Source organism: Pseudomonas sp. G(2018), from assembly GCF_005502415.1.
In the GTDB taxonomy this organism is placed as follows: Bacteria; Pseudomonadota; Gammaproteobacteria; order Pseudomonadales; family Pseudomonadaceae; genus Aquipseudomonas.
The window spans coordinates 1-91,340 of record NZ_SCOO01000027.1 but is presented as its reverse complement, the minus strand read 5'-3'; the positions used below and the strand labels follow the sequence as shown (position 1 = coordinate 91,340).

At 60.5% G+C, this 91,340-nt stretch carries 82 protein-coding genes and 1 pseudogene; 43 read left to right on the top strand and 40 right to left on the bottom strand.

Annotation, left to right across the window (positions count from 1 at the left end; all coding sequences use genetic code 11):
- The 4 genes from FFS64_RS22525 to ppx form a co-directional block, all read left to right on the top strand.
- Positions 1–561, top strand: a 561-nt coding sequence (locus FFS64_RS22525) for an amino acid ABC transporter permease (protein WP_137807233.1), incomplete at its 5' end; no start/stop codon positions are given.
- Complete coding sequence (locus tag FFS64_RS22520; RefSeq protein ID WP_137807232.1) at positions 558–1,208, top strand: amino acid ABC transporter permease; 651 nt, start codon at positions 558–560, stop codon at positions 1,206–1,208. The genes FFS64_RS22525 and FFS64_RS22520, both read left to right, overlap by 4 nt.
- Positions 1,195–1,932 (top strand): amino acid ABC transporter ATP-binding protein, encoded by a 738-nt coding sequence (locus tag FFS64_RS22515; RefSeq protein WP_137807231.1) that lies wholly within the window; start codon positions 1,195–1,197, stop codon positions 1,930–1,932. Before FFS64_RS22520 ends, FFS64_RS22515 begins: the two co-directional genes overlap by 14 nt.
- Positions 1,933–2,176: 244 nt before the next feature.
- Positions 2,177–3,685: an exopolyphosphatase gene (gene ppx / locus FFS64_RS22510; RefSeq protein ID WP_137807230.1), complete on the top strand. Its 1,509-nt coding sequence runs from the start codon at positions 2,177–2,179 to the stop codon at positions 3,683–3,685.
- 88 nt (positions 3,686–3,773) lie between these two features.
- On the opposite strand, the gene ppk1 is transcribed toward ppx, so the two are convergent.
- Positions 3,774–5,996, bottom strand: coding sequence for a polyphosphate kinase 1 (gene ppk1, locus FFS64_RS22505; protein ID WP_137807229.1), 2,223 nt, complete (start codon positions 5,994–5,996; stop codon positions 3,774–3,776).
- Between the two features lie 18 nt (positions 5,997–6,014).
- Entirely contained in the window at positions 6,015–7,028 is a 1,014-nt protein-coding gene (gene hemB / locus FFS64_RS22500) for a porphobilinogen synthase (RefSeq protein ID WP_137807228.1), read from the bottom strand.
- A 207-nt stretch (positions 7,029–7,235) separates the two neighbouring features.
- Between hemB and FFS64_RS22495 the strand changes: the two genes are divergently transcribed.
- Positions 7,236–7,868: a DedA family protein gene (locus FFS64_RS22495; protein WP_095196253.1), complete on the top strand. Its 633-nt coding sequence runs from the start codon at positions 7,236–7,238 to the stop codon at positions 7,866–7,868.
- Here the strand turns inward: FFS64_RS22495 and FFS64_RS22490 are convergent.
- Entirely contained in the window at positions 7,849–9,084 is a 1,236-nt protein-coding gene (locus FFS64_RS22490; RefSeq protein ID WP_137807227.1) for a sterol desaturase family protein, read from the bottom strand. The two genes, FFS64_RS22495 and FFS64_RS22490, sit on opposite strands and share 20 nt — an antisense overlap.
- 115 nt (positions 9,085–9,199) lie before the next feature.
- Here FFS64_RS22490 and elbB point away from each other — a divergent pair, with 115 nt between their 5' ends.
- Positions 9,200–9,868: an isoprenoid biosynthesis glyoxalase ElbB gene (gene elbB / locus FFS64_RS22485; RefSeq protein WP_137807226.1), complete on the top strand. Its 669-nt coding sequence runs from the start codon at positions 9,200–9,202 to the stop codon at positions 9,866–9,868.
- Positions 9,869–9,923: 55 nt separating this feature from the next.
- On the opposite strand, the gene FFS64_RS22480 is transcribed toward elbB, so the two are convergent.
- Together FFS64_RS22480 and FFS64_RS22475 are read right to left on the bottom strand one after the other, a co-directional pair.
- Positions 9,924–10,379, bottom strand: a complete 456-nt coding sequence (locus tag FFS64_RS22480) for a YaiI/YqxD family protein (RefSeq protein ID WP_137807225.1) — start codon at positions 10,377–10,379, stop codon at positions 9,924–9,926.
- A gap of 105 nt (positions 10,380–10,484) precedes the next feature.
- On the bottom strand, positions 10,485–12,380 hold the full coding sequence (locus FFS64_RS22475; RefSeq protein WP_137807224.1) for an FTR1 family protein: 1,896 nt from the start codon (positions 12,378–12,380) through the stop codon (positions 10,485–10,487).
- Between the two features lie 144 nt (positions 12,381–12,524).
- Between FFS64_RS22475 and FFS64_RS22470 the strand changes: the two are divergent.
- Positions 12,525–12,650 (top strand): annotated as a pseudogene (locus FFS64_RS22470) (integrase core domain-containing protein); the annotation flags it as partial.
- Between the two features lie 46 nt (positions 12,651–12,696).
- Here FFS64_RS22470 and FFS64_RS22465 read toward each other — a convergent pair.
- The 3 genes from FFS64_RS22465 to FFS64_RS22455 all read right to left on the bottom strand — a co-directional run bounded on the left by FFS64_RS22465 (position 12,697) and on the right by FFS64_RS22455 (position 15,973).
- Entirely contained in the window at positions 12,697–13,329 is a 633-nt protein-coding gene (locus FFS64_RS22465) for a LysE family transporter (RefSeq protein WP_095196248.1), read from the bottom strand.
- 152 nt (positions 13,330–13,481) lie between these two features.
- Complete coding sequence (locus FFS64_RS22460; RefSeq protein WP_095196247.1) at positions 13,482–14,063, bottom strand: mechanosensitive ion channel family protein; 582 nt, start codon at positions 14,061–14,063, stop codon at positions 13,482–13,484.
- Positions 14,063–15,973, bottom strand: coding sequence for an ATP-binding cassette domain-containing protein (locus tag FFS64_RS22455; RefSeq protein ID WP_095196246.1), 1,911 nt, complete (start codon positions 15,971–15,973; stop codon positions 14,063–14,065). The genes FFS64_RS22460 and FFS64_RS22455 overlap by 1 nt, the downstream gene beginning before the upstream one ends.
- A gap of 50 nt (positions 15,974–16,023) precedes the next feature.
- On the opposite strand from FFS64_RS22455, the gene FFS64_RS22450 reads away from it, so the two are divergent.
- Positions 16,024–16,488: a TIGR02444 family protein gene (locus FFS64_RS22450; RefSeq protein ID WP_137807223.1), complete on the top strand. Its 465-nt coding sequence runs from the start codon at positions 16,024–16,026 to the stop codon at positions 16,486–16,488.
- Here the strand turns inward: FFS64_RS22450 and FFS64_RS31455 are convergent.
- The gene (locus FFS64_RS31455) at positions 16,485–17,633 is read right to left on the bottom strand and encodes an AlgP family protein (protein ID WP_137807222.1); all 1,149 of its coding nucleotides are present in this window, start codon (positions 17,631–17,633) and stop codon (positions 16,485–16,487) included. The two genes, FFS64_RS22450 and FFS64_RS31455, sit on opposite strands and share 4 nt — an antisense overlap.
- A 192-nt stretch (positions 17,634–17,825) precedes the next feature.
- On the opposite strand from FFS64_RS31455, the gene FFS64_RS22440 reads away from it, so the two are divergent.
- Positions 17,826–18,491 carry an FKBP-type peptidyl-prolyl cis-trans isomerase gene (locus FFS64_RS22440; protein ID WP_137807221.1) on the top strand — a complete coding sequence of 222 codons (666 nt, stop codon included), beginning with the start codon at positions 17,826–17,828 and terminating at the stop codon, positions 18,489–18,491.
- Between the two features lie 60 nt (positions 18,492–18,551).
- Here the strand turns inward: FFS64_RS22440 and rsd are convergent, their stop codons facing one another.
- The 7 genes from rsd to FFS64_RS22405 all read right to left on the bottom strand — a co-directional run bounded on the left by rsd (position 18,552) and on the right by FFS64_RS22405 (position 25,031).
- Positions 18,552–19,010, bottom strand: coding sequence for a sigma D regulator (rsd, locus tag FFS64_RS22435; RefSeq protein WP_095196242.1), 459 nt, complete (start codon positions 19,008–19,010; stop codon positions 18,552–18,554).
- Between the two features lie 177 nt (positions 19,011–19,187).
- Entirely contained in the window at positions 19,188–19,739 is a 552-nt protein-coding gene (locus tag FFS64_RS22430; RefSeq protein WP_137807220.1) for a disulfide bond formation protein B, read from the bottom strand.
- Positions 19,740–20,028: 289 nt separating this feature from the next.
- Entirely contained in the window at positions 20,029–21,267 is a 1,239-nt protein-coding gene (locus FFS64_RS22425) for a heme biosynthesis protein HemY (protein ID WP_137807219.1), read from the bottom strand.
- Positions 21,264–22,424 carry a uroporphyrinogen-III C-methyltransferase gene (locus FFS64_RS22420; RefSeq protein ID WP_137807218.1) on the bottom strand — a complete coding sequence of 387 codons (1,161 nt, stop codon included), beginning with the start codon at positions 22,422–22,424 and terminating at the stop codon, positions 21,264–21,266. Before FFS64_RS22420 ends, FFS64_RS22425 begins: the two co-directional genes overlap by 4 nt.
- A gap of 16 nt (positions 22,425–22,440) precedes the next feature.
- Positions 22,441–23,208 carry a uroporphyrinogen-III synthase gene (locus FFS64_RS22415; RefSeq protein WP_137807217.1) on the bottom strand — a complete coding sequence of 256 codons (768 nt, stop codon included), beginning with the start codon at positions 23,206–23,208 and terminating at the stop codon, positions 22,441–22,443.
- Positions 23,205–24,146, bottom strand: coding sequence for a hydroxymethylbilane synthase (hemC, locus tag FFS64_RS22410; RefSeq protein WP_137807216.1), 942 nt, complete (start codon positions 24,144–24,146; stop codon positions 23,205–23,207). Before hemC ends, FFS64_RS22415 begins: the two co-directional genes overlap by 4 nt.
- A 138-nt stretch (positions 24,147–24,284) precedes the next feature.
- Positions 24,285–25,031 carry a LytTR family DNA-binding domain-containing protein gene (locus FFS64_RS22405; RefSeq protein WP_075946453.1) on the bottom strand — a complete coding sequence of 249 codons (747 nt, stop codon included), beginning with the start codon at positions 25,029–25,031 and terminating at the stop codon, positions 24,285–24,287.
- Positions 25,032–25,484: 453 nt separating this feature from the next.
- On the opposite strand from FFS64_RS22405, the gene argH reads away from it, so the two are divergent.
- Positions 25,485–26,879, top strand: a complete 1,395-nt coding sequence (gene argH, locus FFS64_RS22400; protein ID WP_137807215.1) for an argininosuccinate lyase — start codon at positions 25,485–25,487, stop codon at positions 26,877–26,879.
- A 51-nt stretch (positions 26,880–26,930) separates the two neighbouring features.
- Here the strand turns inward: argH and FFS64_RS22395 are convergent, their stop codons facing one another.
- Positions 26,931–27,605, bottom strand: coding sequence for a glutathione S-transferase family protein (locus FFS64_RS22395; protein ID WP_137807214.1), 675 nt, complete (start codon positions 27,603–27,605; stop codon positions 26,931–26,933).
- A 209-nt stretch (positions 27,606–27,814) separates the two neighbouring features.
- Positions 27,815–28,474, bottom strand: a complete 660-nt coding sequence (locus tag FFS64_RS22390) for a glutathione S-transferase (protein ID WP_137807213.1) — start codon at positions 28,472–28,474, stop codon at positions 27,815–27,817.
- A gap of 124 nt (positions 28,475–28,598) precedes the next feature.
- Here FFS64_RS22390 and FFS64_RS22385 point away from each other — a divergent pair, with 124 nt between their 5' ends.
- The 3 genes from FFS64_RS22385 to FFS64_RS22375 all read left to right on the top strand — a co-directional run bounded on the left by FFS64_RS22385 (position 28,599) and on the right by FFS64_RS22375 (position 32,422).
- Positions 28,599–28,895: a hypothetical protein gene (locus FFS64_RS22385; RefSeq protein ID WP_095196232.1), complete on the top strand. Its 297-nt coding sequence runs from the start codon at positions 28,599–28,601 to the stop codon at positions 28,893–28,895.
- A gap of 242 nt (positions 28,896–29,137) precedes the next feature.
- On the top strand, positions 29,138–29,383 hold the full coding sequence (locus FFS64_RS22380) for a TIGR02647 family protein (RefSeq protein WP_095196231.1): 246 nt from the start codon (positions 29,138–29,140) through the stop codon (positions 29,381–29,383).
- 192 nt (positions 29,384–29,575) lie between these two features.
- A complete protein-coding gene (locus FFS64_RS22375; RefSeq protein WP_137807212.1) occupies positions 29,576–32,422 on the top strand; it encodes a class I adenylate cyclase in 2,847 nt (948 codons plus the stop codon).
- A gap of 7 nt (positions 32,423–32,429) precedes the next feature.
- Here FFS64_RS22375 and rnk read toward each other — a convergent pair whose 3' ends face one another.
- From rnk to cyaY, 3 genes are all read right to left on the bottom strand, one after another.
- A complete protein-coding gene (gene rnk / locus FFS64_RS22370) occupies positions 32,430–32,840 on the bottom strand; it encodes a nucleoside diphosphate kinase regulator (protein ID WP_095196229.1) in 411 nt (136 codons plus the stop codon).
- A gap of 143 nt (positions 32,841–32,983) precedes the next feature.
- Entirely contained in the window at positions 32,984–33,211 is a 228-nt protein-coding gene (locus tag FFS64_RS22365; RefSeq protein WP_137807211.1) for a DUF1289 domain-containing protein, read from the bottom strand.
- 4 nt (positions 33,212–33,215) lie between these two features.
- Positions 33,216–33,548: an iron donor protein CyaY gene (gene cyaY / locus FFS64_RS22360; RefSeq protein ID WP_137807210.1), complete on the bottom strand. Its 333-nt coding sequence runs from the start codon at positions 33,546–33,548 to the stop codon at positions 33,216–33,218.
- Between the two features lie 327 nt (positions 33,549–33,875).
- Between cyaY and FFS64_RS22355 the strand changes: the two genes are divergently transcribed.
- The 6 genes from FFS64_RS22355 to FFS64_RS22330 are packed head-to-tail and all read left to right on the top strand — an operon-like array spanning position 33,876 to position 38,486.
- Positions 33,876–34,049, top strand: coding sequence for a lipoprotein (locus tag FFS64_RS22355; RefSeq protein ID WP_137807209.1), 174 nt, complete (start codon positions 33,876–33,878; stop codon positions 34,047–34,049).
- Positions 34,050–34,058: 9 nt separating this feature from the next.
- Positions 34,059–35,306, top strand: coding sequence for a diaminopimelate decarboxylase (lysA, locus tag FFS64_RS22350; RefSeq protein WP_095196225.1), 1,248 nt, complete (start codon positions 34,059–34,061; stop codon positions 35,304–35,306).
- A gap of 4 nt (positions 35,307–35,310) precedes the next feature.
- Positions 35,311–36,141, top strand: a complete 831-nt coding sequence (gene dapF / locus FFS64_RS22345; RefSeq protein ID WP_137807208.1) for a diaminopimelate epimerase — start codon at positions 35,311–35,313, stop codon at positions 36,139–36,141.
- A 13-nt stretch (positions 36,142–36,154) separates the two neighbouring features.
- A complete protein-coding gene (locus tag FFS64_RS22340) occupies positions 36,155–36,880 on the top strand; it encodes a DUF484 family protein (RefSeq protein WP_095196223.1) in 726 nt (241 codons plus the stop codon).
- Positions 36,881–36,882: 2 nt separating this feature from the next.
- A complete protein-coding gene (gene xerC / locus FFS64_RS22335) occupies positions 36,883–37,782 on the top strand; it encodes a tyrosine recombinase XerC (RefSeq protein WP_137807207.1) in 900 nt (299 codons plus the stop codon).
- Positions 37,779–38,486 carry an HAD family hydrolase gene (locus FFS64_RS22330; protein WP_137807206.1) on the top strand — a complete coding sequence of 236 codons (708 nt, stop codon included), beginning with the start codon at positions 37,779–37,781 and terminating at the stop codon, positions 38,484–38,486. The genes xerC and FFS64_RS22330 overlap by 4 nt, the downstream gene beginning before the upstream one ends.
- Before the next feature lie 200 nt (positions 38,487–38,686).
- Here the strand turns inward: FFS64_RS22330 and sutA are convergent, their stop codons facing one another.
- From sutA to glnK, 4 genes are all read right to left on the bottom strand, one after another.
- A complete protein-coding gene (sutA, locus tag FFS64_RS22325) occupies positions 38,687–39,010 on the bottom strand; it encodes a transcriptional regulator SutA (protein WP_007980816.1) in 324 nt (107 codons plus the stop codon).
- Positions 39,011–39,111: 101 nt separating this feature from the next.
- Positions 39,112–39,537, bottom strand: coding sequence for a secondary thiamine-phosphate synthase enzyme YjbQ (locus FFS64_RS22320; RefSeq protein WP_137807205.1), 426 nt, complete (start codon positions 39,535–39,537; stop codon positions 39,112–39,114).
- Positions 39,538–39,752: 215 nt separating this feature from the next.
- Entirely contained in the window at positions 39,753–41,090 is a 1,338-nt protein-coding gene (locus FFS64_RS22315; RefSeq protein ID WP_137807204.1) for an ammonium transporter, read from the bottom strand.
- A 35-nt stretch (positions 41,091–41,125) separates the two neighbouring features.
- Complete coding sequence (gene glnK, locus FFS64_RS22310) at positions 41,126–41,464, bottom strand: P-II family nitrogen regulator (protein ID WP_002555808.1); 339 nt, start codon at positions 41,462–41,464, stop codon at positions 41,126–41,128.
- A 420-nt stretch (positions 41,465–41,884) separates the two neighbouring features.
- Here glnK and FFS64_RS22305 point away from each other — a divergent pair, with 420 nt between their 5' ends.
- The 13 genes from FFS64_RS22305 (at position 41,885) to FFS64_RS22245 (ending at position 61,022) form a co-directional block, all read left to right on the top strand.
- Positions 41,885–42,145, top strand: coding sequence for an accessory factor UbiK family protein (locus tag FFS64_RS22305; protein ID WP_095196219.1), 261 nt, complete (start codon positions 41,885–41,887; stop codon positions 42,143–42,145).
- Positions 42,146–42,516: 371 nt separating this feature from the next.
- Positions 42,517–44,010, top strand: a complete 1,494-nt coding sequence (locus FFS64_RS22300; RefSeq protein WP_137807203.1) for a YifB family Mg chelatase-like AAA ATPase — start codon at positions 42,517–42,519, stop codon at positions 44,008–44,010.
- 540 nt (positions 44,011–44,550) lie between these two features.
- A complete protein-coding gene (locus tag FFS64_RS22295; protein WP_137807202.1) occupies positions 44,551–45,918 on the top strand; it encodes an SrfA family protein in 1,368 nt (455 codons plus the stop codon).
- Between the two features lie 16 nt (positions 45,919–45,934).
- The gene (locus tag FFS64_RS22290) at positions 45,935–49,000 is read left to right on the top strand and encodes a virulence factor SrfB (RefSeq protein WP_137807201.1); all 3,066 of its coding nucleotides are present in this window, start codon (positions 45,935–45,937) and stop codon (positions 48,998–49,000) included.
- Positions 48,997–51,711 carry a putative virulence factor gene (locus FFS64_RS22285; RefSeq protein ID WP_137807200.1) on the top strand — a complete coding sequence of 905 codons (2,715 nt, stop codon included), beginning with the start codon at positions 48,997–48,999 and terminating at the stop codon, positions 51,709–51,711. The genes FFS64_RS22290 and FFS64_RS22285 overlap by 4 nt, the downstream gene beginning before the upstream one ends.
- Before the next feature lie 3 nt (positions 51,712–51,714).
- Entirely contained in the window at positions 51,715–52,749 is a 1,035-nt protein-coding gene (locus FFS64_RS22280) for a hypothetical protein (protein ID WP_137807199.1), read from the top strand.
- Complete coding sequence (locus FFS64_RS22275) at positions 52,749–54,740, top strand: vWA domain-containing protein (protein ID WP_137807198.1); 1,992 nt, start codon at positions 52,749–52,751, stop codon at positions 54,738–54,740. Before FFS64_RS22280 ends, FFS64_RS22275 begins: the two co-directional genes overlap by 1 nt.
- Positions 54,741–54,750: 10 nt before the next feature.
- The gene (locus FFS64_RS22270; RefSeq protein WP_137807197.1) at positions 54,751–55,452 is read left to right on the top strand and encodes an ABC transporter ATP-binding protein; all 702 of its coding nucleotides are present in this window, start codon (positions 54,751–54,753) and stop codon (positions 55,450–55,452) included.
- Entirely contained in the window at positions 55,436–56,659 is a 1,224-nt protein-coding gene (locus FFS64_RS22265) for an ABC transporter permease (protein ID WP_137807196.1), read from the top strand. The genes FFS64_RS22270 and FFS64_RS22265 overlap by 17 nt, the downstream gene beginning before the upstream one ends.
- Positions 56,649–58,193, top strand: coding sequence for an SUMF1/EgtB/PvdO family nonheme iron enzyme (locus FFS64_RS22260; RefSeq protein ID WP_137807195.1), 1,545 nt, complete (start codon positions 56,649–56,651; stop codon positions 58,191–58,193). The genes FFS64_RS22265 and FFS64_RS22260 overlap by 11 nt, the downstream gene beginning before the upstream one ends.
- 34 nt (positions 58,194–58,227) lie before the next feature.
- Positions 58,228–58,965 (top strand): hypothetical protein, encoded by a 738-nt coding sequence (locus FFS64_RS22255; protein WP_137807194.1) that lies wholly within the window; start codon positions 58,228–58,230, stop codon positions 58,963–58,965.
- A gap of 4 nt (positions 58,966–58,969) precedes the next feature.
- A complete protein-coding gene (locus FFS64_RS22250; RefSeq protein WP_137807193.1) occupies positions 58,970–59,476 on the top strand; it encodes a hypothetical protein in 507 nt (168 codons plus the stop codon).
- A gap of 58 nt (positions 59,477–59,534) precedes the next feature.
- Entirely contained in the window at positions 59,535–61,022 is a 1,488-nt protein-coding gene (locus FFS64_RS22245) for a VWA domain-containing protein (protein WP_137807192.1), read from the top strand.
- Between the two features lie 137 nt (positions 61,023–61,159).
- On the opposite strand, the gene FFS64_RS22240 is transcribed toward FFS64_RS22245, so the two are convergent.
- Positions 61,160–63,136 carry a methyl-accepting chemotaxis protein gene (locus FFS64_RS22240; protein WP_137807191.1) on the bottom strand — a complete coding sequence of 659 codons (1,977 nt, stop codon included), beginning with the start codon at positions 63,134–63,136 and terminating at the stop codon, positions 61,160–61,162.
- 187 nt (positions 63,137–63,323) lie between these two features.
- Positions 63,324–64,244 (bottom strand): LysR substrate-binding domain-containing protein, encoded by a 921-nt coding sequence (locus FFS64_RS22230; protein ID WP_137807190.1) that lies wholly within the window; start codon positions 64,242–64,244, stop codon positions 63,324–63,326.
- A gap of 158 nt (positions 64,245–64,402) precedes the next feature.
- Here FFS64_RS22230 and FFS64_RS22225 point away from each other — a divergent pair, with 158 nt between their 5' ends.
- Positions 64,403–65,797 (top strand): NorM family multidrug efflux MATE transporter, encoded by a 1,395-nt coding sequence (locus FFS64_RS22225; protein ID WP_137807189.1) that lies wholly within the window; start codon positions 64,403–64,405, stop codon positions 65,795–65,797.
- Positions 65,798–65,846: 49 nt separating this feature from the next.
- On the opposite strand, the gene FFS64_RS22220 is transcribed toward FFS64_RS22225, so the two are convergent.
- The gene (locus FFS64_RS22220; RefSeq protein ID WP_137807188.1) at positions 65,847–67,520 is read right to left on the bottom strand and encodes a bifunctional diguanylate cyclase/phosphodiesterase; all 1,674 of its coding nucleotides are present in this window, start codon (positions 67,518–67,520) and stop codon (positions 65,847–65,849) included.
- A 264-nt stretch (positions 67,521–67,784) separates the two neighbouring features.
- On the opposite strand from FFS64_RS22220, the gene rep reads away from it, so the two are divergent.
- Positions 67,785–69,794: a DNA helicase Rep gene (gene rep, locus FFS64_RS22215; protein WP_095194407.1), complete on the top strand. Its 2,010-nt coding sequence runs from the start codon at positions 67,785–67,787 to the stop codon at positions 69,792–69,794.
- 56 nt (positions 69,795–69,850) lie between these two features.
- Positions 69,851–70,423, top strand: a complete 573-nt coding sequence (locus FFS64_RS22210) for a xanthine phosphoribosyltransferase (RefSeq protein ID WP_007934646.1) — start codon at positions 69,851–69,853, stop codon at positions 70,421–70,423.
- A 129-nt stretch (positions 70,424–70,552) separates the two neighbouring features.
- Here FFS64_RS22210 and FFS64_RS22205 read toward each other — a convergent pair whose 3' ends face one another.
- From FFS64_RS22205 to dadA, 5 genes are all read right to left on the bottom strand, one after another.
- A complete protein-coding gene (locus FFS64_RS22205; protein ID WP_137807187.1) occupies positions 70,553–72,475 on the bottom strand; it encodes an acetyl-CoA hydrolase/transferase C-terminal domain-containing protein in 1,923 nt (640 codons plus the stop codon).
- Positions 72,476–72,659: 184 nt separating this feature from the next.
- Positions 72,660–73,073, bottom strand: a complete 414-nt coding sequence (locus FFS64_RS22200; protein ID WP_095194409.1) for a cytochrome c5 family protein — start codon at positions 73,071–73,073, stop codon at positions 72,660–72,662.
- Positions 73,074–73,255: 182 nt separating this feature from the next.
- Positions 73,256–73,804, bottom strand: a complete 549-nt coding sequence (locus FFS64_RS22195) for a cupin domain-containing protein (protein ID WP_007947433.1) — start codon at positions 73,802–73,804, stop codon at positions 73,256–73,258.
- A gap of 128 nt (positions 73,805–73,932) precedes the next feature.
- A complete protein-coding gene (gene alr, locus FFS64_RS22190) occupies positions 73,933–75,006 on the bottom strand; it encodes an alanine racemase (protein ID WP_137807186.1) in 1,074 nt (357 codons plus the stop codon).
- Between the two features lie 133 nt (positions 75,007–75,139).
- Positions 75,140–76,444, bottom strand: a complete 1,305-nt coding sequence (gene dadA / locus FFS64_RS22185) for a D-amino acid dehydrogenase (RefSeq protein ID WP_137807185.1) — start codon at positions 76,442–76,444, stop codon at positions 75,140–75,142.
- A gap of 157 nt (positions 76,445–76,601) precedes the next feature.
- Between dadA and FFS64_RS22180 the strand changes: the two genes are divergently transcribed.
- On the top strand, positions 76,602–77,090 hold the full coding sequence (locus FFS64_RS22180; RefSeq protein ID WP_095194410.1) for an Lrp/AsnC ligand binding domain-containing protein: 489 nt from the start codon (positions 76,602–76,604) through the stop codon (positions 77,088–77,090).
- 54 nt (positions 77,091–77,144) lie between these two features.
- Here the strand turns inward: FFS64_RS22180 and FFS64_RS22175 are convergent, their stop codons facing one another.
- Positions 77,145–77,498, bottom strand: coding sequence for a YkgJ family cysteine cluster protein (locus FFS64_RS22175; RefSeq protein WP_095194411.1), 354 nt, complete (start codon positions 77,496–77,498; stop codon positions 77,145–77,147).
- 147 nt (positions 77,499–77,645) lie between these two features.
- Between FFS64_RS22175 and FFS64_RS22170 the strand changes: the two genes are divergently transcribed.
- Positions 77,646–78,959, top strand: coding sequence for an FAD-binding oxidoreductase (locus FFS64_RS22170; RefSeq protein WP_137807184.1), 1,314 nt, complete (start codon positions 77,646–77,648; stop codon positions 78,957–78,959).
- Positions 78,960–79,102: 143 nt separating this feature from the next.
- Here FFS64_RS22170 and FFS64_RS22165 read toward each other — a convergent pair whose 3' ends face one another.
- Positions 79,103–79,348, bottom strand: a complete 246-nt coding sequence (locus FFS64_RS22165) for a DUF1127 domain-containing protein (RefSeq protein WP_137807183.1) — start codon at positions 79,346–79,348, stop codon at positions 79,103–79,105.
- Between the two features lie 179 nt (positions 79,349–79,527).
- Between FFS64_RS22165 and FFS64_RS22160 the strand changes: the two genes are divergently transcribed.
- Both FFS64_RS22160 and FFS64_RS22155 read left to right on the top strand, forming a co-directional pair.
- Complete coding sequence (locus FFS64_RS22160; protein ID WP_137807182.1) at positions 79,528–80,961, top strand: PLP-dependent aminotransferase family protein; 1,434 nt, start codon at positions 79,528–79,530, stop codon at positions 80,959–80,961.
- 57 nt (positions 80,962–81,018) lie between these two features.
- Positions 81,019–82,587 carry a phospholipase D family protein gene (locus FFS64_RS22155; protein WP_137807181.1) on the top strand — a complete coding sequence of 523 codons (1,569 nt, stop codon included), beginning with the start codon at positions 81,019–81,021 and terminating at the stop codon, positions 82,585–82,587.
- Here FFS64_RS22155 and FFS64_RS22150 read toward each other — a convergent pair.
- A complete protein-coding gene (locus FFS64_RS22150) occupies positions 82,584–83,729 on the bottom strand; it encodes an MFS transporter (RefSeq protein WP_095194416.1) in 1,146 nt (381 codons plus the stop codon). The two genes, FFS64_RS22155 and FFS64_RS22150, sit on opposite strands and share 4 nt — an antisense overlap.
- 188 nt (positions 83,730–83,917) lie before the next feature.
- Positions 83,918–85,411: an aldehyde dehydrogenase gene (locus tag FFS64_RS22145; RefSeq protein WP_137807180.1), complete on the bottom strand. Its 1,494-nt coding sequence runs from the start codon at positions 85,409–85,411 to the stop codon at positions 83,918–83,920.
- A 235-nt stretch (positions 85,412–85,646) separates the two neighbouring features.
- Here FFS64_RS22145 and FFS64_RS22140 point away from each other — a divergent pair, with 235 nt between their 5' ends.
- Positions 85,647–86,009 carry a cupin domain-containing protein gene (locus tag FFS64_RS22140; RefSeq protein WP_137807179.1) on the top strand — a complete coding sequence of 121 codons (363 nt, stop codon included), beginning with the start codon at positions 85,647–85,649 and terminating at the stop codon, positions 86,007–86,009.
- 188 nt (positions 86,010–86,197) lie between these two features.
- On the opposite strand, the gene rpmG is transcribed toward FFS64_RS22140, so the two are convergent.
- Together rpmG and rpmB are read right to left on the bottom strand one after the other, a co-directional pair.
- Positions 86,198–86,353 carry a 50S ribosomal protein L33 gene (gene rpmG / locus FFS64_RS22135; RefSeq protein WP_007894709.1) on the bottom strand — a complete coding sequence of 52 codons (156 nt, stop codon included), beginning with the start codon at positions 86,351–86,353 and terminating at the stop codon, positions 86,198–86,200.
- 11 nt (positions 86,354–86,364) lie between these two features.
- Entirely contained in the window at positions 86,365–86,598 is a 234-nt protein-coding gene (gene rpmB, locus FFS64_RS22130) for a 50S ribosomal protein L28 (protein ID WP_003177273.1), read from the bottom strand.
- A 445-nt stretch (positions 86,599–87,043) separates the two neighbouring features.
- Here rpmB and FFS64_RS22125 point away from each other — a divergent pair, with 445 nt between their 5' ends.
- On the top strand, positions 87,044–88,630 hold the full coding sequence (locus FFS64_RS22125) for an ABC transporter substrate-binding protein (protein ID WP_137807178.1): 1,587 nt from the start codon (positions 87,044–87,046) through the stop codon (positions 88,628–88,630).
- Between the two features lie 73 nt (positions 88,631–88,703).
- On the opposite strand, the gene radC is transcribed toward FFS64_RS22125, so the two are convergent.
- The gene (radC, locus tag FFS64_RS22120; RefSeq protein WP_137807177.1) at positions 88,704–89,378 is read right to left on the bottom strand and encodes a DNA repair protein RadC; all 675 of its coding nucleotides are present in this window, start codon (positions 89,376–89,378) and stop codon (positions 88,704–88,706) included.
- 135 nt (positions 89,379–89,513) lie between these two features.
- On the opposite strand from radC, the gene coaBC reads away from it, so the two are divergent.
- Both coaBC and dut read left to right on the top strand, forming a co-directional pair.
- Positions 89,514–90,722 (top strand): bifunctional phosphopantothenoylcysteine decarboxylase/phosphopantothenate--cysteine ligase CoaBC, encoded by a 1,209-nt coding sequence (gene coaBC, locus FFS64_RS22115; RefSeq protein ID WP_137807176.1) that lies wholly within the window; start codon positions 89,514–89,516, stop codon positions 90,720–90,722.
- Positions 90,723–90,727: 5 nt separating this feature from the next.
- Positions 90,728–91,183, top strand: coding sequence for a dUTP diphosphatase (dut, locus tag FFS64_RS22110; RefSeq protein ID WP_137807175.1), 456 nt, complete (start codon positions 90,728–90,730; stop codon positions 91,181–91,183).
- Positions 91,184–91,340 lie beyond the last annotated feature (157 nt).

The following is a 91,340-nucleotide window of genomic DNA, read 5'->3' as shown; positions in this document are numbered from 1 at the left end:
GGCCTGGGCATCGTCGGGGCGCTGGTGCGGGCCTGGAACATTCGCCCGTTCGCCGGAGTTTTCGCGGTGTACGTGGAATTGATCCGCAACACACCGTTTCTGGTGCAGTTGTTTTTCATCTTCTTCGGCCTGCCGTCCCTGGGCGTGCAGATCTCCGAATGGCAGGCAGCGGTGCTGGCAATGGTGATCAACCTGGGGGCTTATTCCACAGAAATCATCCGCGCCGGCATTCAGGCGATCCCCCGAGGCCAACTGGAAGCCGCCGCGGCCTTGGCGATGACGCGCTTCGAAGCCTTCCGCCATGTGGTGCTGCTGCCCGCGCTGAGCAAGGTCTGGCCGGCCCTGAGCAGCCAGATCATCATCGTCATGCTCGGCTCGGCGGTGTGTTCGCAGATCGCCACCGAAGAGTTGAGCTTCGCCGCCAACTTCATTCAATCGCGCAACTTCCGCGCCTTTGAAACCTACGCCCTGACCACGCTGCTTTACCTATGCATGGCGCTGCTTATCCGCCAATTGCTGAACTGGATCGGCCACCGTTTCATAGCGAGGAGCAGCCGATGAGCGATTTCACCTTCTGGGACATCTTGCGCAATTTGCTCACGGGCTTGCAGTGGACGCTGGCGCTGTCGTTGGTGGCATTCATTGGCGGCGGGCTGATCGGTTTGCTGATCATGGTCATGCGCATCTCGAAAAAATCCCTGCCTCGCAGCTTCGCGCGCACTTACATCGAACTGTTCCAGGGCACGCCGCTGTTGATGCAGCTGTTCCTGGTGTTCTTCGGCGTGGCGCTGGCCGGGTTGGAAATTTCGCCGTGGATGGCGGCGGCGATCGCATTGACGCTGTTCACCAGCGCTTATCTGGCGGAGATCTGGCGCGGTTGCGTCGAGTCGATCCCCAACGGCCAGTGGGAGGCCTCGTCGAGCCTGGCGCTGAACCCGCTGGAGCAACTGCGCTACGTGATCCTGCCGCAGGCCTTGCGTATCGCCGTGGCGCCAACCGTGGGTTTCTCGGTGCAAGTGGTCAAAGGCACCGCCGTGACCTCGATCATCGGCTTCACCGAGCTGACCAAGACCGGCGGCATGCTCGCCAACGCCACCTTCGAACCCTTCATGGTCTACGGCCTGGTGGCTCTCGGTTACTTCCTGCTCTGCTACCCCCTATCCCTCAGTGCGCGCTACCTGGAAAGGAGACTGCATGCCTCTGCTTAGAATTTCCGCCCTGCATAAATACTACGGCGATCACCATGTACTCAAAGGCATCGACCTGAGCGTCGAGGAAGGCCAGGTGGTAGCGATCATCGGACGCAGCGGCTCGGGCAAGTCGACCTTGCTGCGCACGCTCAACGGCCTGGAATCGATCAACGACGGCGTCATCGAGGTCGACGGCGAATACCTCGACGCCGCCCGCGCCGACCTGCGCAGCCTGCGACAGAAAGTCGGCATGGTGTTTCAGCAGTTCAATCTGTTCCCGCACCTGACCGTGGGAGAGAACGTCATGCTCGCGCCACAAGTGGTGCAAAAAGTCCCGAAAGCCCAGGCCGCCGAACGGGCACGGCAAATGCTGGAGCGGGTTGGCCTGGGCGAGAAGTTCGATGCCTTCCCCGACCGATTGTCCGGTGGGCAGCAACAGCGCGTGGCGATTGCCCGGGCCCTGGCAATGTCGCCGAAAGTGTTGCTGTGCGATGAAATCACCTCGGCTCTGGACCCGGAACTGGTCAACGAAGTGCTGAGCGTGGTTCGGCAACTGGCCAAGGAAGGCATGACATTGATCATGGTCACCCATGAAATGCGCTTTGCCCGGGAGGTTGGGGATAAGTTGGTGTTCATGCATCAAGGGCTGGTGCATGAGGTGGGGGACCCGAAAGTGTTGTTTGCCAACCCGCAGACGGCGGAGCTGGCGAACTTCATTGGAACAGTGGAAGCGGCTGTCTGAAAGATCTTCAGTGGCTGTAAGGCCGCCTTCGCGGGCAAGCCCGCTCGCACAGTGGTCGGTGTAAATCTACAATTTTGTGATCGACACAAAAACCTGTGGGAGCGGGCTTGCCCGCGAAGAGGCCAGCGTCAGCACCGCAAATCTGCCCCGCGGTAAAAGATCGCACCTTCGGCAGCTCCTACGCGTTGGCGCCAGCCTTTGATCGTGGCACGATGTCGAGGTTAACGACCGAGACCCCCTGACCATGCCGCAATCCCAAGCCAAGAATCTGTCCCTGATCGCCGCAATCGACCTGGGCTCCAACAGCTTTCACATGGTCGTGGCCAAGGCCCAGAACGGCGAAATCCGTATTCTCGAGCGTCTCGGGGAAAAGGTTCAGCTGGCCGCCGGCATCAACGAAGAGCGCCAGCTCAGCGAAGAATCCATGCAACGCGGGCTCGATTGCCTGAAGCGCTTCGCCCAACTGATCAACGGTATGCCCATGGGTGCCGTGCGGATCGTCGGCACCAACGCCCTGCGTGAAGCCCGCAACCGCGCCGAATTCATCCGCCGCGCCGAAGAGATCCTCGGCCACCCGGTGGAAGTCATCTCCGGCCGAGAAGAAGCGCGCCTGATCTACCTCGGGGTGTCCCACACCCTCGCCGACACCCCGGGCAAGCGCCTGGTGGCCGACATTGGCGGCGGCAGTACCGAGTTCATCATCGGCCAGCGCTTTGAACCGCTGCTGCGCGAAAGCCTGCAAATGGGTTGCGTGAGCTTCACCCAACGTTACTTCAAAGACGGCAAGATCACCCCGGCCCGCTACGCCCAGGCATACACGGCGGCCCGCCTGGAGATCATGAGCATCGAACACGCCCTGCATCGCCTGACCTGGGATGAAGCCATCGGCTCCTCGGGTACCATTCGCGCCATCGGCCTGGCGCTGAAGGCTGGCGGTCATGGTGCCGGCGAAGTGAATGCCGAAGGGCTGGCCTGGCTCAAGCGCAAGCTGATCAAACTTGGCGATGTCGAGAAAATCGACTTCGAAGGCATCAAGCCTGACCGCCGGGCGATTTTCCCGGCGGGCCTGGCGATTCTCGAAGCCATCTTCGACTCCCTCGAACTGCAGCGCATGGACCACTGCGAAGGTGCTCTGCGCGAAGGTGTACTCTACGACCTGCTGGGCCGACATCACCATGAAGACGTGCGCGAACGCACCCTCAGCTCGCTGATGGAGCGTTACCACGTCGACCTGGAACAAGCCGCCCGGGTGGAACGCAAAGCCCTGCACGCCTTCGATCAGGTGGCCAGGGATTGGGATCTGGAAGATGAAGACGGCGTCTGGCGCGAACGGCTGGGCTGGGCGGCCAAGGTCCATGAAGTGGGCCTGGACATCGCTCACTATCAGTACCACAAGCACGGCGCCTACCTGATCGAGCACTCGGACCTCGCCGGCTTCTCCCGTGAAGACCAGCTGATGCTCGCGCTGCTGGTGCGCGGCCACCGCCGCAACATTCCCAAGGACAAGTTCGCCGAATTCGACGAAGACGGCATCAAGCTGATTCGCCTGTGCGTGTTGCTGCGCTTCGCGATCCTGTTCCACCACATCCGCGGCACCCAGCAAATGCCTCAGGTGGAACTGAATGCCCATGGCAACAGCCTGGAAGTGGTGTTCCCGGAAAACTGGCTGGACGAGAACCAGCTGACCCAGGCCGACTTCGCCAACGAAGCGGAATGGCTGACCCGCGTCGACATCGTGCTGAACGTGCGCTGAAACTGAAAAAGGCCTTCTATCGAAGGCCTTTTTTTGTGCGTGCGATTCATATGGGAGCGAGCCTGCTCGCTCCCACAGGTTCCTTGCGTTAGCGAACTGTGAGGATCGGACTACCCAACCGTTCCAGCAAAGTAGCCTGGGCGCTGCGCGGGTTCTGGTTGCCGGTCGGCGTGTTGCGGATGTAGCGACCGTCCGACTGCAGACTCCAGCTGTGGGTGTTATCGGTGAGATACAGCTCCAGCTCTTTCTTGACCCGCATGATCAGCTTCTTGCCCTCTACCGGGAAGCAAGTCTCGACGCGCTTGTCGAGGTTGCGCTCCATCCAGTCGGCACTGGAAAGGAACATCTGCTCCTCGCCGCCATTGAGGAAGTAGAAGACCCGGGTGTGTTCCAGGAAGCGACCGATGATCGAGCGCACATGGATGTTGTGGGAAACCCCGGCAATGCCCGGCCGCAGGCAGCACATGCCACGCACCACGAGGTCGATGCGCACGCCCGACTGACTGGCCTTGTACAACGCACGGATGATCTTCGGATCGGTCAATGAGTTGAACTTGGCGATGATGTGCGCCGGCTTGCCGTCGAGGGCGAACTGGGTCTCGCGGGCAATCATGTCGAGCATGCCCTTCTTCAGGGTGAACGGCGCGTGCAGCAGCTTCTTCATGCGCAGCGTCTTGCCCATGCCGATCAACTGGCTGAACAGTTTGCCGAGGTCTTCGCACAAGGCGTCATCGGAAGTCAGCAGGCTGTAGTCGGTGTACAGGCGGGCGTTCCCGGCGTGGTAGTTGCCCGTGCCCAAGTGCGCGTAACGCACAATCTCACCGGCCTCGCGACGCAGGATCAGCATCATCTTGGCGTGGGTCTTGAAGCCGACCACGCCGTAGATCACCACTGCACCGGCGGCTTGCAGACGGCTGGCCAGTTGCAGGTTGGACTCCTCATCGAACCGCGCGCGCAATTCGATCACCGCGGTGACTTCCTTGCCGTTTCGCGCCGCATCCACCAGCGCATCGACGATTTCCGAGTTGGCGCCGGAGCGGTACAGGGTTTGGCGCACCGCCAGAACGTGCGGGTCCTTGGCGGCCTGGCGCAGCAGGTCGACCACCGGGGTGAACGACTCGAACGGGTGCAGCAACAGAATGTCCTGCTTGCTGATCACGCTGAAAATGTTTTCGCTGTTCTGCAGCAGTTTTGGAATCTGCGGGGTGAACGGCGTGTATTGCAGCTCGCGCTGGCTGTCGAGGCCAGTGATGCTGAACAGCCGCGTCAGGTTCACCGGGCCGTTGACCTGATACAGCTCGGTCTCGCTCAGGTTGAATTGCTTGAGCAGGTAATCGGACAGGTGTTTCGGGCACGTATCGGCCACTTCCAGACGCACCGCGTCACCGTAGCGACGGGAGAACAACTCGCCGCGCAGGGCGCGGGCCAGGTCTTCGACGTCCTCGGAGTCCAGCGCCAGGTCGGCGTTTCGGGTCAGGCGGAACTGGTAGCAGCCTTTTACCTTCATGCCCTGGAACAGGTCGTCGGCGTGAGCATGGATCATCGACGACAGGAACACGTAGTTGTCGCCAGCGCCGCCGACTTCTTCCGGCACTTTGATGATCCGCGGCAGCAAGCGCGGCGCCGGGATAATCGCCAGACCGGAATCGCGACCGAAGGCGTCGATACCCTCCAGTTCGACGATGAAGTTCAGGCTCTTGTTCACCAGCAGCGGGAACGGGTGCGTCGGGTCGAGGCCGATCGGGGTGATGATCGGGGCGATTTCATCGCGGAAATACCGGCGGACCCAGGTTTTGAGCTTGGTCGTCCAATGGCGGCGACGGATGAAGCGGACCTGATGTTTTTCCAGCTCCGGCAGCAGAATATCGTTGAGGATCGCGTACTGACGGTCAACGTGACCGTGCACCAGTTCGCTGATGCGGGCCAGTGCCTGGTGCGGTTGCAGGCCGTCTGCGCCGGCCTGTTCACGGGCGAAGGTGATCTGCTTCTTGAGGCCGGCGACACGAATCTCGAAGAACTCGTCCAGGTTGCTGGAGAAAATCAGCAGGAACTTCAGGCGTTCCAGCAACGGGTAAGACTCGTCCAGCGCCTGCTCCAGCACGCGGATGTTGAACTGCAGTTGCGAGAGCTCGCGATGGATGTACAGGCTGCTGTCATCCAGGCCGGGAATGGCAATCGCCGGCGCCGCCAGCGCGGGTTCGGTCACCACCGCGAGTGGAGCAGGCTCCAGCTCCGGCGGGGTTTCGGCGATTTGCTCGACCACGGGTTGAGCGTCTTGTACGGCAACTTCAGTGAGTCCTTCGGTATTCATCGAATGTTCCTGGGAGGGCTATTTCTGCTCTCGTAACAATTGAGCTGCACGAACGGCAAAGTAGGTCAGGATGCCATCAGCGCCTGCACGTTTAAAAGCGGTCAGGGATTCGAGGATAACCCCTTCGCTCAACCAGCCATTCTGGATCGCTGCCATGTGCATGGCGTATTCGCCGCTGACTTGATAAACAAAAGTCGGCACTTTGAATTCTTCTTTGACCCGGTAGAGGATGTCCAGATACGGCATGCCTGGCTTGACCATGACCATGTCCGCACCTTCTGACAAGTCAGCCGCCACTTCGTGCAGGGCTTCGTTGCTGTTGGCCGGGTCCATCTGATAGGAGGCTTTGTTGGCCTTGCCCAGGTTCAGTGCCGAACCGACCGCATCGCGGAACGGGCCGTAATAGGCACTGGCGTATTTCGCCGAGTAAGCCATGATCCGCACGTTGACGTGACCGGCCAGTTCGAGGGCTTCACGGATCGCCTGGATGCGGCCATCCATCATGTCCGACGGCGCAACGACCTGAGCGCCGGCTTCGGCATGGGACAGGGCTTGCTTGACCAGCGCGTCAACGGTGATGTCGTTCTGCACATAGCCTTCTTCATCGAGAATGCCGTCCTGTCCGTGGGTGGTGAACGGGTCCAGCGCGACGTCGGTGATCACACCCAGCTCAGGAAATTGGGCGCGCAGGGCACGGGTGGCACGCTGGGCAATACCCTCGGGGTTCCAGGCTTCGGCGGCATCCAGCGACTTGAGTTCCGGTGGCGTCACCGGGAACAGCGCCAGCGCTGGAATCCCCAGCTCGACCCACTTGGCCGCTTCTTCCAGCAACAGATCGATGGTCAGGCGTTCGACACCCGGCATCGAAGCCACCGCTTCACGACGGTTTTCACCGTCGAGCACGAACACCGGCAGGATCAGGTCATCGACAGTCAACACATTTTCACGGACCAGTCGACGCGAGAAATCGTCACGACGGTTGCGACGCAGACGGGTTGCAGGGAACAAACGGTGGGCAGGGGTAAAACTCACGGCAGACTCCTGAGCCCGCGCAGACGGGCGAGCGTGACAGTTATAAGCGGCCATTATGACGAACACATTACAGTTGTGCGCACCCTGTGACACGTAGCCGCATTCCATTGTCCTTGTAGGAAATGTTCACGTCGAGACACATTTGGACACTTTCCTGAATGTGTACGAAGGGTTAGGCTGCGCGTTCATTTCGCCAGCACCCAGACAATGCTCCAACAATTTCTGCATGACTTCGGCTACTTTGCCCTGTTTCTCGGCACGTTCTTCGAAGGCGAAACCATTCTGGTACTCGCAGGCTTCCTCGCGTTCCGTGGATACATGGACATCAACCTGGTGGTGGTCGTGGCGTTCTTCGGCAGTTATGCCGGCGATCAGCTGTGGTACTTCCTGGGACGCAAGCACGGGCGCAAGTTGCTGGCGCGCAAACCCCGCTGGCAACTGATGGGTGACCGGGCGCTGGAACATATCCGCAAGCACCCGGACATCTGGGTCTTGAGCTTCCGCTTTGTCTATGGCCTGCGTACGGTAATGCCGGTGGCGATCGGCCTGTCAGGCTATCCACCGGGCCGTTATCTGCTGCTCAACGGCATTGGCGCAGCGATCTGGGCCACCGCGCTGGCGGCGGCGGCGTACCACTTCGGTGCGGTACTCGAAGGCATGCTTGGCAGCATCAAGAAGTACGAGCTGTGGGTACTCGGCGGCTTGCTGGTCCTGGGCCTGGGCCTTTGGCTGCGCCGACGCTTCAAGAATGCGCGTCTGGCCAAACAGGTCTATGCCGATGAACAGGCCCTGAAAGCTGAACGCGCCAGTACTGGCGATCCTAAGACGCCAGCCGAGTAAAACGGTTTCTACACCAATAGAGACCGATACCACTGAGCAGGCTGTAACTGAGCAGGCCGACCCAGCCCACCGCGCTGGCCGGCCATAGCCCCACCACCGGCGCCAGCCACACCAGCGGCACATTCGCCGCCAATCGCAGCAGCTCCAGCTTCAACGCCCACGGGCGATTCTCCAGGGCCACGCCCAGCACGAACAACCCCAGCGCCAACGCGCCCCAGCCCAGCACCAGCGCGGAAACCGACAGCTGTGGCTCCAGATTCATCAAGTAGCTGCCCAACGCGATGTAAACGCAGAACTGCAACGCCACGTACCACAGCTGACGCCCATCCAGTGGCACTTCGAATTTGCGGAACTGACTCAAGTCCGGTTTGCTCATCGGGTATTTGGCTGCCACATCCGCCGGTCGCCAGCCGGTGCGCATGAACCAGATCCGCAGCTTGTCCCAGGTGCTTTCGGCACGCCGCGCATCCGCCCACAACTGCGCGTAGAACTGCACGTTCGCCCATAACGGGTTCCAGCTCGCCAGTGGGGTGGTCACGCCGAAAATCACCGGTTCATTGTCGTCTTCTTCCTGGAACGAGCCGAACAGACGGTCCCAAATAATGAACACCCCGCCGTAGTTGCGATCCATGTAGAGAGCGTTCTGTGCATGGTGGGCCCGATGATTGGATGGCGTGACAAAGAACCACTCGAACCAGCCGAGCTTGGGAATGTGCCGGGTATGCACCCAGAACTGGTACAGCAGGTTCAGCGCGGCGACACTGATGAACACCGCCAATGGCACGCCGGCCACGGCCATGGGCAGGTAGAAGATCCAGCTCAACAGAAAACCGGTGCTGGTCTGGCGCAGTGCGGTGGAGAGGTTGTAATCCTCGCTCTGGTGATGCACCAAATGCGCGGCCCAGAGAATGTTGCGCTCGTGGCCCATGCGGTGCAGCCAGTAGTAGCAAAAATCATAAAAGACAAAGGCGAACACCCAGACCCAGACGCTGTCAGCCGAGAGTTCGAACAGCGCCAGGTGTTTGAGGGCAAAGGCGTAGGTGACTAGACCCACACCCTTGGTCAACAGGCCCGTGGTGGTCGACAGCACGCCGGTGCTGATGCTGTTGATCGCATCCGCCACCCGATAGTTGCTGACCCCGCGCCAACGGTCGGCCAGCAGTTCGACGGCAATCAGCACAAAGAAAAACGGCACCGCATACAAAATGAAGTCCATGACGCGCCCTGATCGGAATCTGTAGGACAGATCCTATGTTTAGCCGCGAATTAACCCTATGGCAACGAGTGACAAATTAGTGGACATTTAACGCCATGAATCTGGAGAAAAGCCCATGAGCAAAAAAGTTGCAGTGATCCTTTCCGGTTGTGGTGTGTACGACGGCGCCGAGATCTACGAAAGCGTGATTACCCTGCTGCGTCTGGACCAGCGTGGCGCGCAGGTGCAATGTTTCGCACCGAATATTGCGCAGTTGCACGTGATCAATCACCTGACCGGCGAAGAAATGCCCGAGTCGCGCAATGTGCTGGTGGAGTCGGCGCGTATTGCCCGCGGCGAGATCAAGGACATCCGCGAAGCAGACGCTGAAGAATTCGATGCGCTGATCATTCCCGGCGGTTTCGGATCGGCCAAGAACCTCTCCAACTTCGCCGTCGAAGGCACCGGCTGCACCGTGCAACCGGATGTCCTGGCCTTGACCGAAGCCTTTGCCGAGGCCGGCAAACCGGTTGGCCTGATCTGCATCTCGCCAGCCCTGGCGGCGAAGATCTACGGTCCGGGCGTGACCTGCACCATCGGTAATGACGCCGACACTGCAGCTGCGTTGAACAAGATGGGCGCCACTCACAAAGAGTGTGGGGTGAGCGACATCGTCGAAGACAAGGCGCGCAAACTGGTAAGCACCCCGGCGTACATGCTGGCTCAATCGATCAGTGAAGCCGCGTCAGGCATCAACAAACTGGTCGACCGCGTACTCGAACTGACCCACGAAAACGACGCCTGACACTAATCTAAGGGGGGAGCGAGCAAGCCCGCTCCCACAGGGTTCTTGGCATAGCTCAGGGTTTGCGGTTCAGCCTGGTCAAAATCCGATCCAGCGCATTGGCAAACGCCTGCTTCTCGCGCTCGCCAAACGGCGCCGGTCCGCCACTCATCTGCCCTTGTTCTCGTAAGTCGGTGAACAGGTTGCGCACCGCCAGCCGGTCGCCCATGTTCTGTGCATCGAACTCCTTGCCCCGGGGGTCCAGCGCCGCAACGCCCTTTTTCACCAGCCGGTCGGCCAGCGGCACATCGCTGCAGATCACCAGCTCTCCCGGCACTGCGTGTTCCACCAGGTAGTCGTCGGCGGCATCCGGTCCGCTCGGCACCACGATCAGCTTTACCAGCGCCAGGCCCGGTTTGCTCTGCGGCTGGCCGGCCACCAGCACCACTTCGAACTGGCGCTTGAGGGCGAATTTCACCACCAGATCCTTGGCCGCCCGGGGGCAGGCGTCGGCATCGATCCAGACACGCATCAGGTTTTCCTCTCTAAAAAGCTTCGCGAGCAGGCTCGCTCCCACAGGTTATACACAATCCTGTGGGAGCGAGCCTGCTCGCGAATGTGAGCGAAGCCAATGCTGTTAAGCGGTAACCCGCTGCTTCTGGGCCACACGACTGCGGCCATACAGCACAATGATCGCAAGGATCGCCACCGCCTGCGCACTCAGCGAATAAGCATCCGCATGAATCCCCAGCCAGTCGAAATCAAAGAACGGCACCGGTCGCGTTCCGAAGATCCCGGCTTCCTGCAGCGCCTTCACGCCATGCCCGGCGAACACCACCGACAATGCGCACAGCAGGCCGGCGTTAATGCTGAAGAACAACGTCAACGGCAATTTCGCCGAGCCGCGCAGGATCACCCACGCCAACCCCACCAACAGCACCAGCGCCGTCGCACCGCCGGCCAGCACCGCGTCGTGGCCCGCAGGACCAGCCTGCAACCACAGGGTTTCGTAAAACAGAATCACTTCAAACAGCTCGCGATACACCGAGAAGAACGCCAGGATCGCAAAACCGAAACGCCCACCGCCGCCCACCAGGCTGCTCTTGATGTAATCCTGCCAGGCTGCGGCATGGCGACGGTCGTGCATCCACACGCCCAGCCACAGCACCATGACGCTGGCGAACAACGCCGTCGCGCCTTCCAGCAATTCACGCTGTGAACCACTGACATCGATCACATAGGCCGCCAGCGCCCAGGTCCCCAGGCCGGCCAGCAGCGCCAGGCCCCAACCGACGTTGACACTGCGCACCGCCGATTGCTGGCCGGTGTTACGCAGGAAGGCGAGGATCGCAGCCAGTACCAAAATCGCTTCCAGCCCTTCGCGCAACAGAATCAACAGGCCGGAAATGTAGCTCAGGGACCCGCTCAAACCATCGCTGCCCAACAGGCCGGCAGAGGTCTTCAATTTAGCCTTGGCCGCCTCCAGACGCTGCTCGACTTGCTCCAGCGGCAAACCATCCTGCAACGACTGACGGTAGGCCATCAGCGATTTTTCCGTGTCTTTGCGCACGTTGGCGTCGACGTTATCCAGGGAGCTTTCGACCAGTTCGAAGCCTTCCAGGTACGCCGCCACCGACAAGTCATACGCCTGATCGTGGTCACCGGCACGGTAGGCCGCGACGCTCTTGTCCAGCGTCGCCGCTGTGTAGTCGAGCAACTGCGCCGGGCCACGCTGGACCTGTGGCGGCTGCGCCCGTTGTGCGCGGAAGGTCGCCGCGGCTTGCGAGCCATCGGCGGCCTGTACTTCGGCCGGAGTCTGACGGGCCAGATCGGCAATGTTGTAGACCTTGTCGTTACCGGTGGTCGTCGGATCAGCGCTGAAACTGGCGATATAAGTGGCCAGGTCCCAACGCTGACGATCGTCCAGCTGATCGGCGAAGGCTGGCATGTCGGTGCCTTCAACTCCGAGGCCCAGGGTGTTGTAGATCGCGTAGAGGCTCAGGTGATCCAGGCGTGCGTGATCGCGCAAGTTGGCCGGAGGCGGTGTCAGACCGACGCCCGCCGGGCCATCACCCGCCCCGACATCACCGTGACACACTGAACAGTGCTGTGCGTACAGCGGTGCGCCTCGGGTCGGGTCCGGGGTAATGATCGGCGCCTGGCTGACTTCATAGGCCACGGCCAGTTTCGCACCGAGTTGCCGCGCCTGACGGGCAACATCTACGCCATCCTGACGCGCAGCGATCGCATTGCGCAGCGTGTTGATGCCCTTTTCCAGACCGGCCTTTTCCGGATTGGCCGGCATGGCGGCCACCATGCCTTGCAGCACTTGGACGAATTCCAGTTGCTCGCGGTACTCGGACTCGTTGACGACCTTGCCTGCTTGCACTGCTTGCGGGTAATCCGCGCCGATATAGTCGAGTAAATGCAGGGCTTGCGGAGCGCCTTCCACCGTGTCGGCCAGCAGATTGAAACTGCATAGGGCGAACACCGGCGCTATCAGCCAGGCCAGGAAACGGGACGGGGCAGTCATGAATGGATCTCAATTGGAAACAAGAAGTAACATATTGTTCCCTCCCAATGACTTTCACTCAAGCTTTGTTGTGGATTGCGTATCACTCCCGCCTTCCAGGCGAACCACCAAAGCGCCAGTGGATCATCGAATTACAAGTTATCGCTGCATCGTCCCAAGGATTTTGATGTCATCCGGATGGTGGACGAGTCGGTGCAGATCTATAACAACGAGCGACCACATCTGTCGCTGAAATACAAAACGCCCGATGCGGTGCATCGGGCGCTTTGAGAGTGAAACAGGTGTAAACCTGTTTCAGGATCAGACACTGAAGGTTTTACACGGCAACTTTGCGCAACGTCGCCATAAACGCCGCCGCACCAATGAACAGCCCGGCAAACGTGCGGTTCATGCGTCTCTGCTGTTTGGGCGTGCGCAACATGCGCAGCACTTTGGACGCCAGGCCAGTGTAGCCAGCCATGACAATCAGATCGACGAAGATCATGGTCACACCAATGATCACGTACTGGATCAGCAGTGGCGCATGCGGGTCGATGAACTGCGGCAACACCGCGAGCATGAAGACCAGCGCCTTGGGGTTGCTGATGTTCACCAGAAAACCCCGGAACACCAAGGCCATCGGCTTGCCGATCTGGCGGATGGCCGCGTCATCGCTCATATCGCTGGGCAGCGCACGCCATTGCTTGATCGCGAGATAGACCAGGTACGCCACACCGAACCATTTGATCGCATAGAAAGCGGTGGCCGACGCTGTGAGAATCGCCCCCACACCGGCACCGACAATGGCAATTTGCACTGCAAGGCCCAATTGCAGGCCCAACGCGTTCCAGTAACCCCGCCAGAAACCGTATTGCAGACCGCTGGACATCGACGCAATGGCGCCGGCGCCAGGAGACAAACTGATCACCCAACAGGCGGCAAAGAACGCCAGCCATGTTTGAAGCTCCATCGCACACCTCGACTCAGACTCGTGACAGACATCTAAGCTAATGCGGCTTTGGGCTGATGACTACCGATTTTTTGCCGGATGTTGCGGTTGCCGACCAGCGTTGCCGGCTTGATGGCCTGCTCGCGAAGGCGGTCTGTCAGGCAACAGAAGGCTTACTTTTCGAACCCGCTCGAAGGAAACACATCAGTTCCACGCCAACGTCGCACCGAACGCTGGAAGAACAGGCTGTTAGGCACTTGCACCATGGCACTGCCGGTCCCGAGTTCTTCGGCCTCGATCAGCGTGGTGTACAGCAGGTTGATCGCCACGACCCGGCCTTTAACGCCAGGCTTGTCGGTGGTGTCCACCAGTTCGACCACATCGCCGAGACGGAACGGGCCGACGGTAAAGATCAGGATCGCGCAGAGCAGATTGGAGAGCACGCTCCACATGGCGAAAAACGCCACCGCAGCGACCGCGACAAACCCGGACAATGCCGTCCAGAGCACCGTGGCTGACACTCCGAGGCGCTCCAGCACGAAAATCAGCGCGCTGCCCATGATCAGCCAGCGCAAACCGCCGCGCAGCGGCATCAGCAATTGCGGCGGAAACGGGTAGCGCTCGCCCAGTCGGGTCAGGCACTTGGCGACAAAACGCTGGGCAATGTAACCGGCCAGCAGAATCAGCAGGATTTGCACGCCGAGCCAGATCGGCTCGGCCCACATCGGCGGCAGGGGCAACTTGAAGGCGTCCATCAGGACAGCGCCTCCAACTCCGCCTGCATGCTTTCCAGCAGTTCCAGGGCTTCCATCCAGGCCTCTTCCAGTTCTGCCTCACGCACCTTCAACCTGGCCTGTTCGGCCAGCAGATCACGCAACTCGTTCTTGCGCGCCGGTTCGTAGATATCGCTGTCGCCGAGGCTGACATCGATTTTCGCCAGCTTCTCGTGCAGCTTGCCCAATTCGGCCTCAAGCTTTTCCGCTTCGCGCTTGTGGGGAGCCAGTTGCTGGCGCAGGGCAGCCGCGGCCTGACGCTGGGCCTTCTTGTCGGTCTTGTCCGGGTTGACCGGGGTGTTGCTGACCGGCGCATTGCGCTGACGGTAGTCCACCAGCCAACGGGTGTAGTCTTCGAGGTCGCCGTCGAACTCTTCGACCTTGCCGTCCGCCACCAGAAAGAAGTTATCGGTGGTGCTCTTGAGCAGGTGGCGGTCGTGGGAGACCACCAGAACCGCACCGCTGAATTCCTGCAAGGCCATGGTCAGCGCCAGGCGCATTTCCAGGTCCAGGTGGTTGGTCGGTTCGTCGAGCAGCAACAGGTTCGGCCGGTCCCAGGCGATCAACGCCAGCGCCAGTCGCGCCTTCTCGCCACCGGAGAAATTCAACACCGGTTCGTCGATCCGCGCACCGCGGAAGTCGAAACCGCCGAGGAAGTCGCGCAGGGTCTGTTCGCGCTCGGTCGGCGCCAGTCGCTGCAAGTGCAGCAACGGGCTGGCCTTGGCATCCAGGGAGTCGAGCTGATGCTGGGCGAAGTAGCCCACCACGGTGTTCTCGCCACGGGTCAAACGGCCCGCCAGCGGTTCCAGCTCACCGGCAAGGTTCTTGATCAGGGTCGATTTACCGGCACCGTTGGGACCGAGCAAACCGATTCGCGCGCCGGGGGTCAGTTGCAGCTTGACCTTCTCCAGCACGGTTTTCTCGCCGTAGCCCAGGCGGGCATCGGACAGGTCAATCAGCGGGCTGGAAATTTTCTGCGATTCGCGGAAGACGAAATCGAACGGCGAGTCGACGTGGGCCGCGGTCAGCTCTTCCATCCGCTCCAGCGCCTTGATCCGGCTCTGGGCCTGGCGGGCCTTGGTCGCCTGGGCCTTGAAGCGGGCGATGTAGCTTTCCATGTGCGCACGTTGCGCCTGCTGCTTCTCGTAGGCCTGCTGTTGCTGGGCCAGGCGTTCGGCGCGGGCACGCTCGAAAGCGCTGTAGCCACCGCGATACAGGGTGATCTTGCGCTGATCGACGTGGGCCACGTGATCGACCACGGCATCGAGGAAGTCGCGGTCGTGGGAGATCAGCATCAAGGTGCCGGGGTAGCTCTTGAGCCATTCTTCGAGCCAGATGATGGCGTCGAGGTCCAAGTGGTTGGTCGGTTCATCGAGCAGCAGCAGGTCGGAGGGACACATCAACGCCTGGGCCAGGTTCAGACGCATCCGCCAGCCACCGGAGAAATCCCCGACCTGGCGATCCATTTGCTCGTTGGTGAACCCCAGTCCGGCCAGCAGCTTGCGCGCACGAGCGTCAGCGGTATAGCCATCGGCACTGTCGAGCTCCGAGTGCAGACGGGCCTGTGCGGCACCGTCGTGGGCCGCTTCGGCAGCCGCCAGATCGCGTTGCACCTGACGCAGGCGCAGGTCGCCATCGAGCACGTAGTCGACCGCCAGGCGTTCGAGCGTGTCGACCTCCTGACGCATGTGGGCGATACGCCAGTCGGCCGGCAGGAAGCAATCGCCCGAATCCGGGTGCAGTTCACCCCGAAGCAAGGCGAACAGGCTCGATTTGCCGGCGCCGTTGGCACCGATGAGGCCGGCTTTCTGGCCGGCGTGCAGGGTCAGCTCGGCGTCTTCTAGCAGACGTTGCGGGCCACGCTGTAAAGTCAGGTTCTGAAGTCGAATCATAATGGCGGCGGAGTCTACCAGCTTCGCTCGCAACTGGCGCGAGTAGCACTATGTCCTCTGACCTGTGGAGCTTTTCCCTGGCCCTTTACGCCCGTCCGGGTGTCGAACAGGCGTGTCTGCACTTGCAGACGGCGGGCGCCAATGTGTGCCTGCTGCTGTGCGGCGCATGGCTGGATCAGCGGGGAGTCGCCTGCAATGATCAACGCTTGCTACAACTTCGCAGCCTGATTGAGCCTTGGGACGCCGATGTCGTGCAGCCGTTACGGGCTTTACGCACGCAATGGAAAACCGCTGCAACGAGCGATGCCGAGCTGCACTCGCTGCGCGAACAAGTGAAGGCCTTGGAACTGGAAGCCGAACGGCATCTGTTGTTGCGACTGGAGCGAGGGGCACAGGATTGGCCGCAACATGAAGTGAGCGATCAATCGGCCTGGCTGAAAGGTATGGCAGTGGGCGCCACCCCATCGGTCCGCGACGCGCTGCATGAGCTGCGCGTCGCGGTGACCGGCACTTAGGAAGCGCTGGTTGGGGTGGTGGCGGAGTTCGACGAAGCGACTGGCGTTGGCGCAGTGGTGGCTGTCGAAGTGGTTGCTGTTGGCGCAGGAGCAGCCGAAGCAGATGGCGCTGGCGTCGCTGGCTTGGCAGCAGGCGCTAGGGTCGGCTTGGCGGCAGCGGCCGGTTTTTTCACAGCAGGTTTTGCCACTGGTTTTGCAGCCGGTTTGGCAGCGGCAGGTTTGACTGCAGTTTTCACTGCAGCAGGTTTTGCAGCAGTGGCTGGCTTGGCGGCTGGTTTCGCTGCGGCAGGTCGTGCGGCAGTGGCTGGCTTGGCGGCCGCAGGTTTTGCAGCAGCAGTTTTCGCAGCCGGTTTAGCGGTTGCTTTTGCAGCCGGCTTGGCAGCCGTTTTAGCCGCCACAGGTTTTGCGGCTGGCTTGGCAGCAGGTTTCGCAGCGGCAGTTTTAGCAGCGGGTTTTACGGTTGGTTTTGCGGCTGGTTTTGCAGCGGCGGTTTTCGCCACGGCAGGTTTCGCAGCAGCAGTTCTGGTAACTGGTTTAGCAGCAGCCGGTTTGGCGGCAGGTTTGGCAGCGGCAGTTCTGGCAGCTGGTTTTGCAGCGCTGGCAGCAACCGGTTTTTTCGCCGCAGGTTTTGCTGCGGCTTTCACCGGTGCTTTGGCAACCGGTTTGGCGGCAGACTTGGCCGGAGCTTTTGCAGCAACCGGTTTGGCAGCGGCTTTCTTAGCAGGGGCCGCAGCAGGCTTGGCCGCACGCAGGGACAATGCCTTGCCGACAGCCTCTTGTACACGACCGACACCCTGGGCCAGTTTCAGGCTTTCTTGAGCGTCGCGCTTGAGTTGCAGGATGTAGCCGCGAGTGTCCGACTGACGCTCCTTGAGGGCATCAAGCAGGTCTTCGAGCTGCTTCACTCCGTCCCTGGCCTTGGCTTGTGCCTTGGCCTTTCCGGCGGCTGCAGCGTCCTGCAATTTGGTGCGGGATTTGTGCAATTTTTCCTGCGCTTTTCCGCGCTGTTTTTCCAGTTTGGCGAGCAGTTTTTCAGCATCAGCCAAGGCTTCGGAACAAGCGGTTTCCAGATGCTCGAGCAAGCTGCCCGAGAGTTGTTGGAGTAAGTGCAACGGGGTATTTACAGGCTTCTTGGTGGCCGACATGGTTTACCTCCTGGCTGACGTGGGTGCGGCTCATACTAGACCTCTGCTGCTACCGCCGCTAGGGCATCTTGACAGTATCCAAAGCGTTGCGTTGCAACGGAGCGAAAATGTTCTGCGCTTGAACAAAAGCAGTTCACCGTCGAACGCATTCTCACTGGCATAATCGCCCGCATCTCAGGTCGGAGAGTGCCCATGTCGCGCTACCTTTTTTTATCGCTGTGCGTGATTTTTTCCGCGGCCCAGGCCGCTGAAAAAACCCAGGAAAATGACACTCACGATCTCGCTTACAGCCTGGGTGCGAGCCTCGGTGAACGCTTGCGCCAGGAGGTTCCCGACCTTCAACTCAAAGCGCTGGTCGAAGGTCTGCAGCAAGCTTATCAAGGCAAACCCCTGGCCCTGAAAGACGAGCAGATCGAACAGATCCTGACCGAGCACGAAGCCCGGGTTGCCATGCAAACACCTGCTCCGCAAAACGAACTCGCGCTGGAAAACGAGCAACGCTTTCTCGCCAGGGAAAAAGCCAAACCCGGTACTCGCGAACTGGAGGACGGAATCCTGCTGACAGAGTTGGCACCGGGGACTGGCGCCAAGGCGGGACCGAACGGCAAGGTGCAGGTGCTTTATGTCGGACGCCTGCCCGACGGCACAGTATTCGACCAGAACAATCAGCCACAGTGGTTCAGTCTCGATAGCGTGATCAGTGGCTGGCGCAGCGCGCTGCAAAACATGCCGGTCGGTGCCAAATGGCGCCTGGTGATTCCATCGGCACAGGCCTATGGCGCCGACGGTGCAGGCGACCTGATCGCGCCGTTCACGCCGCTGGTGTTCGAAGTCGAATTACGCGGCGCCACCAGCTGATCGCGCAAATGAAAAACGGCGCGCCTTGGCGCACCGTTTCGGGGTCTTGCGGTGAACGATTCAGGCCTGGACCGAATCGGTTTCCTTGTGAGCGGTGTGCAGCACTTCGATCAGGCAGTCTTCCAGTTCGAAGCGTTCGTGCAACAGGCCGCCAAGCTCCTTGAACTTCTCCGCGACACACTTTCCTTCATCGCATAGATCGTTGAACGCGAGGAGTTTCTCGGTGATGACGTCGATGCGCGGGTAGAGGGTCTCGGCGAGTTCCAGACCACGTTTGTCGTTGAAGGCCTTGGCCTCCCCCGTCAGCTGTTCATAGATTTCGAAGTGGCCGGCAGACACGTAATCGACCAGTACGCCGCAGAACTCCAGCAGAGGTTTGCGGTTATCACCCAGAGCCTCAGGCTTTGCGCCAAGTGCGTCATAGGCCCCGATCAGTTCTCGACGCTCCTGCAACCAGCGATCGATCAGCAGATGTACTCCACCCCAACGTTCCTGAGCATTCTGACAACTTTCGAGCATGGCGTTCTCTCTTCCCTTGTGGGTCATGCTGCTCTACATCCGTCGTACTCCTGATGATCAGGAGTCGCCCAGGCAGAGCGTCATCGAGCAACATAAATCCAATGACACGTGCGGGCCAGATTATGCCCGCACGACGGTGGCTTCAAGGTACGCAGGCGATAAAGTTCATACAAGTGTTTAATCACCCGCCAGGGTCCGGGGCGACGAGTCGCCGCCGAGCGGTCTGCGCACCTTGATCCAGACATGGCGCAACAGCTGATAAGTACCCAGAATCGACATCGCAACGAAGAACAGCAAACTCCACTCCGGGATGCTCAGGTCGAACAGCGTCCAGGAGATCTGCCCACAATCGATGGTGCCTTCGAGCATCTGCTGCACAACACAGATCCACGGCGTACTGGCGAACAGGTCAACCAGGTTGGGTGCACAGGTTGATAATTGATGCACTGGATCGCTTTGCAACAGCACTTGCCGCCACGCCGTGACCGTACCTGCCAGACTGCATAGCAGGCTGAGCAGCCAATAGAGAGCAGAACCGAGGCGACCTGGCCCCTGCACAGCGGCCATCAAACAGGCACCTGTCAGCAGCGCAAGGCAAATCCTCTGCAACAGGCACAAGCCGCAAGGCTTGAGGCCGATCGCATACTCCAGATAGTAGGACACGCCCAGGACCAGGGCGCCCGCAACGAAAACCGTGAAGAACAAGGAGCGTGTGCAGGCCAAAGACATGGCTTTTCCGTAGCAATAAGGACCGACGGCTACGGTAGAGGAAAGCGCGCTGGCGTTTCAAGGCAGGCTGACAGGGACAGTTCAACAGGGGTGTAGGGAATTCCCGACAGCATCTGGAGGATCAGGCGTAGTCCTTTGTAGGACTCTGCTGAAGACGCAATCAGACGTAGAAAATCAGACGTTGAAATACATGAGTTGTGGCATTGGGGCCGCTTCGCGGCCCAGCGGGACGGTTCAGCGTTCCGACAAGCTCCCTCGCCACAAGGTCATCCTTTGAAGCCCGGCTCTATCAAGCGCGAACGGGCACCGGCAACGGTGCCGCCAGCAAGCGCTCATCGAGCAAGCCCAAACCTTCCTGGAACAGCTGATTACTACGCTCGGTGTCACCCATTTGCGCAAGCAGCCGAGCCAGTTCGGCACAGGCTTCCGGGTTGCGCTGCACGCGCAGACTGCTTTCCAGATAGTCCCGGGCCTTGCCCCACAGGCTGCTTTGCAGGCACAGGCGCCCCAGCGTCAGCAGCAAGCTCGGGTCGGCGGGATGATCCTTGAGCCAGCCTTCGGCGAGCTGCAACTGGCGAGCCGGATCACTGCCACGAACCAGTCCGTAGAGACGAGCAAGGTGACTGTCGTAGTTGCGCTTGAGTGCAGTGCGCAAAACCTCCTCGGCCTCGACCTGCGCCCCCAGTTGCCGCAGCTGCTCGGCATAGGCCAGCACCAGTTGCGGCTCCTGACGCTGGGCCGAAGTCAGCTGCTGCCAGGCGCGATTGAGTGATTGCAAGCCGACAGTCCCATCCTCTTCCTGATGCGCCGCCAAAGACAGATTCTTGCCCCAGGCACGGCGTTCCAGCTCGGCCAGCTCGGCCGGCGGCAGGACCTTGTCCTTGCGCAGTTCCGGCAGCAGGCGAATCACTGCCGACCAGTCGCCCCGTTGCTGGTGCAGGCGCTGCAACTGGCGCAGGGTCTGTGCGTTACGAGGGTGGCGCTCGTGCATGGCTTGCAGAGTCGTCAGGGCACCTTCGGTATCGCCGCGGTCGGTCTGCAATTGCGCGTGGTTCAGGGCGATCGCCAACTCGGCCTGGGGCTGACGTTCCAGCGCACGTTCCAGCAAGCTGTCGCTCTCTTCGTAATGCCCTTGTTCATTCGCGGCACGGGCAGCGCCGAGGTAATAAAGCAGCGGCTGGCGCTCAGCTTCCGCAGCTCGATACAAATGACGCTGCGCACTGGCCCAGCGACCCTCGGCCAAGTCCAGCTGACCATGTTCGATCGCCACCTGTACCCGGCGACTGCGGTTGCGCCGTGACCATGGATTGACCACGCCGCCGGACGTCGTCACCAGTTCGATCAACGCCTTGATGCCCCAGAACACCAGCCAGAGTACGGCGACCAGCGCCAGCGTCGCCCACAGGCTCGACTCAAAGCGGAAGCTTTTATAGGCAATCAACACGTAACCGGAATGCTCGGCAATCGCCAACCCCAGCGCCGCCGCGGCGGCAATGGCCAGAAACACGATCACATACAGGCGCTTCATGGCGTGGCCTCCTGCGCGGCGTTCGCGGCAGGCTTGGCCAGCGGTTTGATCGAGTCTTCGGCGTTAACGTTGCGTCGCTCCAGATACCCCTGAACCGCGCTCAGCGTACCGGTCAGATCCGGAGTCACCACGGTGACAGGCTGCTTGCTCAGTTCGGCCACCTGTTCAAGCATCACTTTGCTCTGCGGGTTGTCCGGGTTGAAGTTGCCCTTGAGTACGTCCCGTGCCTCGTCCAGCGCCTGGCTGTAAACCGCCGCCTGGCCATTGAGCGCGGCCCATTGCGCCTGCTCCAGTGCCAGGCTCAGTGCCAGACGCACTTGGCTCAGGCTCTGCCCGGCGAGCAACGGGCGGACATTTTTATCGGCGTTGAAATCGATACGGATGTAGCGCGAGATCTGATCCCACCACTGAGCCCAGCGGCTGGCGCCGTCGCCGTCGGCGGTCAGGCCCAGCAGGGATTCGCCGCGGTCCTTGTACTCGGGGGCCAGCTCGGTGAGGCCAACCACCTGATCGCGCAGCGCACCCAGGCGCAGGAACAGCCCGGTGCGATCCGGCTGTTCGGTGCTGCGCAAGGCCACCAGGGTTTTCGCCACCTGTTCGCGAGCGGCGAAGGCACCGGGGTCATTTTGTTCGCGAAGAATTTCGTCGGCGCCCTGGACCAGGGCCTGGGCACTGCTGATGTCCTGCAACGCAGACAGGCGCAGGCTGGCCAGACGCAGCAAGTGCTCGGCTTCGGCCAGGCGCCAGTCCTTGCGACTGGCCCCGAGGACGGTTTCCAGACGCTGATTGAGTCGTTGCTGATCGCCCTGCAGTTGAATCACCAGACGACTGCGCTCTTCCAGTACATCGGCGCCGGGCAATTGCTCCAGGCGCGCGCTCAGGCGCTGCTCATTGAGTTTCAGGCTTTGCGTCTCGTCGCTCAACGCTTGCACCTGGCTCAAGTGCTGCTGATTGGTCGCTTGCAGATGACGCACCTGCCAGACACCCCAACCACCCACTGCGACACCGGCAGCACCCAGCAGCAGCGCGACGATTGCCAGCCCATTGCCTCGGCGCTGCACGGCATCACGTGGCGGCGGCACTTCATCAACAGGAGCATCGACTGGTGCATCGAGCACTGGCCGGACGTCATCTTTAGGCAAGGCTGTTTCGCTCACGTATCCATCCTTTGCATTAGAGAACGGGCACGGGATGCTCCCGTAACGCCGTCAGCAAAGCCGCGGCACTGGCGCCACGACAATCCACAACTGTCAGGGCCCCGGCGGCACGTGCCAGCTCAGCGACCCTGGGGCTTGGTACAAACAACGGCATCCGCGCCAACTGCGGCCAGGCATCGCCAGCCAATTGATGCAGGTGCTCAAAACCCTGTCCACTGCTGACCACCAGTGCATTCAGGCGTTCCGCTTCGATCAGTTCCGACAGCGCTGCCGGCGGGTATGACGGCAGCTCGCGGCGGTACAACTCCAGATACTCGACACTAGCACCTCGCTCTCGCAAGCGCTCAGCCAGCCACTCGCGACCACCCTCCCCACGCAGGATCAGCACACGCGGATCAGGCCGGGCGACAGCCTCGCGCAAATTCGCCAGCTCAAGCAAGGCTTCACTGTCATCGCCTTCCTCCGGGAAGCTCACGTCCAGGCCGCGATCCTGAAGAATCTGCGCCGTCGCCGCACCGACGCTGAACCACTTCACACGCGGTGTTTGCGAGCAATACCGGTCGAGCAGTTCGATGCCGATCCTTGCGGCGGGCTTGCTGACCACGATCAATGCACAATAGCGATCCAGGCCTCGGATCACGTCACGCATTGTGTCAGAGGCGGAGATCGGCACGATGTCCAAAAGCGGCAAGCTGCTACTGAAAATCCCCTGTTCGGCCAAGAGACCACTCAGCACCGCCGACTCATCCGCCGGACGCGTCAGCAGCAGGCGCCAGCCTGTCACTCGTGACCCGCCTCGCCATAGACCGCTTTCAGAATGTCAGCGGCACCTTGGCTCAACAGGTCTTCGGCCACGCGCACCCCCAGGGCCTCGGCATCGCCACGCGGCGCACGCGCCTGGGCACTGAGCAACAGACCGCCACTCGGATCACCCACCAGGCCACGCAACCAGACCTGCTCGCCTTCAAGTACGGCGTAGCAGGCGATCGGCACCTGGCAGCCGCCATTCAGGTGTTTGTTAAGAGCACGTTCGGCGGTCACACGGATGGCGGTGTCCTGATGATGCAGTGGTGCGAGCAACGCGTGAATTTCGCTGTCAGCGCTGCGGCACTCGATCCCCACCGCGCCCTGGCCACCGGCCGGCAGACTGTCGTCGACACTGATGGCCGAGGTGATGCGATCCTCAAATCCCAGCCGGATCAAACCGGCGGACGCGAGGATAATAGCGTCGTATTCGCCAGCATCGAGCTTGGCCAGGCGAGTGTTGACGTTGCCGCGCAGGAAACGGATTTCCAGGTCCGGACGACGAGTCAGCAACTGGGCCTGACGGCGCAGGCTAGAGGTACCGACGATGCTGCCGGGCGGCAACGCCTCAAGGCTGGCATAGGTATTGGAGACGAATGCATCACGCGGGTCTTCGCGCTCGCAGATACAGAACAGGCCCAGGCCTTGCGGGAAGTCCATCGGCACGTCTTTCATGGAGTGCACGGCGATGTCGGCTTCGTTTTCCAGCAGCGCGGTTTCCAGCTCTTTGACGAACAGGCCCTTGCCGCCGATTTTCGACAACGGCGAGTCGAGCAGCTTGTCGCCACGACTGACCATCGGAACCAGCGTCACGAGCAGGCCCGGATGGGCCTCTTCCAGACGGGCTTTGACGTATTCGGCCTGCCACAGGGCGAGAGCACTTTTGCGGGTGGCGATGCGGATCTGGCGAGAGGACATGGATCAATCCGTACTGAATAGATACGGCAGATAATAACAGCTCAGCCAAATCCACTTTGACTTGTATCAGAAACTACTCGGCCTCCCTGGCCCCGGATGTCCGGCAATCGGGTGTGAAATCCGCCTGCGATCAGCGAATCAAAGCTGTTGCATCATCTTCCGTACGCCGGCCACATGGCGCCGACTGACAATCAATGCGTCGCCGTTCAGGCCTTTGAGGAACAGCTGGAAATGCCCCAGAGGCGTTCGTTGCAAGCGCTCGATGCGCTCGCGCGCGACCAGTGCATTGCGGTGGATACGCACGAAACGGTCACCAAATTCGTCTTCGAGGGCCTTGAGCGGCTCATCGAGCAACACTTCGCCGGCTTCGTGGCGCAAGGTCACGTACTTGTGATCGGCGATAAAGTAGACCACCTGATCCAGCGGAATCAGCTCGATCCCCTTTCGGGTGCGGGCGCTGATATGGCTGCGAGGGCCACTGCCACTTTCGGCGGCCGGACGGGTCAGGGCCGAGAGTTGGACACGATTGGGGCGTTCGGCTTTTTTTAATGCGTCATGTAAATGTTCAGTTCTCACCGGTTTCACCAGATAGCCTACGGCGCTAGCCTGTAAGGCTTCCACGGCAAATTCATCGGGCCCCGTGCAAAACACCACGGCGGGCGGGGTTTCGCGTTCGCACAGTCGAGCGGCCACTTGCAGGCCATCGAGGCCTGGCATGCGGATATCGAGCAACACGATATCCGGCTTATGGCTGTCGATCAGTGCCAGCGCTTCTTCGCCATTCGTGGCGCTAGGCTCCAGGACACTGTATCCCTCGAGTTCACCAACCATTCGGCTCAGGCGCTCGCGGGCAAGGGGGTCGTCATCAACGATCAGGACATTCATATTGCGCTGGATTCCTGCGTGAGTCTCGCACAAGGATAGCGTAGACAGGTGAAGTGACGTCCGTCACCGCGATCCACGCTAAGACTAGCGCGAGCGTCAAAAAGTGCCGCTGGTCCGACGGCTAAATTTTCATCTGCCGGGCGATTGGCGGCCCAGGCCCGCATTGGCGACACATCGCCACAGGGTTTGCTGATACGCAATATGGACACCCCTCTTCTTATAGTCAGCGTCTGCACCGAGAAGTGCGCTGATCCTACTGTCCAACTGTAGACGGTTGCCGGGACGTTATTGCTCAATTGAAAAATATCGTTGTGCAATTCCCCCAAGACTTGCCCAGCGCATGGCTTACAGCCTGAAAAACCAGTCGACCAGCGTCAGCGACAGGCTTGGCAACCCTGTTATTATCCGCGGCAGCTTTAACGCCATCTTTCTTCAGCCGATACGAGCGAATTCATGAGCACTGACAAGACCAATCAGTCCTGGGGCGGCCGCTTCAGTGAACCCGTCGACGCCTTCGTCGCCCGCTTCACCGCCTCCGTCACCTTCGACCAGCGCCTGTATCGCCACGACATCATGGGCTCGATCGCCCACGCCACCATGCTGGCCAAGGTCGGCGTGCTGACGGATGCCGAGCGCGACAGCATCACCGATGGCCTGAAGACCATCCAGGGTGAAATCGAGGCCGGCCAGTTCGACTGGCGCGTCGACCTCGAAGACGTGCACATGAACATCGAGGCGCGCCTGACCGACCGCATCGGCGTGACCGGTAAAAAGCTGCACACCGGCCGCAGCCGTAACGACCAGGTCGCCACCGACATCCGCCTATGGTTGCGCGATGAGATCGACCTGATCCTGGGCGAAATCACCCGCCTGCAAAAAGGCTTGCTGGAGCAGGCCGAGCGCGAAGCCGGCAGCATCATGCCTGGCTTCACCCACCTGCAAACCGCGCAACCGGTGACCTTCGGGCACCACATGCTGGCTTGGTTCGAAATGCTCAGCCGCGACTACGAACGCCTGGTCGACTGCCGCAAGCGCACCAACCGCATGCCACTGGGCAGCGCTGCACTGGCCGGCACCACCTACCCGATCGACCGCGAATACACCGCCCAACTGCTGGGCTTCGACGCGGTCGGTGGCAACTCCCTGGACAACGTGTCCGATCGCGACTTCGCCATCGAATTCTGTTCGGCTGCGAGCATCGCGATGATGCACCTGTCGCGCTTCTCCGAAGAGCTGGTGCTGTGGACCAGCGCGCAGTTCCAGTTCATCGATCTGCCGGACCGCTTCTGCACCGGCAGCTCGATCATGCCGCAAAAGAAAAACCCGGACGTGCCGGAGCTGGTGCGCGGCAAGACCGGTCGTGTGTTCGGTGCACTGATGGGTCTGCTGACCCTGATGAAAGGCCAGCCGCTGGCCTACAACAAGGACAACCAGGAAGACAAGGAACCGCTGTTCGACGCCGCCGATACCCTGCGCGACTCGTTGCGGGCCTTTGCCGACATGATCCCGGCGATCAAGCCCAAGCACGCCATGATGCGCGAAGCGGCGCTGCGCGGTTTCTCCACCGCGACCGACCTGGCCGACTACCTGGTGCGTCGCGGCCTGCCATTCCGTGACTGCCACGAAATCGTCGGCCATGCCGTGAAGTACGGCGTGGAAACCGGCAAGGACCTGGCGGAAATGAGCCTGGAAGAACTGCGCAAGTTCAGCGACCAGATCGATCAGGACGTGTTCGCCGTGCTGACACTGGAAGGTTCGGTCAATGCCCGCAATCACATCGGCGGTACTGCGCCGGCGCAGGTGAAGGCTGCCGTGGCTCGCGGTCAGGCTTTACTCGCCAGCCGTTGAGACAACAGTAAGGCCTGAGCCTGATGGTTATGACCATCGGGCTCATCCTTTTCAGCGATCTGAATTTCCCACAGCCCTCACCCGCTCCAGAAAGGCAGGCGCTTCAGCCTGTCGATCAGCGGCGACTCTTTGCACGTTCGGATTTTCGGCCAAGCGCTCCAACAGCGCCTTGGCGCCGGGCATATCGGTCAGGAAGTCGATGTCGAACAAGCGTTTTCCGACGTCCACCGCCAGGTCGACACTGTAGAGAAAGTACAAGTCGGCCAGGGTGAACTGCTCTCCCGCCACAAACGGCGCAAACCGCGCCCGCTGCTTCAGCGCTGCGAACCCTTTGATCAAATCCCGTTCGGCCTTGGCCTTCAGCGCTCCAGGCGTCGGCCTGCCGCCGAAAAACACCTCGACATAGCAGACCCGCGCGGGCAGCTCGATGTACAACTCGATCTCCTTGGCCAACGCCCGCACACTGGCCCGCGCAAACGGATCTGCCGGAAGCAGAGCCATGCCCGCCTGGGTTTCCTCGATGAAATCGAGGATGGCATCCGTTTCACTTAAAAAACCCTGCGCGGTTTCCAGCACCGGCACCTTGCCACGGGGGCTGACGGCAAGAATCTCCGGGTTCTGGCACCCGTGGAAGGGCACGGTTTGAAAAGGCACGCCTTTTTCCAGGAGTGCCAACTTGACCATATTGAAGTAGTTACTGGCCGCAAAACCATAAAGCTTGAGCATCACCGGGTCTCCTTGACCGTGGGGGTCTCTGATCGAAAATCGATCCGATGCTCAAGGTAAACAGTGGCCAGAATCCGGGAAGATTTCGGTTATTACCGAGTAAGTCAAAAGCACCTGAGGGCGCTGCCTGACAAGGGTGAAGGCAATATGAGGCAAAAAATTGCGAATCTCCTGACACACATTGGCGACACCCGGACTACACCTTTGGCTTATTTTTTGGAAGCGACCATCGCCATGAACGCTGGCATCGCCGCTTCCCGATCCGCCGAAATCCGTTGGACATTTGCATTGTCCCCAAGACGATCCAGCAATTCCTTGGCTGCGGGCAGCTCCGCCAACAGATCGATATCAAACAGCTTTTTCGCCACCGCACAGGCCAATGGCACGCTGTACAGGAAGTACAAATCCGCCACGCTCAGACTGTCGCCCGCCACGTAAGGGCTGAACTTGCCGTGCCGACCCAGGGATGCAATCCCCAGCAGCAGCTCGGCTTTGGTTTTTTCCTTGATCGCATCCGGTAGCGTCATGCCGAAAAACGCTTCGGGATAACAGGCGCGAGCAGGCAGTTCGATATAAAGCTCGATCTCTTTGGACAGCGCCAGCACCTGCGCCCGCTCAAAGGGATCGCTCGGTAGCAGTGGTGTGCCTTTCTGGCTTTGCTCGATGTATTCGAGGATCACGCTGGTTTCATTGATGAAACCCTGTTCGACGCCCAGTACCGGTACTTTGCCACGGGGGCTGATGGCCAGCGCCTCGGGAGTCTGGCCGGCGTAAAACGGCACCTCTTCGAATGGCAGTCCTTTTTCCAGTAACGCCAGCTTGACCATGTTGTAGTAGTTGCTGACGGAAAATCCATAAAGCTTGAGCATCACAAAGCCTCCAGGCCGTGCAGGGGTTGGCAGTGCCTGTTATAGAACGCCGGGAGCGTTCTCGCCAGCAGCATCACAGCCCTGAATGCGGGTAAACTGGCCACCTTTCCTAGAGGAGCCTGCCATGAGCGAGCCAACCCCCGGCACCAGCCAAGACGACATCGACGAAGAAGAGTTCGCCGAGAACACGCTGATCGAAGCCATCGAAAACCAGATCGAAAGCGAAAACCCGCCAGCGGCCAAGGCGACGTTCAACAAGCTGACACTGGTGGGTTATGAGCGCGAGGAAATCCTCAACTTGATGGCCCACGTATTAGCGGTAGAAATCGACGCGATCCTCGAAGAAGACCGCGCGTTCAACACCGAATGGTACGAAGCTGCGCTGCGCGCACTGCCAGAGTTGCCGCCGGAAAAGAAATAACCCCCGCCCTCCTGTAGGAGCGAGCTCGCTCGCGAAAAACCCGAAAGCGCCACTGTGCAGCTGGTTTTACGCGTAATCGTTCAAGACCATCGCGAGCAGAGTTCGCTCCTACAGAAAACCACCCCGATTCCGGGGAATGCATCCCCCGGCGAAAAAAGGCTGTCTCGAGCACTGGACATGCCGCACCGGCGGGTTCACCTTAGGGGCGCTGTCGTCCAATTCCTAGAAAGTCTGGAGTCCTTATGTCGCTTACCCCTGAGTTGGTTGCCGAACTGGAAATCCTCGCACTCTTCAACCTGGACAGTTCCCAGGAAGGCCTGAAAATTCATCAGACCGCTGCCCCGAAAGCCATTGCCGCCGCCCAACGCCTGTACGAAAAAGAACTGATTGACCAGCCCGATGGTGGTTATCTGACCAGCCTGGGACGTGATGCCGCGCAAAGTGTGCAAACCGTGCTCACTATTCTGAAAGCCGAAGAAACAGCCTGAATTCCAACGCATCGCCCACGGAAACCTCTGCCAGGGGATTTCCGCGGGCCCTCTCTGCTGCCCGACGTCGCCACGCGATATAAATCTGACGCCAGAAAAACAAAATCAGCTTAAATGTCCCGGGACCGAGGCGCTAAACTGCCCTCACCCGAGAGCCCCACATCCGAGCCCTGCGAGCCGGTTTGAGCTGACATGACCCGCAACCATGAAATCCGCCCCGATCTGGACGAGGGAATTGACCGCAAGGTTCTCAGCCAGCTGCGCGCACGTTTTCTCAAACTCAACGAAGGCCGCATGGCGCGCGCCCTGGAGGGTTTGTCGACCCGCCAGCAAGGGGTGCTCAACCTTCTGCCGTTGTTTTTCCACGTCAATCATCCGCTGTTGCCGGGTTATGTTTCAGGCAGCACACCGGCCGGACTGTCGAATTTCGAACCCGACGCCAACGTCCTCGCCGAAGCCCAACGCCTGACCCGCTCGTTTTCCTATAAGCCACGCCATGGCAGCAACCCGCCACGACCGATTCACGGCCTGTTCCTGATGGGTAGCCTCGGCACCCTCGCCCAGGCCGACCAGAGCGACATGGATGTGTGGGTGTGTCACAGCTCGGATTTGAGCGAGAACGAACTCGGCGAACTGCGCAAGAAATGTCAGCTGCTTGAAGCCTGGGCTGCCAGCCAGGGCGCCGAGGCGCACTTCTTCCTGATCGACCCGGCCCGTTTCGTGAGAGGCGAGCGCGACAATCAACTCAGTACCGAAAATTGCGGCACCACCCAGCACTACTTGCTGCTCGACGAGTTCTATCGCACCGCGATCTGGCTGGCCGGGCGTACGCCGATCTGGTGGCTGGTACCGGTCTATGAAGAAGCGAGTTACGACCGCTACATCCATACGCTGCTGTCAAAGCGCTTCATCCGCGCCGACGAAACCCTCGACCTGGGACCGCTGGCGTTCATTCCGCCCGGCGAGTTCATCGGCGCCGGTCTGTGGCAACTGTTCAAGGGCATCGAGTCGCCTTACAAATCGGTCCTCAAGTTGCTGCTGACCGAGGTGTACGCCAGTGAACACCCGAGGGTCCAGTGCCTGAGCCTGCGCTTCAAGCAAGCCGTGTTTGCCAACCGGCTTGACCTCGATGAACTGGACCCCTACGTGGTGGTTTACCGGCGCATCGAGGAATACCTCATCGCCCGCAACGAACCCGAACGCCTGGAACTGGTGCGGCGCGCGCTCTATCTGAAGGTCAATCGCAAGCTCACCGGCAGCAGCGGCCGTACCCAGGGCTGGCAACGCTCGCTGCTCGAGCGCCTGGCCCACGAATGGCGATGGGACCAACGCCAGCTGGCCTTGCTCGACAGCCGTAGCCAGTGGAAAGTCCGTCAGGTCAGCTCCGAACGCCGAGCCCTGGTCAACGAGCTGAATTACAGTTATCGCTTCCTGACCCAGTTCGCCCGCAACGAACAAACCGTCAGCCTGATCAACAAGCGCGACCTCAGCGTACTGGGTCGACGACTCTACGCGGCCTTCGAGCGCAAGGCGGACAAGGTCGAGTTCATCAACCCGGGCATCGCCCCGGATCTGGCCGAAGACACCCTGACGCTGGTGCACGCGGTAAACAAGAAAGAACCGGGGCAATCTCAGTGGGGCCTGTACAACGGCAGCCTGACCGCTCTTGAGTGGGAGCATTTCGCCCCGATCAAGCGCAGCCGCCAATTGCTCGAACTGCTCACCTGGTGCCACCGCAACGGTGTGATCGACAGCAGCACCCGCCTGGCCTTGCACCCCGGCGGTAGCGACCTGAGCGAATTCGAGCTGTTCAACCTGCTCGGCAGCCTGCAACAGACCATTGCCCTGCCTCTGCCGACCGTCGCTGAAGAGCCCTTGCTGCGGGCCAGCGTGCCCTGCGAAGTGCTGATTCTGGTAAACGTCGGTGTCGATCCGCTCAAGCATCACCGCGACCTGAACATCCTGATGACCACCGAGCGCACCGACTCCCTGAGTTACGCCGGGGTTCGGGAAAACCTGGTGCTGACCCTGGACCAGGTCACGCTCAACAGCTGGAACGAAGTATTGGTCAGCCGCTTCGACGGCCCTCACGCCCTGCTCGATTGCCTGCGCGATTATCTCAACAACCTGCCGGAGGGCCGGCGGCAACCCCGATTGCGCGTGCGCTGCTTCTGCCACAACCGCGCGCAGTTCATCGCCCAGCGTGTCGAGGACATCCTCGACACGGCGCAGAACCTGCTGCTTAGCAAGCTCAATCACCGCTACCTGATTCAGGTCCAGCAGCATTACCACGTGCTGGAGCTGGTGCCCGGCCAGGTCAGGCACGTCGCCCTCGCCACGCTGCCGGCGCTCTACGATTACCTGAGCGAGGACCTGACCCGCTACAGCCCGCTGCACCTGGACTCGATGGCACTCGAAGACCACGACCTCGCACTGCTCCTGCCCATGGGCCAGCCGGATTGCATTCAGGTGTTCTACCGGATCAACGAAGACCAGGCCGATCTGTACGTGCTGGATGAATTCAATGCCTTGTGGCAGCAACGCTTGCCATGGCACGACGAGCAAAGCCTGCTGGTGCCGCTGCAACGATTCCTGCAATCGATCCAGTACCGGCGCGAGGCCTTGTTGCCGATGGACGCCACTCAGCCCCGGAGCCTGGAGAGCCTGTATTACCAGATCCTGCCGTCAAGTACAGGCCGGGCGCGCCGGGTCGAAGCCCGTCCGGCACCGCAAACACCGGTCAACAAACCGTTCTATGACGTACAGGCGATCGTCGGCAAAGCCGCGCAGGGCAAGGCGCACGTCACCTTGTACTGTAATCAACGGGAGTTTTCAGAGCTGGAGCATGGCGACCAACTGTTCAGTATGGTCGCCCGGGAGATCGTCGAGCAGCGCCGCGAGACCGAGCGCTACCGCTGCTACATCACCGATCTGGACCTGTCGGGCCTGCTCGGTGATGGTCATGGCTCAAGCAATCTGTATCTGCGTTACAAGGCCGATCTGGAGCGCGCATTGAACGAGGCGCTCGGGCAGGTCTGATTGGTCGTTACTCCGGAAAGTCGCCACCGTTGGCCGGTTGCGATTCAACTTCCAGCAAGGTCAGTTTCAGGGTCTTTCCGCCCGGTGCCGGCCAATCGATGTGCTGTCCGACCTTCAGACCGAGCAACGCACTGCCCACTGGCGCCAGAATGGAAATCTTGCCTTCGTCGGCATTGGCATCCTTGGGGTAAACCAGGGTCAGGTGATAGTCCTTGCCGCTGATCTCTTCACGGCAGTGAACGCGGGAATTCATGGTCACGACATCGGCGGGCACTTCATCGTGGCCGACCAGCGTGTCGGCGCGATCCAGCTCGGTTTGCAGCGCAATAACGCCCGGCAGGGTTTCATCCAGGCTGTCGATCAGACGCTCCAGACGCTGGACGTCCAGACGGGTAAGGGTGATGGAAGGTGCGGTCATGATCAGGGCAGACTCCTTTCTTCTGCACGAAAAAAGCAAAACCCCGCCAGAAAAAGGCGGGGTTTTCACGAGCCTCGATGGGTTGAGGCTTATCTGGACACTATCACAGCTCAAAAAATATACAAGCCGCCACCCGGCAGCTCCTACAGTGGATTTGCGGTGTTCTTGCGATTTGAGGCTTGCGCGCAAATCACCCGCCGCCGCTCATCATCGGCCGAGCGCCATTCACGGATGTCTTCGACATGGCGGAAACAACCGAGACAGATTTTCTGCTCATCCAGTCGACACACACCGCTGCATGGCGACGGCACCGCCGGGCTGACATTGCTGTAGAGCGGCTTGGGCGGACGAGCGGGGGCTAGCTGGGTCACGGCCTCACAGACCTTCGAAATCGAATTCGACACCGGCCTGTTGCTTGACGATGCGCTCAAGCATTTCGCCCAACTGCTCTTCGCTCTTGTCGCACATCCAGCGTTCGCTCTCTTCGTCGTAGTCGAAGTGGAAGCCGCCGGACACCGCCGCCAGCCACAACTGCCGCAACGGCTCCTGACGGCTGAAGATCAACTGAGTGCCGTTTTCGAACTTGACGGTCAGCACACCGGCCGAACTCTCCAGATCGATATCCAGGTCGCTTTCGTCAAAGATGTCCTCCAGGGTTTGCTGGGTGGCATCGACCAGATCGTGGAAACGGGCTTCGGACAAACTCATTACGGCAACCTCAAAAAGTGTCTGATCAGGCTCAAGCGCCGCAAGATACGGGCGAGCCCCGGTGATTGCAAAGGATAACGACCAAGCGCCGATATCGGTACTCCGAACGCTGTACCTGTGGGAGCGGGCTTGTTCGCGAAGGCGGTGGTTCAGTCTACAACTGTGTTGAATGTGCCGGCCTCTTCGCGGGCAAGCCCGCTCCCACAGGGATCGCACATGGCTGCTGGATCGTGCGAAGGCCCGCCGGACGGGAGCCGCATCGCATAGGCAAGCTGCCGGGTGGCCGGTATACTCCGGCGCAATTAATGCATTTTCAAGGATTTCGCCATGAAGCGCCTGATCTCTTCCCTTGCTGCGCTCCTCGCGGTTGCCTGCCTTGTGTCGGCCTGCGGTCAAAAAGGCCCGCTGTACCTGCCCGACGAAGACCAGGATCCTGCAGAGCAGGCCCAGTCCTCGCAAAAGCAGCCGTCCAAGTCGCACAAGCACGACGTCTACCAATAAGGGAACCTCATGGACGCTTTTAACTACCGTGACGGTGAACTGTTCGCGGAAGGTGTTGCCCTGTCTGCCATCGCCGATCGCTTTGGTACACCGACCTATGTTTATTCCCGTGCCCACATCGAAGCCCAATACCTGGCTTACGCCGATGCGCTGGCCGGCATGCCGCACCTGGTCTGCTTCGCGGTCAAGGCCAACTCCAACCTCGGTGTACTGAATGTCCTGGCGCGTCTGGGCGCCGGTTTCGACATCGTGTCCCGTGGCGAACTGGAACGCGTACTGGCCGCTGGCGGCAGCGCCGACAAGATCGTGTTCTCCGGCGTCGGCAAGACCCGTGACGACATGCGTCGCGCCCTGGAAGTCGGCGTGCACTGCTTCAACGTTGAATCCACCGATGAGCTCGAACGCCTGCAAGTGGTCGCCGCCGAGCTGGGCGTTCGTGCGCCGATCTCGCTGCGCGTGAACCCGGACGTCGATGCCGGCACTCACCCGTACATTTCCACCGGTCTCAAAGAGAACAAGTTCGGCATCGCCATCGCCGACGCCGAAGACGTGTACGTGCGTGCCGCGCAGCTGCCGAACCTGGAAGTGGTCGGCGTCGATTGCCATATCGGTTCGCAACTGACCACCCTGCCGCCGTTCATCGACGCCCTCGACCGCCTGCTGGGCCTGGTCGACCGCCTCGGCGATTGCGGCATCTACCTGCGTCACATCGACCTCGGTGGCGGTTTGGGCGTGCGTTATCGCGATGAAGAGCCGCCATTGGCCGGCGACTACATCAAAGCCGTGCGCGAGCGTCTCGACGGTCGCGATCTGGCGCTGGTGTTCGAGCCGGGCCGCTTCATCGTGGCCAACGCCGGCGTGCTGCTGACTCAGGTCGAGTACCTCAAGCACACCGAACACAAAGACTTCGCCATCGTCGATGCGGCCATGAACGACCTGATCCGCCCGGCGTTATATCAGGCCTGGATGGACGTCACCGCCGTGCGCCCGCGCAGCACCCCTGCCCGCGCCTACGACATCGTCGGCCCGATCTGCGAAACCGGCGACTTCCTGGCCAAAGAGCGTGAACTGGCCCTGGAAGAAGGCGATCTGCTCGCCGTGCATTCGGCCGGCGCCTACGGGTTTGTCATGAGTTCCAACTACAACACCCGCGGCCGCGCCGCCGAAGTGTTGGTGGACGGTGATCAGGCATTTGAAGTGCGTCGCCGTGAGACGGTAGCCGAGTTGTTTGCTGGCGAAAGCCTGCTGCCGGAGTAAAACCATGCTGCTGCGTTTCACCAAGATGCACGGCTTGGGCAATGACTTCATGGTCCTCGACCTGGTCAGCCAGCACGCGCACATTCTGCCCAAGCACGCCAAGTTGTGGGGCGATCGGCATACCGGTATCGGTTTCGACCAACTGCTGATCGTCGAAGCGCCAAGCAACCCGGACGTGGATTTCCGCTATCGGATCTTCAACTCCGATGGCTCCGAAGTGGAACAGTGCGGTAACGGAGCACGCTGCTTCGCCCGTTTTGTACTCGACAAGCGCCTGACCGCAAAGCGGCAGATCCGTGTCGAGACCAAAAGTGGCATCATCGAACTGGATGTTCGCAACGACGGGCAGATCGGCGTCAACATGGGTGCCCCGCGCCTGGTGCCGGCGGATATTCCGTTCCAGGCGCCGGAGCAGGCCCTGAGCTATCAGGTCGACGTCGACGGTGCGCCGGTCGAGCTGGCCGCAGTGTCCATGGGCAACCCCCATGCCGTACTGCGGGTCAGCGACATCAACAACGCACCGGTGCATGAACTGGGGCCGAAAATCGAAAATCACCCGCGCTTTCCGGCACGGGTCAATGTCGGTTTTCTCCAGGTCATCGACCGGGGCCGCGCGCAATTGCGCGTCTGGGAACGCGGAGCCGGGGAAACCCAGGCCTGCGGTACCGGCGCCTGCGCCGCCGCAGTGGCCGCGATCAGCCAGGGGTGGATGGATTCGCCGCTATTGATCGACCTGCCTGGCGGGCGCCTGTCCATTGAATGGGCAGGCCCTGGCCAACCGGTCATGATGACCGGCCCGGCAGTGCGCGTATACGAAGGACAAGTGCGTCTTTGAGTGAGCCGAAGCCATGACCGATAAGCCTCAGGTACCCGCCCGACAGCCCGACGAATCAGCGTCCGAAAGCCTGGAGGCGGCGGCGATTGCCGCGTACCTGGAGGCTCATCCGGATTTCTTCGTCGAGCACGAAGAACTGCTGCCGGCCTTGCGCATTCCCCACCGACGCGGCGATACCGTGTCCCTGGTCGAACGGCAGATGACCATTCTGCGCGACCGCAATATCGAGTTGCGCCACCGCCTTTCGCACTTGATGGACGTGGCCCGTGACAACGACCGCCTCTTCGACAAGACCCGTCGCCTGATTCTCGCACTAATGGACGCCAGCACCCTGGAAGACGTGGTGATGTGCGTCGAAGACAGCCTGCGCCAGGACTTCCAGGTGCCTTTCGTCAGCCTGATCCTGCTCGGCGACAACGCCATGCCGGTCGGCCGCTGGGTCACCCACGCCGAAGCACAAGTGGCCATTGGCGGCTTGTTGCAGGAAGACAAGAGCGTCAGCGGCAGCTTGCGCGAGCACGAACTGGACTTCCTGTTCGGCGAAGAACAGCGCAAGCAGATCGGTTCCACCGCCGTCGTCGCCATCACCCACCAAGGCATCCACGGCATCCTGGCCATTGCCAGCCGTGATCCGCAGCACTACAAAAGCTCGGTGGGCACGCTGTTCCTGAGCTACATCGCCGAAGTCATGGGCCGCGTGCTGCCACGGATCAACAGCTCCCTGCGCTCGGTACGCTGATCATGGAACGGCAACTGGACGCTTACTGCGAACACCTGCGCAGTGAGCGGCAGGTGTCGCCGCACACGCTATCGGCCTACCGCCGAGACCTGGACAAGGTGTTGGGCTGGTGCGTCAAACAGAACATCGGCAGCTGGGCCGCCCTGGACATCCAGCGCCTGCGCAGCCTGATCGCCCGCCTGCATGCCCAAGGCCAATCCTCCCGCAGCCTGGCGCGGCTGCTGTCGGCGGTGCGCGGGCTCTATCATTATCTGAACCGCGAAGGTCTTTGCGACCACGATCCGGCCAACGGCCTGGCACCGCCCAAGGGTGAACGCCGCCTGCCGAAAACCCTCGACACCGACCGCGCACTGCAACTGCTTGAGGGTGGAGTCGAAGACGACTTTCTGGCGCGTCGGGATCAGGCGATTCTTGAACTCTTCTACTCCTCCGGGTTGCGGCTGTCGGAGCTGACCGGGTTGAATCTTGACCAGCTTGATTTGGCGGACGGCATGGTCCAGGTACTCGGCAAGGGCAGCAAGACCCGACTGTTGCCGGTGGGCAAGAAGGCGCGCGAGGCGCTGGAACTGTGGCTGCCCTTGCGGGCACTGGCCAACCCGGCGGACGATGCGGTGTTCGTCAGCCAGCAAGGGCGACGCCTGGGGCCGCGGGCCATTCAGCTGCGGGTTAAAGCGGCGGGCGAACGAGAACTGGGGCAAAACCTGCACCCGCACATGTTGCGGCACTCTTTTGCCAGCCATTTGCTGGAGTCCTCCCAGGACCTGCGGGCGGTGCAGGAACTGCTCGGGCACTCGGACATCAAGACCACCCAGATCTACACCCACTTGGACTTCCAGCACCTGGCCACGGTCTACGACAGCGCCCATCCACGGGCCAAACGCATTAAAGGCGATGATTCATGACTCTCCAACTGATCACCTTCGACCTCGATGACACCCTGTGGGACACCGCCCCGGTGATCGTCAGTGCCGAAGCCGTATTGCGTGAATGGCTGACCGCACATGCGCCCAACCTGGGTGCAGTCCCGGTGGAACATCTGTGGGCCATTCGCGAACGCATCCTGAGCAACGAGCCGAGCCTCAAACACCGTATCAGTGCCCTGCGCCGGCGTGTGTTGTTCCACGCACTGGAAGAGGCCGGTTATTCCCATGCCGAAGCATCAGACCTGGCCGACCAGAGTTTCGAAGTGTTCCTGCATGCCCGGCATCAGCTGGAAATCTTCCCGGAGGTGCAACCGACCCTGGAGGTGCTGGCCAACCACTACGCTCTGGGCGTGGTCACCAATGGCAACGCCGATGTACGGCGGCTGGGGCTGGCGGACTACTTCAAGTTTGCGTTGTGCGCCGAAGACATCGGCATCGCCAAACCCGATGCGCGACTGTTCCATGAGGCATTGCAACGCGGCGGTGCAACCCCTGAGACGGCGGTGCATATCGGTGATCATCCGGGTGACGATATTGCCGGCGCCCAACAAGCGGGGCTGCGGGCGATCTGGTTCAACCCCTCGGGCAAAATCTGGGAGGCCGAGCGCTTGCCGGATGCCGAGATCCGCAGCCTGACCGAGCTGCCGGCGTTGTTGGCGTTGTGGAATGCATTGTCAGCCTGACACAGAATCCTGTGGGAGCGAGCCTGCTCGCGAAGGCGGTGGGTCATCCCACATCGATTTTGAATGTGACGGCCTCTTCGTCGGAACGCCGCCCGGAGCCGGCTCGCTCCCACAAGGGATCGTGTTGAATTCAGCTGTTTGTTTCAGGCATGAAAAAGCCCGCAGCGACGGCGGGCTTTTTCAGCAAGCGCGAAGCAGGCTCAGATAGGCCGGCTGCCGTACTTGTTGTCAGGCTTCTTGGGCGGATCGGCGACCACGTTGGCCTCCACTTCCTGCACCTTGCCGCCACGAGCCAGGAACTCTTCCATGGCCTTGGCCAGGGCGTCACGTTCCTTGTTCTTGGCTTCAACACTCGGCAGCTCATCGACCGATACCGCTGCCTTGGCCTTGCCTTTGGCGGTCGGAACGGGGGCATCGCCGCCGTCGTCTTCAGCCACGTCTTCGGCCGCTGCTTCCAGACCTTCTTCGGTTTCGTCGTCGTCGCCTACTTCGAGGTCGTCGTTTTCCAGATCATCGTCGCTCATGTTCTACCTCATGACTTGCGAAAAGCAGATTAGTTATAGCCCAGCTTTGCCCTCTGTCGAAGGCTGCCGGAAAAATTCAATAACCGCTGGTGACCAGCGGTTCATGCCTCTTCACCGTGCACGGTGGCGAGGACTTTACGGGCACCGCCAAAATCACGGTGCTCGCCCAGGTAAACGCCTTGCCAGGTCCCTAACGCCAGTCGGCCCGCCGAGATCGGCAAACTGAGCTGACAGCCAAGCACGCTGGCCTTGAAGTGCGCCGGGAGGTCGTCCAGGCCTTCGTCGTTATGCTCATAGCCGTCTGTTCCTTGTGGGATCAGACGATTGAAAAATCGTTCGAAGTCGCGACGTACCGCCGGATCGGCGTTCTCGTTGATGGTCAACGACGCCGAGGTATGCTGTAGCCACAAATGCAACAGACCAACCCGACATACCTTGAGTTCAGGCAGGCCGGCGAGTAACTCGTCCGTTACCAGATGAAAGCCCCGGGGCCTCGCCCGCAGGGTTATCAGAGTCTGTTGCCACATACAGTTCTCCGCACGTTCGGGGCGCATTCTAGCGCGCTCTGGGAAAAAACAAAGGCCCTAATAATCCTTCAATCGTGTAAGCCTTCGGCGGCACAAAAACACGCATCGTAAACGTTCACAAAGCTGTAAGAAAAAACCTTTCAGCCGTCCTTTCAATGATAAATCGCGGACAAAAAAATGCCCGGCAAGCCGGGCAAATTTTTTCATGCGCGTGCTTACAAGTTGTAGCCGCGTTCGTTGTGAAGTGCCAGATCGATGCCGACCGACTCTTCTTCTTCGGTGATGCGCAGGCCCATGACAGCATCCAGGACTTTGAGGATGATGTAAGTGACGATCGCGGTGTAGATCACCGTGAAGCCCACGCCTTTGCACTGAATCCACACTTGTGCGGCGATGTCGGTCACGGTGCCGAAGCCACCCAGGGACGGTGCAGCGAATACACCGGTCAGGATCGCGCCGAGGATACCGCCGATGCCATGCACGCCGAAGGCGTCGAGGGAGTCGTCATAACCCATTTTGCGTTTCAGGGTGGTGGCGCAGAAGAAGCACACCACGCCTGCGGCCAGGCCGATCACCAGAGCGCCCATCGGGCCTACGGTGCCAGCGGCTGGCGTGATGGCGACCAGGCCGGCAACCACACCCGAGGCGATGCCCAGTGCGCTTGGTTTACCGTGAGTGATCCACTCGGCGAACATCCAGCCCAGCGCAGCGGCGGCAGTCGCAATCTGGGTGACCAGCATCGCCATGCCAGCAGTACCGTTGGCGGCTGCGGCGGAGCCGGCGTTGAAGCCGAACCAGCCGATCCACAGCATCGCAGCGCCCATCAGGGTGTAACCGAGGTTGTGCGGAGCCATCGGGGTGGTCGGGAAGCCTTTGCGCTTGCCCAGCACCAGGCAGGCGATCAGGCCGGCCACACCGGCGTTGATGTGCACCACGGTGCCGCCGGCGAAGTCCAGCACGCCCCAGTCCCACATCAGGCCGCCGTTGCCGGACCAAACCATGTGCGCAATCGGTGCGTAAACCAGGGTGAACCAGATACCCATGAAGATCAGCATCGCGGAGAACTTCATGCGCTCGGCGAAGGCACCGACGATCAGCGCCGGGGTGATGATGGCAAAGGTCATCTGGAAGGTGATGAACACCGCTTCAGGGAACAGCGCCGCCGGGCCGGTCAGGCTGGATGGCGTGACACCGGCCAGGAATGCCTTGCCCATGCCACCGAAGAAGGAGTTGAAGTTGACGACGCCCTGTTCCATGCCGGTGGTGTCGAACGCGATGCTGTAGCCATAAATGACCCACAGGACGCTGATCAGACCGGTAATGGCGAAGCACTGCATCATCACGGAAAGAATGTTTTTCGACCGAACCATGCCGCCGTAGAACAGCGCGAGGCCGGGAATGGTCATGAACAGCACGAGAGCTGTCGAGGTCAACATCCAGGCGGTATCGCCGGAGTTGAGGACTGGGGCCGCCACTTCGTCTGCCGCCATGGCCAGGCCGGGCATTACGAGGGACAACAGGGCTCCTAGCCCTGCGATTTTACGCAGAGTCATATTGTTTTCTCCTGGGGCGTTGGGTTTGTGGCGGCTTAGATTGCGTCGGTATCGGTTTCGCCGGTACGGATGCGAATCGCCTGTTCCAGATTGACCACGAAGATCTTGCCGTCACCGATCTTGCCGGTGTTGGCGGCCTTGGTTATCGCCTCGATAACCCGGTCGAGATCCTTGTCGTCAATGGCGACATCAATCTTCACCTTTGGCAGGAAATCGACCACGTACTCCGCGCCGCGATACAGCTCGGTGTGACCCTTCTGCCGACCGAAGCCTTTGACTTCAGTGACGGTAATGCCCTGCACGCCGATCTCGGACAACGACTCGCGCACGTCGTCCAACTTGAACGGCTTGATGATGGCAGTGACTAGCTTCATGAAAACTCTCTCCCGAATTGGTGGACTTGCCCCAGGAAAACAAACCCGTCTCAAGTCTAAGCGCAGTGCCTGGCTTTGTAACGCATCGTCGGCCTTACCCGCCCGTCCGACGCCAGCTAACCGCTCCTTGCCAAACGCTCCCCGCGTTTCGCTCGGCGCACTGCATTCGTCACGGTGACTGCATCAGTGCATGGGTCACTAGCGTCTAAGCAGAAAGCTTGCCATCTCCACAAAATTCACTGTTTTCAAGCCTTTACCGGTTGATGGCCGCCACTTCGCCACAACACCCGGCACGTTACGCACAACAACGGTGCGACGCCGTCCATCCGCATGCGCGAAAAGCGTGCATCCCTTGCCCGCGAAATTGACTATAGACACTGCGTGATACACTGCCCGCCATTGTTTCCAGGACCTTTCCCCATGCTCGCGCCCAAAGACTTCCTCGACGCCCTGACCGGCACCGCCTCCCGCCTCTTCAGCGGCGACACCCCTTTGCCGAAAGCCGAAATCGAAAGCCAGTTCAAGGCCCTGCTGCAAAGCGCCTTCAGCAAACTGGACCTGGTAAGCCGGGAAGAATTTGATAGTCAGATGGTTGTGTTGGCACGCACTCGGGCTCGTCTGGAGGCGCTGGAGACGAAGGTGGCGGAAATGGAAGCGAAGCTGAACCCACCCACCGAGTAACACCACGGCCCCTGTGGAGGGGGCTTGCCCGCGATTGAAGGTCGGCACGACCTTCCGCTTCACCTGTAGATACCGCTCACTTAAGAGAACCCTGAGCCTGCCAGTCCTTGTGTCGAGGGAGCTTGTTCCCGTTGCGGCCCCGAAGCCTGGCAACCCGGCACGTCAGGAAGCACCGGCCAGCAGGTTTACGACTGCTGCCCGGCTGAGCGGGAGCAAGCTCCCTCGCCACAGGTTTTCACGCTGACTCAGGTCTTACTTTACAAGCAACATCCAGTGAAAGTTTGCCCCCTAACCCACCCCACCAAAATCTCCTCTCCCGACTACCCTTCAAAAACCGCAGGAAGCGGTCTCCGTCACCTCAAGGAACGACCATGTCCCTCTCCATCGTCCACAGCCGCGCCCAGATTGGCGTGGATGCGCCCGCTGTTACCGTTGAAGTCCATCTGGCCAATGGTTTGCCATCGCTGACCATGGTCGGCCTGCCCGAAGCGGCGGTGAAGGAGAGCAAGGATCGGGTGCGCAGTGCGATCATCAATTCGGGGCTGCAATTTCCGGCGCGACGGATCACGTTGAATCTGGCGCCGGCGGATTTGCCGAAAGATGGCGGGCGGTTCGATCTGGCGATTGCCCTGGGGATTTTGTCGGCCAGTGTGCAGGTGCCGACCTTGACGCTCGATGAGGTGGAGTGTCTGGGGGAGTTGGCGCTGTCAGGTGAGGTGCGGGCGGTTCGCGGGGTGTTGCCCGCGGCGTTGGCGGCGCGCAAGGCCGGACGCTGGTTGATGGTGCCACGGGCGAACGCCGAAGAAGCGTGCCTGGCTTCGGGGTTGAAGGTGATTGCGGTGGACCATCTGCTTGAGGCAGTTGCGCATTTCAATGGGCACACACCGATTGAACCTTATGCCTCCAATGGCTTGCTCTATGCTAGCAAACCCTATCCTGACTTGAACGAAGTACAGGGCCAACTCTCGGCCAAACGCGCTTTGCTGATTGCGGCGGCGGGGGCTCACAACCTCCTGTTCAGCGGGCCGCCGGGGACGGGGAAAACGCTGTTGGCGAGTCGGTTACCCGGTTTGCTCCCACCGCTAGCCGAAAATGAAGCGCTTGAAGTCGCAGCCATACAATCCGTTACCAGTTGCGTGCCATTGAGCCAATGGCCACAAAGACCTTTCCGCCAACCCCACCACTCCGCTTCCGGGCCCGCATTGGTTGGCGGCGGCTCGAAACCGCAACCCGGCGAAATAACCCTCGCCCATCATGGCGTTCTATTTCTCGACGAACTTCCGGAATTCGATCGCAAGGTATTGGAGGTGTTAAGGGAGCCGCTTGAATCCGGTCACATCGTAATCTCCCGCGCCAAGGACCGTGTCCGCTTCCCGGCCCGTTTCCAATTGGTAGCCGCGATGAACCCGTGCCCCTGTGGATATCTTGGCGAACCCAGCGGAAAATGCAGTTGTACACCGGACATGGTCCAGCGTTACCGCAACAAACTGTCAGGGCCGTTACTGGACCGAATCGACCTGCACCTGACCGTCGCTCGGGAAGCCACGGCATTGAACCCTGCGCTGAAACCCGGTGATGACACCGCTACCGCCGCAGTGCTGGTTGCCGACGCCCGAGAGCGACAACAAAAACGCCAGGGTTGCGCGAACGCTTTCCTCGATCTGCCGGGCTTGCGCAAACACTGCAAGTTATCCACAACCGACGAAACCTGGCTGGAAACGGCATGTGAGCGATTGACCTTGTCACTGCGAGCGGCCCATCGGCTGCTAAAAGTCTCACGCACCCTGGCGGACCTTGAGCAAGTTGATGGCATCACCCGCGATCATCTGGCTGAGGCGCTGCAGTATCGACCGAGTACAAACTGACCAGAATGACTCCTTGGAGAAATCAACGAACGGCGTTTATCGCACCTCGGTTTCCCGAGCGCCCTGAATCTCGCTCACCCGATGTAACGCCTAATCCACAGCCTCCTAATCCGCCAGCAAGCTGTACTTGATCAGAAACTACCTCTGCTTTAACTCTAATAATCGGGACCAAAACAGGCGGTTATAAGAAAAACTCGTTCCTGGCTCCAACCCCAAGCCTTCGAGTCCGCCCAGGCCGTCACGACCGTTGAGCGGGGATAGGGAGAAAGCCACTCTTGGCGTCGTGCCTTTTTTATAGCGCTTCTTTTAGCCCTGATGAAACGATTCAATAAGCTTAAAAAAGCTTACGCCCGAACCTTCCCAAGCCAATTAAAATTGACCTTATGCAACCTCCGCACGCTTGCGTTAGTCTCATGAGGTTTAAACCTCCGGCAGATTGACGGCGATATCATAATGACACTAAGGTCGCCCGCTAATTGCAGGAGCAAGTACAGACATATTTGTCTGTCATTTTTGCGCAACGGATCGTATGGAGTTTGAATGCGCGGGGCACTATTACGCAGCGGTAAGAGCGGGTCATTCACTGCACTCGGCGAAACAGGTCAACCGGTCTACCGGGCAGCCCTGCAATTGCGCGAAGCCATTCGCCGCAAGAACCCTGATTTGGTCGATCATCTGGCCATCCCTCAAAGCGATGAACTGGGCAACCAGATCGATTGGTACAGCGCCCTCGACGGCGATGTGATTCCGTGGAGCAGCGCGACCGAAGAAGAACGTGCCCCTGCCCGCCGCCAGCTTGAAGCGCTGAAAACCGCGCTCGAAGAATTGAGCCAGCGTTTCCTGGGTACTGACTCCGCCGAACAGCAGCAAGGCGACAAAGCCGTGTTCGGCAAGCTACTCAAGCGCGTGATTCATTTCCCCGACGAAAACTTCGTCTACCTGGTGCAAGGCAAACCGGTGCTGACCTTCTGGGGCTTCGAGCATGCCGGTACCGGCAATGGCGATCCCCTGCACTGCCTCTATCAGGTCCCGCCCGCGTTCACGCTGCCACCCGTGGCCGAAGCGCCTGTTATTGCACCCATTGTGCCGGTGGTTGCTCGTCCGTGGTGGCGTCGTTGGTGGTGGCTGTTACTGCTGCCGCTCCTGCTGCTGCTTTTGTGGCTGTTGCTCGGCCTGCGAGGGTGCGTCCCGATTCCGTTGGTGGCGGTAGATTTGCTGCCTAAGGGCGTTGTACCGGTGGAAAAACAACTGGAAGAGCCGCCACTGACCGGCAATGTCACGACACTCAACAGCGTTCCGGTGACAGGCACCGTTATAGGCTCAACCACTGAAACCGGCACCGCCGTGACCGGAACGCATGGTGTGGAAACGCCGGCCGTCGAGGGTAACGAGGCTGACATGGCACCCGCCGACTTGACCAAAGATCCGGCCATTGACCCGGCAGCTGAAAACAAAACTGCGCCACCCGAAAACAAAACCGCGCCGCCGGATGTCACATCGCCCGAAGCAGAAAAATCCGCCGCCGCAAAACCCGGTCCTCCCCTGAGCATCCCGCCAGACGCCGCCGACGGTGCCGCCAGGTTTCTCGATGGTCAGTACAGCGCAGGCGCCGGGATTCAGGACCGCCGAACCGGCAAACCGCTGCGTCTGGAATACCAGCTCAAGGACGGTAAGGGCCAAGTCACCGTGCACCAGGCCGACGGCTCGAAATGCAGCGGGCCGGTGAGCGCTACTATGAAGGGTGGCAGCCTGGCCATCGACAGCCAGGGCCAAGCCGTTTGCGCCGATGGCAGCACTTACGAGATGCCCAAGGTCAACTGCAGCAAAGGGGCGACCACGATCGCGGACTGCACCGGCGGTTACGGAAAAGAACAATTCCCCATGTCCATGCGGCAAGTGGCCGAATAAAACGGAATAACCCGACATGTTGCCTGAAGTCACTCAATTCGAAGACACCGTCACGCTGGTCAGCGACACCGGCATCCAGTTCATGGATTTCGCCCTGCGCCTGGATCCCCGCAAGGAACCGGCGGGTGAGTTCGCACCGATGATCAGCGGGCTGATCTGCCGCCTGGCGTACAACGAAGAGAAAGACTTCTTTTTCTACGAACCCGAACCGGAAAAGGTCGAAAAAGCCAAACCTGCGTTCAGCGTCGACATGAAAAGCAGCCTCGATTTGCTCGACGGTATCTGGCTGCCGATCCCGTTTTTCCGCTTCATGCCGCCGCATCGCTTCGACGAAGGTCCGAGCAACTGGTCGCGCATGCGCCTGGTGAAACTGGCGACTCCCGACATCGACGGCAACACCCACCGCCTGACGATGGCGTTCGACAGCCGTGTGATGCCAAAGCGTGACGGCACTGCCTATCTGGCGCCAAACGAAGAAGACATCAGCTCCGGCGTGTCTTTCAAACTGGCGACCAAGGCTAGCGAAACCCGCTGGTTTCTGGCGCAGCCGTGGGTCAACGAGTGGTTGCTGGAAGTGTTCAATGAGGGCAATGCCCACCGTTCGCGCGCAGAGCTGGACATCGATATCCGCGCCAACCATCACCTGGCGCACTACCTCAACTTGCTCAGCCTGTTAAGCAAACCGTCAGCCGCCCAGCAGTCGAAGGTCGGGGCGAAAGTTGAAATCCCCGAGCTGAAAGTGGTCGCCAACGACAGTAATGGCCTGGTCAAACCGATACCTGTGGACCTGGTGCTGGACGTCGGCAACTCGCGCACCTGTGGCATCCTGATCGAAAACCACGGTCAGGCCGGCTCCGGACTGAAGCAGAACTACGTGCTGGAACTGCGCGACCTGATCACCCCCGAACACATCTACAACCTGCCGTTCGAAAGCCGCGTGGAATTCGCCCAGGCGTATTTCGGCAAGGACCACTGTTCGGTCAAGAGCGGTCGTCACGATGCGTTCCAATGGGCGACGATTGCCCGTGTCGGCAATGAGGCCGGTCGTCTGGCCAGTCGTCGTCGCGGCACCGAAGGCTCCACTGGCCTGTCCAGCCCAAAACGTTATCTGTGGGACGAAAACGCCTATGGCCACGGCTGGCGCTTCAACTGCTCGTACATCAAGACCGACAATGAGCCATACGCCACCGCCGCGCCGTTCTCGCACCTGATCAACGAAACCGGCGAGGCGCTTTACAGCCTCGAAGAAGACGATCGTCTGCCGGTGTTCATGCCGCGTTACTCACGCAGCTCGCTAATGACCTTCATGCTCGCCGAAGTACTGGCCCAGGCGCTGTCGCAAATCAACAGCCCGGCCCAGCGCTCACGCCAGGGTCACACCCGCGTGCCGCGCCAGCTCAACAGCATTACCCTGACCGTGCCGCCGGGCATGCCGCAGGCCGAGCGCAGCATCCTCAACGAACGCATGCTGCAAGCCATCGGCCTGGTGTGGAAAAGCCTCGGCTGGCACGCCGGCGAGGAAGATCCACATCAGGATCAGGCCGTCAGCCCGCGCACCCCGATCCCGAGTATCCGCGTGGAATGGGACGAAGCGTCCTGCGGCCAGCTCGTGTACCTGTACACCGAGGTCAACGAGAACTTCGCCGGTCACCCGGAAGAGTTTTTTGACACCATCGCCCGACCGGACAAGGCTGACCGCCAACGCATCACCCTCGCGACCATCGACATCGGCGGTGGCACCACCGACCTGGTGATCACCGACTATCGTCTCGACCGCGCGGGCAATACCGGCAGCGGCAGCAACGTACACATCGTGCCCGAACAGCGTTTTCGCGATGGTTTCAAAGTGGCTGGCGACGACATCCTGCTGGATGTGATTCAGGACTTCATCCTGCCAAGTTTCGAAAAAGCCTTGCAGAACGCCGGCGTGAAGGCCCCGAACTCACTGATGTCGCGGCTGTGTGGCGATGAATCGGTCAGTGCCCAGGACATGATCCTGCGTCAGCAATTGAACCTTCAGGTGTTCGCCCCGCTGGGCCTGGCGCTGCTCAAGGCGTACGAGCATTACGATCCGCAGGTCCCGCAAGAAGTCGTCCCGCAAAGCTACCGCCATTTGCTCGGTGACAACGCAATCAGCCAGACCGTGCTCGACTACGTCAATGCCGCCGTGCGTCGCGATGTCGGATCTCAGGGCGGTTTCGACCTGTATGCCGCGCCGATCAGCTTCGACCTGCAAAAGCTCCACGCCGCGTTCCTCAACGACCAGATCAACATCACCAAGATCCTCGGGGCGCTGTGTGAAGTGGTCGCGCATTACCCGTGTGATGTCTTGCTGCTGACAGGCCGCCCTTCGCGCCTGCCCGGCATCCAGGCGTTCATTCGCAAGGTGTTGCCGCTGCCACCCGGGCGCATTCTGGCGCTGCAAAATTACCGCACCGGCGGCTGGTATCCGTTTCACAAGAACGGCCGGATCGACGACCCGAAAAGCACCGCCTCGGTCGGCGCCATGCTCTGCCTGTTGTGCGCCAACCACAGCGTGCCGAACTTCTACTTCCGGGCATCGGCGCTCAAGCCGTATTCGACGGTCAAGCACATCGGCGTCATCGATCTGAACAACGTGATCAAGGATGCCGACGTGCTGTACCGCGATATCCAGTCCGAAGACTACAAAATCAAGCTACCGGAAATTGGCGTTGGCGACGCCGCCGACACGCCACAGCTGGAAATGCGCGGCGACCTGCGCCTGGGTTTCCGCCAGTTGGCCGCTGAACGCTGGGCCGCTTCGCCGTTGTATACCTTGCGGTTCACCAAGGCGGGTCGGGAGAAGTTTTCCCGGGCAATCGGTGAAAACGGCAACGCGCCGCTGCTCAAGGTGCGGTTTGAGGTCAAACCGGCGGACAAATACACCCGCAAGCAGGATCTGGTCAGCGACCGCCTCTCGGTTCGTGACATCGAATCCAACAGTAACAACGTCAACTTCAACCCGCGCAGCGACCTCGAGCTGGAGCTCAACACCATGCTCGACGCCGGCCTGAGCGAGACCAAGTACTGGCTCGACAGTGGAAGTGTGAAACGCAAATGAATGACCTGACCCCCGATCAAACTCAGCTCTCTGCCAGTTGGGCCGCTGTTTATGAAGGCGCCGGTCAGGCGCTGGACTGGATTGGCCAGACACGCGGCAATGCACCGCGCCTGGACAGCGAAGCCGACAACCTGAACATCCGCCTGCATCGCGCCCGCAACCTGGCTCAAAGCCTCGGTCGCGTGGCCTGCACGCCGATGACCATTGGCTTTTTCGGCCTGTCCCAGGCCGGCAAGTCCTACCTGATTTCGACCCTCGCCGCCGGTCAGAACGGCAAGCTGGAAACCGAGTTCGGCGACCAGCGCCTGGACTTCATCAAACACATCAACCCGGTGGGTGGTGGCAAGGAAGCCACAGGCCTGGTAACGCGTTTCAGCCGTCGGGCGACGGTAAGTCAGGACAATGACTTCCCGGTAGAACTCACGCTGTTCAAGGAAATCGAGCTGGCGAAGATTCTCGCCAACGCCTGGTTCAAGGATTTCGACCTTGAACGGATTTCCTACGAGATCGATGAAGAGCGCATCCAGCGTGTGCTCAAACCGTTCGAAGGCCGCGAAACCGGGCCGCTGCAAACGGGCGTCAACGCCGACGATCTGGTGTCGCTGTGGGATTATCTGCGCGACAACTTCCGCAACTCGGTGAAGAAGCTCGAGCACCTGTACTGGCCCAAAGCGTTGCAACTGGCGCCACGCCTGAATTTCCAGGAACGCGCCGAGCTGTTTTCGATTCTCTGGGGTGAGCAACGCGAGTTGACGCGCGTGTACCAGCAATTGGCCGGCGCGTTGCACAAGCTGGGTCTGCCAGAGACCGTGTTCGCACCGCTGAAGGCCTTGGTGAGTTTCGACAACGACACCTACAGCCAGCGCGACAGCATCATGAACGTCGACATCCTCGAACGCTTCGGCAGCCCGCTGGATTTGCCGATCGATGTTCGACCGCTGGTTGGCGATCGCCTGCAAAACAGTCAGGCAATTGCGGTCGCGCAACTGGCGGCACTGACCGCCGAAATGACCTTCCGCCTGATCGAAGCGCCGGTAGATGACATCGTCAATCAGGTCGACCTGCTGGATTTCCCCGGTTATCGCGGGCGCCAGAAACTGCACGAGATCGCCGATTCCAACGACCCCCACTCCACCGCCAAGGACAACTCCGTTTCCCAGTTGATCCTGCGCGGCAAGGTCGCCTACCTGTTCGAACGCTACACCGACAACCAGGAAATGAACGCGCTGGTGGTGTGCACAGGCTCGACCAAACAGAGCGACGTCAACGACGTGGGCCCGGTGCTGACCCGCTGGATCGAAAAAACCCAGGGCGCCGACTCGGCCGCTCGCAGCAAGCGCGATACTGGCCTGATCTGGGCGCTGACCATGCTCGACCTGCGCATCAGCAACTCCCTGAGCCTGACGCCTGATCAGTACGACGAGAGCTGGAACGGCATGATCAAGCTGACCATGCTGGAGCGTTTCGGCAGCCTGAGCTGGATGAACGACTGGGCCGGCACTCCGTTCCAGAACACCTACCTGGTGCGCAAACCACGTATGGACGCGGCATTCATCGGGCAGGACGCGACCGGTGCGGAAACCGGCCTTAATGCCATTTATCAGGAACGTGTCAACGCGCTGGGCACCAGCTTCGCCAGCAACGCTCTGGTGTGCAAACACATCAAGAACCCGGTCAACGCCTGGACAGAAATGCTGCGCAACGATGACGGTGGCATCAGCCACTTCAGCGGCAGTTTCAAAGGCGTGGCCAATATCGAATTCAAATTGCAGCGCATCCGCGAGCAATTGAGCGAATGCCTCGAAGGCCTGACCACTCACGGCCTGAGTACCTGGTACCACGCTGACGACGACAGCGCCGCAGCCGCCAAGAGAGCCAAGGCGCAAATGATTTTGACCGGTTTGGGCCGTCGCCCGGCGGTACTTGGCGAATTGATCGATCAACTCGACATGCCGAGTGAAGAGGTGCGCGACCTGTACCTCAGTGGCGTGTACGAAACCGATGACGAGCCGGCCGTGAACGACGAACCGGTCACCCCGACACCGAGCCAGAGCCTTTACGGCAACGACGCCGGTTTCGATTTCGATTTCGGTGACGACCAGAGCCCCGACAGCACGCCAGCGAGCAACAAAACCGGCACCCCGGCGCCCGAACTGCAAAGCAATGAGCATCGCTTCGCCAAAGCGGCGTTCAAGGCCTGGATCGCGCACCTGCGTGAACTGACCACCCGGCAAAGCCTGCTCAACCTGCTGGGGCTGGAAAAGGCCTTGCTGGAAGCGGTGGTCGATGAACTGATCACCGCCGGCTATCGCCAGGACTTGCCGGGGCAACTGAGCCGCGCCGTCCTCAAGCGAGCACAAAGTGGCGCGCGGCGCGATCAATTGGTCGAGCGCCAGGTACTGGAAGTGCAACGTGTGCTGCGCGATTTCGTGTCCTGGTTCGGCTACCTCCAGAAGCCGGTGAACGAGCGCCCGAACAGCCGCACCGGAGCCAAGGCGCCTTTGTTTTCGTTCTACACCGACATTGGCCCGGGACAAGTGCCCGTACTGCCGGCGCAACCGTCGAATCAGGCGCAACGGTACCTGGGCGACTGGCTCTCGGGCCTGGCCTACATCACGCAGGACAATGCCGGCCATGGTGCCGGACGTGAAATCACCCCTGAACAGAACGAACGGCTGGGCCAAGTGCTCACAGCCTTCGCAGCGAGATAAGCAATGCCAATTCGTGTCGACCTGCTCGCGTTAGAGCCCAATGTGCCTGGCCAGGCCCGCCTCACTTTGAAGAAATGGCAGGGTGGCGAGGAACAGTTGGAGTTTTCCATTCAGCGCAACCAGGACGGTTTTTACCTTCAGGACCACAAGGCCTGGAGCAACCATCCATTCTGGTTCAAGGTCTCGCGCTTCAACCTCACGGCCGACGGCGAAGCTTTGGAAACGCAGGTCGGCCCGGACGTGGTCGACCCGCTACTGGAAGGCGTCGCCAATTCGCAATTCCAGATCGAACTGCGCGAACAGAGCCACGGTCATGCCGATAAAGGCGTGGTTCGCCCAGGCGTTGGTTTGCTGCCGTCCACGGCCGGCGGCCAGACACGCTCGACTTACGGCGGTGCCGAACTGACGGCGCCGAGCGCACCGGCACCGGCACCGGCACGGGAGATCCTGGAGATCCCGGATCTGCCTGAACTGACCCTGTCCACCGCCGAGCCAGAACTGGAGTTGGAGTCGGTGCTCACCGAGCCCGCCTACGCGCCGCCTCCGGCACCGGTAAAAAAAAGCAACAAAGGCCTGATCGGCCTGTTGATTGTGGTGTTGCTGCTGGCGGCGGGCGCCGGATTCTGGTTCTACAAACGCACCCCGGCCCCTGCGGTTGCAGCCACTCCCGCCGCACCCGCCGGCGCCGACGCTCAAGCCTGCACCCTCGACAGCATGAACAGCCTGCCCGAACTGACCTTCGTCCAGACCTGCATCAAGGCGGCACCCGACAGTGCCAAATTGCTGGAGATCATCAACCAGGCCAAGGCCAGCAAGCACTGCGGCGTCGCCCAGCGACTGTACGCCAACCGTGCCCAGGCCGGTGACGCACTGATCGCCAACGCCTATGCCCGCGAATACGACCCTAAATACCTGAAGGCCAGCGAGTGCTTCCCGGCCGCGGACAACGCCACCGCCGCCTACTGGTATGAAACCATCCTCACCCAGGACCCGAACAACGCCGAAGCCAAGCAGCGCTTCGAGGAGTTGCAGAAGTGATGCGTTCGCCCCTGAGTCGATTCCTGCTGAGCGGTGCCGCATTACTGGCGCTGTGCATCAGCCCGCTGTCCCAGGCCGATGACAAACCGCTGATCCAGGCTGGTAAAAAGACCCTGTTCCAACGCGTGCTGACCACGCCGGGCTGCAAAGTCAGCCCGACGGCGGGCGGTGCGGCAGGCGACGCACAACCAGTCTTCAGCCGCTTTTATGTGTACGAGCGCGCCCAAGCGAATAACGCCGAGTGGTTGAAAGTCGGCCCCGACAGCTACGGCAAAACCATTGGCTGGCTGCCTGCCAGCTGCACCACCGACTGGAAGATGCAGCTGACGCTGGCCTTCACCAACCCGGCCAACCGCGACCGACTGCTGTTTTTCAAGGACCGTGCCACCGTCGAGGGCATTCTTGATGCACCGGACCCGGTCAGCAAAGTCGCGCCGCTGCGGGCCACGCTGAAAAAGGGCCAGCAAGCACCGGGTGTACTGGCTGAAGAACCTGAATACTTCGTCGACCTGCAAAAGCAGTTCTACCTGCTGCCGGTACTCAGCGGCGAAGAAGTCATGACCGAAAGCGGTTTCCGCACGCGCCTGCTCAATGTCGCCTCCGTCAGCAAGCCGGATGACAAGAACGTGAAGGGTGGTGCTGTAAACAGCGCTGCCGGCGCCAAGGAAGCCGAAGAGAAAAAGGCCAACCAGCTGAAGGAGTTCAGCGCGGCCGTGGTATTTGTCATCGACTCGACGATCTCGATGGACCCCTACATTGACCGCACCCGCGAGGCGATCCGCAAGGTTTACCAGAAGATCGAAGCTCAGAATCTCGGCAAGCAGGTCAAGTTCGGCCTGGTGGCTTTCCGCTCCAACACCCAGGCGGTGCCGGGGCTGGAATACACCACCAAGATGTACGCCGACCCGACGCAGGTGAAAGACAGCGCCGACTTTTTCGCCAGGATCGCCGACCTCAAACAGGCCACCGTGTCGAGCAGCAGCTTCGATGAAGACTCGTTTGCCGGCGTCATGGAGAGCATCGACAAAGTCGACTGGAACCAGTTCGGCGCACGCTACGTGGTGCTGATCACCGATGCGGGCGCCATCGAAGGCGACGACAAGCTGTCGAAGACCGGTTTGAACGCCGCGCAGGTACGTATCGAAGCCGCCAACCCGGGCGTGGCGATTTACACCCTGCACCTGAAAACCCCGGCCGGAACCAAGGACCACGCCAAGGCCGAGGCGCAATATAAGAACCTGTCGACCTACCCGGGCACCAACACTTCGCTGTACTACCCGGTGAACGCTGGCGATGTGCAGGAATTCGGTCGCAAGGTCGACGCACTGGCCGGGGCGATTACTACACAGGTCAAAGCTGCCTACATGGGAGAAGACGCCATTGGCAGTGCGGCGAACGCCAAGCAGGACCCGGCCGAGAAAAAGATGCTCGAAGACGCGGCGCTGATCGGCCACGCCATGCAACTTGCCTATCTCGGCGAGAAGACCAACAGCAAAGCCCCGCCAGTGTTCAAGGCATGGATCACCGACCGTGATCTGATCAAGCAGAACATCCCGACCACCGACGTGCGGGTGCTGCTGACCAAGTCACAGCTCAGCGACTTGAGCGACGTGATGAAGCAGATTCTCGATGCCGCCAACGAAGGCCTGATTTCGCCGACGGACATGTTCAATCGCCTGCGCTCGGTGGCGGCGACCATGGGCGCCGATCCCAATCAGCTCAAACAGAACAGCAATGCCAAACTGGCGGACATGGGCGTCCTCGGTGAATACCTCGAAGACCTGCCTTATCAGAGTGAAGTGCTGAATCTGGATGAAGAGACCTGGAAGAGCTGGGATGGTCTGGCACAAGAAAAATTCATCCGCACGCTGAACACCAAACTGCGGCATTACCAGCGTTACAACGCCGATGTCGACCGTTGGGTTGCTTTAGCCAAAGACAGCGATGCACGGGACAACGTCTACCCCGTGCCACTGGAAATGATGCCTTAAAGAGACGCCGATGCTCGATATCAAGAACCTGCTGGTGCGCCGTGGTGAAGGCGCACAGGCTCATCATGTGCGACTGCCGCACTTGCAGGTCGGCGCCGGGGAAATCCTCGCCATCACCGGTGAGAGCGGCAGCGGCAAAAGCACGTTGCTCGAAGCCATCGGCCTGTTGCTCGCGCCGGTGGAACTCGAGCGCTTTCGGTTGGGCCCGACCCACGCTCAGGATATCGCCCAACTGCTGGCCACTGACGACCAGCCTGCTCTTGCAGCAGTGCGTTCACGGCATTTGGGATTCATTTTGCAGAGTGGCGGCTTGCTGCCGTTCCTGAGCGTGCGGGACAATATCAGCCTGCCGCGTCGTTTGCTCGGGATGCCCGCAAAAAGCGATCACATCGACCACGCCGTTGACGTGTTGCGCCTGCAAGGGTTGCTGGACAAACAACCTCAGGCCTTGTCGATTGGCGAACGCCAACGCGTTGCCTGCGTTCGGGCAATTGCCCATGAACCGCAGCTGCTATTGGCCGACGAGCCGACCGCCGCACTCGACCCTCACGGTGCCCGGCGTTTGTTCGAGTTGCTCCTGAGCCTGGTGTCGAGCATGGGCCTGAGTGCGCTCGTTGTGTCTCATGACTGGGCTTTGTTGAAGGATTTCGGCTTGCCGCGACTCGGCGCTATCAGCCATCAGGGGGAGACTCTGTTTGAACCGATGGACTGATCGCTTGCGCCTGCTGGGCTCACTGGCGCTGCAAGACCTCTGGCACGACCGCAAGGTCTCGCTGTGCATCGCCGCCTCCCTGGTGGCGGTGATCGCGCCGTTGTTGTTGCTGTTCGGGCTCAAACACGGGGTGGTCAGCCAGCTGCAGGACGAACTGCTGCGCGACCCGCGCAACCTTGAAGTGAAGATGCTCAGCAACGGCAACTACGACACAGCCTGGATCGAGCGTTTGCGCCAGCGCCCCGAGACCGGTTTTGCCCTCGGACAGACCCGCTCGCTCAATACCCAGGCTGACTTACTGATCGGCATGCAACGGTTTGTCGAAGGTGCGGAAATCATCGCCACTGAGCCCGGCGACCCACAACTGAACCTGGCGCCACTCAACCCCGTCGGCAATCAAGTGATCCTCAGCGCCAGCGCAGCGCAACGCTTGCAGGCCAAGGCAGGCGACAGCGTGCAGCTGCGGGCCTTGCGCCGTCTGGAAGGTGTCAATGAACGCGGCGAGATGACGCTGACGGTACTGGCCGTGCTCGACGGTGCCCGCTTCGGTCGCGCCGCCGGGTTTGTCGCCCCGCCGCTGTTGCTGGATCTGGAGCGCTTTCGCGACGGTTATCAGGTCAGTGAGTTCGGCATTACCACCGGTAAGCCTCAGGATAATCTACAGCCGCTGTATGCCCGCGCCCGCGTGTACGCGCGCGACATCGATCAAGTCGCGCCGCTGGAACACTGGCTCAACGAACAACACATCGAAACGTCGAGCCGACTGGCCGACATCGACAACGTCAAAGCCATCAACCATGTGCTGGGGCTGATCTTCGGTGTGATCGCCGTGGCGGCACTGATCGGCTGCTTGGCGTCGATGGTCGGCGCGTTCCTGGCCAACATCGACCGTAAACGCAAAAGCCTGGCGGTTCTGCGTCTGCTGGGTTTCAAACGTGGGGCTGTCGGCGGTTTCGTGGTCCTGCAAGCGCTATTGCTGAGCCTGGCCGGCTACATTGGCGGGCTGGGGTTTTATGCCGTGGGCAGTCATTTGTTCGACTACCTGCTCGGCAGCAGCCAAGCCACCGGCACCTTCGCTTGCCACATCACTGTTTGGCATGGCTTGGCCGCCCTGCTCCTGACCTTTTTGGTCGCTGCACTGGTGGCCGTGATCGGCGCCCTGCGAGCCATCAATATCCAACCTGCGGAGAGTCTGCGTGAGCTCTAAACGTTTTGGCTTGCTGTTACCCCTGAGCCTCGGCTACTTGCTCGACGCCTCGGCGGCGGGCTGGGAAGAGAAGTATTACAACCCGATGCCCGAGGCTAGCGACGTCGTGCTGCCGATGCCCTGCGAAGGTTCGATGGTGTTTCGCAAGGTGTTCATTCCGGTCGCCGGTCCGCTGGATGACTACCCAATCAACATCGGTCAGGACGGCGCGGAATACGGCTATGTCGAACAGACCCGCCCGACCTTTATCGCCGGCAGTTTCACCGGGGCCAAGAACGACAAATCCCGTTACTACCTGATGGCCAAGTACGAGATGAGTCAACTGCAATACGCCGCGCTGACCGAAGCAACCTGCCCCACCGCCGCCACCAAGATGCGCTTGCCGCAAACGGCAGTGAGCTGGGTGCAAGCCATCGAAGCGGCTGACAAGTACAACCTGTGGTTGCGCAAAAACGCCGCCGGCAAGTTGCCCAAGGAAGACGGCGCGCAAGGCTTTCTGCGCCTGCCAACCGAAGTCGAGTGGGAGTTCGCCGCACGCGGCGGGCTGGAAGTCGGCGCTGCTGAATTCCGCGACACGCACTACCCGATGCCAGAAGGCATCAACGCCTACGAGTGGTTCGCCGGCGCGCAATCGTCCAACGGCAAAGTGCAATTGACGGGTCTGCAAAAGCCCAACCCGCTGGGCCTGCATGACATGCTTGGTAACGTCGACGAAATGATGTTCGAGCCGTTTCGCCTGAACAAACTCGACCGCCAGCACGGTCAGGCCGGTGGCTACGTCGTCCGTGGCGGAAACTACCTGACCGCGCAGGCCGACCTTCGTACTGCATTACGTAAGGAAGAACCGTATTACAATGCCGAAGGCCAGGTGAAAAACAAGACCACCGGCCTGCGACTGGTGCTGGTTTCCCCGACCCTCACCTCTCGCGAACGAGTCGCCAGCATCGAAAGCAGCTGGAAGAAACTCGGCACCGGCAGCAAGGAAACCGAATCCGCCGACAAAGGCACCGTGCAATCCCTGAACAACCTCGCCTCGGGCGTCGAAGACAAAGTACTCAAGGAAAAGCTCCAGACCCTGGAGAACCAGTTGCGCGCCAGCAACCAGCAACAGGAAGAAACCCGCGACCAGGCGATCCGCGCCAGCCTCAACCTGGGTGCGTTCCTGTGCACCAAGATGCTCGACGACGGCCAGTACGTGGACTTCCTGCAAAAGAACTACAAGCTCAACTGTGAAAGCGCAGACAAAGATGCCAGTTGCGACATGCGTAAAGGCAAGCTCGACGAGCAAAAGGATCGCCTGCACAAACTCAGCCGTTACTACGCCAGCAGCCTGGTGGAATCGGCTACCTTGTACGGCCAGCCACTGCTTGAAACGCAAGTCCCGGTGATGGAAGAAATCATCACCCGCAACAAACAGCTGCAAGACCTCAAACCTTACCTGCGCACTCACTGGGCCAATCAGAAAGCGTTCCTGCAAAAGCAGAAAATCGACACTGTAGCCTGGCTGACCAGCTGCAAAACCGCCACTCAATAACAACGCGTCAACACCGTTACGTAGGAGTTTCATCATGTCGCGCAGCCTTTGGACTCGCTTCAAGCTACAGATCGCATTCGTAGTCGCCAGCAGCCTGCTAATGACCGGTTGCGCCAACACCGGCAGCTCCATGCTCGGCGAAGGCGAAGGCGACGGTGCCGACCCGCGCCTGACCCAGGGCAATGACGCAGAGTTCTTCAGCAAGTCCGGTTACCAGGCCTGCGCCGTCGGCGCCGGTGTCGGCATCCTCGCTTGCGCGCTGTCCAACAGCAGCAACAAAACCGTGTGCGTCATCGCCGCCGGTATTACCGCGTGTGGCGTGGCCATGGGCGCGAACTATTACCTGGATCAACGTCGCGCCGAATACGCCGACACCTCCACCCGCTTGGCGAAGATGAACAGCGACGTCGAACAAGACACGCAGAACGTGATCGCCCGGACGGCGACCGCTCAGCAAGTAATCAATGATGACCATGCGCAAATTGCCCAGATCAAAAAGGACATCGCCAACAAGAAAGTCGACAAGAGCAGGGCCCAGGCGCAAATCGCCGGGATCGATTCGGACATCGCGCGCCTGCGCAAAGACCTTGCCAACATGCGTACCAAAGTCACCGAGTACCGCAAAGTGGCAGACGCCGAGCGTTCACAAGGCTCCAGCGCCGAGATCAGGCAAGTGGAGATGAACATTCAGAGAATGAACCAGAAAGTCGTCAGCCTGCAGAAGGAAGTCGACGCTCTGTACAGCCAACGCTCCGCAATCACCCTGGGCTAAGCACATGACGCTACGACAACTGATGGTCATCACTGCCGTCCTGGCCCTGAGCGGTTGCGCGACCCAGCCTGGCGAATGCGATGCAACCAATCGCGACAGCAGCCTGCTGACCAAGATGAACTGCGACTATTCCGGTGGTTACAGCGATCAGGTCAAGCAGAAGGAACTGGCCTTGAGCGAGTCCCGACAGCAAAACGCAATGTTCCGTCAGGTGTACGAGAACATTCAGGCCCAGCAGCTCAGCACCAAGGCCGATCTGGCCAGCCAGCAGAAATCCCAGGCGGCGCTGAATCAGTCGCTGACGCAACTGCTGAACTCGCTCAAGGCCCGGCGTGGCAATGAAGCCCAGGTGCAGAAGCAGATTGCCGACCTCGAGAAGCAGCTCAAGGCTACGCAAGCGGCGCCAACGACCAAATCAACGCCAGCGGCACTGGCGGCCAAGCAGCAAGAGCTGAAAACGTTGCAGAAGAAGGTCAATCAGCTGCAATTCAGCCTCGGCTACGAAGAGTAATTTTTCACCCCCGCAGGGCATCCCGACGGATGCCTGCACTTTTTCAGGAATCGTCGTCATGCAGCGGGTCATCAGGGATGCGCAAGCCACATCGGAGGGGATGAGTGCGCTGCAAGCCAAAGTCGCCCTCATCCAGAAACACTTTCCGCCGACCGTCGCCAGTCTGTTTGCCATCCCGCGGATGGGCAGCGGCGACGTGCTGGAATGGTGGACCGAACTGGGCGGCCAACCCACGCCTTATGCCGATCTCAACGAGGACGCGCAACGACGTTTGCTGGAAACCTATGAGGTACGTCAGACGTCCCTCGGACAGCTGGCGGATGAACTGCAAAAACGCGGTCAACCGAAGGAAGCGGATGACCTGCGCAGCCTGCTCGGCACGCCTGAGCTGGACAAACTCTACAGCCTCAACGGTGAGCCTTTGGTGGTGCGCTGGAACCAGCGTCCGCCCAAACCGATCGTGCCGCCGGTGATTCCGGTGGCGCCGGTCGTACCGCCGTCGCGGCGGGGCTGGTGGCTCGCGGCGGCCTTACTCGCGCTGCTGTTGCTGCTTCTGGCGCTCTGGCTCTGGTGGTTCCTGCACCGTGAGCCGGTTGTCGTGGTTCCGCCTGTAGCGCCGGTGGTTACGCCAGTTGAGAAACCGGTTGAGAAGCCGGTTGAGCCTGTTCCCGCACCTGTCGTGGAACCGGAACCGAAACCTGTTCCGGCACCAGAACCCACGCCAGAACCGGTACCGGTACCGGAACCCAAGCCGGTCCCGCCACCCAAACCGGCACCCGCACCCGTACCGGAGCCCAAGCCGACCCCGCCACCCAAACCGGTTCCACCACCAAAACCGGAAGTGGCGGCCCCGCCACCAGCCCCGACGCTGGACAACTTCGCCTGCCGCAAAACAGCGCCGAAGTCAGAGGTCCCGCAGTTCGTGGTGGTGCTCGACACTTCGGGCTCGATGGATTTGAACATCAAGTCAGTGAAAGCCGACGAGGACTGGTTCTTCGGTCCTGACATCAACAAGCTCCTGGACCCGAACCGCACCATGCGGCTCACCGCCAAACCCAGCCGCATGGACGTCGCCAAGGATTCGCTGGCCGGCATGATCAACGGGCTGGACCCGAAGATCGACACACGCCTGATCACCTTCGCCGGCTGCGAAAGAACACCGGACCGGGGTGTGTTCAAGTTCGGCGACCGTCCGCGGCTGATCAACGGGATTCGAGGTCTGGTTCCCGACGACGGCACACCGCTGGCCGACAGCCTGGCCCATGCGGCGAGTACCGTCGACGGGCGCAATAACGATGCGGTTATCGTGATGTTTGTCGACGGAGAAGACGGTTGCGGGCAGGACGTTTGCGCGGTATCCCGTCGAATCGCCAGGGAACAACCGCGCCTGCGGGTCAACGTGGTGAAAATCGGTGCTGGCGGCCCGTCACGCTGCATCGCTGAGAACACCGGTGGCCGGGTTTACAACAGCACCAATGCGGCTGAGTTGGGTAACCTGTTGAAACAGGCAAGCAAGGAAGTCTCCAGCAATGCCAAGTGCGATTAACTGGGGAAAGATGCTGAATTGAGGTGACCTCATTCGCGAGCAGGCTCGCACAGAATTTGTGTCGTCTACGCGATTGTTCGACGACGCAGGTACCCTATGGGAGCGAGCTTGCCCGCGATAACTATTTCAAAGGCACCTCAACGAAACCGGTCAACCTCGGACCGCAAATCCGCCGCCAGCTTCTCCAGTTCCCTGGCGGTGACGGCCAGGTTGGACACCACTTCCCGCTGCTCGCTGTTAGCCAGGGCGATGCTCTGCAGGTTGCTGCTGAGCAAGGTCGCGGTGCTGCTCTGTTCCTGAGTGGCGGTGGTGATGGCGGCGAACTGCTGCCCGGCCGAGCGGCTTTGCTCGTCGATCCGCGCCAGTGCCGCGGCGACGTTGGCGTTGCGTGACAAGCCTTCCTGCATCAGCACGTTGCCCTGTTCCATGGTGCTGATGGCGTTGCCGGTCTCTTGCTGGATGCTCTGGATCATCCCGGAAATTTCATCGGTGGCTTCACGGGTGCGAGAGGCAAGGTTGCGCACTTCATCGGCCACCACGGCAAAACCACGACCCTGCTCGCCGGCACGGGCCGCTTCGATCGCGGCATTGAGCGCCAGCAGGTTGGTCTGATCGGCGATCGACGTAATCACACCGACGATGCCACCGATTTCCTGGGAGCGCTGACCCAGGGTATTGATCACCGTTGCGGTGCTGTTCAATGCACCGGCGATTTGCTCCAGCGACGAGGACGCTTCGTCCATCGACGTGCGACCAATCTGCGTTTGCTGGGCGTTTTCCTGGGCCAGACGCTGGGTGCTGCCCATGTTGTCGGCAATGTTCAACGAGGTCGCGCTGAATTCTTCCACGGCCCCGGCCATGCTGGTGATTTCGCCCGACTGCTGTTCCATCCCTTCGTAGGCGCCACCGGACAAGCCGGACAAGGCCTGAGCGCGGCGGTTGACCTCCATCGAAGCATTGCGGATGTGCTCGACCATGGTCGACAACGCCTGGCTCATCTGGTTGAAGGCGCGGGCCAGTTGACCGATTTCGTCGTTGCTCGACACGCTCAGACGGACGCTCAGATCACCGGCGCCCAAGGCTTCGGCCTGGCGCACCAGATCCCCCAGCGGGGCAAGTTTGCTGCGCAACAGCCAGACTGCCGAACCCACTGCCAGCAACATCGCCAGCAAACTGCCAATGGCCAGCTGGATACCGACACTCCAGGTCACGGCGCTGATTTCGTTTTTCGGCATGCTCGCCACCACCGACCACGGCCCACCTTCGAACGGTACGGCCACGCTATAAAACTCTTCGGACTTGTCGCTCCAGAAATCGCCCTTGCCCGGTGTTTTCGCCAGATCGACAATTGCCGGCACCGCTTGGTCCAGAGCCTGCACACCTGCGATCGGCACAAGCCATTTGTTTTGCTCATCTAAAAGCGCCAGGGAACCGGTCTGGCCGATGCGGAAGCGTTTGAGGTTTTCGAACTGCGCCTTCTGCGCGTCGGTGTAATCGAATCCTACATACAACACGGCAATGACCTTACCGCTGCTGTCGCGCACAGGGGTGTACTGCGACATGTAGAGGCGTTCAAACAGCAAGGATCGACCCACGTAGCTCTGCCCCGCCATCAAACGGGCGTATGCCGGATTCGCGTGATCCAGAACAGTGCCAATGGCACGGTTGCCGTCTTGTTTGCTGACATTTGTACTGACGCGAATGAAGTCTTCGCCGCTGCGCACGAACACCGTCGCCACGCCCGCGGTCATCTGCTTGAACTCGTCCACTTCCTTGAAGTTGTTGTTAAGCACTTCACTGCCCAGGTGCAAGCCCGGTGTCTGGATGCCCGCCACGGCCACCGGTTCATCCGGGTGCACGCTCAGCCCTCCACTGAAACGCTTCTCGAACAGCCCGGCAAGGCGCTGGGTGCTTTCACGCAGCGTACCGTGAAAGGTACTCAACTGATCGGCCAGCAACCGGGCCTCACTGGCCAGGTGTTCTTCGCGGGTAGCGAGGTTGGCGGTGTCCAGCGAACGCAGGGCGAACAAGGTACTGCCGGTGATGACGATCGCCAGAATCACGGCGAGCGCAAGACCAAGCTGTGAGGCTATCCGGGCACGAGGTTGAGACATGACAGCTCCTGGCCAAGTGCCTGGATCATCGTGATCACGGCGCACACTCAGCAAAATGTCTAATAATTAGGAAGTAGCGTCGAACCTGCACGAAGGTCCCACGAGCAGATTTTCGGCGGCGAACGGGAATACTTGAGCGAATAGCGGGGATATGGCTCAAGGCCGCTACACTGGGCGCTCTATCGTTTCAGCTCAGATGCTCGACATCCGGCAACTCCATGGCCCGGACTTCACTTTGCAAAAAGTCGCTGAGCCGACGCATGCGCTCACCGCCCGGACGGGTTTTCGGCCAGACCAGGTAGTATTTCTCACCGCTGGCAACAGCCGTCGGCCACGGCAGGCTCAAGCGCCCCTGTGCCACATCCTCCGCCACCATCAGCAAATCGCCCATGGACACGCCGTAGCCTCGGGCTGCCGCGATCATGCCCAGCTCCAGCGTGTCGAACACCTGCCCGCCCTTGAGTGACACCTGATCGGCCAGGCCCATGCGCTCCAGCCAATTGCGCCAGTCGCGGCGGTCCGGCGTCGGGTGCAGCAGCTCGGTGTTGGCCAGGCGCGCGGCATCCCATAGCTGATCACTCGGCAGGTTGGGCGCGCCCACCGGGATCAATTCTTCGGGGAATAGGTAACTCGCCTCCCAGTCCGGCGGGAAATGTCCGTTGCTCAGCAACACTGCGCAATCGAATGGCTCATCGTTGAAGTCCACCGAATCGACATCCATCCAGGCGCTGGTCAATTGCACCTCGTTGCCCGGCTGCAGGTGGCGGAAACGACTCAGGCGCGCCAGCAACCAACGCATGGTCAGGGTAGACGGGGCTTTCATGCGCAGGATGTCGTCTTCGGCGCGCAAGGTATTACAAGCCCGCTCCAGAGCAGTGAAGCCCTCGCGGATCCCCGGCAACAACAAGCGGGCCGATTCGGTCAGCTGCAGGTGGCGACCACTTCGGTGAAACAAGCGGCAGGCAAAATGCTCTTCGAGCGTACGAATATGCCGGCTGACCGCACTTTGCGTGATCGACAGCTCTTCGGCGGCACGGGTGAACGAACTGTGTCGCGCCGCCGCTTCGAATGCGCGCAGGGCATACAAGGGAGGCAGACGTCGTGACATGGGGAAAGCTCTTGAACCGGGATTCGACCACCCTAGCAGAAACTTTCCTGCATGAGTTTTAATCATGCCACCCATCCTTTTTATCCCTTTGTGCAAACCCCGCGGAGCGCCGAGAATCGACCCTTTCCTGTCGACTTTTCCTACAGAGCGTGATGACCATGCAACATCCAGCACGTATTGAACTCTGGGCCATCCTGCGGCTGGCGGGGCCGTTGATCGCCTCGCAGTTGGCGCACATGCTGATGGTCCTCACCGACACCTTGATGATGGCGCGCCTGAGTCCCGAAGCGCTGGCCGGTGGTTCGCTGGGTGCGGCCAGCTATTCGTTCGTGTCGATTTTCTGCATTGGCGTGATTGCCGCGGTCGGCACCCTGGTGGCGATTCGTCAGGGCGCGGGCGATATTTTCGGCGCAGCCCGGCTGACCCAGGCCGGAGTGTGGCTGGCGTGGTTGATGGCGCTGGGCGCAGGGTTGCTGCTGTGGAACCTCAAGCCGGTCCTGCTGCTGTTCGGCCAGACCGAGAGTAACGTTCAGGCCGCCGGGCAGTTTCTGGTGTTTTTACCCTTCGCCTTGCCTGGCTACCTGACTTTCATGGCCTTGCGTGGTTTCACCAGCGCCATCGGCCGCGCTACGCCGGTGATGGTCATCAGCCTGGGCGGAACAGTGGCCAACTTCCTGCTCAACTACGCACTGATCACCGGCATGTTCGGCCTGCCGAAACTGGGTTTGATGGGCATCGGCCTGGTCACCGCGATCGTGGCCAACCTCATGGCCCTGGCGCTGGCGTGGCACATCCGTCGGCATCCGGCTTACGACGCTTACCCGCTGCGTCAGGGATTGCTACGGCTCAACCATCAGTACCTGAAGGAGCTGTGGCGCCTGGGCCTGCCGATTGGCGGCACCTACGCCGTGGAAGTCGGGTTGTTTGCGTTCGCGGCGCTGTGCATGGGCACCATGGGCAGCACGCAATTGGCGGCGCACCAGATTGCCCTGCAAATCGTCTCGGTAGCGTTCATGGTGCCGGCGGGGATTTCCTATGCGATCACCATGCGCATCGGCCAGCACTACGGCGCCGGGCAACTGTTGGATGCGCGATTGGCCGGACGGGTCGGCATCGCCTTCGGCGCAGCGGCGATGCTGTGCTTTGCGATGGTTTTCTGGCTGCTGCCGAATCAGTTGATCGGCCTGTTTCTCGACCACAACGACCCGGCATTCCGCGAGGTCATCAACCTGGCCGTAAGCCTGCTGGCAGTGGCGGCGTGGTTCGAGCTGTTCGACGGCACGCAAACCATCGCCATGGGCTGCATTCGTGGCCTCAAGGATGCCAAGACCACATTCCTGGTCGGCCTGGGTTGCTATTGGTTGATTGGCGCGCCCGCCGCGTGGTGGATGGCGTTCCACTTGAACTGGGGGCCGACGGGCGTCTGGTGGGGCCTGGCGCTGGGACTGGCGTGCGCGGCGGTGGGTTTGACGCTGGCGTTTGAGTGGAAGATGAAGCGGATGATCAAGCGCGAGCCGGCGGCGCGGCATTTCGATGCAGTCCAGGCCGAATGAACCACCTGTGGAAGCTGGCTTGCCAGCTCCCACAAGGAATCCGGGGGGGTTAAACCATCCCTTCCAGCGGCGTCTGTTGGCTGCCATCGAAAGTCAGATACTCCACCAGCTCAGCCAGCGCCAACGGCTTGCTGATCAGATACCCCTGCACCTGATCGCAATCAAACCCACGCAACAGGTCCAGTTGCTGCGGCGTTTCCACGCCTTCGGCGACGACTTCCAGGTTGAGGTTGTGCGCCAGGTTGATCATCGCATGGACCAGTTTGCGGTTCTCTTCCCGTTGCTCCATGCCGCCGACAAAGCTCTTGTCGATCTTCAACAAGGTGATCGGCAGGCTGTTGAGGTGCACGAACGATGAGAACCCGGTGCCGAAATCGTCGAGGGAGAAGCGCACGCCCAGGCGCCCGAGGGCGTCCATGGTCTGCTTGACCAGATCGCTGCGGCGCATGACCGCGGTTTCAGTCAGTTCGAATTCCAGCCATTGCGCCTCGACCCCACGCTCGGCAATCAGCCGGCTCAGGGTCGAGAGCAATTGGCTGTCCTGGAACTGGCGGAACGATAGGTTGATTGCCATGTGCAGCGGCGGCAAACCGCGTTCGCGCAAGGCCTGCATGTCGCGCAAGGCCCGGGAAATCACCCAGTAACCGAGCGGCACGATCAAACCGCTTTGCTCGGCCAGTGGCACGAACTCGCTCGGTGGCAGCAAACCACGCTCGGCATGGCGCCAGCGAACCAGGGCTTCGAGGCCGACGATTTGCCCGTCCTCGAGATTCAGCCGTGGCTGGTAATGCAGTTCCAGCTCATCACGGCGCAACGCGCGGCGCAGCTCGGTTTCCAGGTCGGCGATGCTGCGGGCATTGCGGTTGATGCGTTCGTTGAAAATGTGAAAGGTGCAGCCCTGCGTACTCTTGGCTTGTTGCATGGCGATGTGCGCGTGCCACATCAACGGGTCGGCACCGGCCTGGGCGCGGGCGTGGGCAATACCGAGACTGGAGCCGATCAAGAGGCTTTCACCATCGACCCAATAAGGTTCGGCCAAGGCTTCGGTGATGCGTTCGGCCATCCATTCGGCGCGCTGCGGGGCGCGGCGGGTATCGATCAGCAAGGCGAATTCATCGCTGCCCAGCCGTGCCAGCTGATCGCCGGCCTCCAGCTGGCTTTTGAGCCGCGCCACGACTTGCAGAATCAGGCGATCGCCGGCCTGGTGGCCGAGGGCATCGTTGGCGTGACGGAAGTTGTCGAGATCGAGGTGCCCCAGCGCCAGGCCACGGCCCTCGTTTTCTGCCAGGCGCGCCGTCAGCAGCGTCTGGAAGCCCTGGCGGTTGGCGATGCCAGTCAGTGGGTCTTGCTCGGCCAGGCGCTGCAGCGTGGTTTCCAGCACGCCGCGCTCACGCACATGACGCAGGCAACGGCGCAGCATGCCGGTATCGAGATGATCGCGTACCAACCAGTCGCTTACACCGTCGGGCGGGGTCAGCGGCTCGTGTTCGAGCAGCAGCACCGTCGGCAGACAGCAACGGCCCGGCGCCGGCTGAAGAGCCGGGATCGTCAACAACACCGCACTGCGGTTGTCATCGAACAGACTGCTGACCGACTCCCAACTCGGCGCGCTGATGAGCACGGCCGAGCTCCCCATCGGAGCCAGACACTCGCGCAACAACGCTGCCCACGCTGGCTCTTCGGCCAGTAGCAGCAAACGCAAGGGTTCGACAGGCGTAGACAAGCTAGCTCCCTAGACTCTGCAAAGATGTAGGCGACGGGCATTATGCCGCGCCGATAACCAATGACCAATGACATCAGTTATCAAACGTGGCCTTTGTAACCGGAATTACGAACATTAGACGCAAATCCGTTGCGCATCCTGCGTGAAAGTAACAAAAGCGGCAATTAGAGATCGCGTTGTACGTCACAAGTCGGAGAGAGCAGCACAAATTGCTGAGCCTGTTAAAATGCCGGCCCATTTCGTGACTGACCCCTGAATTTACCTATGTCCCGACTCAATCCCCGGCAGCAAGAAGCCGTGAGCTACGTCGGCGGCCCTCTTTTGGTGCTCGCCGGTGCAGGCTCCGGCAAGACCAGCGTGATCACGCGCAAAATTGCCCATCTGATCCAGAACTGCGGTATCCGCGCCCAGTACATCGTCGCCATGACCTTTACCAACAAGGCCGCGCGCGAGATGAAGGAACGGGTCGGCACCCTGCTGCGCGCCGGTGAAGGCCGGGGCCTGACGGTCTGCACCTTCCACAACCTGGGCCTGAACATCATCCGCAAGGAACACGTGCGGCTGGGCTACAAACCGGGCTTCTCGATCTTCGACGAGACCGACGTCAAGGCCCTGATGACCGACATCATGCAGAAGGAATACTCGGGCGACGACGGCGTCGACGAGATCAAGAACATGATCGGCGCCTGGAAAAACGACCTGATCCTGCCCGCCCAGGCCCTGGAAAACGCGCGCAACCCCAAGGAACAGACCGCCGCCATCGTCTACACCCACTATCAGCGCACGCTCAAGGCGTTCAACGCAGTGGACTTCGACGACCTGATCCTGCTGCCGGTGAAGCTGTTCGAAGAGCATGCCGACATCCTGGAAAAGTGGCAGAACAAGGTGCGTTACCTGCTGGTGGATGAATACCAGGACACCAACGCCAGCCAGTATCTGCTGGTAAAAATGCTCATCGGCAAGCGTAACCAGTTCACCGTGGTGGGCGACGACGACCAGTCGATCTACGCCTGGCGTGGCGCGCGTCCGGAAAACCTGATGCTGCTCAAGGAAGACTACCCGTCCTTGAAAGTGGTGATGCTGGAGCAGAACTACCGCTCCACCAGCCGCATCCTGCGCTGCGCCAACGTGCTGATCTCGAACAACCCCCACGAATTCGAAAAGCAGTTGTGGAGTGAAATGGGTCACGGCGACGAAATCCGCGTGATCCGCTGCCGCAACGAAGACGCCGAAGCCGAACGCGTGGCCATGGAAATCCTCAGCCTGCACCTGCGCACCGACCGACCGTACAGCGATTTCGCGATTCTCTACCGCGGTAACTACCAGGCCAAGCTGATCGAACTGAAATTGCAGCACCATCAGGTGCCGTATCGCCTGTCCGGCGGCAACAGCTTTTTCGGACGTCAGGAAGTGAAAGACCTGATGGCCTACTTCCGCCTGATCGTGAACCCGGACGACGACAACGCCTTCCTGCGAGTGATCAACGTCCCACGCCGGGAAATCGGTTCGACCACGCTGGAGAAGCTCGGCAACTACGCGACCGAACGAAAAATCTCGATGTACGCCGCCACCGACGAAATCGGCCTGGGTGAACATCTGGACAGCCGTTTCACCGATCGCCTGTCGCGTTTCAAGCGCTTCATGGACAAGGTCCGTGAGCAATGCGCCGGCGAAGACCCGATCTCGGCCCTGCGCAGCATGGTCATGGACATCGACTACGAGAACTGGCTGCGCACCAACAGCTCCAGCGACAAGGCCGCCGACTACCGCATGGGTAATGTCTGGTTCCTCATCGAGGCGTTGAAAAACACGCTCGAGAAGGACGAAGAAGGCGAAATGACCGTCGAGGACGCCATCGGCAAACTGGTACTGCGCGACATGCTGGAGCGTCAGCAGGAAGAGGAGGACGGCGCCGAAGGTGTGCAAATGATGACCCTGCACGCCTCCAAGGGCCTGGAATTCCCCTATGTGTTCATCATGGGCATGGAAGAGGAAATCCTCCCGCACCGTTCCAGCATCGAAGCCGACACCATCGAAGAAGAACGCCGCTTGGCCTACGTGGGTATTACCCGCGCGCGTCAGACCCTGGCGTTCACCTTCGCCGCCAAGCGCAAGCAATACGGCGAAATCATCGACTGCGCGCCAAGCCGCTTCCTCGATGAGCTGCCACCGGACGACCTGGCCTGGGAAGGCAACGACGACACCCCGACCGAAGTCAAAGCCGTTCGCGGCAACAACGCATTGGCGGATATACGCGCGATGTTAAAGCGCTAGAATTGACCACTTTATTTAGACCTTCGGCGCAAAAGGCGCCACAAGAGGACAGCTTCATGGAAGCCCTGCACAAGAAAATCCGCGAAGAAGGCATCGTGCTTTCCGATCAGGTCCTGAAAGTCGACGCCTTTCTGAACCACCAGATCGACCCGGCCCTGATGAAGCTGATCGGCGACGAATTCGCCACGCTGTTCAAGGACTCGGGTATCACCAAAATCGTCACCATCGAAGCCTCAGGCATCGCGCCGGCGATCATGACCGGCCTGAATCTGGGCGTACCGGTGATTTTCGCCCGCAAGCACCAGTCCCTGACCCTGACCGAAAACCTGCTGTCGGCGACCGTGTATTCGTTCACCAAGCAGACCGAAAGCACCGTGGCGATCTCCCCGCGCCACCTGACCAGCAGCGACCGCGTGCTGATCATCGATGACTTCCTGGCCAACGGTAAGGCGTCCCAGGCGCTGATATCGATCATCAAACAGGCCGGCGCCACCGTGGCGGGCCTGGGGATCGTGATCGAGAAGTCGTTCCAGGGCGGCCGTGCGGAGCTGGATGCCCAGGGTTATCGCGTAGAGTCGCTGGCGCGGGTGCAGTCGCTGAAGGATGGCGTCGTGACGTTCATCGAATAACCAACAACACCGTATTTCCCCTGTGGGAGCCAGCCTGCTGGCGATGGCGTCGTGCCAGTCAACATCTTCATGACTGGCAGATAGCAATCGCCAGCAGGCTGGCTCCCACAGTTGTTCTGGGTGCAGAAGTTATAGCGCGGTGGCTTTCAGGCCGGTGAGCAATAGTCGTTGGAACAACTCCTCTTTCAGCCCTTCAGGGTTACTCAACTGCATCCGCTGCAAATGCCCGGGAAATTCCAAAGCCAGCGGCGCATCCAGCGCAGCCTTGCCCAATTCCAGTATCTCGCTCAGCTTGAACTTGCTCTTCAGCCAGTTCAGCGCTCGCAACAAATCTTTCTCCACCTCAGTGAAATCACAACCCAGCGGATACTCCGCAAACAACTGCGCATGCCGCGCCTGTATCGCCTGCAAGCGTTGCGGACGGTTGTCGGTGAAACGCGGATCGAGACGAAAATCCTTGGGCAACTTGCCGACCTTTTGTGCCTGCTCGATCAAACCCTGCTGAAAGCGTGAGTCACTGATGTTCAACAGCGCTTCGATCACCGCTGCATCGGTCTTGCCGCGAAGATCGGCGATGCCGTACTCGGTGACCACGATGTCCCGCAAATGCCGTGGGATCGTGCAGTGGCCGTACTCCCAGACAATGTTTGAACTGACATCCCCGCCCGACTCGCGCCAGCTGCGCAGCAGCAACACCGAGCGCGCGCCTTGCAGTGCATGGCCCTGCGCAACAAAGTTGTATTGCCCGCCGACGCCGCTGAGCACTCGCCCGTCTTCGAGCTGATCCGCCACGCCGGCACCAAGCAGGGTCATGGTGAAGGCAGTGTTGATGAACCGTGCATCGAGGCGCTGCAAACGCTTGAGTTCTTCCTGGCCATAGAGTTCGTTGATGTAGCTGATGCGGGTCATGTTGAATTCGAGCCGCTTGTTCTGCGGCAACTCGCGCAAGCGCTCATAGAAACTGCGCGGTCCGAGGAAGAAACCGCCATGCACCGAGATGCCATCGGTCTGCGCCGCCTCATCGAGGGTGCCGGCATTCGCCTGTTGTTGGGTCGGTACGTCCGGATAGACCTTGCGCCGCACGATCCCCGCATCGGCCAGAACCAACAGGCCGTTGACGAACATTTCGCTGCAGCCGTACAGGCCCTTGGCAAAGGGGTCGAGGCCGCCTTCGCGTTCGATCAGTTGCGCCCATGGGTTGAGGTTCAAGTCTGCGAGCAATGCCTGGTAACCGTCGTTATCCGCCTGGCGCGCCAGCAACGCTGCCGTCAGCGCATCGCCCATGGCGCCGATGCCGATCTGTAGCGTGCCGCCATCGCGCACCAGCGTACTGGCGTGCAAACCGATGAAATGATCCTGGAAACCCACCGGCATGTTCGGCGTGGAAAACAGCGTGGTGTGATCTTTCTCGTCGATCAGCACATTGAAAGTGTCGATACCGACTTCGGCGTCACCGGGCATGTAGGGCAAGTCGTTGTGCACCTGGCCGACCATCAGGATCGTCTCCCCGGCGGCTCGGCGCTTGGCGATCATCGGCAACAGGTCGAGGGTGATGTCCGGGTTGCAGCTCAGGCTCAAGCGGTCGGGATGCTCGGCATGACTGGCCACCAGTTGCGCCACCAGGTTCAAGCCCGCGGCATTGATATCCCGGGCCACGTGGCTGTAGTTGCTGCTGACATAATCCTGCTGCGCCGCAGGACTGTTGAGCAGGCTACCGGGCTGCATGAAAAACTGCTGGATATGAACGTTGCCCGGCAGGCTGTCGCGGTGCAGGTCGGCGAGGAAATCCAGCTCGGGATAATCGCCGAAGACCTGGTCAATGAACGGTTCAAGAAAGCGCTTCTGCAAGCCATCGCCCAATGCAGGTCGCCCCAGGCACAGTGCGGTGTAGATCGTCAGCTGCCGTTGGGGCAATTGCGCGACGCGTCGATACAGTGCGTTGACGAAATGGTTGGGTTTGCCCAAGCCCAAGGGCAGGCCCATATGAATATGCGCCGGCAATCTGGCCAACACCTCATCAACCGCTTGCTCGATAGAACACAGCTGCACCATCGGATCCTCCCTTGCATTCCATGAACTGGGGTTGAACCGAGCTTGCCGGGTCTTTGCTGCAATGAACAGCCTGTTAATGCCAAACCGCCGCCGCAGCCCACCCTCCTACAGGGATCAGTGGCTCTAAATCGCAGGCACAAAAAAGCCGCTGATAAGCGGCTTTTTCGTGAAAGAGGCAGGCTTGTTACAGGCCGGACATCTCTTTGATGGCACCTTTGAGCTCGTCATCGGAGCAGTCGGCGCAGGTGCCTTTAGGCGGCATCGCGTTGACACCGGTAATGGCTTTGGCCAGGATGCCGTCGAGGCCGCCCTGGTGATCGGCACGTTCTTTCCAGGCTGCCTTGTCGCCGATTTTCGGCGCGCCCAACAGGCCGGTGCCGTGGCAAGCATTGCAATGCTTGGCAATCACATCTTTAGGCGCCTTGGCACCGCCACCACCGCCAGCAGCAGCGGCGACTTCCATGCCTTTGCACTCTTTACCCTGAACACAGACCTGGCCGACTGGCTCAAGGCGTTTGGCAATTTCGTCGTTGGTCGCAGCTTGAGCGCTGACAGCCCAGAGGGCCAGTACGGTTGCTGGTGCGGCCAGCATTTTCATAATTAGGTTCACGCGTTCACCCTCAATGGTGGCTATTCACGCCTGCGGCCACGGTTCGCAGGCGGGCGCAAGTATAGCGGTAAGCCCGCGACACTGAAACAACCCCAAAGTCGAAGGGGTCTTATTGCGCAACGGAAAAACAGCTCGGGTGCCTCGGCCATGCTGGCAGGGCGCCTCTTTACTTAGAAATTCGCGGGTGTAGCTGCGCTGATTAGTCGCGCCGGCGCATCGAACGGATTACGGAAACGGTGCGGCTTGGTACTTTCAAAGTAGTAGCTATCGCCGGCTTCGAGTACAAATGTTTCAAGCCCGACCACCAACTCCAGCCGACCTTCCACCAGAATTCCGGTTTCCTCGCCTTCGTGGGTGAGCATCTCGTCGCCGGTGTCGGCGCCTGGCGGGTAGATTTCATTGAGGAACGCGATAGCCCGGCTCGGGTGAGCCCGGCCGACCAGTTTCATGGTCACTGCACCATCGGAAATATCGATCAGCTCGTTAGCCTTGTAGACGATCTGAGTCGGTTTTTCCTGCAGGATCTCTTCGGAAAAGAACTCGACCATGGACATGGGAATGCCGCCCAACACTTTCCTCAGCGAACTGATCGAGGGGCTGACACTGTTCTTCTCGATCATCGAAATGGTGCTGTTGGTGACGCCCGCGCGTTTGGCGAGTTCACGCTGGGAAAGACCTTTGAGCTTACGGATCGATTGCAGTCGTTCACCGACGTCCAAAGCTTGCGCCTCCAGGGATTCAGATTGTTGGAATATTGAGCGTTATCATGGCGACAGCGTTCAGTATTTACAACACTTTGACCTGAATCCTGTTCAGTGAGGCGACTTTCGGTCCGGCTCGCTTGCCGTCAACTCCCGGAATAGAGCATTGGCACCCGACGCAGGTTGCAGAAGATCTGATAAGGAATCGTGCCCGCGGCCATGGCCACGTCGCTGGCCAGGATGTTTTTGCCCCACAACTCCACCGTCGAGCCCAGGCCTGCTTGCGGAATATCAGTCAGATCGACGCACAGCATGTCCATCGATACCCGGCCGATCAATTGGCTGCGTTGCCCGGCCACCAAGACCGGCGTACCGGTCGGTGCGAGCCGCGGGTAGCCATCGGCGTACCCCATGGCCACCACCCCAACGCGCATCGGCTTCTGGGTGATGAATTTCGCGCCATAGCCGATCGGCTCGCCGGCCGGCAGTTCACGCACGCTGATCACCTTCGATTCGAGGGTCATCACCGGTTGCAGGCGCGAAGCCACGGCATTGGCTTCTTCGAAAGGCGTGGCGCCGTAAAGCATGATGCCCGGGCGCACCCAATCACTCGGTATCTGCGGCCAACCCAGCACCGCCGGCGAATTGCGCAGGCTGACCTCGGCTGCCAGGCCCTGACGCGCCGCTTCGAACACCGCGACCTGCTCGGCACTGGCCTGGCAGTTCAATTCATCGGCACGGGCGAAGTGGCTCATCAGCACAATCTTCGCCACTTTGCCGCTGGCCAGCAGCCGTTGATAGGCCGATTGATAATCCTTCGGATGCAGCCCCACCCGGTGCATGCCCGAATCGAGCTTGAGCCAGACCGTGATCGGTTTGCTCAGCGCCGCTTTTTCGATCGCTTCGAGCTGCCACAGCGAATGCACCACGCACCAGAAGTCATGCTCGACGATCAGCGACAGTTCATCGGCTTCGAAAAAGCCTTCCAGCAACAAAACCGGCGCGCGAATACCGGCGGCGCGCAGTTCCAGAGCCTCTTCGATACAGGCCACGGCAAAGCCATCCGCCTCGGCTTCGAGCGCCTGGGCGCAACGCACCGCTCCATGACCGTAAGCATCGGCCTTGATCACCGCGAGGGCGCGGGCTCCCGTGACCTCACGGGCAATCTGGTAGTTGTGACGAAGGGCTTGAAGGTCGATCAGGGCACGGGCAGGGCGCATGGCGGCAGACTTCTGGTCGGTCGTTTGGAAGAAAAACCGGCACTGGCTGGCGGCGTTAACCGCCAGCAGCACCGGAAGAGGGATCTTTCTGACTGGCTCATGGCAAAGCGGTTACCACCGACAGCTCATGCATTCACTGGTGAGCTGGCGCTGGATTAACGTGCTTTGCAGATTCCTGTTGCTTGTTACCGTAACGGGAAATATCCAGGCCTTCGGCGCTGATCTGCGGTTTTCTCTTCGCCATCAGGTCAGCCAGCAAGCGACCGGAACCACAGGCCATGGTCCAGCCAAGCGTGCCGTGACCGGTGTTCAGGAACAGGTTCTTGAACGGGGTGGCACCAACGATAGGGGTGCCATCCGGCGTGGTCGGACGCAGGCCGGTCCAGAAACTTGCCTGGGCCAGATCGCCGCCCTGAGGATAAAGGTCGTTGACGATCATCTCCAGGGTTTCGCGTCGACGCGGGTTCAGCGACAGGTCAAAACCGGCAATCTCCGCCATGCCGCCGACGCGGATGCGGTTGTCGAAACGGGTGATCGCGACCTTGTAGGTTTCGTCGAGAATGGTCGAGGTCGGGGCCATCGCCGGGTTGGTGATCGGCACGGTCAGGGAGTAGCCCTTGAGCGGGTACACCGGCGCCTTGATACCCAGCGGCTTGAGCAATTGCGGCGAATAGCTGCCCAGTGCCAGCACGTAGCGGTCAGCGGTTTCCAGCTTGCCGTCGATCCACACGCCGTTGATGCGATCACCGGCGAAGTCGAGGCGCTGAATATCCTGGCCGAAACGGAACTGCACACCGAGTTTCGCGGCCATTTCAGCGAGCTTGGTCGTGAACATCTGGCAGTCGCCGGTCTGGTCGTTTGGCAGGCGCAGGGCACCGGCGAGGATATCGGTGACGCTGGCCAGGGCCGGCTCAACGCGGGCAATGCCTTCGCGGTCGAGCAATTCGAACGGCACGCCGGACTCTTTCAGCACGGCGATGTCTTTCGCGGCGCCATCAAGCTGAGCCTGGGTGCGGAACAGCTGGGTCGTACCGAGGCTGCGGCCTTCGTAGGCGATACCGGTTTCGGCGCGCAGTTCGTCGAGGCAGTCACGGCTGTACTCGGACAGACGGACCATGCGCTCCTTGTTCACCGCGTAACGGCTGGCGGTGCAGTTGCGCAGCATCTGCGCCATCCACAGGTATTGATCGATATCGGCGGTGGCCTTGATTGCCAGCGGTGCGTGGCGCTGCAACAGCCACTTGATAGCTTTGAGCGGCACACCCGGTGCAGCCCAAGGCGAGGCATAACCCGGCGACACCTGGCCGGCGTTGGCGAAACTGGTCTCCATGGCAGCAGCCGGCTGCCGGTCGACTACCACCACTTCAAACCCGGCACGCGCCAGATAATAAGCACTGGTGGTACCGATGACGCCGCTACCCAAGACCATAACGCGCATTTTCATATCCCTCATCGCGGCTGACCGCTGACGTGTGTAGTTCAGAGCTTTAGATGTGCGCAGTGTAAAAAAGATTGGTCAGTGATTTTCACTATATAAGCGCCTATATTTGGCGACAATTCTCGGCAAAAACCCTTTTCACGGAGGCGCATCCCCTATGCGTACCAACACTCAAACCAAACGTGAGCTGGACAAGATCGACCGCAGCATCCTGCGGATCCTGCAAGCGGACGGGCGCATCTCTTTCACCGAGCTTGGGGAAAAGGTCGGGCTATCGACCACGCCCTGCACCGAGCGGGTCCGGCGCCTGGAGCGCGAGGGGATCATCATGGGCTACAACGCGCGGCTCAACCCGCAACACCTCAAGGGGAGTCTGCTGGTGTTCGTCGAGATCAGCCTGGACTACAAATCCGGCGACACCTTCGAAGAGTTCCGACGGGCGGTGCTGAAACTGCCCCATGTGCTGGAATGCCACTTGGTATCAGGGGATTTCGACTATCTGGTGAAGGCGCGGATTTCCGAGATGGCCTCGTACCGCAAGCTGCTGGGCGACATCCTGCTCAAGCTGCCCCATGTGCGCGAATCCAAGAGCTACATCGTGATGGAAGAGGTGAAGGAGAGCTTGAGCTTGCCGATTCCGGATTGAGGTTTTATAGCGCCTGTTCGGCCGTCTTCGCGAGCAGGCGACCCGGTCTGACTTTTAAACGAGAACTTGCCGGTTACTCGCCATGTACTCGAACACCTGCTTTTCGACCCGTGGATGAATCAACTCCACCGGCCGCCGCCCATTCGGGCACGGCAAGGTCTGGGTAGTACCGAACAACCGGCAGATCAACGGCCGCTCGTCATACACGGTACAGCCGTTCGGCCCGAGATGGACGCAGTTGAGTTCGTCCATTGCCGCTTCCTGCTCGGCCCGGGTCTTGCGCGGCAGCCGCGACATCTCTTCCGGCGAGGTGGTCACCGGGCCGCAGCAGTCGTGACAGCCGGGCACGCACTCGAACGAGGGAATCTGCTGGCGCAGCGTGCGAATTTTCTGACTGTTGCAGCTCATCGAGGCGGTGACCGATTTCAGGAAAGAGCGCAATTCTGAGGCAAAAGTCGCGATCCAGACAGCGGCAACCGACCAATGTTGCCCGCCCGCGAAGGTCCGGCTTATGCTCCGTCAAATTTTCTAAACACAAGAACCAGGATCACGCACATGACAGCCCGTGCTCAGCAACCTGTCCCGAGCCACCAACACACGGCCTCTTATTACGCGGCCAGCAGCCTGCCGCAGCCGGACTACCCGGTACTCAAAGGCGAAGTGGTGGCCGATGTGTGCGTGGTCGGCGGCGGGTTTTCGGGGCTGAACACGGCGCTGGAACTGGCAGAACGCGGCCTCGGCGTGGTGCTGCTCGAAGCCCATAAAATCGGTTGGGGCGCCAGCGGGCGCAACGGCGGTCAGCTGATTCGCGGGGTCGGCCACGGCCTCGATCAGTTCACCAACATTATCGGCGCCGACGGCGTGCGTCAGATGAAACTCATGGGCCTGGAAGCGGTGGAAATCGTCCGACAGCGCGTCGAGCGTTTTCAGATCCCCTGCGACCTGACTTGGGGTTATTGCGACCTGGCCAACAAGCCCCGCGACCTCGAAGGTTTTGCCGAAGACGCCGAAGAACTGCGTAACCTCGGTTATCGCTACGAAACCCGCCTGCTGCAACCCCACGAAATGCACACCGTTGTGGGGTCTGACCGTTACGTGGGCGGCCTGATCGACATGGGCTCCGGGCACTTGCATCCACTGAACCTGGCGCTGGGCGAAGCCGCCGCCGCGCAACAACTGGGCGCCAGACTGTTCGAACAGTCAGCCGTCACCCGCATCGATTACGGTTCCGAGGTCAAGGTGCATACCGCCCAAGGCACGGTCCGCGCCAAGACATTGGTGCTGGGCTGTAATGCCTACCTCAATGAACTCAACCCCGAACTCAGTGGCAAGGTACTGCCCGCCGGCAGCTACATCATCGCCACCGAGCCTTTGAGCGAAGAACTGGCACACTCGCTACTGCCGCAGAACATGGCGGTCTGCGATCAACGGGTGGCGCTGGATTACTATCGACTCTCGGCGGACCGCCGCTTGCTGTTCGGCGGTGCCTGCCATTACTCGGGACGGGACCCGAAAGACATCGCGGCCTATATGCGGCCAAAGATGCTGGATGTTTTTCCGCAATTGGGCGACGTGAAGATCGATTATCAATGGGGCGGCATGATCGGCATCGGCGCCAACCGCCTGCCGCAAATCGGCCGCCTCAAGGACCAGCCGAACGTGTACTACGCCCAGGCTTATTCCGGTCACGGGGTGAATGCCACGCACCTGGCGGGCAAACTGCTGGCCGAGTCCATCAGCGGCCAGCAGAGTGGTGGATTCGATCTGTTTGCCAAGGTGCCGCACATTACCTTTCCGGGCGGCAGGCATTTGCGTTCGCCGTTGTTGGCGTTGGGGATGTTGTGGCATCGGTTTAAAGAGTTGGTTTGAAAATTTTGTGGCGTTTTAGCGGACGTCTTCGCGAGCAGGCTCGCTCCCACCATTGATCTCTGTCGCTCACAGATAGCGTGCATACAGATGATCTCCTGTGGGAGCGAGCCTGCTCGCGAATGGAGTTGAAGAACACATTGCTATCAGATCCGCCAAAAAGGCTTCAACCCCTCCTCCCGCGCCTGCTCACGGGTCAGCCCGACATCCTTGAGCTGCTCGGATGTCAGCATCAGCAACGCCTTGCGCGTGTGCAGACGATGCCAGAACAGACCCCAACGACTCAGGCCGGACGGCGCGTTGCGCATGTCCGCCTCGCGTGCACCGTTATCTTGCCCCGCCGCCAGTTCCTGACTGTGTAACGTCAGCCGCACATCGCTCAAGCCGTTCATTTTGAATGCTCCTGTTTACTTGGGTAGCCAGAGCTTTCATGATGCGTGGACGGCGAAAACCATTACAGATCCAACGCATCTGTATTATTTCCATACAGATTGTTCGCTTCAGGCTCTGAATCCTGGTTTTTTCACCCATCTGTACTGGTTAACCAAAGCACCTACCTCGAGACTGCGCCATGACCCTTTACGTCAACCTCGCCGAATTGCTCGGCACGCGTATCGAACAGGGCTTCTATCGCCCCGGCGACCGGCTGCCGTCGGTACGGGCGCTGAGCGTCGAACATGGCGTCAGTCTGAGTACGGTGCAGCAGGCCTATCGCGTACTGGAAGACAGCGGACTGGCCACGCCAAGGCCTAAATCCGGGTATTTCGTGCCGGTGAGTCGCCAATTACCGGAGCTGCCGGCGGTGGGTCGCCCAGCGCAGCGGCCTGTGGATATCTCGCAATGGGATCAGGTGCTGGAGCTGATTCGCGCGGTGCCGCGCAAGGATGTGGTGCAACTGGGACGCGGCATGCCAGACATCACCACCCCCACCCTCAAGCCCCTGCTACGCGGCCTGGCGCAGCTCAGTCGTCGGCAAGACATGCCTGGCCTGTATTACGACAACATCCACGGCAACCTCGAACTGCGCGAACAGATCGCCCGGCTGATGCTTGATTCCGGTTGCCAGTTGAGCCCCGGTGACCTGGTGGTAACGACCGGGTGCCACGAAGCGTTGTCCACCAGTATCCGCTCGATCTGCGAACCGGGTGACATCGTGGCAGTGGACTCGCCGAGCTTTCATGGCGCCATGCAAACCCTCAAGGGCCTGGGCATGAAAGCCTTGGAAATCCCCACCGACCCGCTCACCGGGATCAGCCTCGATGCACTTGAACTGGCCCTGGAACAGTGGCCGATCAAGGCCATACAGTTGACGCCCAACTGTAACAACCCACTGGGCTACATCATGCCGGAGTCGCGCAAACGCGCGTTGTTGACGCTCGCACAGCGTTTCGACGTGGCGATCATCGAAGACGATGTGTATGGCGAATTGGCCTACACCTACCCGCGCCCACGCACGATCAAATCCTTCGACGAAGACGGCCGCGTCCTGCTCTGCAGTTCATTTTCCAAGACCCTTGCCCCCGGTCTGCGCATTGGCTGGGTCGCACCCGGTCGCTATCTGGAACGTGTGCTGCACATGAAATACATCAGCACCGGCTCCACCGCGCCGCAACCGCAGATTGCCATCGCCGAATTCCTCAAGGGCGGTCACTTCGAACCGCATTTGCGGCGGATGCGCACACAATACCAACGCAATCGCGACGCGATGATCGATTGGGTCACCCGCTATTTTCCCGCTGGCACCCGTGCCAGCCGTCCGCAAGGCAGTTTCATGTTGTGGGTTGAACTGCCTGAAGGCTTTGACACCCTGAGACTGAATCGCGCCTTGCACGATCAGGGCGTACAGATTGCCGTAGGCAGCATATTTTCCGCTTCGGGCAAATACCGCAATTGTCTGCGTATGAACTACGCTGCCAAACCAACGGCACAGATTGAAGAAGCCGTGCGTAAGGTCGGCGCCGCAGCCATCAAGCTGCTGGCAGAAACCGACGGGCTGACCGACTGACCTTTCTGAAGCGTCCAGCGTCCATATGCCAACACCCGCCAATCGGAACGATCCCACGTGAGAGTCAGACAGCCACTGCTTGCTCTGGTGTTACTTGCTTCGTTCCTTGGCGGCTGCGCCAGTTTCGATGTGCAGCGCGAACCGAGCCAGGCGCTGCCGGCGAGCGCTTCGGCGTTCGGCCGCTCAGTCCAGGCCCAGGCTGCGCCCCATGAAGGGAAATCAGGCTTTCGCCTGCTATCGGACAGCACCGAAGCCTTCACCGCCCGCGCCGAACTGATCCGCAACGCCCAAGGCAGCCTCGATCTGCAGTACTACATCGTCCACGACGGCATCAGTACGCGAATGCTGGTCAAAGAAATGCTCAAGGCTGCTGACCGCGGCGTGAGGGTGCGCATTCTCCTCGATGACACCACCAGCGACGGCTTGGACCGCACCATCGCCACCCTGGCGGCACATCCACAGATTCAGATTCGCGTGTTCAACCCCCTGCACCTGGGGCGCAGCACCGGCGTGACGCGTACTATGGGCCGCCTGTTCAACCTGTCGCAGCAACACCGGCGTATGCACAACAAGCTGTGGCTGGCGGACAACAGCATGGCCATCGTCGGTGGGCGCAATCTGGGGGATGAGTATTTCGATGCCGAGCCCAATCTGAATTTCACCGATATCGACATACTTGGCGTCGGCCCCGTCGCCGAGCAGCTGGGACACAGTTTCGACCAGTATTGGAACAGTGCCTTGAGCAAGCCGGTCGAGCAGTTCCTGTCGAGCAAACCGACCGCACAGGATCTGAAAAACACTCGCACGCGACTGGAAGAATCCCTGGAGGAGTCTCGTAAACAGAACCACGCGCTGTTTCAACAGTTGATGAAGTTCGCCACCGACCCGCGCCTGGATATCTGGCGCAAAGAGCTGATCTGGGCCTGGAATCAGGCGCTGTGGGATGCGCCGAGCAAGGTGCTGGCGGACGGCGAGCCAGACCCGCAGTTGCTGCTGACCACCCAATTGGCGCCCGAGCTCAACAGCGTCAGCAAAGAGCTGGTGATGGTCTCGGCTTACTTCGTGCCGGGCCAGCCGGGGCTGGTGTACCTGACCGGTCGCGCCGATTCCGGTGTGTCGGTGCGCCTGCTGACTAACTCACTGGAAGCCACAGACGTACCGGCGGTGCATGGCGGCTATGCACCGTATCGCAAGGCGCTGCTGGAGCATGGCGTGCAACTCTACGAATTGCGTCGCCAGCCCGGCGATGAAAGCGGCAACGGCCCTCGCCTGTTTTCCCGACGATCCTATGGCGAATCCGATTCCAGCCTGCACAGCAAGGCGATCATTTTCGACCAGCAGAAGTCCTTCATTGGCTCGTTCAATTTCGACCCGCGCTCAGTACTGTGGAACACCGAAGTCGGGGTGCTGGTGGACAGCCCGGAACTGGCGGCCCGCGTCCGCGAACTGGCGCTGGAAGGCATGGCGCCGTCCCTGAGTTATCAGGCGCGGCTGGAGAATGGCCAAGTCGTCTGGACCACCGAGGACGACGGCAAAATGCACACCCTGACCAAGGAACCAGGCAGTTGGTGGCGGCGCTTCAATGCCTGGCTGAGCAATACGGTGGGGCTCGAGCAGATGCTTTAAGCCGGTTCGGCAACCGCGCCAAACGCGCCCTGGCGCGACACTAGAATCACCAGGCCAAACGCACCCGCCGCCATCAGCAACGGCAACGCATGCCCGCTGATCCACTGGCTGCCCGCACCGGCGATCAACGGCCCGAGCAGGCAACCGATGCCCCACAGCTGCGCGATGTGTGCATTGGCCCGAACCAGCGCATCGTCACGATAACGCTCGCCGATCAGGATCAGGGACAAGGTAAACAAACCGCCGGCACTGGCGCCGAACAACACCCACAACGGCCAGATCAGCAACGTATCGATCAGCAACGGAATCGCCAGACTCGACACCAGCAAAACCATCGCACACCACGTGAACAATGCACGACGCGACATGCGATCCGCCAGCGCACCGATCGGCAATTGCAGCAAGGCATCCCCCACCACCACCGTACTGACCATCGCCAAGGCGATTTCCGTGGTGAAACCCTGACGCAAGCAGTACACCGGCAGCAATGTCAGGATCATCGCTTCGAACGCCGCGAACAGCGACACTGCCCAGGCAATCGCCGGCAAGCCACGACAGAACGTCAGCAAATCACCAAAGGTCACGCTGCAGGCCTCGCTACTGGGCGCGCCACTGCGGCCCAATAACAGAAACGGTGCCGCCACCAGCAAACCGACCCCGACCCAGAAGCCGTAATCATGTTCGGTACCCAGGACACCCAGCAGGATCGGCCCGGCCAACTGACTCAACGCGTAGCTGCTGCCGTACAGCGCCACCAGCCGTCCGCGCCATTCTTCGACCACCAGTTGGTTGATCCAGCTTTCACCGAGGATGAACACCAGGGTCAGCACCACGCCGATCATCAAGCGCAGTACCAACCAGATCGGATAACTCGGCATCAGCGCCAGCAAACCGATGGACACCGCCCCGCCCCACAGGCACAGGCGCATCAGATTGGCCGTGCCGAGACGCGCCGCCAGATGACTGGAGATCTTCGCCCCCAGTAGAACGCCAATGGCCGGCATCGCCGCCATCACACCGATGGCAAACGAGCCGTAACCCCAGCTTTCCAGGCGAAACGACACCAGCGGCATGCTGACACCCAAGGCCAGGCCGACACTCAAGACAGACGCCAACACGGCGAAATACGTCGCCCAACGCATGTTCCACGCTCCTGTGGATAATTTTTATGCACAACACAAAACACTGTGGGAGCGAGCCTGCTCGCGAAGACGGAGCAACATTCAACATTGACGTCGACTGTTATACCGCTTTCGCGAGCAGGCTCGCTCCCACAGGGGATCTGCGTCGTTTGGGATGCCTGCTTTTACAGCAGGCTCCCGTTAACGGCTTACAACTTGATCCAGGTCGCCTTCAGCTCGGTGTACTTGTCGAACGCGTGCAGCGACTTGTCGCGGCCGTTGCCGGACTGCTTGAAGCCACCAAACGGTGCCGTCATGTCACCGCCATCGTACTGGTTGACCCAAACGCTACCGGCACGCAGTGCCCTGGCGGTCAGGTGAGCCTTGGAGATGTCCGTCGTCCACACTGCGGCGGCCAGGCCATAAGGCGTGTCGTTGGCAATAGCGACGGCTTCTTCGGCGGTGTCAAAGGTGATGACCGACAACACGGGTCCGAAGATTTCTTCCTGGGCAATTTTCATCGCGTTGCTCACACCATCGAAAATCGTCGGCTCGACGTAGGTGCCACCGGTATCCTGCAGGGTACGCTTGCCACCGGCCACCAGTTTGGCGCCGTCAGCGTGACCAGATTCGATGTAGGACAGCACGGTGTTCATCTGCTGGGTATCCACCAGCGCACCGACATTGGTCGCCGGGTCCAACGGATTGCCCGGTTTCCAGGCCTTCAGGGCCTCGATCACCAGCGGCAGGAATTTATCCTTGATGGAGCGTTCCACCAGCAGGCGCGAGCCGGCGGTGCAGACTTCACCCTGGTTGAAGGCGATGGCGCCAGCCGCTGCTTCGGCCGCCGCTTGAAGGTCCGGAGCATCGGCGAACACAATGTTCGGGCTCTTGCCGCCGGCTTCCAGCCAGACGCGCTTCATGTTCGACTCGCCGGAGTAGATCAGCAGCTGCTTGGCGATCTTGGTCGAACCGGTGAACACCAGGGTGTCGACATCGTTATGCAGGGCCAGGGCCTTGCCGACGGTGTGACCGTAGCCTGGCAGCACGTTCAGCACGCCTTTCGGAATGCCGGCTTCGACGGCCAGTGCAGCGATACGGATGGCGGTCAGGGGAGATTTTTCCGACGGCTTGAGGATCACCGAGTTACCGGTCGACAGCGCAGGCCCTAGCTTCCAGCACGCCATCATCAACGGGAAGTTCCACGGCACGATGGCGCCGACCACGCCGACGGGCTCGCGGGTCACCAGACCCAACTGATCGTGCGGAGTGGCCGCCACTTCGTCGTAGATCTTGTCGATGGCTTCTCCGCTCCAGCTCAGGGCTTGTGCCGCGCCGGGAACGTCGATGTACAGGGAATCGCTGATCGGCTTGCCCATGTCCAGGGTTTCAAGCAGAGCCAGCTCTTCGGCGTGCTGTTTCAGCAGGCCGGCAAAGCGGATCATGGTGGATTTGCGCTTGGTCGGCGCCAGGCGCGACCAGACGCCGGAATTGAAGGTGGCGCGAGCGTTTTCCACAGCGCGCTGGGCGTCGGCGGCGTCACAGCTGGCAATCTTGCCCAGCAGACGGCCATCGACCGGGCTGATGCACTCGAAGGTCTCGCCGGAGACGGCATCGGTGTACTCGCCATTGAGGTAAGCACGGCCTTCGATCTTCAGATCGCGAGCCTTTTGTTCCCAGTCGGCACGAGTCAGGGTGGTCATTCGAGTGTCCTCCTCTTATTGAATACGACACCCGCGTTCTTCGCGGGCGCTGTCAGGAATTCTGCCCGGCCAGCCTGCTTTTCGGCCAAGGGCAACCGTCACCCTAAACCAGCGGCAGGTGAAGTTTCAATATATTTGACATAACGCCGGCAAACGGCCTTGCGATGTTCATTTTAATAAACATAGACTTTGGCAACACCCACCACTCGCACCGCAATGACGGGGGATTAGAACAATGAGCATCCAGAACATCGTCGACTTCAGCCAGGCTACCACTGCTGCCGAACGCTATCGCCCAGATCCGGCCAAAGTGCTGAAGGGCGACCCTGAGCAAGCGGTATTCAACCACTACAACAGCCCTTGCGGCCAGCTGAACGCCGGCGTGTGGGAAGGGGCTGTCGGCCAGTGGACGGTGAACTTCACGGAACACGAATACTGCGAAATCGTGCAGGGTGTTTCCGTATTGCGCGATCTCGATGGTAACGCCAAAACGCTGCGGGTGGGCGATCGCTTCGTCATCCCGGCGGGCTTTCGTGGCACCTGGGAAGTGCTAGAGCCTTGCCGCAAGATCTATGTGGCGTTTGAGCAGAAGGCCTGAAGTTTGCGCTGAATCGGACGGCCATATCGCGGGCAAGCCACGCTCCCACAGGTTTTGTGATCGACCCAGATCTCTGTGGGAGCGGGCTTGCCCGCGAAGAGGCCCTGATAGACAACCACAAAATCAGCACAACAAAAAAGGCCCGCATCTCGCGATACGGGCCTTTTTCGTGAGTCGGGAAAAATCAATTACTTGATTTTGCCTTCCTTGTAGATCACGTGCTTGCGAACAACCGGATCAAATTTCTTGATCTCGATTTTGTCCGGGGTGGTGCGCTTGTTCTTGTCGGTAGTGTAGAAGTGACCAGTACCGGCGCTCGAAATCAAACGAATCAATTCACGCATGATTAGCTCCCTTAAACCTTGCCATCGCGACGAAGTTCGGCCAGCACGACACTGATGCCACGCTTGTCGATGATGCGCATGCCTTTGGCAGATACGCGCAGACGTACAAAACGTTTCTCTTCTTCAACCCAGAAGCGGTGATGCTGCAGGTTCGGCAGGAAACGACGACGGGTTTTGTTGTTTGCGTGGGAAATGTTATTCCCAGTCACCGGACCCTTACCGGTAACTTGACATACTCTAGACATGCCTCAGCCCTCTAAAACCACATGCCCAACCCGGCATGGGTTGGCCGCTTAATCTCTAGTCATTGTGGCGCCAGGCGCCGCGATTCTTTAGAGGTCTTACCGGCTACACCTACAGTGAAGGAACCGGGCCCCTAGAAAAGAGCGCTGCTTTATACCAGAAAGACTGGAGAGCAACAACATTCGCTGTGCCTTGGATGGAGAAAAACCCGGTTTTTCACGCCTCAAGCGCTTTGGATAAAGGCTGTCGCCGTTTTCGACCGCTCGTCGCGAGAATCTGCCCCACACCACTACGCCGATGTTTCCCCACCCGAATACAGCAAAATCAGGCGCCTATACTCCCTTGAAAATGAAAAAGGGGATAGTCATTTGCAAAGGAGCCCACTAGGGTAAGCCTTTTCCAGACTGCACTTGCAGATGGGCCTTCGATCTGTAAAGGAATCCGACCATGCGCCTCGCTGCCCTACCGCTGTTGCTCGCCCCGCTTCTGCTGAGCCCACAGGCCTTCGCCGCCGCCCTGAGCGTTTGCACCGAGGCCAGCCCCGAAGGGTTCGACGTGGTGCAATACAACTCGCTGACCACCACCAACGCCTCTGCGGACGTGCTGATGAACCGTCTGGTGGATTTCGACACGGCCAGCGGCAAAGTGGTCGCCAGTCTCGCCGAGAGCTGGGAAGTCAGCCCCGATGGCCTGACGTATGTGTTCAAGCTGCGCCCGCAGGTGAAGTTCCACCGCACCGAGTATTTCAGCCCGACGCGCGAAATGACCGCCGAGGACGTGAAGTTCAGCTTCGACCGCATGCTCGATCCGGCCAACCCCTGGCACAAGGTCGCCCAGAGCGGCTTCCCCCATGCGCAATCCATGCAATTGCCGGCGCTGATCAAAAAAATCGACGCCCTCGACCCGCTGACCGTGCGCTTCACGCTGGACCATCCGGATTCGACTTTCCTCGCGACCCTGAGCATGGGTTTCGCCTCGATCTATTCGGCCGAGTACGCCGATAAACTGTTGAAGGCAGGCACCCCGGAGAAGCTCAACAGCCAGCCGATCGGCAGCGGCCCGTTCGTGTTCACGCGCTTCCAGAAGGACGCCTCGATCCGCTACAAGGCCAACCCGGACTACTTCGGCGGCAAACCATCGGTGGATCCGCTGATCTTCGCCATCACCCCGGACGCCAACGTGCGCTTGCAGAAGTTGCGTCGCAATGAATGCCAGATCGCCCTGTCGCCCAAGCCTCTGGACGTACAGGCAGCGCTGAAAGAACCAACCCTGAAAGTGGAAAAGACTGACGCGTTCATGACTGCATTCGTCGGCATCAACAGCCAGCATCCACCGCTGGACAAGCCCGAAGTGCGTCAGGCGATCAACCTTGCTTTCGACAAGGCCAATTACGTCAAAGCCGTGTTCGAAGACACCGCCGAACCCGCCAATGGCCCCTACCCGCCGAACACCTGGAGCTACGCCAAAAACCTGCCAGGCTATGCCCATGACATGGAGAAAGCCAAGGCCTTGATGGCCAAGGCAGGACTCAAGGACGGCTTCCAGACAACCATCTGGACTCGCCCGTCTGGCAGCCTGCTGAACCCGAACCCGAGCCTTGGCGCCCAACTGCTGCAGTCTGACCTCGCGGAAATCGGCATACAGGCCGAAATTCGCGTGATCGAATGGGGCGAGCTGATCCGGCGCGCCAAGGCCGGTGAACATGACCTGCTGTTCATGGGCTGGGCCGGTGACAATGGTGATCCGGATAACTTCCTGACGCCGCAGTTTTCCTGCGCTGCGGTCAAATCCGGCACCAATTTCGCCCGCTACTGCAACCAGGACCTGGACAAGCTGATCAGCGCCGGCAAGACCACCGGCGAGCAAGGCGTGCGCACCAAGCTCTACGAACAGGCCCAGACGCAGATCCAGCAGCAGGCACTGTGGCTACCGCTGGCGCACCCAACGGCTTTTGCCCTGACGCGCAAGGATGTCGAAGGTTATTCGGTGAGCCCGTTCGGGCGGCAGGATTACTCCAAGGTCAACCTCAAATAATCCGCAACGACACACTTCCCTGTGGTGAGCGGGCTTGCCCGCTCCCACAGAGTCTTGCATTCCCCCGCCAGACCTACATCCACCCATACTCCGCCATCGACAGCGGATCGCCGTCACCGATGATGAAATGGTCAAGCACCCGCACATCGATCAGTTCCAATGCCTTTTGCAAGCGCTTGGTCAGCTGTCGGTCAGCCTGACTGGGGTTGGGGTTGCCCGACGGATGGTTGTGACAGAGGATCAACGCAGCAGCGTTGTTCGCCAGTGCGCGCTTGACGACTTCCCGGGGATGGACGCTGGTATTGTCGATGGAACCGCGAAACAGCGCTTCAAAGGCCAACACTTGATGCTTGGAGTCGAGAAACAGGCAACCGAACACCTCGTGAGGCTCATGGCGCAGCATCGCTTTCAGGTACTCACGAACCGCGCCCGGATTCTCTAGCGGCGGCTTTTGCCGCACCCGTTCGGCCAAATGCCGCCGGCTCATTTCCTGGGCCGCCTGCAACTGAGCAAATTTTGCCGGGCCAAGCCCCAAATGGCTGCTGAAAGTGGCTTGATCGGCCTCGAGCAGCGAGCGCAGGCTACCGAATTGAGCCAAAAGGTGTCGCGCCAGATCAACGGCGCTTTTACCGGCCACACCAATTCGTAAAAAAATCGCCAGTAACTCGGCGTCTGAAAGACTCGAAGCTCCCAGTTGAAGCAACCTCTCCCGCGGTCTTTCCGCCGCCGGCCAATCGCGAATACTCATAGCACCTCCCTGTCTGTGGGCGCCGCTGTTCCGTAGCGGTCGCTGTGATATCGTAGCCCATCTTTTTTGCGGGCGAATTCACCCTGGGGAGGGGGTTTCGCTACGTTTGTCACCCACGAATTGAAAGGCAGGCCTATGCAGCGGCTGTATCGGAAACGCATTGTTCTGGGCGTCGGCGGCGGCATTGCTGCCTACAAGAGCGCCGATCTGGTTCGCCGACTGATGGACCAAGGCGCCGAAGTGCGCGTGGTCATGACGCGCGGCGGCAGCGAATTCATCACGCCACTGACCATGCAGGCCCTGTCCGGGCACCCCGTGCACCTGGACCTGCTGGACCCGGCGGCCGAAGCGGCCATGGGCCACATCGAGCTGGCCAAATGGGCAGACCTGGTGCTGATCGCCCCCGCCACCGCGGACCTGATCGCCCGATTGGCCCAAGGCATCGCCGACGATTTGCTGACCACGCTGGTGCTGGCCACGGATGCGGTGGTCGCGGTTGCCCCGGCGATGAACCAGGCCATGTGGCGCGATCCTGCTACCCAGGCCAACCTGCAAACCTTGGAAAGCCGCGACCTGAAAGTCTTCGGCCCAGCCTCCGGCAGCCAGGCCTGCGGCGATGTCGGCCTGGGCCGCATGCTCGAAGCCACCGACCTGGCACAGCTGGCCGCGGATTGCTTCAAGCGCCAGGCGCTGACCGGCAAACACGTGCTGATCACCGCCGGCCCCACCCAGGAAAACATTGATCCGGTGCGCTACATCACCAACCACAGCTCCGGGAAAATGGGCTTTGCCCTGGCCGAAGCCGCAGTGGAAGCCGGTGCCCGCGTGACCCTGATCACTGGCCCGGTACACCTGCCGACTCCGGATCGCGTCACCCGTATCGACGTGGTCAGCGCCCGCGACATGCTCGCCGCCTGCGAAGCCGCGATCCCTTGCGACCTGTTCATCGCCTCCGCAGCGGTCGCGGACTACCGCCCGGAAGTCGTTGCCCCACAGAAACTCAAGAAAGATCCTACGAACGGCGACGGCTTGTTACTACAGATGGTGCGCAACCCGGACATTCTGGCCAGCATCGCCACCCGCCCCGACCGCCCGTTCAGCGTCGGCTTCGCCGCTGAAACCGAGCACCTGCTCGACTACGCCGCACGTAAGTTGAAAGACAAGAATCTCGATTTGATCGTCGCCAACGACGTCGCCAACCCGAGCATTGGCTTCAATAGCGAAGAAAACGCTTGCAGCGTGATCGACCGCGACCTCCACGCCACACTTTTCGCCCAGACCAGCAAGAGCAAGATTGCTCGCCAGCTGATCACCTTTATCGCTGAACGACTGAACCAGGTTTAATTTACATGCACGCTTTGCAAGCCAAGATCCTCGACCCTCGCATCGGTACCGAATTCCCGCTGCCGCAATACGCCACTCCAGGCTCCGCCGGTCTCGACCTGCGCGCCATGCTGGAAAAAGACATCGTGATCAAACCGGGCGAGACCGTACTGATTCCTACGGGGTTGTCGGTCTATATCGGTGACCCGAATCTCGCAGCGCTGATCCTGCCACGCTCTGGCCTGGGCCATAAGCACGGCATCGTACTGGGCAACCTGGTCGGCCTGATCGACTCCGATTATCAGGGCCCACTGATGGTTTCGTGCTGGAACCGCGGCCAGACCGACTTCACCATGGTTGTGGGCGAGCGCTTGGCGCAATTGGTGCTTGTGCCGGTGGTACAGGCACATTTCGAGATGGTCGAAGAATTCGTCGAGACCCAGCGTGGTACCGGCGGCTTCGGTCACTCTGGCAGCCATTGATCCGACAGGCTCCCTCACCACAAAACTTGTGCTGATTTCTGCACCGTGCTGGTGGCATGGCCTTTTCGCACCACGAACTCTCTGTGAAAAACGCCGTCATACCTTCAGTTTGAGCCTGCCGGCGAATGATTCGACGGCAGGTCCAGCCACTTTCAAG

What these genes read in the sequence shown, in the direction of transcription:
- rpmG (WP_007894709.1), bottom strand. Translation starts at nt 86,353, where the DNA reads ATGCGTGAATTGATTCGTTTGATTTCGAGCGCCGGTACTGGTCACTTC.
- alr (WP_137807186.1), bottom strand. Translation starts at nt 75,006, where the DNA reads ATGCGCCCTGCCCGTGCCCTGATCGACCTTCAAGCCCTTCGTCACAAC.
- rep (WP_095194407.1), top strand. Translation starts at nt 67,785, where the DNA reads ATGTCCCGACTCAATCCCCGGCAGCAAGAAGCCGTGAGCTACGTCGGC.
- cyaY (WP_137807210.1), bottom strand. Translation starts at nt 33,548, where the DNA reads ATGAGTTTGTCCGAAGCCCGTTTCCACGATCTGGTCGATGCCACCCAG.
- FFS64_RS22520 (WP_137807232.1), top strand. Translation starts at nt 558, where the DNA reads ATGAGCGATTTCACCTTCTGGGACATCTTGCGCAATTTGCTCACGGGC.
- FFS64_RS22160 (WP_137807182.1), top strand. Translation starts at nt 79,528, where the DNA reads ATGACCCTTTACGTCAACCTCGCCGAATTGCTCGGCACGCGTATCGAA.
- FFS64_RS22125 (WP_137807178.1), top strand. Translation starts at nt 87,044, where the DNA reads ATGCGCCTCGCTGCCCTACCGCTGTTGCTCGCCCCGCTTCTGCTGAGC.
- FFS64_RS22165 (WP_137807183.1), bottom strand. Translation starts at nt 79,348, where the DNA reads ATGAACGGCTTGAGCGATGTGCGGCTGACGTTACACAGTCAGGAACTG.
- FFS64_RS22315 (WP_137807204.1), bottom strand. Translation starts at nt 41,090, where the DNA reads ATGACTCTGCGTAAAATCGCAGGGCTAGGAGCCCTGTTGTCCCTCGTA.
- FFS64_RS22515 (WP_137807231.1), top strand. Translation starts at nt 1,195, where the DNA reads ATGCCTCTGCTTAGAATTTCCGCCCTGCATAAATACTACGGCGATCAC.
- rpmB (WP_003177273.1), bottom strand. Translation starts at nt 86,598, where the DNA reads ATGTCTAGAGTATGTCAAGTTACCGGTAAGGGTCCGGTGACTGGGAAT.
- FFS64_RS22150 (WP_095194416.1), bottom strand. Translation starts at nt 83,729, where the DNA reads ATGCGTTGGGCGACGTATTTCGCCGTGTTGGCGTCTGTCTTGAGTGTC.
- FFS64_RS22320 (WP_137807205.1), bottom strand. Translation starts at nt 39,537, where the DNA reads ATGTGGCAACAGACTCTGATAACCCTGCGGGCGAGGCCCCGGGGCTTT.
- glnK (WP_002555808.1), bottom strand. Translation starts at nt 41,464, where the DNA reads ATGAAGCTAGTCACTGCCATCATCAAGCCGTTCAAGTTGGACGACGTG.
- FFS64_RS22425 (WP_137807219.1), bottom strand. Translation starts at nt 21,267, where the DNA reads ATGAAGCGCCTGTATGTGATCGTGTTTCTGGCCATTGCCGCCGCGGCG.
- FFS64_RS22440 (WP_137807221.1), top strand. Translation starts at nt 17,826, where the DNA reads ATGTCGCGCTACCTTTTTTTATCGCTGTGCGTGATTTTTTCCGCGGCC.
- FFS64_RS22240 (WP_137807191.1), bottom strand. Translation starts at nt 63,136, where the DNA reads ATGTCTCAACCTCGTGCCCGGATAGCCTCACAGCTTGGTCTTGCGCTC.
- FFS64_RS22430 (WP_137807220.1), bottom strand. Translation starts at nt 19,739, where the DNA reads ATGTCTTTGGCCTGCACACGCTCCTTGTTCTTCACGGTTTTCGTTGCG.
- FFS64_RS22330 (WP_137807206.1), top strand. Translation starts at nt 37,779, where the DNA reads ATGACTCTCCAACTGATCACCTTCGACCTCGATGACACCCTGTGGGAC.
- FFS64_RS22395 (WP_137807214.1), bottom strand. Translation starts at nt 27,605, where the DNA reads ATGCTCAAGCTTTATGGTTTTGCGGCCAGTAACTACTTCAATATGGTC.
- lysA (WP_095196225.1), top strand. Translation starts at nt 34,059, where the DNA reads ATGGACGCTTTTAACTACCGTGACGGTGAACTGTTCGCGGAAGGTGTT.
- FFS64_RS22180 (WP_095194410.1), top strand. Translation starts at nt 76,602, where the DNA reads ATGCGTACCAACACTCAAACCAAACGTGAGCTGGACAAGATCGACCGC.
- FFS64_RS22300 (WP_137807203.1), top strand. Translation starts at nt 42,517, where the DNA reads ATGTCCCTCTCCATCGTCCACAGCCGCGCCCAGATTGGCGTGGATGCG.
- rnk (WP_095196229.1), bottom strand. Translation starts at nt 32,840, where the DNA reads ATGACCGCACCTTCCATCACCCTTACCCGTCTGGACGTCCAGCGTCTG.
- dadA (WP_137807185.1), bottom strand. Translation starts at nt 76,444, where the DNA reads ATGCGCGTTATGGTCTTGGGTAGCGGCGTCATCGGTACCACCAGTGCT.
- FFS64_RS22255 (WP_137807194.1), top strand. Translation starts at nt 58,228, where the DNA reads ATGTCGCGCAGCCTTTGGACTCGCTTCAAGCTACAGATCGCATTCGTA.
- FFS64_RS22385 (WP_095196232.1), top strand. Translation starts at nt 28,599, where the DNA reads ATGAGCGAGCCAACCCCCGGCACCAGCCAAGACGACATCGACGAAGAA.
- FFS64_RS22200 (WP_095194409.1), bottom strand. Translation starts at nt 73,073, where the DNA reads ATGAAAATGCTGGCCGCACCAGCAACCGTACTGGCCCTCTGGGCTGTC.
- hemC (WP_137807216.1), bottom strand. Translation starts at nt 24,146, where the DNA reads ATGTCCTCTCGCCAGATCCGCATCGCCACCCGCAAAAGTGCTCTCGCC.
- FFS64_RS22145 (WP_137807180.1), bottom strand. Translation starts at nt 85,411, where the DNA reads ATGACCACCCTGACTCGTGCCGACTGGGAACAAAAGGCTCGCGATCTG.
- FFS64_RS22390 (WP_137807213.1), bottom strand. Translation starts at nt 28,474, where the DNA reads ATGCTCAAGCTTTATGGATTTTCCGTCAGCAACTACTACAACATGGTC.
- FFS64_RS22285 (WP_137807200.1), top strand. Translation starts at nt 48,997, where the DNA reads ATGAATGACCTGACCCCCGATCAAACTCAGCTCTCTGCCAGTTGGGCC.
- FFS64_RS22275 (WP_137807198.1), top strand. Translation starts at nt 52,749, where the DNA reads ATGCGTTCGCCCCTGAGTCGATTCCTGCTGAGCGGTGCCGCATTACTG.
- FFS64_RS22490 (WP_137807227.1), bottom strand. Translation starts at nt 9,084, where the DNA reads ATGGACTTCATTTTGTATGCGGTGCCGTTTTTCTTTGTGCTGATTGCC.
- FFS64_RS22225 (WP_137807189.1), top strand. Translation starts at nt 64,403, where the DNA reads ATGCAACATCCAGCACGTATTGAACTCTGGGCCATCCTGCGGCTGGCG.
- FFS64_RS22205 (WP_137807187.1), bottom strand. Translation starts at nt 72,475, where the DNA reads ATGGTGCAGCTGTGTTCTATCGAGCAAGCGGTTGATGAGGTGTTGGCC.
- FFS64_RS22250 (WP_137807193.1), top strand. Translation starts at nt 58,970, where the DNA reads ATGACGCTACGACAACTGATGGTCATCACTGCCGTCCTGGCCCTGAGC.
- FFS64_RS22450 (WP_137807223.1), top strand. Translation starts at nt 16,024, where the DNA reads ATGTCCTCTGACCTGTGGAGCTTTTCCCTGGCCCTTTACGCCCGTCCG.
- FFS64_RS22305 (WP_095196219.1), top strand. Translation starts at nt 41,885, where the DNA reads ATGCTCGCGCCCAAAGACTTCCTCGACGCCCTGACCGGCACCGCCTCC.
- elbB (WP_137807226.1), top strand. Translation starts at nt 9,200, where the DNA reads ATGAGCAAAAAAGTTGCAGTGATCCTTTCCGGTTGTGGTGTGTACGAC.
- dut (WP_137807175.1), top strand. Translation starts at nt 90,728, where the DNA reads ATGCACGCTTTGCAAGCCAAGATCCTCGACCCTCGCATCGGTACCGAA.
- FFS64_RS22495 (WP_095196253.1), top strand. Translation starts at nt 7,236, where the DNA reads ATGCTCCAACAATTTCTGCATGACTTCGGCTACTTTGCCCTGTTTCTC.
- FFS64_RS22475 (WP_137807224.1), bottom strand. Translation starts at nt 12,380, where the DNA reads ATGACTGCCCCGTCCCGTTTCCTGGCCTGGCTGATAGCGCCGGTGTTC.
- radC (WP_137807177.1), bottom strand. Translation starts at nt 89,378, where the DNA reads ATGAGTATTCGCGATTGGCCGGCGGCGGAAAGACCGCGGGAGAGGTTG.
- rsd (WP_095196242.1), bottom strand. Translation starts at nt 19,010, where the DNA reads ATGCTCGAAAGTTGTCAGAATGCTCAGGAACGTTGGGGTGGAGTACAT.
- FFS64_RS22340 (WP_095196223.1), top strand. Translation starts at nt 36,155, where the DNA reads ATGACCGATAAGCCTCAGGTACCCGCCCGACAGCCCGACGAATCAGCG.
- FFS64_RS22210 (WP_007934646.1), top strand. Translation starts at nt 69,851, where the DNA reads ATGGAAGCCCTGCACAAGAAAATCCGCGAAGAAGGCATCGTGCTTTCC.
- coaBC (WP_137807176.1), top strand. Translation starts at nt 89,514, where the DNA reads ATGCAGCGGCTGTATCGGAAACGCATTGTTCTGGGCGTCGGCGGCGGC.
- sutA (WP_007980816.1), bottom strand. Translation starts at nt 39,010, where the DNA reads ATGAGCGACGATGATCTGGAAAACGACGACCTCGAAGTAGGCGACGAC.
- ppx (WP_137807230.1), top strand. Translation starts at nt 2,177, where the DNA reads ATGCCGCAATCCCAAGCCAAGAATCTGTCCCTGATCGCCGCAATCGAC.
- FFS64_RS22175 (WP_095194411.1), bottom strand. Translation starts at nt 77,498, where the DNA reads ATGAGCTGCAACAGTCAGAAAATTCGCACGCTGCGCCAGCAGATTCCC.
- FFS64_RS22230 (WP_137807190.1), bottom strand. Translation starts at nt 64,244, where the DNA reads ATGTCACGACGTCTGCCTCCCTTGTATGCCCTGCGCGCATTCGAAGCG.
- FFS64_RS22455 (WP_095196246.1), bottom strand. Translation starts at nt 15,973, where the DNA reads ATGATTCGACTTCAGAACCTGACTTTACAGCGTGGCCCGCAACGTCTG.
- FFS64_RS22280 (WP_137807199.1), top strand. Translation starts at nt 51,715, where the DNA reads ATGCCAATTCGTGTCGACCTGCTCGCGTTAGAGCCCAATGTGCCTGGC.
- FFS64_RS22295 (WP_137807202.1), top strand. Translation starts at nt 44,551, where the DNA reads ATGCGCGGGGCACTATTACGCAGCGGTAAGAGCGGGTCATTCACTGCA.
- FFS64_RS22465 (WP_095196248.1), bottom strand. Translation starts at nt 13,329, where the DNA reads ATGGAGCTTCAAACATGGCTGGCGTTCTTTGCCGCCTGTTGGGTGATC.
- FFS64_RS22170 (WP_137807184.1), top strand. Translation starts at nt 77,646, where the DNA reads ATGACAGCCCGTGCTCAGCAACCTGTCCCGAGCCACCAACACACGGCC.
- FFS64_RS22380 (WP_095196231.1), top strand. Translation starts at nt 29,138, where the DNA reads ATGTCGCTTACCCCTGAGTTGGTTGCCGAACTGGAAATCCTCGCACTC.
- argH (WP_137807215.1), top strand. Translation starts at nt 25,485, where the DNA reads ATGAGCACTGACAAGACCAATCAGTCCTGGGGCGGCCGCTTCAGTGAA.
- FFS64_RS22290 (WP_137807201.1), top strand. Translation starts at nt 45,935, where the DNA reads ATGTTGCCTGAAGTCACTCAATTCGAAGACACCGTCACGCTGGTCAGC.
- FFS64_RS22245 (WP_137807192.1), top strand. Translation starts at nt 59,535, where the DNA reads ATGCAGCGGGTCATCAGGGATGCGCAAGCCACATCGGAGGGGATGAGT.
- FFS64_RS22375 (WP_137807212.1), top strand. Translation starts at nt 29,576, where the DNA reads ATGACCCGCAACCATGAAATCCGCCCCGATCTGGACGAGGGAATTGAC.
- FFS64_RS22140 (WP_137807179.1), top strand. Translation starts at nt 85,647, where the DNA reads ATGAGCATCCAGAACATCGTCGACTTCAGCCAGGCTACCACTGCTGCC.
- FFS64_RS22480 (WP_137807225.1), bottom strand. Translation starts at nt 10,379, where the DNA reads ATGCGTGTCTGGATCGATGCCGACGCCTGCCCCCGGGCGGCCAAGGAT.
- ppk1 (WP_137807229.1), bottom strand. Translation starts at nt 5,996, where the DNA reads ATGAATACCGAAGGACTCACTGAAGTTGCCGTACAAGACGCTCAACCC.
- FFS64_RS22355 (WP_137807209.1), top strand. Translation starts at nt 33,876, where the DNA reads ATGAAGCGCCTGATCTCTTCCCTTGCTGCGCTCCTCGCGGTTGCCTGC.
- xerC (WP_137807207.1), top strand. Translation starts at nt 36,883, where the DNA reads ATGGAACGGCAACTGGACGCTTACTGCGAACACCTGCGCAGTGAGCGG.
- FFS64_RS22460 (WP_095196247.1), bottom strand. Translation starts at nt 14,063, where the DNA reads ATGGACGCCTTCAAGTTGCCCCTGCCGCCGATGTGGGCCGAGCCGATC.
- FFS64_RS22270 (WP_137807197.1), top strand. Translation starts at nt 54,751, where the DNA reads ATGCTCGATATCAAGAACCTGCTGGTGCGCCGTGGTGAAGGCGCACAG.
- dapF (WP_137807208.1), top strand. Translation starts at nt 35,311, where the DNA reads ATGCTGCTGCGTTTCACCAAGATGCACGGCTTGGGCAATGACTTCATG.
- FFS64_RS22405 (WP_075946453.1), bottom strand. Translation starts at nt 25,031, where the DNA reads ATGAATGTCCTGATCGTTGATGACGACCCCCTTGCCCGCGAGCGCCTG.
- FFS64_RS31455 (WP_137807222.1), bottom strand. Translation starts at nt 17,633, where the DNA reads ATGTCGGCCACCAAGAAGCCTGTAAATACCCCGTTGCACTTACTCCAA.